At 65.9% G+C, this 115,343-nt stretch carries 93 protein-coding genes and 1 tRNA gene (1 of these 94 running past the window's edge); 49 read left to right on the top strand and 45 right to left on the bottom strand.

Translation table 11 applies throughout. From position 1 onward, the window contains the following. On the top strand, positions 1 to 201 hold the final stretch of the coding sequence (locus VH567_RS15250; protein WP_423327097.1) for a class I SAM-dependent methyltransferase. Its footprint begins 636 nt before the window's first position; the window shows 201 of its 837 coding nt (coding positions 637-837); its start codon lies off the left edge, out of view; the stop codon is at positions 199 to 201. Between the two features lie 51 nt (positions 202 to 252). Here the strand turns inward: VH567_RS15250 and VH567_RS15245 are convergent, their stop codons facing one another. From VH567_RS15245 to VH567_RS15200, 10 genes are all read right to left on the bottom strand, one after another. Continuing rightward, complete coding sequence (locus VH567_RS15245) at positions 253 to 645, bottom strand: response regulator (RefSeq protein ID WP_423327096.1); 393 nt, start codon at positions 643 to 645, stop codon at positions 253 to 255. 64 nt (positions 646 to 709) lie between these two features. Then, positions 710 to 3,052: an ATP-binding protein gene (locus VH567_RS15240; RefSeq protein ID WP_423327095.1), complete on the bottom strand. Its 2,343-nt coding sequence runs from the start codon at positions 3,050 to 3,052 to the stop codon at positions 710 to 712. A gap of 154 nt (positions 3,053 to 3,206) precedes the next feature. After that, positions 3,207 to 4,346: an EAL domain-containing protein gene (locus VH567_RS15235; protein ID WP_423327094.1), complete on the bottom strand. Its 1,140-nt coding sequence runs from the start codon at positions 4,344 to 4,346 to the stop codon at positions 3,207 to 3,209. A gap of 679 nt (positions 4,347 to 5,025) precedes the next feature. After that, positions 5,026 to 6,522 carry a flavin-containing monooxygenase gene (locus tag VH567_RS15230; RefSeq protein ID WP_423327093.1) on the bottom strand — a complete coding sequence of 499 codons (1,497 nt, stop codon included), beginning with the start codon at positions 6,520 to 6,522 and terminating at the stop codon, positions 5,026 to 5,028. Between the two features lie 70 nt (positions 6,523 to 6,592). After that, positions 6,593 to 10,840, bottom strand: a complete 4,248-nt coding sequence (locus VH567_RS15225) for a translocation/assembly module TamB domain-containing protein (protein WP_423327092.1) — start codon at positions 10,838 to 10,840, stop codon at positions 6,593 to 6,595. Further along, the gene (locus VH567_RS15220; protein ID WP_423327091.1) at positions 10,840 to 13,026 is read right to left on the bottom strand and encodes a BamA/TamA family outer membrane protein; all 2,187 of its coding nucleotides are present in this window, start codon (positions 13,024 to 13,026) and stop codon (positions 10,840 to 10,842) included. Before VH567_RS15220 ends, VH567_RS15225 begins: the two co-directional genes overlap by 1 nt. Positions 13,027 to 13,120: 94 nt before the next feature. Next, positions 13,121 to 13,573: a hypothetical protein gene (locus tag VH567_RS15215; protein ID WP_423327090.1), complete on the bottom strand. Its 453-nt coding sequence runs from the start codon at positions 13,571 to 13,573 to the stop codon at positions 13,121 to 13,123. Beyond that, positions 13,570 to 14,325, bottom strand: coding sequence for a prepilin peptidase (locus VH567_RS15210; RefSeq protein ID WP_423327089.1), 756 nt, complete (start codon positions 14,323 to 14,325; stop codon positions 13,570 to 13,572). The genes VH567_RS15215 and VH567_RS15210 overlap by 4 nt, the downstream gene beginning before the upstream one ends. Beyond that, entirely contained in the window at positions 14,318 to 14,569 is a 252-nt protein-coding gene (locus VH567_RS15205) for a hypothetical protein (RefSeq protein WP_423327088.1), read from the bottom strand. The genes VH567_RS15210 and VH567_RS15205 overlap by 8 nt, the downstream gene beginning before the upstream one ends. A gap of 409 nt (positions 14,570 to 14,978) precedes the next feature. After that, positions 14,979 to 15,500, bottom strand: a complete 522-nt coding sequence (locus VH567_RS15200) for an SH3 domain-containing protein (RefSeq protein ID WP_423327087.1) — start codon at positions 15,498 to 15,500, stop codon at positions 14,979 to 14,981. Between the two features lie 94 nt (positions 15,501 to 15,594). Between VH567_RS15200 and VH567_RS15195 the strand changes: the two genes are divergently transcribed. Both VH567_RS15195 and VH567_RS15190 read left to right on the top strand, forming a co-directional pair. Beyond that, positions 15,595 to 16,593: a 2-hydroxyacid dehydrogenase gene (locus VH567_RS15195; RefSeq protein ID WP_423327086.1), complete on the top strand. Its 999-nt coding sequence runs from the start codon at positions 15,595 to 15,597 to the stop codon at positions 16,591 to 16,593. A gap of 102 nt (positions 16,594 to 16,695) precedes the next feature. Beyond that, a complete protein-coding gene (locus tag VH567_RS15190; protein WP_055879018.1) occupies positions 16,696 to 16,887 on the top strand; it encodes a hypothetical protein in 192 nt (63 codons plus the stop codon). 55 nt (positions 16,888 to 16,942) lie between these two features. Here VH567_RS15190 and VH567_RS15185 read toward each other — a convergent pair whose 3' ends face one another. The 4 genes from VH567_RS15185 to VH567_RS15170 all read right to left on the bottom strand — a co-directional run bounded on the left by VH567_RS15185 (position 16,943) and on the right by VH567_RS15170 (position 20,790). Further along, complete coding sequence (locus tag VH567_RS15185; RefSeq protein ID WP_423327085.1) at positions 16,943 to 17,188, bottom strand: hypothetical protein; 246 nt, start codon at positions 17,186 to 17,188, stop codon at positions 16,943 to 16,945. A gap of 165 nt (positions 17,189 to 17,353) precedes the next feature. Then, positions 17,354 to 17,992 carry a LysE family translocator gene (locus VH567_RS15180; protein WP_423327084.1) on the bottom strand — a complete coding sequence of 213 codons (639 nt, stop codon included), beginning with the start codon at positions 17,990 to 17,992 and terminating at the stop codon, positions 17,354 to 17,356. 188 nt (positions 17,993 to 18,180) lie between these two features. Further along, positions 18,181 to 19,584, bottom strand: coding sequence for an NAD(P)H-dependent flavin oxidoreductase (locus VH567_RS15175; protein ID WP_423327083.1), 1,404 nt, complete (start codon positions 19,582 to 19,584; stop codon positions 18,181 to 18,183). A gap of 69 nt (positions 19,585 to 19,653) precedes the next feature. Beyond that, positions 19,654 to 20,790 (bottom strand): glycosyltransferase, encoded by a 1,137-nt coding sequence (locus VH567_RS15170; protein WP_423327082.1) that lies wholly within the window; start codon positions 20,788 to 20,790, stop codon positions 19,654 to 19,656. Between the two features lie 319 nt (positions 20,791 to 21,109). On the opposite strand from VH567_RS15170, the gene mqo reads away from it, so the two are divergent. Further along, positions 21,110 to 22,819 (top strand): malate dehydrogenase (quinone), encoded by a 1,710-nt coding sequence (gene mqo, locus VH567_RS15165; protein ID WP_423327081.1) that lies wholly within the window; start codon positions 21,110 to 21,112, stop codon positions 22,817 to 22,819. 128 nt (positions 22,820 to 22,947) lie between these two features. Here the strand turns inward: mqo and VH567_RS15160 are convergent, their stop codons facing one another. The 3 genes from VH567_RS15160 to VH567_RS15150 form a co-directional block, all read right to left on the bottom strand. After that, positions 22,948 to 24,060, bottom strand: a complete 1,113-nt coding sequence (locus VH567_RS15160) for a glycosidase (RefSeq protein ID WP_423327080.1) — start codon at positions 24,058 to 24,060, stop codon at positions 22,948 to 22,950. Positions 24,061 to 24,210: 150 nt separating this feature from the next. Further along, on the bottom strand, positions 24,211 to 24,969 hold the full coding sequence (locus tag VH567_RS15155; protein WP_423327079.1) for an SDR family oxidoreductase: 759 nt from the start codon (positions 24,967 to 24,969) through the stop codon (positions 24,211 to 24,213). Between the two features lie 57 nt (positions 24,970 to 25,026). Further along, positions 25,027 to 25,908 (bottom strand): alpha/beta fold hydrolase, encoded by an 882-nt coding sequence (locus tag VH567_RS15150; protein ID WP_423327078.1) that lies wholly within the window; start codon positions 25,906 to 25,908, stop codon positions 25,027 to 25,029. Between the two features lie 37 nt (positions 25,909 to 25,945). Here VH567_RS15150 and VH567_RS15145 point away from each other — a divergent pair, with 37 nt between their 5' ends. From VH567_RS15145 to VH567_RS15115, 7 genes are all read left to right on the top strand, one after another. After that, positions 25,946 to 27,307, top strand: a complete 1,362-nt coding sequence (locus VH567_RS15145) for a protein adenylyltransferase SelO (RefSeq protein WP_423327077.1) — start codon at positions 25,946 to 25,948, stop codon at positions 27,305 to 27,307. Between the two features lie 36 nt (positions 27,308 to 27,343). Then, entirely contained in the window at positions 27,344 to 28,756 is a 1,413-nt protein-coding gene (gene astD, locus VH567_RS15140; RefSeq protein WP_423327076.1) for a succinylglutamate-semialdehyde dehydrogenase, read from the top strand. Positions 28,757 to 28,837: 81 nt separating this feature from the next. Next, entirely contained in the window at positions 28,838 to 29,629 is a 792-nt protein-coding gene (gene cobA, locus VH567_RS15135) for a uroporphyrinogen-III C-methyltransferase (protein WP_423327075.1), read from the top strand. Then, positions 29,626 to 29,922: a DUF2849 domain-containing protein gene (locus VH567_RS15130; protein WP_353435548.1), complete on the top strand. Its 297-nt coding sequence runs from the start codon at positions 29,626 to 29,628 to the stop codon at positions 29,920 to 29,922. Before cobA ends, VH567_RS15130 begins: the two co-directional genes overlap by 4 nt. A gap of 258 nt (positions 29,923 to 30,180) precedes the next feature. Next, positions 30,181 to 31,812, top strand: a complete 1,632-nt coding sequence (locus tag VH567_RS15125) for a nitrite/sulfite reductase (RefSeq protein WP_423327074.1) — start codon at positions 30,181 to 30,183, stop codon at positions 31,810 to 31,812. Further along, positions 31,805 to 32,245, top strand: coding sequence for a DUF934 domain-containing protein (locus VH567_RS15120; protein ID WP_056050673.1), 441 nt, complete (start codon positions 31,805 to 31,807; stop codon positions 32,243 to 32,245). Before VH567_RS15125 ends, VH567_RS15120 begins: the two co-directional genes overlap by 8 nt. Beyond that, complete coding sequence (locus tag VH567_RS15115) at positions 32,238 to 32,990, top strand: phosphoadenylyl-sulfate reductase (RefSeq protein WP_423327073.1); 753 nt, start codon at positions 32,238 to 32,240, stop codon at positions 32,988 to 32,990. Before VH567_RS15120 ends, VH567_RS15115 begins: the two co-directional genes overlap by 8 nt. A gap of 164 nt (positions 32,991 to 33,154) precedes the next feature. Here VH567_RS15115 and VH567_RS15110 read toward each other — a convergent pair whose 3' ends face one another. Then, positions 33,155 to 34,645: a replicative DNA helicase gene (locus tag VH567_RS15110; protein ID WP_056050676.1), complete on the bottom strand. Its 1,491-nt coding sequence runs from the start codon at positions 34,643 to 34,645 to the stop codon at positions 33,155 to 33,157. A gap of 99 nt (positions 34,646 to 34,744) precedes the next feature. Between VH567_RS15110 and VH567_RS15105 the strand changes: the two genes are divergently transcribed. Genes VH567_RS15105 through VH567_RS15095 form a run of 3 tightly spaced genes read left to right on the top strand, consistent with a single transcriptional unit; the run spans position 34,745 to position 36,358 of the window. Further along, positions 34,745 to 35,227, top strand: a complete 483-nt coding sequence (locus VH567_RS15105) for a UPF0262 family protein (protein WP_423327072.1) — start codon at positions 34,745 to 34,747, stop codon at positions 35,225 to 35,227. 7 nt (positions 35,228 to 35,234) lie between these two features. Next, positions 35,235 to 35,909, top strand: coding sequence for a glycoside hydrolase family 25 protein (locus VH567_RS15100; RefSeq protein WP_423327071.1), 675 nt, complete (start codon positions 35,235 to 35,237; stop codon positions 35,907 to 35,909). Continuing rightward, a complete protein-coding gene (locus VH567_RS15095; protein ID WP_423327070.1) occupies positions 35,909 to 36,358 on the top strand; it encodes a cytidine deaminase in 450 nt (149 codons plus the stop codon). Before VH567_RS15100 ends, VH567_RS15095 begins: the two co-directional genes overlap by 1 nt. A 199-nt stretch (positions 36,359 to 36,557) precedes the next feature. Here VH567_RS15095 and VH567_RS15090 read toward each other — a convergent pair whose 3' ends face one another. Further along, positions 36,558 to 37,970, bottom strand: a complete 1,413-nt coding sequence (locus tag VH567_RS15090) for a porin (protein WP_423327128.1) — start codon at positions 37,968 to 37,970, stop codon at positions 36,558 to 36,560. Positions 37,971 to 38,217: 247 nt separating this feature from the next. Here VH567_RS15090 and dcd point away from each other — a divergent pair, with 247 nt between their 5' ends. Beyond that, positions 38,218 to 38,772, top strand: coding sequence for a dCTP deaminase (dcd, locus tag VH567_RS15085; RefSeq protein WP_055878967.1), 555 nt, complete (start codon positions 38,218 to 38,220; stop codon positions 38,770 to 38,772). Between the two features lie 434 nt (positions 38,773 to 39,206). On the opposite strand, the gene VH567_RS15080 is transcribed toward dcd, so the two are convergent. The 5 genes from VH567_RS15080 to VH567_RS15060 form a co-directional block, all read right to left on the bottom strand. Further along, complete coding sequence (locus tag VH567_RS15080) at positions 39,207 to 39,566, bottom strand: tetratricopeptide repeat protein (RefSeq protein ID WP_423327069.1); 360 nt, start codon at positions 39,564 to 39,566, stop codon at positions 39,207 to 39,209. Positions 39,567 to 39,743: 177 nt separating this feature from the next. After that, the gene (locus tag VH567_RS15075) at positions 39,744 to 40,172 is read right to left on the bottom strand and encodes an ExbD/TolR family protein (protein WP_423327068.1); all 429 of its coding nucleotides are present in this window, start codon (positions 40,170 to 40,172) and stop codon (positions 39,744 to 39,746) included. 46 nt (positions 40,173 to 40,218) lie between these two features. Then, positions 40,219 to 40,698 (bottom strand): ExbD/TolR family protein, encoded by a 480-nt coding sequence (locus VH567_RS15070; protein WP_423327067.1) that lies wholly within the window; start codon positions 40,696 to 40,698, stop codon positions 40,219 to 40,221. Positions 40,699 to 40,790: 92 nt separating this feature from the next. Then, positions 40,791 to 41,585, bottom strand: a complete 795-nt coding sequence (locus tag VH567_RS15065; protein ID WP_423327066.1) for a MotA/TolQ/ExbB proton channel family protein — start codon at positions 41,583 to 41,585, stop codon at positions 40,791 to 40,793. 66 nt (positions 41,586 to 41,651) lie between these two features. Then, a complete protein-coding gene (locus VH567_RS15060; protein ID WP_423327065.1) occupies positions 41,652 to 42,332 on the bottom strand; it encodes an energy transducer TonB in 681 nt (226 codons plus the stop codon). A gap of 224 nt (positions 42,333 to 42,556) precedes the next feature. On the opposite strand from VH567_RS15060, the gene VH567_RS15055 reads away from it, so the two are divergent. After that, on the top strand, positions 42,557 to 43,453 hold the full coding sequence (locus tag VH567_RS15055; protein WP_423327064.1) for a hypothetical protein: 897 nt from the start codon (positions 42,557 to 42,559) through the stop codon (positions 43,451 to 43,453). 173 nt (positions 43,454 to 43,626) lie between these two features. Here the strand turns inward: VH567_RS15055 and VH567_RS15050 are convergent, their stop codons facing one another. Both VH567_RS15050 and VH567_RS15045 read right to left on the bottom strand, forming a co-directional pair. After that, positions 43,627 to 43,902: a Rossmann fold domain-containing protein gene (locus VH567_RS15050; protein WP_423327063.1), complete on the bottom strand. Its 276-nt coding sequence runs from the start codon at positions 43,900 to 43,902 to the stop codon at positions 43,627 to 43,629. Between the two features lie 4 nt (positions 43,903 to 43,906). Then, positions 43,907 to 44,278, bottom strand: a complete 372-nt coding sequence (locus VH567_RS15045) for a dihydroneopterin aldolase (RefSeq protein WP_423327062.1) — start codon at positions 44,276 to 44,278, stop codon at positions 43,907 to 43,909. A 355-nt stretch (positions 44,279 to 44,633) separates the two neighbouring features. Between VH567_RS15045 and VH567_RS15040 the strand changes: the two genes are divergently transcribed. Genes VH567_RS15040 through VH567_RS15025 form a run of 4 tightly spaced genes read left to right on the top strand, consistent with a single transcriptional unit; the run spans position 44,634 to position 47,545 of the window. Beyond that, a complete protein-coding gene (locus VH567_RS15040; RefSeq protein ID WP_423327061.1) occupies positions 44,634 to 45,161 on the top strand; it encodes a GNAT family N-acetyltransferase in 528 nt (175 codons plus the stop codon). 43 nt (positions 45,162 to 45,204) lie between these two features. Further along, positions 45,205 to 45,783 (top strand): DUF1285 domain-containing protein, encoded by a 579-nt coding sequence (locus VH567_RS15035; RefSeq protein WP_423327060.1) that lies wholly within the window; start codon positions 45,205 to 45,207, stop codon positions 45,781 to 45,783. Further along, a complete protein-coding gene (locus VH567_RS15030; RefSeq protein ID WP_423327059.1) occupies positions 45,780 to 46,376 on the top strand; it encodes a CoA pyrophosphatase in 597 nt (198 codons plus the stop codon). The genes VH567_RS15035 and VH567_RS15030 overlap by 4 nt, the downstream gene beginning before the upstream one ends. Continuing rightward, positions 46,367 to 47,545 (top strand): CCA tRNA nucleotidyltransferase, encoded by a 1,179-nt coding sequence (locus VH567_RS15025; RefSeq protein WP_423327058.1) that lies wholly within the window; start codon positions 46,367 to 46,369, stop codon positions 47,543 to 47,545. The genes VH567_RS15030 and VH567_RS15025 overlap by 10 nt, the downstream gene beginning before the upstream one ends. A 124-nt stretch (positions 47,546 to 47,669) precedes the next feature. Here the strand turns inward: VH567_RS15025 and VH567_RS15020 are convergent, their stop codons facing one another. After that, entirely contained in the window at positions 47,670 to 49,343 is a 1,674-nt protein-coding gene (locus tag VH567_RS15020) for a putative bifunctional diguanylate cyclase/phosphodiesterase (RefSeq protein WP_423327057.1), read from the bottom strand. A 94-nt stretch (positions 49,344 to 49,437) separates the two neighbouring features. Next, positions 49,438 to 51,690 carry a DNA topoisomerase IV subunit A gene (gene parC, locus VH567_RS15015; RefSeq protein ID WP_423327056.1) on the bottom strand — a complete coding sequence of 751 codons (2,253 nt, stop codon included), beginning with the start codon at positions 51,688 to 51,690 and terminating at the stop codon, positions 49,438 to 49,440. 123 nt (positions 51,691 to 51,813) lie between these two features. Between parC and VH567_RS15010 the strand changes: the two genes are divergently transcribed. From VH567_RS15010 to purQ, 6 genes are all read left to right on the top strand, one after another. Next, on the top strand, positions 51,814 to 52,746 hold the full coding sequence (locus tag VH567_RS15010) for an alpha/beta hydrolase (RefSeq protein ID WP_423327055.1): 933 nt from the start codon (positions 51,814 to 51,816) through the stop codon (positions 52,744 to 52,746). Beyond that, positions 52,743 to 53,957, top strand: coding sequence for a kynureninase (kynU, locus tag VH567_RS15005; RefSeq protein WP_423327054.1), 1,215 nt, complete (start codon positions 52,743 to 52,745; stop codon positions 53,955 to 53,957). The genes VH567_RS15010 and kynU overlap by 4 nt, the downstream gene beginning before the upstream one ends. Positions 53,958 to 54,019: 62 nt before the next feature. Continuing rightward, on the top strand, positions 54,020 to 54,871 hold the full coding sequence (locus VH567_RS15000; protein ID WP_423327053.1) for a hypothetical protein: 852 nt from the start codon (positions 54,020 to 54,022) through the stop codon (positions 54,869 to 54,871). 178 nt (positions 54,872 to 55,049) lie between these two features. Then, positions 55,050 to 55,829 (top strand): phosphoribosylaminoimidazolesuccinocarboxamide synthase, encoded by a 780-nt coding sequence (gene purC / locus VH567_RS14995; protein WP_055876188.1) that lies wholly within the window; start codon positions 55,050 to 55,052, stop codon positions 55,827 to 55,829. Further along, a complete protein-coding gene (gene purS, locus VH567_RS14990) occupies positions 55,830 to 56,060 on the top strand; it encodes a phosphoribosylformylglycinamidine synthase subunit PurS (RefSeq protein ID WP_031439802.1) in 231 nt (76 codons plus the stop codon). Beyond that, entirely contained in the window at positions 56,057 to 56,725 is a 669-nt protein-coding gene (gene purQ, locus VH567_RS14985; protein ID WP_423327052.1) for a phosphoribosylformylglycinamidine synthase subunit PurQ, read from the top strand. Before purS ends, purQ begins: the two co-directional genes overlap by 4 nt. A 140-nt stretch (positions 56,726 to 56,865) precedes the next feature. On the opposite strand, the gene VH567_RS14980 is transcribed toward purQ, so the two are convergent. After that, positions 56,866 to 57,633 carry a queuosine precursor transporter gene (locus tag VH567_RS14980; RefSeq protein WP_423327051.1) on the bottom strand — a complete coding sequence of 256 codons (768 nt, stop codon included), beginning with the start codon at positions 57,631 to 57,633 and terminating at the stop codon, positions 56,866 to 56,868. Positions 57,634 to 57,693: 60 nt separating this feature from the next. Here VH567_RS14980 and VH567_RS14975 point away from each other — a divergent pair. Continuing rightward, positions 57,694 to 57,770: transfer RNA gene (locus VH567_RS14975), tRNA-Arg, on the top strand. A gap of 86 nt (positions 57,771 to 57,856) precedes the next feature. Here VH567_RS14975 and VH567_RS14970 read toward each other — a convergent pair. Continuing rightward, positions 57,857 to 60,682, bottom strand: a complete 2,826-nt coding sequence (locus VH567_RS14970; protein ID WP_423327050.1) for a TonB-dependent receptor — start codon at positions 60,680 to 60,682, stop codon at positions 57,857 to 57,859. 363 nt (positions 60,683 to 61,045) lie between these two features. Between VH567_RS14970 and VH567_RS14965 the strand changes: the two genes are divergently transcribed. Both VH567_RS14965 and VH567_RS14960 read left to right on the top strand, forming a co-directional pair. Further along, entirely contained in the window at positions 61,046 to 61,852 is an 807-nt protein-coding gene (locus tag VH567_RS14965; RefSeq protein ID WP_423327049.1) for an SGNH/GDSL hydrolase family protein, read from the top strand. Positions 61,853 to 61,861: 9 nt separating this feature from the next. Beyond that, positions 61,862 to 63,487: an alpha-L-fucosidase gene (locus VH567_RS14960; RefSeq protein ID WP_423327048.1), complete on the top strand. Its 1,626-nt coding sequence runs from the start codon at positions 61,862 to 61,864 to the stop codon at positions 63,485 to 63,487. A gap of 362 nt (positions 63,488 to 63,849) precedes the next feature. Here VH567_RS14960 and VH567_RS14955 read toward each other — a convergent pair whose 3' ends face one another. Together VH567_RS14955 and VH567_RS14950 are read right to left on the bottom strand one after the other, a co-directional pair. Then, positions 63,850 to 66,732 (bottom strand): TIM-barrel domain-containing protein, encoded by a 2,883-nt coding sequence (locus tag VH567_RS14955; protein WP_423327047.1) that lies wholly within the window; start codon positions 66,730 to 66,732, stop codon positions 63,850 to 63,852. 35 nt (positions 66,733 to 66,767) lie between these two features. After that, complete coding sequence (locus tag VH567_RS14950; protein WP_423327046.1) at positions 66,768 to 68,399, bottom strand: DUF5597 domain-containing protein; 1,632 nt, start codon at positions 68,397 to 68,399, stop codon at positions 66,768 to 66,770. A gap of 395 nt (positions 68,400 to 68,794) precedes the next feature. Here VH567_RS14950 and VH567_RS14945 point away from each other — a divergent pair, with 395 nt between their 5' ends. From VH567_RS14945 to VH567_RS14925, 5 genes are read left to right on the top strand one after another with little or no spacing between them, the layout of a single operon-like run. Further along, positions 68,795 to 69,961, top strand: coding sequence for a fumarylacetoacetate hydrolase family protein (locus tag VH567_RS14945; protein WP_423327045.1), 1,167 nt, complete (start codon positions 68,795 to 68,797; stop codon positions 69,959 to 69,961). A gap of 4 nt (positions 69,962 to 69,965) precedes the next feature. Then, the gene (locus VH567_RS14940) at positions 69,966 to 70,751 is read left to right on the top strand and encodes an SDR family NAD(P)-dependent oxidoreductase (RefSeq protein ID WP_423327044.1); all 786 of its coding nucleotides are present in this window, start codon (positions 69,966 to 69,968) and stop codon (positions 70,749 to 70,751) included. After that, entirely contained in the window at positions 70,735 to 71,631 is an 897-nt protein-coding gene (locus VH567_RS14935; protein ID WP_423327043.1) for an SMP-30/gluconolactonase/LRE family protein, read from the top strand. The genes VH567_RS14940 and VH567_RS14935 overlap by 17 nt, the downstream gene beginning before the upstream one ends. 48 nt (positions 71,632 to 71,679) lie before the next feature. Further along, complete coding sequence (locus VH567_RS14930) at positions 71,680 to 73,095, top strand: sugar porter family MFS transporter (protein ID WP_423327042.1); 1,416 nt, start codon at positions 71,680 to 71,682, stop codon at positions 73,093 to 73,095. Beyond that, the gene (locus VH567_RS14925; protein WP_423327041.1) at positions 73,095 to 73,937 is read left to right on the top strand and encodes an aldose 1-epimerase; all 843 of its coding nucleotides are present in this window, start codon (positions 73,095 to 73,097) and stop codon (positions 73,935 to 73,937) included. The genes VH567_RS14930 and VH567_RS14925 overlap by 1 nt, the downstream gene beginning before the upstream one ends. Before the next feature lie 341 nt (positions 73,938 to 74,278). Here VH567_RS14925 and VH567_RS14920 read toward each other — a convergent pair whose 3' ends face one another. Next, entirely contained in the window at positions 74,279 to 76,057 is a 1,779-nt protein-coding gene (locus VH567_RS14920) for an IlvD/Edd family dehydratase (protein WP_423327040.1), read from the bottom strand. Positions 76,058 to 76,121: 64 nt separating this feature from the next. Continuing rightward, entirely contained in the window at positions 76,122 to 77,213 is a 1,092-nt protein-coding gene (locus VH567_RS14915; protein WP_423327039.1) for a LacI family DNA-binding transcriptional regulator, read from the bottom strand. Positions 77,214 to 77,412: 199 nt separating this feature from the next. On the opposite strand from VH567_RS14915, the gene VH567_RS14910 reads away from it, so the two are divergent. The 4 genes from VH567_RS14910 (at position 77,413) to VH567_RS14895 (ending at position 86,158) form a co-directional block, all read left to right on the top strand. Beyond that, on the top strand, positions 77,413 to 78,966 hold the full coding sequence (locus tag VH567_RS14910; RefSeq protein WP_423327038.1) for an aldehyde dehydrogenase (NADP(+)): 1,554 nt from the start codon (positions 77,413 to 77,415) through the stop codon (positions 78,964 to 78,966). Between the two features lie 181 nt (positions 78,967 to 79,147). After that, complete coding sequence (locus VH567_RS14905; protein ID WP_423327037.1) at positions 79,148 to 82,291, top strand: PAS domain-containing protein; 3,144 nt, start codon at positions 79,148 to 79,150, stop codon at positions 82,289 to 82,291. A 314-nt stretch (positions 82,292 to 82,605) separates the two neighbouring features. Further along, positions 82,606 to 84,201, top strand: a complete 1,596-nt coding sequence (locus VH567_RS14900) for an isocitrate lyase (protein ID WP_423327036.1) — start codon at positions 82,606 to 82,608, stop codon at positions 84,199 to 84,201. Between the two features lie 286 nt (positions 84,202 to 84,487). Beyond that, positions 84,488 to 86,158: a formate--tetrahydrofolate ligase gene (locus VH567_RS14895; RefSeq protein WP_423327035.1), complete on the top strand. Its 1,671-nt coding sequence runs from the start codon at positions 84,488 to 84,490 to the stop codon at positions 86,156 to 86,158. Between the two features lie 197 nt (positions 86,159 to 86,355). Here the strand turns inward: VH567_RS14895 and VH567_RS14890 are convergent, their stop codons facing one another. The 3 genes from VH567_RS14890 to thiS all read right to left on the bottom strand — a co-directional run bounded on the left by VH567_RS14890 (position 86,356) and on the right by thiS (position 88,548). Beyond that, positions 86,356 to 87,012, bottom strand: coding sequence for an HAD-IA family hydrolase (locus tag VH567_RS14890; protein WP_423327034.1), 657 nt, complete (start codon positions 87,010 to 87,012; stop codon positions 86,356 to 86,358). Between the two features lie 249 nt (positions 87,013 to 87,261). Further along, positions 87,262 to 87,444, bottom strand: a complete 183-nt coding sequence (locus tag VH567_RS14885) for a CsbD family protein (RefSeq protein ID WP_056050734.1) — start codon at positions 87,442 to 87,444, stop codon at positions 87,262 to 87,264. Between the two features lie 111 nt (positions 87,445 to 87,555). After that, the gene (gene thiS / locus VH567_RS14880; RefSeq protein WP_423327033.1) at positions 87,556 to 88,548 is read right to left on the bottom strand and encodes a sulfur carrier protein ThiS; all 993 of its coding nucleotides are present in this window, start codon (positions 88,546 to 88,548) and stop codon (positions 87,556 to 87,558) included. A gap of 184 nt (positions 88,549 to 88,732) precedes the next feature. On the opposite strand from thiS, the gene aroQ reads away from it, so the two are divergent. The 9 genes from aroQ to VH567_RS14835 all read left to right on the top strand — a co-directional run bounded on the left by aroQ (position 88,733) and on the right by VH567_RS14835 (position 99,042). Next, complete coding sequence (gene aroQ / locus VH567_RS14875) at positions 88,733 to 89,191, top strand: type II 3-dehydroquinate dehydratase (protein WP_423327032.1); 459 nt, start codon at positions 88,733 to 88,735, stop codon at positions 89,189 to 89,191. Between the two features lie 14 nt (positions 89,192 to 89,205). Beyond that, positions 89,206 to 89,694 carry an acetyl-CoA carboxylase biotin carboxyl carrier protein gene (accB, locus tag VH567_RS14870; protein ID WP_423327031.1) on the top strand — a complete coding sequence of 163 codons (489 nt, stop codon included), beginning with the start codon at positions 89,206 to 89,208 and terminating at the stop codon, positions 89,692 to 89,694. Continuing rightward, entirely contained in the window at positions 89,694 to 91,046 is a 1,353-nt protein-coding gene (gene accC / locus VH567_RS14865; protein WP_423327030.1) for an acetyl-CoA carboxylase biotin carboxylase subunit, read from the top strand. Before accB ends, accC begins: the two co-directional genes overlap by 1 nt. Before the next feature lie 322 nt (positions 91,047 to 91,368). Next, a complete protein-coding gene (locus tag VH567_RS14860; protein ID WP_056052772.1) occupies positions 91,369 to 91,704 on the top strand; it encodes an arsenate reductase family protein in 336 nt (111 codons plus the stop codon). Positions 91,705 to 91,885: 181 nt separating this feature from the next. Next, positions 91,886 to 92,224, top strand: coding sequence for a P-II family nitrogen regulator (locus VH567_RS14855; RefSeq protein WP_055875939.1), 339 nt, complete (start codon positions 91,886 to 91,888; stop codon positions 92,222 to 92,224). A 143-nt stretch (positions 92,225 to 92,367) separates the two neighbouring features. Further along, positions 92,368 to 93,780 (top strand): type I glutamate--ammonia ligase, encoded by a 1,413-nt coding sequence (glnA, locus tag VH567_RS14850; protein ID WP_056062965.1) that lies wholly within the window; start codon positions 92,368 to 92,370, stop codon positions 93,778 to 93,780. Between the two features lie 447 nt (positions 93,781 to 94,227). Then, positions 94,228 to 95,565, top strand: a complete 1,338-nt coding sequence (locus VH567_RS14845; RefSeq protein ID WP_423327029.1) for an ABC1 kinase family protein — start codon at positions 94,228 to 94,230, stop codon at positions 95,563 to 95,565. Between the two features lie 31 nt (positions 95,566 to 95,596). Continuing rightward, a complete protein-coding gene (locus VH567_RS14840; RefSeq protein ID WP_423327028.1) occupies positions 95,597 to 97,090 on the top strand; it encodes a tryptophan halogenase family protein in 1,494 nt (497 codons plus the stop codon). Between the two features lie 92 nt (positions 97,091 to 97,182). Beyond that, positions 97,183 to 99,042, top strand: coding sequence for a diguanylate cyclase (locus tag VH567_RS14835; protein WP_423327027.1), 1,860 nt, complete (start codon positions 97,183 to 97,185; stop codon positions 99,040 to 99,042). Between the two features lie 15 nt (positions 99,043 to 99,057). Here the strand turns inward: VH567_RS14835 and VH567_RS14830 are convergent, their stop codons facing one another. Further along, positions 99,058 to 100,089 carry a phytase gene (locus tag VH567_RS14830; protein WP_423327026.1) on the bottom strand — a complete coding sequence of 344 codons (1,032 nt, stop codon included), beginning with the start codon at positions 100,087 to 100,089 and terminating at the stop codon, positions 99,058 to 99,060. Further along, on the bottom strand, positions 100,089 to 103,148 hold the full coding sequence (locus VH567_RS14825; RefSeq protein WP_423327025.1) for a TonB-dependent receptor: 3,060 nt from the start codon (positions 103,146 to 103,148) through the stop codon (positions 100,089 to 100,091). The genes VH567_RS14830 and VH567_RS14825 overlap by 1 nt, the downstream gene beginning before the upstream one ends. Before the next feature lie 248 nt (positions 103,149 to 103,396). Between VH567_RS14825 and VH567_RS14820 the strand changes: the two genes are divergently transcribed. Then, the gene (locus VH567_RS14820; protein ID WP_423327024.1) at positions 103,397 to 105,928 is read left to right on the top strand and encodes a TonB-dependent receptor; all 2,532 of its coding nucleotides are present in this window, start codon (positions 103,397 to 103,399) and stop codon (positions 105,926 to 105,928) included. Positions 105,929 to 106,069: 141 nt separating this feature from the next. On the opposite strand, the gene VH567_RS14815 is transcribed toward VH567_RS14820, so the two are convergent. The 3 genes from VH567_RS14815 to VH567_RS14805 all read right to left on the bottom strand — a co-directional run bounded on the left by VH567_RS14815 (position 106,070) and on the right by VH567_RS14805 (position 109,364). After that, positions 106,070 to 107,407, bottom strand: coding sequence for a sensor histidine kinase (locus VH567_RS14815; RefSeq protein WP_423327023.1), 1,338 nt, complete (start codon positions 107,405 to 107,407; stop codon positions 106,070 to 106,072). After that, complete coding sequence (locus tag VH567_RS14810) at positions 107,407 to 108,087, bottom strand: response regulator transcription factor (protein WP_423327022.1); 681 nt, start codon at positions 108,085 to 108,087, stop codon at positions 107,407 to 107,409. Before VH567_RS14810 ends, VH567_RS14815 begins: the two co-directional genes overlap by 1 nt. Before the next feature lie 302 nt (positions 108,088 to 108,389). Beyond that, on the bottom strand, positions 108,390 to 109,364 hold the full coding sequence (locus VH567_RS14805; protein ID WP_423327021.1) for a quinone oxidoreductase family protein: 975 nt from the start codon (positions 109,362 to 109,364) through the stop codon (positions 108,390 to 108,392). A 106-nt stretch (positions 109,365 to 109,470) separates the two neighbouring features. On the opposite strand from VH567_RS14805, the gene VH567_RS14800 reads away from it, so the two are divergent. Beyond that, positions 109,471 to 110,895: an aldehyde dehydrogenase family protein gene (locus tag VH567_RS14800; RefSeq protein WP_423327020.1), complete on the top strand. Its 1,425-nt coding sequence runs from the start codon at positions 109,471 to 109,473 to the stop codon at positions 110,893 to 110,895. Between the two features lie 63 nt (positions 110,896 to 110,958). On the opposite strand, the gene VH567_RS14795 is transcribed toward VH567_RS14800, so the two are convergent. From VH567_RS14795 to VH567_RS14785, 3 genes are all read right to left on the bottom strand, one after another. Next, the gene (locus VH567_RS14795) at positions 110,959 to 111,243 is read right to left on the bottom strand and encodes a CsbD family protein (RefSeq protein WP_423327019.1); all 285 of its coding nucleotides are present in this window, start codon (positions 111,241 to 111,243) and stop codon (positions 110,959 to 110,961) included. A gap of 85 nt (positions 111,244 to 111,328) precedes the next feature. Beyond that, entirely contained in the window at positions 111,329 to 114,046 is a 2,718-nt protein-coding gene (gene metH / locus VH567_RS14790; protein WP_423327018.1) for a methionine synthase, read from the bottom strand. Between the two features lie 117 nt (positions 114,047 to 114,163). Further along, a complete protein-coding gene (locus tag VH567_RS14785; RefSeq protein ID WP_423327017.1) occupies positions 114,164 to 115,222 on the bottom strand; it encodes a homocysteine S-methyltransferase family protein in 1,059 nt (352 codons plus the stop codon). Between the last annotated feature and the right edge of the window lie 121 nt (positions 115,223 to 115,343).

Genomic DNA, 115,343 nt, shown 5'->3' with positions numbered 1-115,343 from the left:
CTGACGCACCGCCAGCCGCTCACCGCCGGCATCCTCGCGCGCACGTTCGCAGCGTTCGGCGACGCCGCGAGTGAAGGCGACCGCACGCGCGAGACGTTCCAGATCGTGTTCCTGACCGGCTGGTCGCCCGATCCCTCGCAACCCAAGCCGGCGCGACGCGGCAGCGCGACCGCCTCGCTCGGGGCCGCGCTCGGTCGCTAAAGCGGATCGATTACGCGATTGAATGCCGACGCGGCGTGACGCCGTCCGACGTCAGCCGATCATCCCGTCGCCGGCCGCGCCCTTTGCCAGGATACGACCCATCGCGTCGAACAACGCGTCCATCGCGACCGGCTTGAAGATCACCTCGTCCGCCCCCGCCGCCAGGCATCGCTCGCGCAGGTCCGGGGCGATATCGGCGGTCACGACGATGATCGGCACGCCCGCCTTGGCATCCGGGCGGGCGCGGATATGTTCGATCGCGGTTATGCCGTCCATGCCCGGCATACGCAGGTCGACGAGCACCATCGCAAACTCGCGCTCGTCGAGGATCCGGAGCCCGATTTCCGCGCTTTCGGCCTCGATCATCGTCGCGCCCGCGACGTCGAGCATATCCCGCACGACACGACGGTTCATCCGGTCGTCCTCGATGAACAGGACGTTCACGATCGCCGCTCCGGGGGGTCGACGAAGAGGAGAAGCGATGCTGGCATATCAGGACGTCTACGCGTCATGCGGCATACGGCACAAGGTCGGGAATTGCGTTGTTTTTTGAAATTGGTTTTGCCAGCATCGCCGCGACCAACGCCCCGCCGCTGACCGGCTTCGCCACGACCCGCGTGATGCCCGTCGCGAGCAGTTCGTCGCGCTCCTGGTCCGCCGCGATCGGCCACAGCAGCGTCGTCTCGACCCGCTCCGGGCCCGCCGCGGCGACGAGTTGCGCCAGCGCCGCCCGGTGATCTCCGCCCGCCCTGATCGTCGCGTCGTCGATCAGCATCCGGGAGACGTTACCGGCCGCCAGTCGCGCGACGGCGTCGTCGACCGACACCACGCACGCCACCGGCCCGCAGCGCGGCGCCAGCAGCGTCTTGAACATGCTCCGGGTGATCGGATTGCGATCCAGCACCAGCGTGACCGGGCTGCGCGCGGCGGAATCGTCGTCGCTTTGCGCCACGTCGACCGACGCGACGCGGACCAGCGGCAGCGAGAGCGTGAACACCGTCCCCTGCCCGACCACGCTGGTTACCGATACGTCGCCGCCCATCGCGCGCGCGAGATTGCGGCAGATCGACAGCCCCAACCCCGTCCCGCCGAACTGACGCGTCGTCCCGGCGTCCGCCTGGCGGAAGGATTCGAAGATATCCTCCAGCTTTTCGGCGGGGATGCCGATCCCGGAATCGGTCACGGCGACACGCAACCGATCGTCGTCGCCGACGTCGATCGCCAGCGTCACCCGTCCGGCCCTGGTGAATTTCAACGCGTTGGACAGCAGGTTGAAGACGATCTGCCGGATGCGCGCGGCATCGCCCATGATCATCCCCGGACAGCCGCCGAGATCGACCGCAAACGACAACCCCTTCGCCCGCGCCTGCTCGTCCCACATGCGCGTGGCCTCGGCGACCGTGGCACGCAGGTCGAACGGCGCGGATTCGATGGTCAGGTTCCCGGTCTCCATCTTGGCGACGTCGAGGATATCGTCGACCAGCGCGCGCATCGTCACGCCGGCGCCGTGGACGACATCGAGCCGGTCGCGCAGCGTGGGCGAAAGCTTCGGATCGGCGAGCATCACCTCGGTCATCCCGAGGATGCCGTTGAGTGGCGTGCGGATCTCGTGGCTGGTGGTCGCCAGGAATTCGGTCTTGGCGGCCAGCGCCTTGCCCAGCGCGCTGTTGGTGACCGCGAGATCGGCGTTGGCGGCGCGAACCTGGTCGCGGCTGCGGCGGAGCGTGACGATGCCGAAGGCGAGCATCGCGATCACGACCGCCACCGCCGCCGCAGCGCCTAGGAACACGTAGCGCTGCGTTTCGGCCCGCGCGCGTTCGAACGCGATGCTGCGTTGCAGTTCGCTCGCCTTGAGCTGGCTGATCTTGAGCTCCTGGTTCGCGAAGTCGAACCGTGCGGACATCAGCGCATTCTTGGTGCTGGTCGCCAGCTTGGTCGCATTGTCGTCGAGCCGCTTCAGCGCTTGCAGATGGACGAGCGCCGCCTTGTCGTCGCCCGAGGCGAGGAAGACATTGTACGCGGTCTTGTGGAAGTCTCTAATGACATGGCTTATTTGCGCCGGATCAATGCCGGAAAATGCCCGTTTTATAAGATCCACGGCTTGGCTAACATTGCCCCGCTGTAATGCAGCCTGCGCCGCAGTAGCTGTCAGTTCAGCACGAGGGCCCGATACATCAAGACCGGTCGCAAAACCTAGTCCGCGATCAATTGCTTCGTCTGCAGCCGTTAAATTGCCATCCAAGAGGTACGTTCGGGCCATGTTGCTGAGTATCTGCGCCTGAAGATTGGCGCTCCTCAGTCCTTTCGCCAGCGATAGAGCCTGCTCGTACTGGTATATTGCCTGTTTGTGTTGACGAAGATCGTCGAATGCAACGCCACGGTTGTTATAAATGGAAACCGAGAGATTAGGATCCAATTTGTAGATATCCAGCGCCTGCTTCGAGTATTTCAGCGCCGAGGCCTGATCGAGCGCTTCAGTATAGATTCCAGATATAAACAAGAGGGCCATCGCTTGACCACGAGCATCACCTAGCTTCGCATAGATCTTGAAAGCTGCCTGATAATCTTTCAGGGCCTCGCCGGCATTGCCCTGATCACTGACAAGCCCCCCTCGGGTAAGGAAGATATCGGCGTGTAATTTGGAGCTTGGCGCCAGACTAGCAGCCAGTGAAAGCGCGTTCGATATAGGCACGACAGCCTTTGCCGAATCACTTGATCGCAGTAGCGCCTCGCCCTCCAGCCACTCGGCAGTCGCAACCGCCAGTCCGCGGCCACGCGGGTCAGTTATCGCCTGCGCCTGCACCTTTGCTGCACGAGCCTTAGCTTGAGCGGCATCAGGATCTATCAGCATGGATCCTTTCGACTCTGCCACCAATTTTTCATACCGCGCCAAAGCCGTCTTAGCATTTAACGATTGCGCTGCGGTCGGTTGTAAAGCCCCCCATACGAACAGGCTGGCACATATACAGAGGCGGGTTACCAAGCCCCCTAGCATCGGCATGGGATCAGCCCCGCTTCCAGACTGCAGCCAACCGATTGAAAGGCGCCCGCAGATCGGCGGCGATCGCCAGCGACTTGCCGTCTTCCAGGAAGTGGATCAGCGCATCGAGGTTGATCGGACGACTGATCAGGAAGCCTTGGATCATGTCGCAACCCATTACCGACAGCAACGCCATTGCCGCCTGCGTTTCGACGCCTTCCGCCACGACCTCCATCTCCAGCGCATGCGCCAAGTCGATGGTAGAGCGCACGATCAACGGATCGCGGTTCGAACTGGTCAGTTGCGTCACGAACAGCTTGTCGATCTTCAACTCGCGCGCAGGCAACTGCTTCAGATATGCGAGCGACGACAGGCCTGCACCATAGTCGTCGATCGCGATCGTGATGCCGATCTCGGCAAACACCTTCAGATTGGCGATCGCGCTCTCGGGATCACGGATGACCGAAGTCTCGGTGATCTCGAACCCGAGTTCCGCGCCGCTCGCCTCGACCAATGCGCACGCCTGGCGTACGAAGCGCTTGTCGGCCAGCAACACGCCGGCGATGTTGATGAAGATACGCAGGTGGTGCCCGTGTTCCGCAAGCGTCTTCTGATCCCTGATCGAACGCCGGATCGTCCAGAGCGTGAGCGCGATGATATCGCGCGATTCTTCGGCGAGCGGAATGAAGTCGCCTGGAAGCACTAGACCACGGGTCGGGTGATTCCAGCGCACGAGCGCCTCGACGCTAGTGATCTGTTGCCGTCGGAGATGCACCTTGGGCTGATATTGCAGGAACAGTTCTTCATTGACGATCGCGCCCGTCAGATCCCGCGCCAGTTCGGCGCGATCGATCGCCGCGGTATTGCCCGTCACGTCCCGCGCGATCGCAACGCGTTCGGTCCGCGATTCGAGCAAGGCGTGCTCGGCTTCCTCGATCAGATGGACCTCGTCACGATGCGAATCGGCGGCGGCGGCGCCAAGCTGGACATGGATCACGTGCGATTCGCCGTCGATATCGAACGGTTTCTCGAACGCGGTTTCCAAAGCCGCGATCGCCACGTCGAGGGCGAGCCTTGCGTCGCTCTCGAAGGCAACTTCGGCCACGTCACGCCCTGCGATCATGATCCGCGCATCGGGAAGCGCCTCGCCAATACGAGCCGCCACGTCGACGATCAGCAGGTCTGCCCTGGATCGCCCGAGATGCCGCCGCAGCACTGCGAAATTGGCAATTTCCGCAAGGATGAGGAAGCGCCAAGCCCTCTGAGATGCTTGCGTAAAGGCATCATGTGCCCATCCCGAAAGGGGTACGGAATCGACCAGCGGTGCGTCGGTTCGCGGCAGGCTGCGCTTGAACTGCGAATGCGGAAATTCCCTCATACCTCTCAAGATATCGGCCACGCATAAACATACCATTAAGCACTTAGCGTCGGATCACCCCGAATAGATGGTTAACAAATTACAAACACAATTGTTTAACGATGCGTTAGGGATTAAGAAGGGGCTGCATCCTAACCGATGCCAATCAAGGGAGCATAAAAATGCTGAATTTCATTATCTCGCTCGTTGGTAGCCTCATTCGCCCCTGGTGAATGACACCGGTCGGCTCGGGATACGCGGCTTGCCAAGTCGGTTGGTCAGTCTTTCGAGCCGACACTTACCTAGTTGCAGCAAGCTGCTGGACGCGCCGCTCCACACTTGATGGATCAGACGCCCAGACACTGATAGGGCGCTTCCAAGGCTAGGCGATTAGTCGCGAGGCTGAACAACCGCGCGGATATAGCGATCGTCACGCATCCAAACGAATCCCGCTAGGCAGCCTGCCACAAAATATTGGTGATTCAGGTCACGCCGTCTGCAACGTCCCGGCATCCGTCGATCGACCGTCCTTCGATCGTCCCGGATTCGAAAACCGCATCGCATCGTCGATCGAGCCGAACTTAAGCGCCAGCACGTCCAGCGCGTAATTCTGGTTGAGTTTCCACGGCTTGCGTTCGCCCTGCGTCGGCAGCGAGGCGGCGGCGCGCTGGACGTACCCGGACGTGAAATCGAGGAACGATTCGCTCTTCATCGTCGGATCGTCGTTGTACGGCGTCGCCTGGCGCAGGCCGCGCTTGGTCATCGTGTTGAGCAGGCGGCACATGTAGATCGCGGTCAGGTCGGCCTTCAGCGTCCACGACGCGTTGGTGTAGCCGAACGTCGACGACAGGTTCGGCACGCCGTCGAACATCATACCCTTGTATTGGAGCCGGCCAGCAAGCTCGATCGGCTGACCATCGAGGCTGAACGCGACGCCGCTCATCAATTGCAGTTCGAGCCCGGTCGCGGTGACGATCACGTCGGCGGGCAGGTCCTTGCCCGAATCGAGGCGAATTCCGTCGGGCGTGATCCGCGCGATCGTGTCGGTGACGATCGAAGCGTTCCCGGCATTGATCGCCGCGAACAGGTCGCCGTCCGGCACCAGGCACACGCGCTGGTCCCACGGATTGTAGCGCGGCGTAAAATGAGTCGCGACGTCGTAGTCGGGGCCGAGATGATCGCGGACCATGCCGATCATGCGCTCCTTCACCTTGGCCGGTTTCTTCCGCGCGAGCCGGTAGAAGAACATGCCCATCAGCACATTCTTCCACCGCGTGATGCCGTACGCAGCCTTTGACGGCAGTTTTCCGCGCAGCCAGTTGGCCACCCGGTCCTCGCCCGGTCGCGCGACGATATAGGTCGGCGAACGCTGCAGCATCGTTACGTGCGCAGCGGTCTGCGCCATCGTCGGCACCAGCGTGACGGCGGTCGCGCCGCTGCCGATCACGACGACGCGCTTGCCGCTATAGTCGAGATCTTCGGGCCAGAATTGCGGATGGACGATCCGCCCGGCGAAGCTGTCCGCGCCGTCGAACTCGGGCGAATAGGCCTTGGCGTAATTGTAATAGCCCGCACACATGGACAGGAAATTGCACGTCAGCGTCACCGGCCCGTCGGGTCCAGTAGCCTCGACCGTCCAGCGCGCATCCTCGGTCGACCACGCCGCCGACTTCACGTGATGGCCGTAGCGAATCTTCCGATCGATCCCGTATTCGCGCGCCGTCTCCTCGACATAGGCACGGATCGAGGGACCGTCGGCGATCGACTTGGCGGCGGTCCAGGGGTGGAAGGCGAAACCGAGCGTGTGCATGTCCGAATCGGAGCGGATGCCGGGATAGCGGAAGAGGTCCCACGTGCCGCCCATCGCCGCGCGCCCTTCGAGGATCATGTAGGTCCGGTCGGGGCACCGTGCCTGGAGGTGGTAGCCGGTGCCGATCCCGGAAATGCCGGCACCCACCACGATCACGTCGACATGCTCGGTCATGCTGCATCCTCATGCCCCCGGCGTTACGCCGTAGGTTTCATAACCGAACCTATCGCACCCCGCCCCGAACTCAATAGTCCTTGGAATATTTGACACTTGCGGACTGACCACCGCTCGATCCCGCCGCCGACAACAGGCTCAGGGCCCGGGTCAGCGCGATCTCGAGCTGCGTCGAGGTGAAGCCCTTCGCGTCGGTGACGATCTCCACATAGATGTTCTTGGTGATGTACTTGCCGGCGGCGAGGCTGGTGCCGCGCCCGGTCGCCTCGTCGCCGCCGAGCACACGCAACCGGTCGAACCCGGTCGCCGACCGCAGCTTGCCGAGCGGGTTGAGACCGCCGCCGCCGGACCCGCGCAGCGAGTTCAGCGCGGAGGCCAGCTGGATCGCCTCGGTCGCCGACAGGTTTTCGGGGCTCGACCCGAACAGCAGGCGGCTCAGCACTTCGTCCTGCGGCAGCGTCGGGGTCGAGGTGAACGCGATCTGCGGGCGCTGACCGGTGCCCGTCACTAGGATCGTGACGGTGATGTCGCTGGTCGTCGTGCTCGCCTCGATGTTGATGTCGGGATCGGTCAGCGCGCCGCCGCGGAAGCGGATCTGCCCCTTGGTCACGTCGAACCGCTTGCCCGAGAACGAATAGGTGCCGCGGACGATGTCGAGCCCACCGGTGACGATCGGCGCGGCCGACGTACCGGTGATCCGCATGTCCATCTCCCATTCGGATTCGAGCCCCATGCCCGAGACGAACAGCTGGTTCGGCGCGCGGACCCGCAGGTCGAGCTTGAAGTTGCCGACCGCCGGCACCTGCGACCGATCGGTCGACAGCGGCGTCCGGATGTCGCTCTTGCGGCGGACACCCGTCAGTTCGGGGATCTCCGCCTGGCCCTGGCGGATGATCTGATAGCGGGCCTCGGGGATCTGGAGATCGCCCTGGATGAGGCCGCCGTCGCGACCGTTGGTCAGGTGGACCGTGCCCGTGGTGGTGGCGCTGATCGCATCGCTCTTGGCGAGTTGCGCATTGTTCAGCGTCGCGCGGATGTCGATCGGGAAGCCGCTGTCTGCCGCGAACCCGATCGTGCCCTGCGCCTGGACCGTACCGTCGCCGGCCTTCGCGTTGAGCTGGGTCAGTTCCAGGTCGGTGTTCGAGAACCGTCCGGCGATCCGCATCTGCGACAGGCGCGTGCCGTAGGTCTCGTTGTCATAGGTAAGGTTGTCAGCCCGGACGACGCCGTTGAGCTGCGGCGCCTGCAAACGCCCGGAGAAGTCGGCGGCGACTGCGATCGGGCCCGAAAGCTGCTGGTTCGGGATCGCGGCGAAGCTGAACAGCACCGCGGACGGACCGTTGTAGCGGATCCCGCCCGACAGCGGCGCAGCCATCAGGCGCGTGCTCCACGAACCGTTGCCGGCCGGCAGAGGCCGCAGGTTGGCGACCATCCGGCCGATGACCGACGTGCCGCGACGGACCAGCGCCCGGCCGGTCGCGCCGTCGCCGCCGAGCGTCCCGGCGAACACGATGTCGACGGGGTCGGAGACGGCGGCAAGGCCCGAGCGGGTGAAGTTGGCGACGGTCACGCGTGCGTCCGCAGTTGGCAGGGCCGACGAGTCCGCCTGCGAGAAGTCGAGGCTGCCGGTTGCCTTGCCGCCGATGCCGAGGTTCGGGACCAATGCGGAGAGCGTCGACAGGTCGAGGCGATCGAGCCGGACCTGCGCGTTCGTGCCGCGGCCGTAGCTGCCGGCCAAGCGCGCCGAGCCGCCGCCTGCGCCACCGAAGTCGATCCGGGTCGGCGACAGGCGATATTCGCCCTTCACTGCCTGGATGCGCGCCGGGTTGACGGTGCGGAAGTCGATGCCGTTTGCCTGACCCTGTGCGGCGACGAGGTAATTGTCCGGGCTAAGCTTGGCGTTGACGGCGAGGCGGAAGGGGACACCGTTCGAGCCTGTCAGCAAAGCCTGAGCGGTGCCGTTGCCGCCGACGTAATTCACCTTCGCGCGGGCCGCCGAGAGGACGATCGCGCCGTAGCGCATGTCCGCGACCTGTGCGTCGGCGACGATCTGCGGGGTCGGCGTCATCACTGCGGTGGCGTTGATGATCGCGCGGCCGATGGTGAAGTCGACCATGCCGGGGATCTTCGCGCCGTTGGCACGCGCCGCGACGTCGGCGCGCTGATAGCCGCCCTGGTTGGCGAGGCGGACGTTGCCCGACAGGCCCTGCCCGGCGAACTGGAGCGCGCCTGCGAACGGACCGGCCGCGGTCTGGACGACGCGGCCGCTACCGACGATCCCGGCGAACACCACGCGGCGCACGTCGACCGCGAGCTGCGTGCCCGGCGTGACTAGCACGTCGGCAGTGAACGGGCCGTAATTGGTGCCGCCGCTCGCGGTGACGGCATAGGCGCCGCCGCGGCCGACGATCCGGGCGTTGAGGTTGACGAGCCCGACGCCGACGCCGGGACGTGGTGCACGCAGGACGACGACCGGGGCGGTCGCGCTTCCCGTCACGCGGGCGGACAATGGGCCGTAGACGGTGGAATACGCGTCGGCGTTGACCAGCACCGCGCCGGTGGACGGATCGAACCGGCCTTCGCCGCGCGTCACGCGGAACTGTGGCGCGTTCATCCGGAGATTGCGGAAGGTGACGATGCCTTCGGGGCTGTAGCCGATGTCCGAACGAACGATCGCGTTACCGCCGAGGAAGCTGCGCGCGCCTTCGTTGAAGATCTGCGAGGTCTGCGCGACGACGCGGCCGGTGATGCCGAAACCGCCATTGGGCCCCGGTACCAGCTTCGCGTCGGTCGTCAGGTTGACGATGCCGATGCCGTCGACGCGGTAATTGTTGACCCGCCCCTTGAGCGCGCCGGTGTAGCGACCGGTGGACATGTTCGCGACGACCACGGCGGTCGCATCGATCTTGTCCGAGCGGATCTTGAGGTTGTCAGACAGGACGTTGACGCCGGAGATCGCGAAATCGCCGTCGATCGCGACGTTGGTCGCGAGCCCGCCGACGGCCGCATTCAGGCCGGTCACGCGACGTGCGCGCGCCTTCACCGGCACCAGGATGCGGTCGGAGTTCACGCGCGCGAGACCCTCGGCGTAGAGGTTCTCGACGCCCATGTCGCCGAACGCGATCGTTGCCGCGCGGACCTTGTAGTCGACCGTAGGGGTCGCGAACGCACCGTCGAGCACGACCCGCGCCGTCACGTCGCGACCGCGCAGGTTCGGCAGGATCGCGCCGGGCGTCCGCAGCTTTGCATTCACCGCGAAATTGCCGAACCGGCTGTTGGCGAGATCGATCAGGCCGCCGGCGTCGACCGCGAGCGCGTCCGACCTCAGCGTCATCCGTGTGTCGGCCTTGCGGTCGTTGAGCGTGGTATCGATCGCGACGTCGAGCTGTGGCGAGGTAAGACGCTCGACCGGGCCTTCGAGGTAGAGGCCGGGACGGGTGGAGCCGCGCACTTCGATATGGCCGTTCTTCGCGGTCAGCGCGAGGTTCGCCAGCTGTCCGCCGCCGAGCGTCGCGATAGCGCGACCCTGCCATGCGGCCCAGCTACCGCGACCATCGACGGTTGCCGTCAGGGGCGCCTTGAACGACCCCATCGTCGAGACGACGCCGCCGACCGGTGCGGTCAGCTTTACGTTGACGTCGAGCTTGTTCTGCTCGGGCACTGCGTCGAGCTTGAGCAAGAGGCGATCGCCGCCGGCGATGCCGGGGCCGGTCAGCGCGGTCGCGTTGGTGGTCAGCTGCGCGCGCTTGTCGGCGATGTGCACCGCGCCGTCGATCTTGACGATATGCGTCTGGCCGGTCACCGGCTTGGCGATCAGGAAACGGTCGATCACGAGGCGGTTCACGTCGATGTCGAGATCGGGGAGCAGCGGCGCGTTGGGATCGGTCGGCGTCGCGTTCAGCACCGGGCGGCGCTGCAGCGTGACCAGCGGCGTGGTCAGTGAGCGCACGTCGACATGGTTCTTGGCGAACGCAAACGGGCGCCAGTCGACGGCGAGCTTCGGGCTGGTCAGGAACACGCCCTTGGGGTCCGACACACGCACGTCGCTGAGCGTCATCGCGCCGTAGATCGAGCCGTCGATCCGGCCGACCTTGATGTTCAGCCCGGACGCGGTGGTGTAGCCGCCGATCTGGTCCGCGACGAGCCGCCGGCCTGGATCGGTGTTGATCCCGAACAGCACGATCAGCACGAGCGCGATCAGGCTCACGATCAGGATCGCGAGCCACTTCAGGATGCGCTGCCACAGCGGGCGCCGCTCGACGATGGCGGTCTGCTCGACCGGAACCTGCTCAGCAGGAAGAGTGCCGTTGTCGGCCATCAGAATGCCTGCCCGATCGAGATATAGAGCGCGACCTTGCCGTCGCCCTCGCGTGGGTTGAGCGGCGTCGCGATATCGAAACGCATCGGCCCGAAATTGGTATAGAAGCGCCCGCCGATACCTGCGCCGTAGCGCATGGACGAAAGGTTCGGCGTGCTGCTCTCATAGCTGTTGCCGGCGTCGATGAACGGCACGATGCCGAAATCGCCGAACCGGTACCGCGCTTCGAGCGCGAACTCGTTGAGCGAGCGCCCGCCGACCGGATCGCCGTTGGGATCGAACGGCCCGAGCCGCTGATAGCCGTAGCCGCGCACCGATCCGCCGCCGCCGCCATAATAGCGCCGCGACGGCGCGAGGTCGTCACGCGATACGCCCTGGATCGAACCCGCCTTGGCGCGGCCGGCGATCACGATGCTGCTGGAGACGGGATAGTAGAACGTCCCCTCGATCATCGTCCGGATATAGGGTTTTACCGACCCTTGCATCGACGTCTCGGGGCTGAGGTTCAGGGTCAGGCGATAGCCCTTGGTCGGGTTCAGCAGGCTGTCCGAGCGATCGAACTTCACCTGCCCCGGCAACGCCACGATCCCGTAGGTTCGCCGCACGCTCTCGCCGCGTGTAAAATCATAGACGCTTTCGTTCGTCCCGACGAGTTCGCCGCCGTAATAATAGGTCAGCGGCTTCTGCCAGATCGGCGTCGAATCATAGCTCCAGCGCACGCCGACGCTCGTCGTGAACGCCTCGTAGGCGTCGTAGTTCGAGTGGTTCGCGCCAGCGGTCAGGCTGAACGTCCGGTCGCGGCGACCTGCGTTCGCGCGACGGAACGTGCCCGACAGGCCCTGCTCCTGCGTACCCGCGATCACCGATCCGATCAGCGCGCCCTCATAAGGGAACAGGTTGCGATGCTGCCACGTACCCTCGGCGCGGAAGCCCTGCCCGGTCGAATAGCCGACATTGCCGCCGAGCGTGCGCGGCTTGCCCGCGCTCTGGCGGACCAGCAGGTCGACCTGCTCGGTGCCGTCGGCATTGAGCGTACCGGTGCGGACGGGTTCGACGGACACCGTCGAGAACATCGACGTCGCGACCAGCGCATCGCGCAGATCATCGGTCATCCGGTTGTCGTAGAGTTCGCCCGCCTTGAAGCGCGGGAAGACGTTCAGATGCTCCAGGTTGAACACCGGATCGCCTTCGGTACGCAGCTGCCCGAACGAGGAACGCGGGCCCACGTCGACCGGCAGCGTATACGCCCCGGTCGGGGTCTGGTCGTCGAGCAGGATATCGCGCTCGCCGACCTTGACGAACGGATAGCCTTGCTGCGGCAGCGTCAGGCTGACGTTCGCCTCGGCACCCTGGATCCGTGCCGCCTCGATCGGGTCGCCGACCTTGAGCGGCAATTGCGTGCGGACCAGATCGGGCGGTGTCGTCGCCCCCGCCGTGACGATGACCGACGACAGCGAATAGAGCCGGCCGGGCTGCGCGCTGACGGTCGCCTTCAGCCGCGCGGCCTTGGTGGTATCGGCGTTCGGGATCGTCTCGATCGTCGAGATCGCGGTCGCATCGTAATAGCCGACCGACTTCAGCAGCCGCACCGCCAGCGCCTCGTCTTCGCGCGCGCGCGCCGATACCTGCGTCGCATTGGCCGCCTTGCCCTTGCCCTCGGCCAGCGCGGACAGCGCCTTGAACTCGCCCTCGAGCCCGTCGCCAGCCTTGTCGAGACCCTTGGTCGCCGTTTCGTAGCGAATCTCGGGCGCGTCCTTGTCCTGGATGTCCGCGGCCGTCTGGAGCGGGGTCGTGTCGAAGCTGCTGAGCGGCGTCAGCGGCTGCGCGAGCTGGGGATCGCCGGGTCCGGTCGGGGGCAGCACGTCGCCGGCGACGGTGGTCCCGGAACTGGTAGCAGTCGGGGGTGTCACAGCCTCGGGGATCGCCGTCGTCATCGGCTCGAGCGGCGCGTTCAGATCGCCACTCAACGGCGGCAACGCGCTGTCGAATTCGGCGTCGGGAACGATTGGCGCATCGGCACGCGGGTCGGCCGATTGCGATTGGGCACCGGGCTTGGGTGCGCTCGGCCCCTTGGCGGGCGCGGTGCCCGGCTCGGCGAGCTGGGCGGAAACCGAAGCCGCGAACCCTGTAGATGACGCTACCAACGCCAGAGCGAGCCAATGATGCCGGCTAGTCGAAGCTGTCACACAATCCCCTTCATGGAAGGCGATCGCATTCGATTCACCCCCATCTTCGCCCCCGGTAACGCACCGACGGCGGCTTGGTTTCCACATTTCTGCATTACACGCAGCCGATCAGTCCCCCGACTGGCACGACGACGGTGTCACGGCCGGGGCGATCGATGCGGACTGTCGCGCTTACCGTCGCCCCGGCGGAGATATCCGCGCGCGTGGCGACCGTCATGTCGAGCGTCGCGGTCACGTCGCCGCCGCGATAGACCGACACGCCGCCAAAGCCGAAGCCGACCGCGGGCGACTGGGTCGCGAGCGCATAGTCGGTCGACTTGCCATCGATCGTGAGGCGGATCTGCGCCGGGTCCGCGCTGGCCATCGCCACCAGCTGGCGATTGCCGTCGACGTTCCAGAGATAGGCGGCACAGCCGCGTGCGGGCAGCGCCTGCTTGCCGATCGCGCCAAGCGGACCCGGTCCGGGATTGGCACCCGCATTGGTGGCGGGGGGCGGCGCAACGGGTGTCGTCGCCTGGGCCACGAACGCGAGAAGCATCGGTATCATGTCGTCGCGCCTATCATGAACAGCCACGCGGGATAAGCCGCGATCGCCAGCAGTGCGCCGAACGGCAGCGCGGTATCCGCCGCCATGCTGCGCCCCTTCAGATGCGCTGCGAGCACGACGCCGAGCCCGATCATGCTCGCGATCAGCAGCACCGCGGGCAGCATCTGCCAGCCGAGCCACAGCCCGATCGCCCCGAACAGCTTCGGATCGCCGCCGCCCATCCCGTCGCGTCCGCGCAACCGTCGATAGCCGAACGCGACCAGCCACAAGGTCCCGAACCCGGCCAGGCCGCCGATCAGTCGTGCGAGGACTGGTGGATCGATGCCGACCGCCGCGCTCGCCAGCCCGGTCAGCGCCAGCAACGCGGTCAGGCGATCGGGCAGCCAGAACGCGACGAGATCCAGGCTGGCGAGCGCGAGCAGCAGCCAGCCGAAGACCGCGCCGGCGATCCCGATCGGTCCGGGTGCGACCAGCCCGGCGGCGACGCCGATCGCGCATCCGGCCAGTTCGATCCGCCAGTGCACCGGACTGATCGGCGCGCCGCATCCGCTGCATTGGCCGCGCAAGAGCAATGCACTCGCCAACGGCACCAGCTCGACGGCGCTGAGCGTTCGCCCGCAGTCGTCGCAGGCCGACCGCCCCTGCATCACCGATCGGTCGGCGGGCCAGCGCATCACCAGCGCAGCGACGAAACTGCCGATGATCGCGCCCAATATGCCCAGTGCAACGGCCCAGAAGAGGGTTTCAGACACCGGTCTTGCGGACCAGATAGCGGTAGACGCCGAGCAGGTTGATGCCGAACAACACGATGTTCTGCGTGCCGAGCGCCCAGTCCCCGGTCAAGGCCGCACCGCTGAGCCACGCGATCGACGAGCCGACGAACAGCACGAACCCCCATCCCGTGACGCGCCGCCCGAAATCGAGCGACACCATGAACGCGGCGATCACGCCGGACGCCGCGGCGGTCCATTTGAGCGTCGTGACGAGCGTTTCCATGCGGCGGGTGTAGGCGCCATTGGCGGCGTGTCTACTGACGCAGGTCAAGGGACGACGCTTGCGGGTGGCGTTGGGCTGGCGTCGTTGAGCGCTCGTATCCTTCCCCGCCAGGGGGAGGTGGCTGGCGCTTGCCAGACGGAGGGGGAGGAAAGGGTAACCTCTGCTCCGTGTTCCTCGCCCTCCGTCGCTTCGCGCCACCTCCCCCTGGCGGGGGAGGATTGCGCAAAGGTGCCGAGCGTCGATCAGGGACTATAGTTTGCGCGTATAGTAGCGCGAGAAGGCGGTATCCACAGGGCGAAGACCGCGCCGGGTGGCGAGTTCGCATGCGCCCCCCGCAGATGCAGCGTGATCGACGCGATCACGTCCGGTTGAGTCAGGTCATCGCGAACGATGTTGACCGGCAGAACCGTCAGGGAAGCGTCTCGTCGGCTTCGACTCCCCACAACCCGCCGATCTCGACGAAGCCCGCCTGCCCCTTCACGTCCATGCGACACCAGCCATTGCCGCACTGGCTCAGCCGCCCGACCACGCCGGGTGCGGCGCGCCAGAGCAGCCGGCTGCCGGCATTGGGCTTCTCGCGCAGGTCGACCGGTACCGAACCGCGGACGACGGCGGTGCGCGTGCCGCTCAGCAGATTGGCCTGCATCCACCCCTCGGTGCCGTCGGGGTCCGCGACCTTGCGCCATTCCTTGAAGATCGCGACGACCTTGATCGGCAGGTCCTGGCGCTGGTACAGCCAGCTCGCCGGATAGGTTCGCGCCGGGCCGGTCCGCATCCGCGCCCGCGTCGCCGAGATCGAAGCATAATAGGGCACCGTCCGCTTCACCGCATCGGCAGCGGACGCCGGATCGGGGAGCATCGCGCTGCCGACAAGGGCGACGGCGCTGACGGAAAGCGCGGTGGCGGAAAGCGCGGTGGCGAAAATGCGCATGATCATGTCCTAACAGGCGAATCCCGTCCTATCGCGACCGGCTGCGTTCCTCAACCAAGTTGACGCGTGGGGATGCGTTCGCCAAGCCGTTGCGATGATCGACACACGCCGCTGTCCGAACCCCAGGGTCGTCGTAACGCGCGAATTGGCCGACACGCTGATGGATCGCATGGAGGCGCTGTTCGACACGCGCAACAACCGCGCCGACGCGCCGCTCACGCGCGACCAGCTCGCCACCGCGATGGCCGAGTGCGACGTGCTCGTGCCGACCGTCACCGATGACATCGATGCCGACCTGATCGCCGGCGCGGGCGACCGGCTGAAGCTGATCGCCAACTACGGCGCGGGTGTGAACCATATCGACCTGAAGGCGGCGCGCGCGCGCGGGATCATCGTCACCAACACGCCGGGGGTGCTCACCGAGGATACCGCGGACATGACGATGGCGCTGATCCTGTCCGTCCCGCGCCGCCTCGCCGAGGGCGAGAAGCTCGTCCGTTCCGGCCAGTGGAAGGGGTGGAGCCCGGGCGGGATGCTCGGCCACCGGATCGGCGGCAAGGCGCTCGGCATCGTCGGCATGGGGCGGATCGGCCAGGCGGTCGCGCTGAGAGCGCGCGCGTTCGGGCTGACGATCCATTATCATAACCGCACCCGCCTGCCCGCGGTCCGCGAGGCGCAACTGGCGGCGACCTTCCATGCCTCGCTCGACGACATGCTCGGCAGCGTCGACATCGTCACGATCCACACGCCGCTCAACGCCGAAAGCCGCGACCTGCTCGATGCACGCCGGATCGGGCTGATGCGCCCGCACGTCTACCTGATCAACGCGGCACGCGGCGGCATCGTCGACGAGGGCGCACTGGTCGACGCGCTGGAGAACGGCCGGCTGGCGGGTGCCGGGCTAGACGTCTGGGCGCACGAACCGGTCATCGATCCGCGACTGCTCGCGCTGCCCAACGTCGTCATGCTGCCGCATATGGGCTCGGCCACGCTCGAGGGCCGGGTGGCGTCAGGCGAACGCGTCATCCAGAACATCCGGATGTGGGCCGATGGCCACCGCCCGCCCGACCAGGTGCTCGACGGCTGGGCGTGAAGACTAGCGGAGACCGCAAAATATAATCTGCATCAATTTCCGGGAACAGATCCCGCAGTGCAGCATTTGATGGGAACCCCCGGAGAAGATGGAGTTTCCACAATGAAGAAGTTTGCCGTTTCCGCCCTGCTGCTCGCGTCCGCCGTCTCGATGAGCGCATGCTCGACGCTCAAGGGCGCAGGCATCGGTGCCGCCGGCGGCGCAGGCGTTGCGGCTGCGACCGGTGGCAGCGTCGAGAAGGGTGCCGCGGTTGGCGGCGCGGGCGGCGCTGTCGTCGGCACCGTCGCGGACTGATCGGAACGCGCCGACCCGAACGACAATCCCCCTCCCGTTGCGGGAGGGGGATTTATCAGATGGCGCGCATCCAGTGGGTCCGCGCGACCGTTCCGGTCAGCACTTTCGACCCGAACGCCTTGATGATCTTGGCAGCGTCGGCGCTGTTCATCAGCACCACCCGCGTTCCGCCCGACGGCAGCGTCTCGATCGCGCTGATCGTGGCATCATGCTTCTTGCACATCGTGATGACCTGAGCCTGTTCGACGCTGACGTTGACCGCGCGCGAGATCGGCACGACCGTATCGGTGCTCGTCGTCACGACGCGATCGCCGCGGGTGCAGGGTAAGAATAGATCGTCATGCAGCATTCCCGGCTCGGAGCGGGAGCGCAAAGCATCTCTCAGTCGCGACCTGCCCGTACGAAGCGTCGCGATAGCACGACTATGCGCGCGCTCGCCCGAAACGGCAATGGCGATCCCGGTGCGCTACATTCGCACCTGCAGCAGCGCGAGGCCGAAACCGACGAAAATCCCGCCCGTCACCCGGTCGAACACGCGCCGTAACGCCGGTCGCGTCAGATGCCTGGCCAGAGCCTGTCCGCCGACCGCGTAGACGCCGTACCAGATGCTCTCGACCACCGCGAAGGTGGCGACCAGGATCGCGAACTGCGGTGGCTGCGGCGCGGCGCGATCGACGAACTGCGGCAGGAAGGCGGCGGCGAACAGCAGCAGCTTGGGATTGCTGATCCCGATCACGAAGCCGCCGCGAAACAGGCGCCTGGCCGATGGCGTCGAAGGGATCGTGTCTTTGCCGACGTCGATCGGCGCGCCATCGCCCTGCCCCGCCCCGCGCCATGCCTTGATGCCGAGGAAGATCAGATACGCGACGCCGGCATAGCGCAACGCGTCGAACACCCGCGGCCACGCCGCCAGCAGCGCCGACACGCCCGCCGCCGACGCCGCCAGCACGAGCACCAGCGCGGTCAGGCATCCGGCCATCGCCGCCATGCTACGCCGCGCGCCGAATGCCACGCTGCGCGTCATGACGTGCAGCATGTTGGGCCCCGGCGTCCCGCAGAGCAGCACGATCGCGACCACGAACAGCCACCATGCATGAAGTGTCATTTGCGGTTCCTGTTGCTCACGAAAGCCCCCGTCGGGACTGTTGCCCCAGCCCCTACCCCGTCACCCCAGCGAAAGCTGGGGTATCTCTCGTGGCACGCGACCGGAGTCACACGGTGATACCCCAGCTTTCGCTGGGGTGACGGTCTTTTTTACGGGCGCCGACAGCCTCCCGTCTCAAGCCTCCGACCTCAATCCCCGGTTAGGATCCGATCCACCAGCTGACCGACGCTCGGCACGAAGCCGTTCGAGTAGAACGGATCCTTCTTGAAATTATACGCTGCATGACCCGCGAACATCAGGTTCTGGTCGATGTCCCCACCATGCGCGATGTCCTGCAGCGTTTTCTGGATGCAGAAGCTGCGCGGATCGGCGAGGCGCCCGGTCGAGTTCGTCTCGGTATCCGCCCAGCTCGAGAACGAGCATTGCGACAGGCAGCCCATGCAATCGGCCTGATCCTTGCGGATCATGCCCTTCTCGTTCGGGCTGACGAACACGAGCGTGTTGTCCGGCGTCTTCAGCGCATCGGTATGCCCTTCGCCGAACCACTGGCGCGCGCGCAGCAGGTCGTTGCGCGTCACCCAGAAGTTCTTGCCCTTCACGCCGACGTCGAGCTGGAAGACGTGGTCGCCAGCCTCCTGCGTCGAGAACGCGATCTGGCGTTCCGAGCGTGCTTCGAGCGAGCGCAGGAACGGATTGCGCACGGCCGACGAGTAGAACCCGGTCGGCGAAAATTTGTGCAGCAGCACGTCGCCTTCCTCGATCTGAGTGAGCGCATTCTTCCAGCCCTCGGGGATCGGGCTTTCACGCGTGAGCAGCGGCCGGGTGCCGAACTGGAACGCGATCGTGCCGAGCTCGGGATTGTCGATCCAGTCGTTCCAGTCGCGCAGATACCAGACGCCGCCGGCCATCACGATCGGCACGTCGTCGGAGATGCCGCCCTCACGCATCACGTCGCGCAGTTCCTTCACGCGCGGATACGGGTTCTGCGGCTTCAGCGGGTCCTCGGCGTTCGACAGGCCATTGTGCCCGCCGGCAAGCCACGGATCCTCGTACACCACCGCGGCCAGCCACTCGGCCGCCTTCGAATAGGCACGCTTCCACAGCGCGCGGAAGGCGCGACCAGAGCTGACGATCGGCAGGTAGCTGACGCCGTAGGACGCGGTGATCTCGGACAGCTTGTACGGCATGCCCGCACCGCAGGTGACACCGGCGACCTTGCCGCGGGTGCGCTCGAGCACGCCGTGCAGGATTCGCTGCGCGCCGCCCATTTCCCACAGCACGTTGATGTTGATCGCGCCCTTGCCGCCCGAAATCTCGTACGCGCGCTCGACCTGCTGGACCGCGCCCTCGATCGCGTATTCGACAAGCTCCTCATGCCGCGCGCGCCGGGTCAGCGCGCTGTAGACCTGCGGGATGATCTTGCCTTCGGGATCGTAGCTGTCGGCGTTGACCGCGGACACCGTACCGATGCCGCCGGCCGCAGCCCAGGCGCCGGCCGAGGCGTGGTTGGTCGCCGCGACGCCCTTGCCGCCTTCCACCAGCGGCCACACTTCGCGACCGTTATAGACGATAGGCTTCAGGCCCTTGAACACGACGTCACCTCTCCCGGAAAATACGGCCCCCTATATCGCAAGGACGCAGCGCGCGAGCAATATTAAGACCTAGGTCAGCGCGCCGGGTCGCCCGAGCGCATCCTCATAGAGCGCACGATAGCGCGCGATCATAACCGCTTCGTCGAATTCCGCCCGCGCTTTGGCCTGATTGGCAGCGCCGACCGACGCCCGCAACGCCGGATCGGACACCAGCGCCTGCAACGCGTCGCGCAACCGAACCTCGTTGGCGATGTCGGTCACGAACGGCAGGTTTTCCGGCGAAACCATGCGCTTGATATCGCCGACCGGATAGCTCGCGATCGGCAGCCCCGCCGCCATCGCCTCGACCACCGAGATCGGGAACTGCTCGCTCCGCGACGACACCGCCAGCATGTCGAAATGGCCGATATAGCGGTATGGCCGATCAAGGAATCCGGGCAGCACCAGCTTGTCCGCCATGCCCATCGCCGCGGCGGCCTGGAGGATGTTCGCGCGCTCCGGCCCCTCGCCGACGATCACGAGCCGCACCCGCCCCGACACGCCGCCGACTGCACGCACCAGTGCGGTCAGGTCTTTCACCTCGCGCAGGCCCGCCAGCGCGCCGATCACGACCTCCTTGGCGTTGGGGGTGAAACCCGGAATTGCCTTGGGCTCAGGCTTCTGCGCGTAATACGCCGTGCCGATCCCGTTGACGATCCGGTGGACCCGCTCGCGCGGCTGTTTCCAGGTGTTCAGCGCGATGCCCTCCAGCACCTCGGACGGCACCGCCAGCGCATGCGCCGCGCCCAACGCGAGCCGACGGTAGATGTTGCGCTCGATCTTCAGCCCGCCCGCCTCGTCGGCGTTGAAGCCGTCCTCGTGATGCACGATCGGCGGCGCGCCCTTCCCGAACGCCCGCCGCGCCATCACCCCGTCGATCGCGCCCCAATTGTACGTCAGCACAAGGTCGAACCGCCGCATATACTGCGCGATCGCCTCGTAGCGCTTGACCGAGGGCTTGCCGGTGAGCGGCGGCGGGTTCTGTGCGATCTCGTAGCGGATGCCCTCGGCGATCGAGTCCCGCGCGCTCAGGGCGTCGGGCACGCCCGAGACGATGGTGTGCTTCGCGCGATCCCCGAACGCATTCATCAATCGCACCGCCCGCGCCTCCTTGCCGCCAAGGTCGAACGAGGAGTGGAGGTGGAGGATGTTCACGGGAGCGGCCATCGCCGACCGATGCCGATTTTCCCGCCTGCTTTCAAGGGAGCCGCCCGGTTGACGTTACGGCAGACCGACTTGCGAAAGTGACGGCGCGATGCCATGTGCGCCGGGCAGACAGCTTCGCGCACCAAGCAGCGGAGCGATACCCCAAGACTTCCAGAGAGTTGGACGAGGATTTCGAGCAGCGGTCGCGCTCGGTCGATGGTTCCTCTGTCGATCCGTATCATTACGCGGCCGGAACGACAATCCGGTGTTGGACGCCTGTCCCCTCTGCTTTCACAGCGTCGGGACAAGTCGCGCCAAGCCGCAACGATGAGGCACGACAATGCAAGATTCCTCCAAAGACGATGCGGTCAACACCGGCGTCGGCGTAACCCGGCGTAACCTTCTCGGCTCGGCGATCGCGGCAGGGGCCACCGCCGGCGGCGCGGCGATTTTGCCGCTCGCCGCCGCCGACGCCGCCACCACCGAGCGCAACGTCGACGTGCTGCTGGTCGGCGGCGGCATCATGAGCGCGACGCTCGCCGTGCTGCTCCACCAGCTCGAACCGACTTGGACGATCGAACTGGTCGAGCGCCTCGACAAGGTCGCCGAGGAGAGCTCGAACGGCTGGAACAACGCCGGCACCGGTCACTCGGCGCTGTGCGAACTGAACTACACGCCGGTCAACAAGGCCGACGGGCTGGTCGAGATCGAAAAGGCGATCGAGATCAACGAGCAGTTCCAGGTCACCCGCCAGTTCCTGAGCCACCAGGTGAAGGCCGGCATGCTCGCCAACCCGCGGTCGTTCATCAACTCGACCCCGCACATGAATCTCGTATGGGGCGATGCCAACGTCGCGTTCCTGCGCAAGCGCCACGCCGCTCTCCAGGCGAGCCCGCTATTCTCGGGCATGGAATTCTCGACCGATCCCAAGCAGATCGCGCAGTGGGTGCCCGTGATGATGCAGGGCCGCGACCCGACGATGAAGCTCGCCGCGACGCGCTCGCCGCTCGGCACCGACTGCAACTGGGGCGAGGTGACGCGCCAGTATATCAAGACGATGACCGCGCAGCCGGGCTTCAGACTGACCACCGGGCACGAGGTGCGCGCGCTCGAACGCAGCCCCGACAAGCGCTGGCGCGTGACCGCGCGCAACATGAAGAGCGACGAGAAGCAGATCATCAACGCGCGCTTCGTGTTCGCCGGCGCGGGCGGTGGCGCGCTGCCGATCCTGCAGAAGTCGGGGATTCCCGAGGCCGACGATTATGCCGGCTTCCCGGTCGGCGGCTCGTTCCTGGTCACCGACAAGCCCGACGTCGCGCAGCGTCATCTGGCGAAGGTCTACGGCAAGGCCGCGGTCGGCTCGCCGCCGATGTCGGTGCCGCATCTCGACACGCGCTATCTCGACGGCAAGCAGGCCTTGCTGTTCGGGCCGTTTGCGACCTTCTCGACCAAGTTCCTCAAGGAAGGCTCGTATTTCGATCTGCCGGCGTCGGTGACGCTCGACAATTTCCGGCCGATGATCGCGGTCGGCTGGGACGATTTCGACCTGGTGGAGTATCTCGCGGGCCAGCTCATCATGTCCGACGCGGACCGGATGACGGCACTCCGCGAATATTTCCCGGGCGCGAAGGACGGCGACTGGCGCTTGTGGCAGGCGGGGCAGCGCGTCCAGATCATCAAGCGCGATCCGAAGAAGGGCGGCGTGCTGAAGCTCGGCACCGAGATCGTCGCGTCGAAGGACGGCTCGATCGCCGCATTGCTCGGCGCGTCGCCGGGGGCGTCGACCGCACCATCGATCATGCTCGATCTGCTGAAGAAGGTGTTCGCGAACCACCTCGCGACGCCCGCATGGCAGGCGAAGATCCGCGAGATCGTGCCGAGCTATGGCACTGCGCTGAACGACAATCCGGAGGCGATCGCCAAGACCTGGGCGTCGACTGCGGAAACGCTGCAACTGACGGTACCGTCGCCCGCGGTGCAGATCGCGACGCAGCCCAAGCCCGCCGCAACCCGCGTAAAGGTAGACCGCAGCCCCGACCTCGCACTCTGACGCAATCCTCCCCCGCCAGGGGGAGGTGTCGCCGAAGGTGACGGAGGGGGAGGACGGCGAAACATCTGTTCCGTGTCCTCCCCCTCCGTCAGGCAAGGGCCTGCCACCTCCCCCTGGCGGGGGAGGATTTATGCCGCCGCGAACACGTCCTTCGGGATATGCGTGATCCGGCACACGAGGTCCGCCTCGCCGCTCGCCACGACATAGAAGTCCCCGGCATCCGCGATCCCCGTCGTGAAGACGACGTTGTCGAGATACATCGCGTCCTTCAGCGGCTCGGTCAGCGCGGGGTTCGGTTCCAGCAATGCGGCGTGCTCGGTCGCCACCGTGATCGACGGATCGTCCTTGTCGAGGATCGACCAATACGTCCGATAGATCCCGACCACGCCCGACGGCTCCACCCCGTGCCACAGCGTCAGCCAGCCCCGATCGGTCAGGATCGGCGGCGCCCCGCCCCCCATCCGCGCAGTCGAGACCGTCGCCGAATGCGGCCGTATCCCCGGCTTGTCATGCGGCTTCCAGTGCAACGCGTCGGGCGAGCGCGACAGGTTGATCGACGGCCCCGCGCGCCATTCGCTCCCCGGTGGATACGCGAAATATAGGTCGCCGAGCGGGCGGGTCTGTGCCCAATATTGCCCGTCGATCAGGCCCTCGAAGATCAGCATGTCCTTGTTCTGGTGATCGAGCACGATCCCCTCGAGCTGCCAGTCGAGCGCGTCGGCGGACGTATACAGCGTCGTCGAATGCCGCTCGGGGCTGACCGAACAGGTGGTCATCAGATAGCGGTCGCCGACCTTGGAGATCCGCGCATCCTCGACGCCGTAGCATTGGTAGGACGTGCGCGGCGCGATCGCCCTGTCGTAATGCACCGCAACGACCGAGCGCCCCTCGGCATCGAGCTCGACCGGCAGCAGCCACGACAACGACGTCAGCGCCATCACCTTCCACCCGCCGCCGGGGATCAGGAATTTCCGCGGGTCCTTCGTATCGACCATCGCCAGCGGCCAAGCGTCGAGCACATACGCGCCGTCTTCCCAGCGGATCGCGTGGACGTTGCCGTCCTTGATCGGCTTTTTCAGCGCCTCCGCCACGCGCACCATCAGCAGCAGATTGCCGTTCGCCAGCCGCGTCATCCCCGGATTGAACGCGCCGAGCACATAGGTCTCGGCGCCGACCTTGCCCGCGAGCGGCGAGCGCGACAGGTCGATGTCGGCGGGGGTGAAGACGAGCTGATCGAACATGCTATTCTCCTTGGGTATCTGGTCTTTCATGCGCTCCCCGTTCGCCCGCCCCCTTTTCCGTTCGCCCTGAGCGAAGTCGAAGGGTGTGCCCCACGCGAAGGTGCTTCGACTTCGCTCAGCACGAACGGAGGTTGGAATGGGTGAGAGAGATTACTCCCCCTCAAGCGCCCGGGGCACGATCACGATCTGCTGGATCACCGTTCGCGTCGGCTGCGTCAGCAAAAACTCCACCCCGACCGCGATGTCCTCCGCGCGCAGCATCTGCTCCGCCTCGATCATCTGGCGCTGCTTGTCGTCGGGTACGTCCGGATACTGCATGTTGGACCCGACCTTGCCCGGCTCGACCAGCGAGACCTTGATCCCCTTCGGTCCGACTTCGCGCCGCAGCGCCTCGGCGAACCCCGCGATGCCCGATTTGATGCCGGCATACACGGTCGAGCTGGGCCCGAGGATATGCGCGCTCAGCGAGCCGATGATGACGATGTCGCTGATCGGCGTCATCCGGTGTGCGGCATGATGCGCGCTCAGCAAATACGCGGTGAAGTCGACCGCGATCGCGTAACGAAGCTCGTCCTCGCTCATCTGCATCAGGCCGCCCGCCGCAACCGCCGCGTTGACGACGGTGATGTCAAAGCCGCCGAGATACGCATCGCCCGCGTCGAAAAACGCACGGACCTTGTCGGGATCGGCGAGTTCGGTGATCATGCCGTCGCCTTCGCCGACCTCGCGGATTCGCGCGAGCGCGTCCTGAAGATAGCGCTCGTCGCGGCCGCAGATAAAGACCTTCGCCCCTTCCGCCGCGAGCAGCACTGCGATCGCCCGGCCGATCCCCGTGGTGCCCCCGGTAATGATCGCGCGGCGGCCCTTGAGCGGGCGGACGGTCGTGTGGGCGTCGGAGAGTTCGGTCATCAAGTATCCCGGATTATCAGCAGATTATCGGCCAGCGGTGCGCGGCCCCGCCCTCCCCTAAGCGCGGATCGCGGCCCCCTCAAGCGCGCGCGCCAGCAACCCGTCGATCGAATCGTGCAGCATCGGCTCGCTCAGCGTCGGCGCATGGCCGACGCCCGGCACCGTCACCAGTTCCGCGTGGTCGAGCGACGCCGCCATCCGCTCCGCCGTCGCCGCCGACAAGAGGTCCGATCGCCCACCGCGGACGATCAGCGTCGGCACGTCGCGAAGGGAGCCCAGCGCCTGCCACATGTCCGGCCCCGCCTCGTTGCCCGGCACGCGGAACGGCTCGGCGATCTTCAGGTCGTAGTCGAGCACGATCCGCCCCGAACTGTTCAGCCGGTACAACCGCTTGGCCATCGCCAGCCAATCCTCGATCGCGAAGTCGGGATAGACGTCGGCGTTGTTCTCGGAAACGCACCGCGCGGCATGCATCCAGGTCGGGAACACGCTCGCCTTGCCGACATAGCCGCGAATCCGCGACAGGCCCTGCGCGTCGATCTCCGGGCCGACGTCGTTGAGCAGCGCCGCCATCATCCGGCCTCTGGAAGGCCCCGCCATCAGCATCGTGACGATCCCGCCGAGCGACGTCCCGAACGCGATATACCGGTCGATCGCGAGTTCGGTCAGCAACGCCTCGACGTCCTGCACATACGTCAAGGGCACGTACGACATCGGATCCTTCGCATACGCGCTCTCGCCGCGGCCGCGGAAATCCACCGCGATCAGCCGCCACCGCCCCGCGAGCCGCGCCGCCAGCGCATCGAAATCGCGCGCATTCCGCGTAAGTCCCGGCATACAGAGGATCGGCGGCTGGCCTTCCGCCCCACCCGGATAGTCCCTCGCGTGCAGTCTCAGCCCGTCGTTGGACCACCAATAGAGGTTTTCGTAAGCGGCCATGGTTGCGTCCTTCGGGTAGCGGCCACCATATCGCCGCATGCCTACCCGCCCGCAAGTGTATCGCCCCGAAGCAAAGCTCCTTGACCTTGGTGACGGCTTCTTCGATCCCGTCGCCCCCGCCGACTTCCCCGAGACTCGGCTCCGCTTCCGCAATGACCGCGCCGCTGCACAGATCGGTCTCGACACGCTGACCGACGACGAGTGGACCCGCCATTTCGGTCGGTTCGAACCCCTCCCCGGCACGCTCGCCCAGCCCTTCGCGCTGCGCTATCACGGCCATCAGTTCCGCAACTACAATCCCGACCTCGGCGACGGCCGCGGCTTCACCTTCGCCCAGATGCGCGACGACCGCGGTCGCCTGATGGACCTCGGCACCAAGGGCTCGGGCCAGACCCCGTGGAGCCGCGCCGGCGATGGTCGTCTGACGCTGAAGGGCGGTGTGCGGGAAATCCTCGCGACCGAAATGCTGGAGGCGCTCAACGTCCCAACCTCGCGCACGCTGTCGCTGATCGAAACCGGCGAGCAGTTGCAGCGCGGCGACGAACCCAGCCCGACCCGCTCCGCCGTCCTTGTCCGCCTCAACCACAGCCACGTCCGCATCGGCAGCTTCCAGCGCCTCGCCTACGAACGCGACGAAGCCGGCCTTCGCAAACTCGTCGGATACACCTTGCGCAACCTGTACGACAAGGACAGCGAGGACCCGGTCCGCCTGCTCGACCTCGTCGTCGGTCGCACCGCGCGTCTCGCGGCGCGCTACATGGCGGCGGGGTTCGTCCACGGCGTGCTCAATTCGGACAACATCAACGTCACCGGCGAGAGCTTCGACTACGGCCCGTGGCGCTTCGCCCCGACCTGGGACCCCGCCTTCACCGCCGCCTATTTCGACCACCAGGGCCTATACGCATTCGGCCGCCAGCCCGAGGCGATCCACTGGGACGTGATGCAGCTCGCCGTCGCACTCCGCCAGATCGCCGACAGCGATCCCTTGGTGGCGGCGCTCGACCAGTTCGGCCCGCGCTACCAACCCGAAGTCACGCAGGCGATCCTCTGGCGCCTCGGCGTTCGCCCGCGCGATCCGGACACCGACCGCGACCTCGTCCAGGCCACCGAACGCGCACTCCGCACTTCCGGTGTCGGCATCGACCGCTTCTTCTTCGACGCATTCGGGGGAAACCTTCCCGGCACCTACGCCGAACCCTGGACCGACGTCCGCGCCGCACTAGCGTCGTACGAACCGCGCAAGGGTCGCTCGCACGCCTATTGGTCGGGCGAACCGTGCAGCATGCTGATCGACGAAGTGGAGGCGATCTGGGCGCCGATTGCCGAACACGACGACTGGACGCTGCTCAACGCCAAAGTCGCCGCGATCCGCATCATGGGAGACGCGCTCGCCGAATAATTGGAATCATTCCAGATTTGAGGCAAGAACGGCGCCATGTCCGACGAGATCATCTCCCACGAACCCGCCACCGGCGCGGTCCTCTGGCGTCATCCGGTCGGCGACGTCGATGCCGAAGTCGCCTGCGCGCGTGCCGGCTGGTCGAGCTGGGCGTCGAAGCCGCTCGCCTTCCGGATCGAGACGATGCGGCGTTTCGCCAACATCGTCCGGCAGCGCAACGACGCGTTCACCGACCTGATCGCGCGCGAAACGGGCAAGCCGATCTGGGAAGCGCGCGGCGAAGTCGAGACGGTCATCGCCAAGGTCGACATCTCGGTCAGCGCCTATGCCGATCGCACCGCGCAGCGCCGGCTGGAGGCGACGATGGGGACACGCATCGCCGTCCGGCACAAGCCGCACGGCGTGCTCGCGGTGCTCGGGCCGTATAACTTCCCGGCGCACCTGCCCAACGGGCATATCGTACCCGCGCTGATCGCCGGCAATGCGGTGGTCTTCAAGCCGTCGGAAAAGACCCCCGCAGTCGGTGCGTTCCTGGTCGAATGCTTCCGCGCAGCCGGGGTCCCCGCGGAGTGCATCCGCCTCGTCATCGGTGGCCCCGCGGAAGGCAAGGCGCTGGCCGCGCATCCCGATATCGACGGGCTGTTGTTCACCGGCTCGGCGCGCACCGGTCTCGCGCTCAACCGCGCCTTCGCCGACAAGCCCGAAAAGGTCCTCGCGCTCGAGATGGGCGGCAACAACCCGATCGTCGTATGGGACACGCCCGACCTTCACACCGCGGCGGTGCTGATCATCCAGTCCGCCTTCACCACCGCAGGCCAGCGCTGTACCGCCGCGCGACGGCTGATCGTCGACACGAAGCTCTACGACCCGCTGATCGCCACGCTCGACAAGATGGTCGGCCGGATCATCGTCGGCGAACCGCACGCGACCCCCTCCCCGTTCATGGGCCCGGTGATCGACAACGAAGCCGCCGACCAGCTCAGCGAGAGCTTCCTCGAACTGCTCACTCGGGGCGGCCGCGCGATCCGCCATCTCGAACGTCCGGTCGCGGACCTGCCGTTCCTGAAACCTGCGCTGATCGACGTCACCGACATCGCCGACCGCCCAGACATCGAGCTGTTCGGTCCGATCCTGCAAATCGTCCGCGTCGACGATTTCGACGCCGCGATCGCCGAGGCGAACAACACGCGCTACGGCCTGTCCGCGTCGCTGATCAGCCAGACGCCGGCGCTCTACGACCGCTTCTGGGCGAACATCCGCGCCGGCATCGTCAACTGGAACAAGCCGACCAACGGCGCATCCAGTGGCGCCCCGTTCGGCGGGATCGGCTGGTCGGGCAACCACCGTCCGAGCGCCTATTACGCGGCCGATTACTGCGCCTACCCGGTCGTCAGCAGCGAATCCGAAAGCGCCCGCGCGAGCATCGGTATCGGCCTCGCCGACGACTGATCGAGCACGGAAAGCAATCCTACCTCCCGCCAAAGCATCATTCGGTTGCGGTGCAGCGCGTTGCCGCCCATCTCCGGTCGCATGGCAAGTCTCCTAGACCCAACCGCGCGCGGGCGCGTCATCCTCGTCGGGGCGGGGCCGGGCGATCCCGGTCTCCTCACCGTCCGCGCGGTCGAGGCGCTGAAGACCGCCGACGTCGTCGTCCATGACGGCCTGATCGATCCGCGCGTGCTCGACATCGCGCCGCCGTCGGCGCAGCGCATCTCGGTCGCCAAGCAGCGCGCGCGCCACACGCTGCCGCAGGAAGCGATCAACGCGCTGATCATCGCGCACGTGAAGACCGGCGCGATCGTTATCCGCCTGAAGGGTGGCGACCCGTTCGTGTTCGGCCGCGGCGGCGAGGAAGTCGAAGCAGTCCGCGCCGCTGGCTTGCCCGTCGAGGTGATCCCCGGCGTCTCGGCTGCGCTGGGTTGCGCCGCCGAAGCGATGCTGCCGCTCACCCACCGCGATCATTCGAGCGCGGTCAGCTTCGTCGCAGGCCAGTGCAAGGGCCTCAGCGAGCAGAACTGGGCAGGACTCGCAGGCCAGGGGCGCACGCTCGTCATCTACATGGGCATCGCCACCGCGACCGACATCGCAGACAAGCTGATGGCCGACGGCGTCGCGCCGGACATGCCCGTCGCCGTTCTCGAACGCGGCACGCTCAAGGGTTCACGCGCGATCCGCACGCTTCTCGCCGATCTCGGCGCGATGGTGGCGCGTGAAGCGGTGCAGAGCCCCGCGATCATCGTCGTCGGCGAAGTCGTCGAACTGTCCGATGCAGAAGACAAACTCGCCCGCTGGGCCCGCGTAGCAGAGGACGCCGCCGCATGAAGCTGTTGACCGGAAACGACCTTCCCACTGGCGACGTCGTCTGGTGGACCGGCAACGGCTGGTCGCGCCACATCGAGGACGCGGTCGACGTCGGCGTATCTGGCGAATCGATCCTCCAGGCCGAGGAAGGCGCCCGCCGCGTCAACGTCCCCTACCTGATCGAGGCGACCCAGACCGACGAAGGCCCCCGCCCCGCCCACATCAAGGACCGCATCCGCGCTTTGGGCCCGACGATGCGGCCCGACCTGACCCTCAAACCCGCCGATCCTAATGCGGGGAGCTGGGTCATATGATTCACGCGAAGGCGCTAAGGCGCGAAGAGGTTAGTGAGAAGGTGTTTCGCGCAGAGGCGCAGAGGCGCGGAGATGTTGCGCTTGCCGCGCAGCGGCTTTCAAACTCACCAAGCCTGAGAAAGCGTCTTGCCGCTTACGCGGAAGCTATCCCCGAGCACTTCTCCTCCGCGCCTCTGCGCCTCTGCGCGCAAACCCTTCTTTTAAGTCTCTTCGCGCCATCGCGCCTTCGCGTGAACCAAAACTTCTCCGGAACCCCGCATGTATAAATACGACGAATACGACCAGGCGATCGTCGACCAGCGCGTCGACGAATTCCGCGATCAGGTCCGCCGCCGCCTCTCGGGCGAGCTGACCGAGGACCAGTTCAAGCCGCTGCGGCTGATGAACGGCCTGTACCTCCAGTTGCACGCGTATATGCTGCGCGTCGCGGTGCCGTACGGGACGCTCGACGGCCGCCAGATGCGCATGCTCGGGCACATCGCGCGGAAGTACGATCGCGGCTACGGCCACTTCACCACGCGCCAGAACATCCAGTTCAACTGGATCCAGCTCGACCAGACCCCGGACATCCTCCAGGAACTGGCGACGGTCGAGATGCACGCCATCCAGACCAGCGGCAATTGCATCCGCAACATCAGCTCCGACCAGTTCGCCGGCGCCGCCGCGGACGAAGTCGCCGATCCGCGCCCCTGGGCCGAGCTGATCCGCCAATGGTCGACGTTCCACCCCGAGTTCACGTTCCTGCCGCGGAAATTCAAGATCTGCGTGATCGCGGCGGACGAGGATCGCGCGGCGATGCGGCTACACGACATCGGCATCGGGCTGCATGTCCGCGACGGCGAACTCGGCGCGAAGATCTATGTCGGTGGAGGCATGGGCCGCACGCCGATGATCAGCCACGAGATCCGCGACTTCGTCCCCGCCGACGACCTGATGAGCTATCTCGAGGCGTGCCTCCGCGTCTACAATCGCTATGGCCGGCGCGACAACATCTACAAGGCGCGGATCAAGATCCTGCTCCACGAGATCGGCCCCGACGAATATCGCCGTCAGGTCGAGGAGGAATTCGCCGCGGTGAAGGGCCTCGGTCTCGACCCGCCGCGGGCCGAACTGGAGCGTATCACCAGCCACTTCGGCGCGCCCGATTTCGACCTAAGCGCCTCGACCGACCTCGACCGCAGCGATCCCGACTTCGCGGTCTGGCTCGATCAGAACGTCAAGGCGCACAAGCAGCCGGGCTATGCGATCGTCAACATCAGCCTGAAGCCGATCGGCGGTATTCCCGGCGATGCGTCGGCGGACCAGATCGACGTGATGGCCGACCTCGGCACGCGCTACAGCTTCGACGAACTGCGCGTCACGCATGCGCAGAACATCGTCCTGCCGCACGTCCGGATCGCCGACCTGCATGCGGTGTGGTCGGCGCTGAACGACGCCGGGCTCGCCGAAGCCAATCTCGACCTGATCAGCGACATCATCGCCTGCCCCGGTCTCGATTATTGCAGCCTCGCCAATGCACGCTCGATCCCGCTCGCACAGAAGATCGCAACGCGGTTCGGCAGCCTCGATCGCCAGCGCGACCTGGGCGAATTGAAGCTCAAGATCAGCGGCTGCATCAACGCGTGCGGGCACCACCATGCCGGTCACATCGGCATCCTCGGCGTCGACAAGAAGGGCACCGAGAATTACCAGCTCTCGCTCGGCGGCTCGGGCGCTGAGGACGTGAGCCTCGCGAAGATCACCGGCCCCGGTTTCTCGGAGGACGGCGTGGTCGACGCGATCGAGCGCGTCACCGACCGCTATCTGCAGGTCCGCGACCCTGGCGAGCGCTTCCTCGACACCTACCGCCGCGTCGGCTTTGAGACGTTCAAGGAGGCGATCTATGGTTGAGTATCCGGACCAGACATTGCTCCGCTTCCGCGACGACGAGCCGCATGACGAGCCCGCGGTGACGCTCGATTCGTTCATCGGCCAGAGCAATGCGGCGGCGGTTCGCCTTGAGGCGGGCGACGACGCGCGCGCGCTGTTGCCGCAGATCGACCAACTTGCGCTGATCGAGGTCAGCTTTCCCGGCTACCGCGACGGGCGTGGCTATTCGTCCGCGCGGATTTTGCGCGAGGCGGGCTATACCGGCGAACTCCGCGCGCAGGGCGACGTGCTGGTCGACCAGATCCCCCTCATGCGACGGTGCGGGTTCGACAGCTTCGCACCGCAGGCGCCGATCGATATCGACGTGCTGCGCGCGAGCCTTGAGCGCTACGATACGCCGTACCAGAAGGCTGCGGACGGTGCGGTGCCGGTGTGGAAGCTGCGCCATGGGTGAGCCCGCGCGCCAACTCGACATGATCGACGTCACGCCGGCGTTCACGCGCACCGACGCGATGGCAATGCAGGAGCGGTTCGAGGGCGTCTCCGCACAGGACATGCTGCGCGAACTGCTGGTCGGCGAGTTGCGCGGCCGGATCGCGGCGGTGTCGTCGTTCGGCGCGGAGTCTGCGGTGCTGCTGCACATGGTCGCGCAGGTCGATGTCGATGTGCCGGTCGTGTTTACGAATACGCAGAAGATGTTCGGCGAAACTCTGGCGTACCGCGACGAGCTGGCGGAGAAGCTGGGCTTTACCGATCTCCGCGTTTTCCGTCCCGATCCGCGTTTGCTCGCGATCAAGGACAAGACGGGTCTGCGCTGGTCCTACGATCCCGATGGCTGCTGCGACCTGCGGAAAGTCGAGCCTTTACGGCGGGCTCTTGCCCCGTTCGATGCGTGGATTTCGGGGCGGAAGGGCTTCCAGTCGGGCACCCGTACCGCGCTCCCCCGGTTCGAGGAGGACGAGGGCCGCCTGAAGATCAACCCGCTGGCGGATTGGGACAAGGCCAAGCTCGACGCCTATTTCGCCGAGCACGAACTGCCGCGGCATCCGCTGGAGGCGCAGGGGTATCTGTCGATCGGCTGTGCGCCGTGCACGACCAAGGTCGCGCCCGGCGAAGATCCGCGCGCAGGCCGCTGGCGCAGTTTCGACAAGGTCGAATGCGGCATCCACGCCCCCACCGACTACGACCCGATGATCTGACTGCTTTCCCTCGCCCCTCCGGGGAGAGGGAGGGAGGAGCCGTAGGCGACGGAAGGGAGAGGGGAGTTGGGATCCAGGTCCCGAGCCTCACTCCCCTCTCCCTTCCCACGGCAAAGGCCGCGGGCCCCTTCCCTCTCCCCGAAGGGGCGAGGGATTAGACAATCTCAATACTCGGCGAGATCCGAGAACTTCGTAATCGTCGGATCGAACTTCATCCGCACCTTGCCCGTCGCGCCGTGTCGCTGTTTCGCGATGATCAGTTCCGCCAGGCCGTAGACGCGCTCCATCTCAGCCGCCCACGACGCATGGTCCTCGAAGATCTTCGAGCTATCCCCTTCCGCCGGCCGCTTGGGCTCCTTCGACGCGACGTAATAATCCTCGCGGTACACGAACCAGACCATGTCGGCGTCCTGCTCGATCGAGCCGGACTCGCGAAGATCCGACAGCATCGGCGTCTTGTCCTCGCGTGACTCCACCGCACGCGACAGCTGCGACAGCGCGAGCACCGGGACGTTGAGGTCCTTCGCCAAGGTCTTCAGCCCGCGCGAAATCTCGGAGATTTCCTGGACGCGGTTGCCGTCCTTGCTCTTACCCGACCCCGAGAGCAGCTGGAGATAGTCGACCACCACCAACCCGATCTCGTTGTTGTGCCGACGCTGCAACCGGCGGACGCGCGTATGCAGCGCGCCGATCGAGAGACCGCCGGTGTCGTCGATGAACAGCGGCAGATTCTCCAGCTCGGCCGCGGCGGCGGCAAGCTGCGCGAACTCGGTCCGGCTGATCTTACCCATGCGAAGCGATTCGGAACTGATCTGCGACTGCTCGGCAAGGATACGCGTCGCGAGCTGATCCGCGGACATCTCCAGCGAGAAGAACGCGACCTTGGCGCCGACCGAATCCTTCGGCGCGATCCCGTCGGCCATGTCGCGCATCCAGCGCCGCGCCGCATTGAACGCGATGTTGGTCGCGAGCGACGTCTTGCCCATGCCCGGACGGCCGGCGAGGATCATGAGATCGCTGTGATGCATGCCGCCGATCTTGGCGTTGATCGAATCGATACCGGTCGTGACGCCCGACAGATTGCCGCCCGAGTTCAGCGCGCGCTCGGCCATCTTGACCGCTGCGGTCGTCGCCTGCGCGAACGACTTCACGGTGTTTTCGGAGCCGCCATCCGCCGCGACCTTGAACAGTTCTTCTTCGGCTAGCTCAATCTGCGCGCGTGGGTTGACCTCTTCGGAGGTGTCCATCGCGCGATCGACGAGCGTCCGGCCGACCGACACGAGCGCGCGGAGCATGGCAAGGTCATAGATCTGCTGGGCGAACTGGCGCGCACCGATCAGCCCCGCGCCGCTGCCGGTCAGGCCTGCGAGATACGCCGGCCCACCGAGCTCGCGCATGCCCTCGTCCGCGTCGAACATCGGCCGTAGCGTCACCGGCGTCACCAGCATGTCGTTGCCGCGCAGCGTCTTGATCGCCGCGAAGATGCGCCCGTGGACGGGCTCGAAGAAATGCCCGGGCTCGAGCTTGTCGACCAGATCGTCCGCGAGCCGGTTGTCGATCATCATCGCGCCGAGCATCGCGGCCTCGGCCTCGACGTTGCGGGGAAGCTGCTGGGGTTCGGGGACAGCAGGAACGGGGAATGCGAGAGTTGCCATCCTCTTCACCTACGCGATGCATCGGTCCTCGTCCAAGCTGCTCGCGCCGGAATGCTGGGGATAAGTGACAGGGCGAATGCGCGCCGCTATCGAACCGGTATGGCCGACCCGCGGATCATCGACGTGCAACTCGACGAGACCAGTCTCGGCTGGCGCTCGCCCGACGTCGAGCAGGAACGCCGGATCGCGATCTTCGACCTGATCGAAGACAATCATTTTGCCCCGCAGCGTGCCTATGCCGATGGTTACGCAGGGCCGTACAAGATCAAGCTCCAGTCGGAGGAAGGACGCCTGGGCATCCATATCCACCGCGAGGACGAAACGCATCTGGAGACTCTGGTGCTCGCGCTCGGGCGCTTCCGCCGGCCGATCCGCGATTATTTTGCGATCTGCGACAGCTATTACCAGGCGATCCGGCAATCCTCCCCGGCGCAGATCGAGACGGTCGACATGGCCCGCCGCGGCGTCCACAACGAGGCCGCCGAGCTGCTCAAGGAGCGCCTCGACGGCAAGATCGAGGTCGATTTCGACACCGCGCGACGGCTGTTCACGCTGATCTGCGTTCTCCACATCCGCAACTAGAAGACCCATGGCCCACGCACTTCTGAAATTCGCGGCTGCGCTCGCCGCAACCGGCTTCGTCGGCATCTGCGGCTGGACCGCCGCGACCGGCTGGCACCCCGACGTCAAGCAATACCCGCTCCAGGGCATTGATCTTGCCGAGAACCCCGGTCCGGTCGAATGGGGCACGGTTCGCGCGCGTGGTGCCGATTTCGCCTATATCGTCGCTACCTCGGGTACCGACCGCCGCGATCCGGGCTTCGAGGCGAATTGGGCAGCGTTGCCCGACGCCGGCCTGCGTCGCGGCGCGGTCCATATCTATTCGCTGTGCCAACGCGCCGACGAACAGGCGAACGCGTTCAACACCTTCGTGCCGCGGACCTCGGACGCGTTGCCGACCGCGGTCGACATCGCCTTCCACGACGACTGCACCGCGCGACCGGACCGCGCGACGCTGATCGCCGACATCGCACAGTTCGTGACGATGGTCGAAACGCATACCCGGCAGCCGGTGATGCTACGGATCAGCAAGGCCGTGGATTCGCGATACACGCTGTCGGACGCCGTGCCGCGGCCGCTATGGGCGGTGGAGAATATCCTCAAGCCGGATTACACCGCGCGACCGTGGCGGATGTGGCGGGCGAGTGATTTCCGTCGCATCGACGGGATCGAGGGACCGGTAAACTGGGACGTAGTGGCATAATGACTGAACACGCAATCCAACTCGTCGCCGCAGCGCGCGACGCCTCGCGCAACGCCCACGCGCCGTATTCGCGGTTTGCGGTCGGTGCTGCGGTGCTGCTCGACGACGGCACGGTGATCACCGGCGCGAACTTCGAGAACGCCAGCTACGGCCTGTCGCTGTGTGCCGAGACGGTCGCCATCGCCACCGCCAGCGCGGCAGGGCGGCTCCGCGATATCGTCGCGATCGGCGTGATCGGCGGCGCGATGGACGCCGAGGGCCGCGCGACCGGCACATCGCCGGTCAGCCCGTGCGGTCGCTGTCGCCAGGTCATCAACGAAGCCGCACAGATGGGCGGACGCGACCTCCCGGTGCATTGCGGCGCTGCGGAGGGCGACGCGATCCGGACCTACACCGTGTCGGAACTGCTGCCGGAAGCATTCGGGCCGGCGGATCTGGGGATCAGCTGACGCCTCGGCACCCCGGACTGGTTCGGTGCCTATCCCCTTGAAACATACATAAATCGGCGGTCGTGCGGCGCCTTTGTTCTCCCGCGAAGGCGGGAGCCCAGTCTGGATCCCCGCCTTCGCGGGGAAACAAAGCTTCCTTGTTCGAAAGGGATAGCCCCCGACTGGTTCCGAGCTCAGCCGCGCCAGATCGAACCTGTCCTCAGTAATTCCACTGCAACTGCGTACGGATCAGGTTGCCGTCCGCACGACCGTCGCGTCGTTCGTCCGCCTCGCGTCGTTCCATCCGTGCATAGGCGATCGTCAGCTCGATCGGCGGGGTCGGCTGGAATTCGATGCCTAGTTCGAACTCGTCGGTCTCGAGTCGCGGGGCGTTGGGCAGTGCCTTCCACCCGCCGCGATAATATTGCCAGCGCGCATACGGCATGAATGGCCCCAGCGGCGACGTCTTCACGCGGCCCATCGTCTGGATGTAGCCGCCGTTGAGTCGCTTGGTCTCGATCGACTGGGACGTCGCATCATATTCAGGGCCCCGCCCCCAATTCCATTCCGCCTGGAACCCGATCGGCTGCGGATACAGGATCGCGTGCACGCCGAACCGCTCGTCGGCGAACGCCGTATCGCTGACCCCGCCGGTCCGCAGTTCGGGCTGCACGCGATTGCGGATCGCCGCCGCGCCGACCTCCAGCACCTGGCCCTCGAACGCGCCGCCAAGGCCGTCGAGCGCGAACGGCCACGTCACCATCGCCACGGTCATCACGCCGTCGTTTGTCTCGGGCCGATTGGTCCCCTGGCCATTGTAGACGCCGAGCCCGAACGCGCCGTAATTGCCGAACAGCTTCTGGCCGTCATGCTCGAGCCGATCCCAGACGCGCTGCACCTCCGGCGGAGTATAATAGGCGTTGATGCCCAGATCGCGCTCGCTGGGAATGGCGCTGTTGATGCCGTCGCTGCGATCCAGCGTCAGGCGGTTCGACGAGGATTGCAGGTTTTCCCACCCGAACGGCACCTTCGACTGGCCAAAGCGCAGGCGAAACCGGTGATCGTCGCCGATGAACGTGTCGACATAGGCGTCGCGAAGCTGGCCAAAGCCCTCGCGCCGTTCGCCGCCCGACTGGTTGCTGACGTTGGTCGCAAAATCGGGTTGCAGGTAGAACGAGACATGATCGCTCAGATCGCCCTGCAGGACGAGGCGGACACGGCGGAGCGAGAAGTTGCTGTTGTCGCCGACGCTGCCGTCATGCACCGACCGTAGCCGCGACTGGCCATCGGGCGCGGTGCGATCGCCCGACACGATCTCGTTGAAGCGCATCTGCGTGTAGCCGCGCACCTTGATACGGTCGTACCACGCCCGCTTGGGTGCGACCGGCGACGCGGCCAACTGGGTCGTCGGTACCGGTATGACGGGCTGTGCGGTCGGCTGCGCCGTCGCAATCCTAGTCGGAGAGACGGCTGGAGCAGCGGCCAGCGGCATCGGTCCGCTCTGCCCCGCGCCACCCTGGGCGGCCTTGAGTTCGGCGATCGTCGCCTTCAATTCGTCGATCTGGCGCTGGAGATCCTGCATGGTCTGCGCTTCCGCGGGGCCGCACAGGACAACCGATCCGGCGAGTGCCATCATCACGTACAGCCGACGGTGTCTCGTCCCGCGTGTGAGGACCACGCCGTCGCCGATCGTGCAGGAAGGCCCGTGGTGATTCGCCACCGTGCTCGACAGGATTCGCCGCATACTCTTCATGTCACTTCCATGACGCGCCCATGACGATCCCGTGGCGTCCCTGCAACGGCAAATTCTGCGGATGCACGAGCGCGCTCTTGCCGCCGCACGCCATCCGGGCGAAAGCGGCGGCGAAAAGGGAGCTGCCATGTCCGTGATGTCCGACCGCTGGATCCGCGAGCGCGCGCTGGGCGACGCGATGATCGAGCCATTCCATGAGGCGCAGCGCCGCGATGGCTGCATCTCGTACGGGCTGTCGTCCTATGGCTACGACGCGCGCGTTGCCGACGAGTTCAAGATCTTCACCAACGTCGACAGCGCGATCGTCGACCCGAAGGACTTCGCGGCGAACAGCTTCGTCGACCGCAAGACCGACGTGTGCATCATCCCGCCGAACAGCTTCGCGCTGGCCCGCACCGTCGAGTATTTCCGCGTGCCGCGCGACGTACTGGTGATTTGCCTCGGCAAGTCGACCTATGCGCGCTGCGGGATCATCGTCAACGTGACGCCGCTGGAGCCCGAATGGGAGGGCCATGTGACGCTGGAATTCTCCAACACCACGCCGCTGCCCGCCAAGATCTACGCGAACGAGGGCGCGTGCCAGTTCCTGTTCCTCAAGGGGAACGAGCCGTGCGAGGTGAGCTATGCGGACCGTGCGGGGAAATATATGGGGCAACGCGGGGTGACGCTGCCGCGGCTTTAGGGTTGGCGGGAGACGGGTGGGGTTGCGGAGGGTTGAACGCCGCCGTCGCTCGCGGGACCGGTTCTTTGCTTCCACGTGACCCGGTGCGCCTTACCTGGAGCCCTGTCTCGAACATTTAAAGTCCCTGTCGCGGGCTGCATCCGCCCTATCCTAGACCACCCCGGCGAAGGCCGGGGCCCAAGTGGAAAGGCCGCGGTAACGGCATTCACCGCTCAGTTGGCAACGTCCCCCAATTGGGCCCCGGCCTCCGCCGGGGTGGTGCTGTTATGATCGTGCCCGGCACGGCCAGATCAGGTCTTCCCGCCGCACAGCCAGGACCGAACGCCGACCTCCCTTGTGTCCCTGCAAAGGCGGGGACCCAGCCTGGGCTCCCGCCTTCGCGGGAGAACAAGGAGGCGCGCGCACCCCACCCGATACCTTCCGCGATCAAGCGTTCAGCGAGTCGCGATCTGTCGTGATTGTTGACCAAGCGCACGGCTTGCCAGATCGTGCGACGACACGATCGCACCTGATGGCAGGTCCATCGCCACGGCGGGCCGCTCCAGCACCGCGGCATACAGCGCCCGTGCCTCCGATTCGCGGCCCGTACGATGATAGACCGACGCCAGGTTCAGCATGAGTTCGGGGCGTTGCGGGAAGATTTTCCGCTCGGCGACGATGCGCTGTTCAGCCGTGGAGAGATCACCCGCCGCGATCGCGGTGTAGCCGGTTCGGTCCACGGTTACGGAGGGTGCCGCCAAAGCAGGCATTGCCGTGCCGAGGGTTGCGAGAACGAACAGGACGGTCTTGCGCATCGCTCATCTCCACTGACTTCGCGTGGCGGAAGGTTTCATTTTTATGACATCAGTGTGTCACTTCGATGACGATCGTGCAAGCCGCGCGCTCCGCCTGTGCTCCAAGCCCCCCGCCAACGAAAAAGGGCGGCCCCGAAGGACCGCCCATTAGACGCTCGATACCGTATGCAGGGCGACTTAGAAGTCGTTGCGATACTGCTCGTTGCCGATGAAGCCGAGCTTGGTGATCGCGGACCGCTTGATGACGGCCAGCGTGCGATCGACCACTTCGTAGCGCGCCTGCGGATCAGGCTGGAAGTGGAGTTCGGGCTCCGGCGTCATGCCAGCGGACTGATCCAGATACTGGCGCAGCGTGACTTCGTCGACCGGCGAACCATTCCACGCGATAACACCGGCGGGATCGATCGAGATCTTGTTCTTCTCGGGATTGACCGGGTTCTGCGGCTGGTTCGGGCTGTTGACCGGAAGGTCGACCTTCACCGCGTGCGTCTGGATGGGGATCGTGATGATGAACATGATGAGGAGAACGAGCAGGACGTCGATCAACGGCGTCATGTTCATTTCCATCATCGGCGAGCCATCTTCTTTGCCGCCGCTCATTGCCATTCTATACTACTCCTAATTTCGTCCGAGCGACCATCAGCGTCCGGCATCAGCGTTCGGTGGTGCCGCCGGGGGGCGGCTCGGAGATGAAGCCGACGCGGGCGAAGCCGGCGCGCTGCATCGTATAGATCGTGCCGCCGATGCACTTGTACGGCGTATTCACGTCGCCGCGGATATGCGCCTCGGGCAATTCCAGATCGGCGGCGTTCGCGCCACCCTGGCGATCGATCTCAGCCTTCAGCTTGGCGACCGCGCGATCGAGCAGCTCGGTCGAGGTGACCGGGCTCATGCCCCAATACACCGCACAGCTGCCGTCGCCATTGGTCGTGACCGACAGCGAGACGTTCTCTGGCTTGGTCATCGTCGGATCGAAACGAACCTCCGGGAGCTTCAGCTGCACTGCCTGGACCGCGACGGTCGTCGTCACCAGGAAGATGATCAGGAGCACGAGCATGACGTCGACCAGCGGCGTCGTATTGATGTCCGATATCGAACTCTCGGTGGAATCGCCACCAACACTCATCGCCATGTGCGAACTATCCTATCCATTTAATCGCCACCGGAACCGCCGGCAGCAATGAAGCGGGGCCGCTGCAGACAGCAGCCCCGCCTTTTCGCGTCTTAGTTGGCGCGCGGTACGCCACCGGTCTGGCCGGCAGTCGTGGTCGTCGTGGCAGGCTTGGCCGCAACCGGCTTTGCAGCCGTTGCGATCGACGGACGCACAGCGCCGTTCGAAGCCAGGAAGCCGAGCACGTCGTTCGAGAAGGCCGACAGGTCCTCTGCGATCGACTTGTTGCGACGCTGCAGCCAGTTGTACGACAGCACGGCCGGAACGGCGACGACAAGACCGAGGGCGGTCATGATCAGTGCTTCACCGACCGGCCCTGCGACCTTGTCGATCGATGCCTGGCCCGATGCGCCGATCTTCACGAGCGCGCGGTAGATGCCGATAACCGTACCGAACAGACCGATGAACGGCGAAACCGAACCGACCGTCGCGAGGAAGGCGAGACCGCCACCCAGCTTCGAGTTGATCGCGGCTTCCGAACGCGCCAGCGAACCGTGCAGCCAGTCATGCGCCTCGACCGGATCGGTCAGCTTCGAATGCTGCTCCTGAGCGGCCAGGCCGTCGTCGACGATCTGCTTGTAGGCCGAGTTCTTGTCGAGCTTGGCCGAACCTTCGCGAAGGCTGTTCGACGACCAGAAGGCCTGACGGACGCGCTTGCCCTGGCCGATGATCTTCTGCTGCTCGAACAGCTTCGAGAACAGGATGTAGAACGACACGACCGACATCAGCACGAGGATGCCGAACACGGTCTGCGAGATCAGGCCGCCTTCGCGGAGTGCGGCTTGCAGGCCGTACGGGTTGGCGTCAGCTGCGGCGGGCGCGGCCGCTGCCAGAATGGTGGTGATCATGATCGGTTAGTCCTCTGACTATTAGGTCTATGTCTGAAACGAAAACTGCAGCGGTGATGGCACCGATTACTGGGGCGGGATCTTCCACGTCACGCGACGCGAAGAGCTCGACCGGATCGGGTTGCCCGCCGTGTCCATTGCCGGCGAATACCGACCACGCCGTGTGATCGCGGCGCAAGCGGCTCGATCCAGCGCGGACGATCCGCTCGACGATGTCACGCGGCAATTCTCGACGCGACCCTGGGTATTGATGTCCCAGGCGATCCCGACGGTGCCTTCTTCCTCGGCGCGCAGCGAACTCGGCGGATAATCGTCCGTCGACACCCACTGTGCAGGATCACCCTTTGCACCGGCCGCCTTGCTGACGACTGGAGGTGCCGGCGGGGCTGGCGGAGCCGGCGGCGCGGGAGGCGCTGGCGGAGCCGTCGGCTGGAACCGAGGGATGATCGTCGAGGTGGTGATCGCAGGCGCAGGCTGCGGCGTCACGATCACCGGCGGCGGCGTCACGACCGTAGTCGGTGGCGGCGGCAGGTTTGGCTGGTCAGGCGGCGGCGGCGGGGGCTCGTCGGGTGGAGGCGGCGGCGGTGGCGGCTCCACGTCGAACGTATTAAGCTTTTCTTGGGCCTTTTTCACGTACTGGTACGCGAGGCCGGTGACGAAAGCATAGCCCAAGGCCGCATGAATCAGCGCGACGATAACGATCGCGACGATTTTGCCTCCGGACATCTTCTGGTCAACATAGGCCATTCAGCAACGACACTCCCTTAATCTGCCTGCTCCGTACGAACGTGTCCGCACTGGGTACGCGACACATACGTCTGCCGTTGGCCGGAATAACCACGGGGCAGTGCCTAAGTCCTATCGCCACGTCATGCGACACGCAAACGCTTTGTCAGACGCAACAAACGTACAACCGCACGATGGCAGAATTATTTCTGTATCGTTCAGCTTGGGTCGCGTAGCCTGGCGACATGAATCCACTGTTTCACGTTACGGCTTCGGCCCTGTCGATCGCGCTCGTCGCGCTCCCCGCCTGCGCCGGGCAAGCGCCCGAACCACCGCAGGTTTCTCTCGCTAAGACGCCGGTTTCGAATGGTGCGCCGCAACAGGATGCGGCGGGTGGGAACTGCTATGCCGACATTGCCGACCTCGTGCTGTCGGCCCCGGTCATCGCTGATGCGACGGTGCGTTCGACCGAAAAAATCAAGCCTGCCGAGGCGCCGAATCTCGCGCCCGGGTTTGTCAGACTATATGTCGAGGTCGACGTTACCGCGTTGATCCGGGGCGCCGATGGGCTGCCACCGCGAATCGGCTACCTGCTCGATGTCGCCCCCGATTCGGCGGGGCGCGTGCCGAAGTTCAAGAAGGCGCGCGTGCTGATCTTCGCGCGGCCGGTGCCGGGTGCGGTCAACCAGGTCCAGCTCGTTGCGCCCGATGCGCAGATCGACTGGAGTCCGACTGCGGATGAACGTGCGCGGAAGATTGCCAAGGATGCGCTGGCGAGCGATGCGCCGCCGGTCATCACCGGGATTGGCAATGCCTTCCACGTTGCGGGTGCGCTGCCCGGCGAAGGCGAGACGCAGATCTTCCTGACCACCGCGGACCAGCGGCCGGTATCGCTGTCGGTGCTGCGACGACCGGGCGAGCAGCCGCGCTGGGCGGTCGCGCTAAGCGAGATCGTCGACGAATCGGCGGCTCCCCCCGCCCCTGAGACGTTGCTGTGGTACCGGATGGCGTGCGCGCTGCCGCCGGCGCTGCCCGATCGGAGCACCGGCTCGCTGGAGGCCGCCGACGCGACGATTGCGCGTGAGGATTATGCCTATGTGCTAGCCGCGCTGGGGCCATGCGGCCGGACGCGGAAGGTGTAGGGAGGTTGCCGGGCGTCGAAGCTCCGGCGCCTTTCGATCATGCAGCTATTCGTCATCCCCGCGGAGGCGGGGACCCAGATGCTCAAGGGTCGGCAATCCAATCGCGAGCTTCGCCCATATGGGTTCCCGCCTCCGCGGGAATGACGGTCTGGTTCTCTGGTGACGACAGCGGGTCAGCGTATCTCGATCAATTGCCCGGTGGTCGACCGCGCCTGTTCGAGGAACGCAACCGCCGCATCCACGTCAGCGGGATCGGCATGCTCCGCCAAGACCACCGCATTCACCCGAGTCGCGGGCGCTAATTCCACCGCGAGTGGCTCCATCGCCGCCTTCGCCTGCGCCATCGCCAGCGCATCCAGCGTCGCCGGGATCACCACCACCCGCGACTCGCCGATCGCGCCGCGCACCAGCGCGGCGATGTCCTCGCCCGGCTCGAGCATCAGTCGCATGCCGTCAGCGACGATGGCGAACGAGCGTCACGCCGATCGCCTCGTCCGCCTCGGCGATCGCCAGCTTCACGATCTTGACCTGCACGCGCATCACCCGCGCATCCTGCAGGAACAGCGTCTCGCAGATATGATCCGCCACGCCCTCGATCAGCGTGAAGTGCACGCCCGGCGGCAGCGCGGTCGTCGCCGCGTTCTTCAGGTCGAGATAATTCTTCGACGCCGAGAGCGGCGTGTCGGGCGCGAAATGCCGGGGGCAGACCATGTCCACGGTCAGCGAGATCCGCAACGGTTGCGGCAGGTGCGTCTCCTCCGAATAGATGCCGGTCAGGACCTGCACTTCGAGATCGTGGACTTCGAGTTGAAGACTGTCTTCCATCGTCGCGCCTCTAGCAGACGCACGCCGAGATGAAAGTCGGGTCTTCGACGTGAGGCGCGCTGGCCAGCAACTTACGCAATCCTCCCCCGCCAGGGGGAGGTCTCGCCGAAGGTGACGGAGGGGGAGGACACGGAACGGCGGTAATCGCTTTCCTCCCCCTCCGTCTGGCAAACGCCAGCCACCTCCCCCTTGCGGGGGAGGATCGTGACGGCCAGCCTCGATCACCCGGAGTAGCTTCGCCTTAAAGCAACCTCCTCTCTCGCCGGTTATCCTTGCGTTCAGCCGCACCGAAGTTAAAGCGCGCTGCCCCCATCGCCATGCGCCGCCGCTTGGCGCATCCGGGGCAGGAGATGCCGTGATCACTCTCGTCCCCCTCGACAGCATCGAACCGGCAATCGTCGAGTCGCTGCTCGATCGTGCGTTCGGGCCGGAGCGGTTTCAGCGCACTGCCTACACGATCCGCGGCGATGGCACGCCGATCGCCGCGCTCAGCTTCGCGGCGATCGAGGATGGTGCCCTGGTCGGTTCGATCCAATGCTGGCCGATCGCGCTGATCCAGGACGAGGGTGAAACCCCGCTGGTCATGCTCGGCCCGGTCGCGGTCGAGCCGACGCACCAGCGTGACGGGATCGGCCGCCGGTTGATGACGCAGGCGCTCGATGCGGCGACCGCACATGGCCTCGATGGCGCGCTGATGCTGATCGGCGATCCCGAATATTACGGCCGCTTCTTCGGCTTCACCGCCGATCGCACCGCGCACTGGAATGCTCCCGGTCCGGTCGAGCGCCATCGGCTGCTTGCCCGCGGCGACGCAGTGCCGGACACCACCGGAATACTCGGCGCGCGCGTGCCCGATACGATACCGGTCACCGCATCCGCATAAGCCGCCGCTTTACCTAGCCCCCCCGCCCGCCTAGTCCGCCGCCATGCCCATGGATCCCATCCCCGATATAGCCTCCTTAAGCCTCGCCGAGATCGCCAAGCTCGTCGAGGAGGCCAAGCTTCCCCCAGTCGAGAAATGGAACCCGACGCACTGCGGCGACAGCGAGATGCGGATCGCGCGCGACGGCACCTGGTATCATCAAGGTTCGCCGATCGGCCGCCCGGCGATGGTCCGGCTGTTCTCGACGATCCTCCGCCGCGAGCCTGACGGCAGCCACGTGCTCGTCACGCCGGTCGAAAAGCTCGATATCGTCGTCGATGATGCGCCGTTCGTCGCGGTCGAGATGAAGGCCGAAGGCACCGGCCGCGAGTCGAAGCTCGCGTTCAGGCTGAACACCGGCGATCTGGTCACCGCAGGGCCCGAGCATGCCCTGCGCTTCGTCGAGGATGCAGCAGAGGGCGACGGCGGCCCCCGCCCCTATCTCGAGGTGCGCGGCGGCATGGAGGCGCTGGTGTCTCGCGCGGTCTATTACGAACTCGCCGAACGCGCGATCGCGGGTGGCGACACGCCGCCCGGAATCTGGAGCGACGGCGCGTTCTTCGCACTGGAGCCTGCCGCATGACGCTGGCCGAACGGCTGGCCGCGGCGCTGGCAAAGGGTACCGGCGCGCAGATGATCCTGCTCACCGGCGACCAGCATGACAGCGAGCTCTCGCCGACCGACACGCTGCTTCCCGCCGCGGTCCTGATCGCGGTGACCGATCGTGCCGATCCCGGCGTGATCCTGACGCAACGTACCGACACGATGAGCCGTCATCCCGGCCAGATCGCGTTTCCCGGTGGCCGGATCGATCCCGGCGAGGACGTGCTCACCGCCGCGCTGCGCGAAGCCGAGGAAGAGATCGCACTCCCGCGCGGCCAGGTCACGGTGATCGGCGAGGCGGACAGCTATCGCACCGTCACCGGTTTCCAGGTGACGCCGGTGATCGGCATCATCCCCCCCGACCTGGTCTTCACGCCCAGCGAGGCAGAGGTTGCCAGCGTTTTCGAAGTCCCGCTCGCGTTCCTGCTCGACGAGGCGAACCATGTCGAGGCGACGCTCGAATGGCAGGGCCATGACCGGCATTATTACGAGATCATGTGGAACGACCGCCGTATCTGGGGTGCGACCGCCGCGATGATCGTCAACCTCGCGCGCCGATTGCGGTGGTCTTGATACTCCCGGGCGCCGCGTGGCGTAATCGTGAGGGTCTCGAAGCGCTGGCGACGGTCCTTGGTGCCGCCGAGGGCGAATCGCGGTTCGTCGGCGGCGCGGTCCGCGACACGCTGCTCGGGATCGAGGTCGCCGATGTCGATATCGCCACGCGCCTGCCTCCGCAGGAGGTGATCGAGCGCCTGCAGGATGCGCGGATCAAGGCCGTGCCGACCGGCCTCGCGCATGGCACGATCACTGCGGTCACCGCCGGCGGTCCTGTCGAGGTGACGACGCTGCGTCGCGACGTCACGACCGACGGCCGCCACGCGATCATCGCGTACACCGACGACTGGCGCGAGGACGCGGCGCGGCGCGACTTCACGATGAACGCGCTCTACGCCGATCCGGCGACGGGCGAGATCTTCGATTATTTCGGCGGCCTCGACGATCTTTCGGCGCGGCGCGTGCGCTTCATCGGCGACCCGTTGCAGCGGATCGCCGAGGATCACTTACGCATCCTCCGCTTCTTCCGGTTCCACGCGCGCTTCGGCAGCACGATTGACGACGCGGGCCTCGACGCCTGCGTCGTGCGGGCCAACGACCTGATGGCGCTCTCCCGCGAACGCGTCGCCAGCGAAGCGCTGAAGCTGCTGGTCGCCGCCAACGCAGTGCCGGTCGTGACGTTGATGGTGAACCGCGGCATCTTCCGCGCCGTCCTCCCCGAGATCGATGCCGCGGGTGCAGCGCGCCTGGCGCGCCTCGCGGAGCGGGAAAGCGCGGCGGGCATCGCGCCGGACCCGATCCGCCGCCTCGCCATGACGATCGCGCCTGTAGCCGCGGAAGCCGTCGGCGCGCGGCTGAAGCTCTCCAATACCGATCGCAAGCGCCTGATCGCGGCCACCGCTGGGCCCGGCACCGAGGGCCCGCAGGCGCTCGCCTATCGCGCCGGCGTGGCGGGTGCCGTCGATCGCCTTCTTGTTGCGGGCGAAGACGTCTCCGCGATCAAGGACTGGACGCCCCCCGCCTTCCCGTTCTCCGGTGGCGCGCTGGTTGAACGTGGCCTGCGCAAAGGCCCCGACGTCGCGGCGATGCTCCGGCAGGTCGAGACGCGGTGGATCGCGGAAGGCTTTCCCGATGCGGCGCGGGTCGGGCGAATCGCCGACGAGATGGTCGCACACGCGCTGAGCTGAGCCGATTTCCGTCACGCCAGCGAAAGCCGGGGAATTGCGGTGGTTGGGCGGGACCGGCACCACGAGATCCCAGCTTTCGCTGGGATGACGATAGTGGTTTGGGTCCCCCGCCAGAAACGTCGCGTCAGGCCGGCACCACCGCCGGCGCGATCATCGCATAGGCCGCATCCGCCTCGAGCGGCTTGGCGTAGAAATATCCCTGGCCGTAGGTGCACCCCAGCGCCGCCAGCGTCTGCGCCAGTTCGTTGGTCTCGACCCCCTCGGCCGTGGTCTTCATCCCCAGCGCCTGCGCGAGACTCAGGATCGCGCGAACGATCGACACCTTGTCGCGGTCCGCCAGCATGCCCGTCACGAAGCTGCGATCGATCTTCAGCACGTCGATCGGCAGCTTCTGCAGATAGGCCAGGTTCGAATAGCCGGTCCCGAAATCATCCATCGCCAGCGTCGTGCCGAGCGCCTTCAGCGCATGCATCGTCTCGGCGATCCGGTCCGGATCGGTGACGATCGCGCTTTCGGTCAACTCCAGCGTGAAGCGGTCGCCGGTCAGCCCGGACGACGCGAGCGCCGCCTCCACGACCGGCGCGATCGCATCGCGCTGCAACTGGATCGCCGACAAATTGACCGCCAGCTTGACCCCGCACGGCCCCCCGTGGCGCGCATCCCACGCGGCGAGCGTCCGCGCCGCCTCGTCGATCGCCCACCGTCCGAGCGGTACGATCAGCCCCGATTCCTCGGCCACCGGAATGAACGCGGTCGGACAATGGATCTGGCCGTCCTCGTCGGTCCACCGCGCAAGGGCTTCGAACGAGACGATTCGTCCGGTCGCCAGGTCGCAGATCGGCTGATACGCCAGCCGCAATTCGCGTTTCTCGATCGCCCGCCGAAGTGCGGTCTCCATGCTGAACTGCGCGCGCGCGATCGCGAAATCCTGCGGCATGTAGCTCTCGGCCAGTCCGCTCGCCTTGGCGCGCTTCACCGCGAACTGCGCGTGGCGGATCAGTTCCGCGACGTCGCCCGACTCGTCCGCCCCGTACGCGATCCCGACCGAGCATTCGACGCTGATCTCATAGTCGGTCAGCCGGAACGGTGCGGTCAGCGTGCGCTGGATCCGATCCGCCAGCGCGTGCGCGTCCTCCCGGTCGTCGTCGATCGTCATCAGGATGCCGAACTGGTCGCCACCGATTCGCGCCAGCGTATCGCGCGCACGCAACGCGCCCTTGATTCGCCGCGCGACGGTGATCAGCAGCTCGTCCCCCGCAAGCGATCCGAGGCAGGAGTTCAGCCTGCCGAACCGATCGAGGTCGATGGCCAGCACCGCGTTGACGGTGCGATCCTCGACCGCCTCGAACAGCTCCTCGAAGCCCTCGCGATTCGGCAGCCCGGTCAGGCTGTCGGTCGTCATCTCCCGCCGCAGGCTCCGCTCGGTCTGGACCTGCGAAGTCTGGTCGATGAAACTGACCGTGCAGCGATCGCGCAGCGACGTGAAGGTGCGCGCCATCGTTACCCGGTAATAGCGGCAGTCGACCGAATCCCCGAGTACCCAGTCGAAGTCCGACCGCAGATGCTGGCTTTCGAGAAATGCGAGGATTCGCGGGCCCAGTTCGGCGATCATCGGCGATCGCTCGGCGACGACGCCAAGCCCTGCCAGACGATAGGCGCGGTTCATCGCGAACAGCTCGAACTGCCCCCCGGACACCAGCAGATGCACCGCGGGGATCGGCACAAGCTCCAGCGCACGCGAAACCAGATCGGTCGCGAGGATTGATTGCGCTATCGCATCTGAGGCGGTCGATGCCATGCCCCTGCGTACCGGAGCTTCGTTAAGACGGCCTAAAGGAACCGAAACGGCGTATTATTGTCACTTTTCGCCAATTTTCGGGTTTTACAGTCCGCTAGCCGAATTTATTGTCACGCGGGAAACCCGTCGGCGGCATTCTTCCTGCCGCACCGCGCGCCGCGCGCCATGGGCCAAGGTCCGATTCGGTGCGCGTGCGACCGGTACCGCCACCCATCGCCCAGCTCAGCCCCTCGGCAAAGACGAAGGTGATCGCATCCGCCAGCCCACCATCGCGGTAGCGCTGCAACTGGAGCCCCTGCCCGCGCGTCATCTCGACCAGTTCGGCGAGCGGGAACACCAGCATCTTCCTGTTGTCGCCGATTGCCGCGACGTAATCGTCGGTCGGCCCGATCGGCCGGACGATCTTCAACTGCGCGCCTGGTCGCGGCGTCACCACCGTCTTGCCCTTGCGCGTCTCCGCGATAACTTCGGCGCTACTGACTGAGAAACCACGCCCATCGGTCGCGACGACCAGCAGTTTCGGATGCTTGCTCGCGGGCAGCAGCGCGACGATCCCGACGCTGCCGTCCAGATCGATCATCGCGCGCACCGGCTCGCCGAACCCGCGCCCGCCCGGCAACTTGTCCGCCGCCAGCGTGTAGAACCGACCGTTCTCAGCGGCCAGCAACAGCTTGTCGGTGGTCTGCGCATGGAACGCGAACGCCGGGCCGTCGCCCTCCTTGAACTTCAGCGCCTCCGGGCTCGCCAAATCGTTGTGGCCGCGCATCGCCCGGATCCAGCCGCGCTGCGACAGGATGACGGTAATTGGCTCGCGTTCGATCATCGCCTCGAGCGGGATGTCACGCGTCGGCGCATGTTCCTCGATTGTCGTGCGACGTTTGCCGAGCGGAGTTTCCAGGCCGTAGCGATCGCGGATCTTCGCCATATCGCGCTTCATCCGCGCGCGCTGCTTCTTCGGATCGGCGAGCAACGCGGCGAGCGTCGCCTGCTCCTTGTCGAGCTTGTCGCGCTCGGTCTTGATCTCGAACTCTTCGAGCCGTCGCAAGCTGCGCAGCCGCATGTTGAGGATCGCCTCTGCCTGGCGATCGGTCAACGCGAACTCGGCGATCATTACCTTCTTCGGCTCGTCCTCGGTACGGATGATCTCGATCACGCGGTCGAGATTGAGATACGCGATCAGATACCCGTCGAGCAGCTCGACGCGGTCGGCGATCTTCGCCAGCCGGTGCTCGGTCCGCCGGCGCAACACGACGAACTGGTGGTCGACCCACGCCGCCAGCGCCTCGCGCAGAGACATCACGCGCGGTGTGCGATCCTTGTCGAGCACGTTGAGGTTGAGGCTGATCCGCGTTTCGAGGTCGGTCAGCCGGAACAGGCCGTCCATCAGAATCTGCGGATCGACCGTGCGGCTGCGCGGTTCGAGCACGATGCGGATCTCGGTGTCGGACTCGTCGCGCACGTCGGCGAGAATCGGCAGGCGCTTGGCGTTGATCAGATCGGCGATCTGCTCGATCAGCTTGCCCTTCTGCACGCCGTACGGGATCTCCGTGACGATCAGCTGCCAGCCGCCGCCCTTCTCGCGCTCGGTCTCCCAGCGCGCGCGGACGCGGAACCCGCCCCGCCCGGTCGCATAGGATTCGCGGATCACCGCGGGCGGATCGACCACCAGCCCGCCGGTTGGGAAGTCCGGACCCTTCACATGCTCCAGGATCGCCGCGTCGTCTGCGTCCGGCGTGTCGATCAGCACGATCGCCGCCTCCAGCAACTCGGCGGCGTTGTGCGGCGGGATGCTCGTCGCCATGCCGACAGCGATCCCGCTGGCGCCGTTCGCCAGCAGGTTCGGGAACAGCCCCGGGAACAGCTCGGGCTCGTGATCCTCGCCATTGTACGTCGGGCGATACGCGACCGCGTCCTCGTCGAGCCCGTCCATCAGGTCGATCGCGACCTGTGTCAGCCGCGCCTCGGTGTAGCGGTAGGCGGCGGCGTTATCACCGTCGATGTTGCCGAAATTGCCCTGCCCGTCGACCAGGGGATAGCGCATCGCAAACGACTGCGCCAAGCGCACCATCGCGTCGTAGACCGACTGGTCGCCATGCGGATGGTATTTACCGATGACGTCGCCGACGACGCGCGCGCACTTCTTGTAGCCCTGCGCCGGGTCCAGCTTCAGCAGCCGCATCGCCCAGAGGAGACGCCGATGCACCGGCTTCATCCCGTCGCGCACATCGGGCAACGATCGCGCGGTGATCGTCGACAGAGCGTAGACGAGATACCGCTCGCTGAGCGCGCTATCGAAGGGGGCGTCGACGATGGAGTCGAAGGGGTCTTTGAAGTCGCTGGTGGCCATTACCGACAGCGGTAGCAGGTGAAAACGCAACGATCAAAGCATGAACGTACCGCGCGCTTGGTCCACGCGCGGAACGCCAGATGCCCGCATGACGCGGAGGTTCGAGCCCGCTACACCAACCCCATGATCCGCCTTGCCTTTCTCGCGCTCGCCGCCACCTCCGCTCCGGTGATCGCGCAAACCCCCGCCCCCGCTCCCGTCAAGTCGCCCCTGCTGACATGGCCCGATCTGACCCGGCGCCCGAAACCGACGCCCGACGCGACGATCGACTACGGCACCGACCAGATGCAGAAGGTCGACGTCTGGCTGCCCACGGGCACGGCGCATGGCAAAGGGCCGTTCCCGGTCGTGGTCATGGTGCATGGCGGTTGCTGGACGACCAGCATCGCCGATCGCAGCCTGATGAACTGGATCGCCGACGATCTTCGCAACAGCAGCGTCGCAGTCTGGAACATCGACTATCGCGGGGTTGACCGCGCCGGGGGCGGCTATCCCGGCACGTTCGCGGATGCTGCGAACGCCGCCGACCAACTCACGGTAAATGCAAAGAAGTTCAACCTCGACACGCGCCACGTCGTTGCCTTGGGCCATTCCGCCGGCGGTCACCTCGCGCTCTGGCTCGCCGGCCGTTCGAAGCTGCCCGCGACCAGTCCGCTCCGCACCGCAAACCCGCTCCGTATCCGCCATGTCATCAGCCTCGGCGGTCTCCCCGATCTCGAAGCCACGGCGGCCAGTCCCGAGAATGGCTGCGGGGTTGAGGTCGTCGCACAACTGGTCGGCTCACCCACGCCGCAGCACCCGGACGTCTACGCCGACACCTCGGTCCCGCGCCTCCTCCCGCTCCGCGTTCGGCAAGACCTGATCAACGGCCGCGAAGACCGCATCATCCCGTTCGTCATGGCCACCGACTATGTCGCAAAGGCCAGGGCAGCCGGCGACACCGCCACGCTCCACACCATCCCCGCCACCGGCCATGTCGAGCTGATCGCGCCTGAAACCGCCGCCTGGGCGGAAGCGAAGCGCCTGATCCTCGCCGACCTCAGGAAGACCAAGTGACCCTCGAAGACGCCCGCGCGCTCGACGCGACCGACCCGCTCACCGCCTACCGCGACACGTTCGCGCTCCCCGAAGGCGTGATCTACCTTGACGGCAACTCGCTCGGCGCGCTGCCCAAGGCCACGCCGGCCGCACTGGCCGACGTCGCCACGCGCCAATGGGGCGAGCGCCTGATCCGTAGCTGGAACGAAGGCTGGATCGACGCGCCCCAGCGGATCGGCGCGAAGATCGCCCCGATGATCGGCGCGGCGTCTGACGAGGTCATCATCGGCGACACCACCTCGACTCATCTTTTCAAGGCCTTGGTCGCGGCTCTTCGCAGCAACCCGAAGCGTCATACGGTTGTCAGCGAAGCGGGCAACTTTCCCACCGACCTGCACATTGCGGAAGGCGCAATCGCCTGCGTCCCCGGCGCACGCCTTAAAGTGGTCGCCCGCGAAGACCTAGCCGCCGCGCTCGACGAAGACACCGCAGTCCTCCTCCTGACACATGTCCACTACAAGACCAGCGACCGCTTCGACATGCGCGACTGGACTGATCGCGCGCACGAGGCCGGCGCGCTCATGCTCTGGGACCTCAGCCACAGCGTCGGCGCCGTCCCGATCGACCTCAACGGCGCGAACGCAGACCTCGCCGTCGGTTGTACCTATAAATATCTCAACGGCGGCCCCGGCGCGCCCGCGTTCCTCTACGTCGCGAAACGCTGGCAGGACGCCCTCGCCAGCCCGCTGTCCGGCTGGATGGGCCACGCCGCGCCGTTCGCGTTCGAGGACGCCTACCGCCCGGCCCCCGGCATGAAGCGCTGGCTCGCCGGCACGCCCGCGATGCTCTCGACGGCGGCACTGGAAACCGCACTCGACCTCTGGGCCGACATCGACCAGCACGCGGTCGCCACCAAGAGCGCGCGCCTGTTCGATATCCTAGCCGCGGCGGGCGACGCCCTGGGCCTCGATTGCGTCAGCCCCCGAGACCCCGCCAAGCGTGGCAGCCACATCAGCTTCCGCCACCCAAACGCCTATGTCCTCACCCAAGCCCTCATAGCCCGCGGCGTCATCGGCGACTTCCGCGACCCCGACATCCTCCGCCTCGGCCTGACGCCGTTATATCTGAGCCATGAAGACGTGTGGCGTGCGGGGGACATATTGTGTGAGACGATGGAAACCGAACGCTGGCGTAACCCCGTATATTCTCAACGGCTCGCCGTGACCTGAGCACGCTTGACGGCATATCCCATCCAATCGATAGTGTTTAGATCGATTGCGGGAGAGTGACCATGAAGTGGCTTGTGAGTAGCGTAATCGCGTTATCATTGGTTGGCTGCAGCAAGGCACCGGAAAGTAGTGCTGGTGAACCTGATATTGCAGGCAATTCGGTTGCTGGTATCGCATTCGACTATAGCTATGACCTGGCACTCCCATCGTCCCGGATCTCGGATCTTCAGGAGGAGCATGCTCGTGCCTGCGAACGCCTTGGCGCAACACGCTGCCGCATAACGGGGCTGCGCTACACAGTCGGCCAGCAAGGCAACGTCAGCGCGAGCCTGTCGGTAAAGATCGCCGCCTCCTTGGCGCGTGCCTTTGGTAGGGCCGGGGTGAAGCAGGCGGAGAGTGTCGGCGCGACGTTGACGGGGGCTGATATCAGCGGAACCGATGTCGCCACTGCCGCCGCGGTGACCGCAGCCGAGCGGACTGACGTCGCGACCGAACGCGCTCGGATCGACCGCGAACTGGCACGCGTCGATCTGCCCCCTCGCGAACGGGCCGAACTCCGCCAGCAACAGGCGGTGGCGCATGACCAGGCAACGACGGCAGCAGCGGCGGCAACCGAACAGCGCGAAAGTCTCGCCAATACGCCGATGTCTTTCGACTATACGACTGGCCGGGGGACCGGCCTGGTCGACCGCCTGCAAGACGCTGGCGATACCGCGCTCGGCTCGATCGGATTGACCGTCACGGCGCTGCTCTGGGTATTGGCAGCGCTTGGTCCGCCGCTGGTCGTGATTTTGCTGGCCGTCCTGATTTGGCGACACTGGATCCAGCGCTGGTGGACGGATCTGTTGACGCGCATCGATCGCCGAACCAGCCGACCGCTCGCGTCTGCCCACGATACGTCGTCGCCGTCGTAGCGATGACGTCCCAGCAATAAAGGGAGGGGGCAGTTTTCCAGGGGCAGTCATGCGCCGCGATTGCACCCCCCGCACCCTTCGCCTATAGGCGCGGCCTATTCCGGCCTCGGCTTCGCGGTGCATAGCGCGTAGGCTGGGGCCGCTCGATTTTCACCGCTCGATTTCCAGGGGACCGCGCATGGCTCGCCGCCGCCAGATCTACGAAGGCAAGGCCAAGATCCTCTACGAGGGTCCCGAGCCGGGCACGCTGATCCAGTATTTCAAGGACGACGCGACCGCGTTCAATGCCCAGAAAAAGGGCACGATCAACGGCAAGGGCGTGCTCAACAACCGGATTTCCGAGCACATCTTCACGCTGCTCGATCATATCGGCGTGCCGACGCACTTCATCCGCCGGCTCAACATGCGCGAGCAGTTGATCCGGCAGGTAGAGATCGTCCCGATCGAAGTCGTCGTGCGCAACGTCGCCGCCGGCTCGATCTCGACGCGCCTCGGGATCGAGGAGGGCACCAAGCTGCCCCGCACGATCATCGAATATTACTACAAGGACGATGCGCTCGGCGATCCGATGATCTCCGACGAACACATCGCCGCGTTCGGCTGGGCGAGCCAGGAGGAGATGCACGACATCGCCGACCTCGCGATCCGCGTGAACGATTTCCTGTGCGGGCTGTTCGCCGGCGTCGGCATCCGCCTCGTCGACTTCAAGCTCGAATTCGGCCGCATCTTCGACAACGACTTCGGTCGCATCATCCTCGCCGACGAGATCAGCCCCGATGGCTGCCGCCTGTGGGACATGGAAACCAACGAGAAGATGGACAAGGATCGCTTCCGTCGCGATCTCGGCGGCGAAGTTGAGGCCTATCAGGAGGTTGCACGCCGTCTTGGCCTGTTGCCAGAAGGTGGCGACAATTCGGTCCTCGACCTCGAAAAGCATCGCAAGAACCGGGGCAAGTAAATGAAACTCAAGGTTTTCGTGACATTGAAGCCCGGCGTGCTCGATCCGCAGGGCCGGGCGATCCACCATGCGCTCGGCAGCCTCGGCTTCGACGGCGTGCAGGATGTCCGCCAGGGCAAGCTAATCGAGTTGGAAGTCGCCGACGACACCGACGACGCGACGATCGACGGCATGTGCCGCAAGCTGCTCGCCAACACGGTGATTGAAAACTACCGCGTGGAAAAAGCATGAAGACCGCGGTCATCGTCTTTCCGGGCTCCAACTGCGACCGCGACATCGCTGTCGCGCTGGAGGCGGTGACCGGCGTCAAGCCGCTCATGGTCTGGCATGGTGACGCGGACTTGCCGGCCGACGTCGGCTTGGTCGCGGTACCGGGCGGGTTTTCGTATGGCGATTACCTTCGCTCGGGCGCGATTGCGGCGCGATCACCGATCATGCGCGCGGTCGTCGAGCAGGCTGGCAAGGGCCTGCCCGTGCTCGGCATCTGCAACGGCTTCCAGGTGCTCACCGAAGCAGGTCTCCTCCCCGGTGCGCTGATGCGCAACGAGGGGTTGAACTTCGTCTGCCGCGACGTCGCGCTGACCGTCGAGACCGCAAGTTCGAGCTTCACCTCGGGCTACACGGCTGGCGAGCGCGTCTCGTTCCCGGTCGCGCACCATGATGGCAATTACTTTGCCGACACCGAGACGCTCGACCGCCTCGAAGGCGAAGGCCGGGTCGCGTTCCGCTATGCGGAGAGCGTCAACGGTTCCGCGCGCAACATCGCCGGTCTGCTGAACGACAAGGGCAACGTGCTCGGCATGATGCCACATCCGGAGCGCCGTATCGAAGCCGCGCACGGCGGCACGGATGGCCGGCGTCTGTTCGAAGGTTTGCTCGAAGCCGTCAGCGCCTAGACCTCCTGCCAACCATATCCATCACCCCGGACTTGTTCCGGGGTCCACGGTCCCCCGTACTCAAGGGCCAGAGAGTACGCTGATCGGTGGATGCCGGAACAAGCCCGGCATGACGGAGCGTGCTGCGTAACGGACGCCCCTCAAACCCGAGTCCGGAACGGCGAAAAGTCCGTCCCCCGGTCGTACACGTCGACCCCCTCGCGCCGCTTCAGCCACCCGACCGCCACATAGGTCAGCGGCGTCAGCAACACCTCCCACGACACCTTAAGCAGGAACTGGCTGACCATCACCATCAGCATCGCCTCCACCGGCCAGTCGGGTGCTCCATAAAAGGCGAGCGGGTAGAAGATCAGGCTGTCGAACGCCTGCCCCACCACCGTGCTGCCGATCGTCCGCGTCCACAGCATCCGCCCTTGCGTCCAGATCTTCATCCGCGCGAGCACGAAGCTGTTGGCGAACTCGCCCACCCAGAACGCGCAGATCGAGGCGAACACGATCCGTGGCACTTGTCCGAAGACGGACTCGTACGCGGCCTGCCCGGTCCACCCCTGGTCGGGTGGCAGCGCGACGACGACTGCCGACATGAACACCATGAACAGCATCGCGCCGAACCCCGCCCAGATGCAGCGCCGCGCGTATGCATAGCCGTACACCTCGGTCAGGACGTCGCCGATCACGTAACTCACCGGGAAAAAGAGAATGCCCGCGCCGAACGGCCACGCGCCGATGAACGGCAGGTCGATCACCGCCCGCTTGCCCGCGCCGATCACGTTCGACAGCAGCAGGATCGTGACGAACGCCGCCATCACGAAATCGAAATAGCGAAACTGCCCGCCGCTGACCGCACTCGCGGTCACCGGTTCGAGCTCCCGCTCGCGCTCATTCTCGCTAGCCGTACCAATATCCATCCACGCGTTATGATCGCGGTTCCAAGCCCGCACAATCCGCGCTAGTCGTCGCCGCAGCGCGCGCCCGTAGCTCAGCTGGATAGAGCAAGGAGCTTCTACCTCCTCGGTCGGGGGTTCGAACCCCTCCGGGCGCGCCAACCGCTTTTTCCAAAATCCCGACACGCAAAAAAATGGCCGGATCGTGAGATCCGGCCAGTCGTGGGAGAGACGGTGAAAGAGGAGATCAGAAGGTGATGCGCGCCGTCCCGCTGATCCGGCGATCGTTCAGCTGCACGTCGCGCGGCCGCGTCTCGACGCCGAAATAGGTCGCGCGGCGGGTGTCGAGCAGGTTGGTCCCGTCGACGCCCAGCGAGAAGTGATCGGTGACGTTGTAGTTCACCGACGCGTCGAGCTGGCCAAACCCCTTGTTGATGATCGGCAGCGCACCGGTGCCGTTACCCGCGGTCGTCACGACATACTTGCTGCGCCAGTTATACGCGGCGCGCGCCGACAGCTTGTTCTTCTCGTAGATGCCGACGAGATTGTAGCTGTACTTCGAGAGCAGCTCGAGCGGCACCGACAGCGCGTTGCCCGCGGTATCGGTCGACGACGGGCTCGGGGCCTTGCTGTCGACATAGGTGAAGTTCGCTTGCACGCCGAACCCGTCGAGCGGCGCCGGCAAGAAGTCGAAGAACTGGTTGTACGCCACCTCGAAGCCCTTGATCGTGCCCTTGTCGCCGTTGAGGTACGACGTCACCTGGTAGGTCGCGCTGGTGCCATCGTCGAACGTCACGACCCGGTCGGAGACCGCGGTCTGGATGAAGTTCTTCGCGCGCTTGTAGAACACCGCACCCGTAAGCGATCCTGCCTTGGCGAAATACCATTCGAGCGAGCCGTCGAGCTGGTTGGCGGTCAGCGGCTTGAGGAAAGGGTTGCCGCCGCTTGCGGTATATGGCGCCTGCGTGATCGGCGACGGCGCATTGATCTGAAGGCTCGGGTTCAGCTGCGTGAAGGTCGGACGCGACACTGCGCGCGACGCCGCGACGCGCGCCTGCAGGTTGTCGGTGATGTGCAGGCGGATGTTCACGCTGGGCAGGAACGAGGTGTATTTCCGCGTGAAGTCGATCGCGGAAAAGGTCGGATCGTTGTTCGTGCCCGTCGCCGCGTTGTAGCTGCTGATCGCATAGAAGCCCGACGTGTTCAGTTCGGTCCGCACCACGCGCAGGCCGACCGTGCCGTCGATCGGCATCGACAGGTCGTTGGCAGCGAACTTGGCGGTCGCATAACCGGTATAAGTCTTCTGGCTCTGCTCGTTCAGGCTCGTCGGCGTATAGCCAACCTTCGAGGTGATCCCGAGCTGTGCGAGCGTCGCATCGTAATCGAGCGTCGTCGACGCCGGGAAGGCGAGCACATTGCCGAACAGATTGGCCTGGCCACGGAAGAAATCGCTCAGATCGGCCACTTCCTGGTCGCCCGCGCCGATCCCTCGTCCCAGATACACGAAGCGATAGCCCGCATCCTGCGTGGTGTTCTTGCGGTTGGCATAGCGCGCGCCGACCTTGACTGACTGCAGGAAGCCGTCGCCGACCTTGTATTCGGCATCGAGCCGCGCCGCCTTGTTGGTCGCGGTCGATTCGTCGATATGGTCGAGATAATAGCCGACGCCGTACTGGGTGGGATCGGTCAGGCTGGTTGCATTGGTGATGTTGAACACCGGCACCGCGCCCGAAATATCCTGATACAGCGTCACCGGCGTCGACGAGAGCGAGACGATCGAGCGCAGGTTCTTGGTCGTGCCGCGGACATACTGGCCATCCGCGGTGATCGTCAGCTTCGACGATGGCGTCCACTTGCCGTTGAGCGAATAGTCGGTGGTAACGGAGTGGCGCCGCGTCAGGCTGGTGTTCGATGCCGTCGGCACGTCGGCGAACGTGCCGCTCTGGAAATCGCCGTTCGGTGCAAAAGTGAACGGCGCGCCGGCCAGCGGCGTGATCGTACTGCCGCTGGTGTAGGCGAAGTAGCTGTAATCCTGCCACTGGAACTTGTAATCCGAGCGCAGCACCTCGCCGGTGAACTCCAGCGTGCTGCTGGGGCGCCACTGGATCGAGATATCGGTGCCGAGGCGCCGACGATCGCCGAGCGTCTGGCCGATGCCGGTGCCGTGCGGCAGGGTCGTGACCTGTCCGGTGCGGCCCAGCGCGGCAAGCGTGGCGGCATCGGTCGCGTTGGTCGGATCGAGCGTGTAGAACGGCTCGGTCGAGATCACGTCCTGGCGGAACGCCGTCTTCTGATAGGCGACGTCGACCAGGATGCCGATCTCGCCGATCCCGGTATCCCACCGATCGCTGATCAGCCCGGAAACCGACGGCTTGCTCTTGCCGAGCAGGTCGAAATAGCTGTTGGTGACGCTCGCCGAGGCGCGGAAGCCGTCGAAATCGAAGGGTTTACGCGTCCGCAGGTTGATCGTGCCGCTGATCTGATCCTCGATCATGTCGGCCGCCGGGTTCTTGTAGACGTCGACGCCGGCGAGCAGTTCGGAGGGAACGTCCTCGAAGCTCAGGCCGTTGCTGCCGCTCGCGGTGAAGCTGTCGCGGCCGTTGATCTCGGTGCGGACCTGCGTCAGGCCGCGGATCGCGACGCTGCTGCCTTCGCCGTAGTTGCGCTGGATCTGGATGCCCGAGATACGCTGCAGTGCCTCGGCGACGTTGCGGTCGGGCAGCTTGCCGATGTCCTCGGCGACGATCGAGTCGACGATCTGGTCGGAGTTGCGCTTGATCGCCTGCGCGCTGCGGAGACTGGCGCGGACGCCGGTCACGACGATGTCCTCGCCGCCGGGGGCGGTGGCCGCCTCGACGCCCTGGCCCTGGTCGCCGCTCGGCGCGGTGATCGCGCCGGTCGACTGCTGCGCCTCGGGCGCAGCCTGTGCCGCTGGCGTGGCCTGGGCATCGGCGGCGACCGGAGGTGCGGCGTCCTGCGCATACGCTGCTGGCGCCAGGCTCAACGCTAGCACCGCGGCCGACGAACCGGCGAGCATGCGAAGCGCGGTGGCGCGCTGCGAACGGACGAACATTGATATTCCCCTTCAAACACATCGAATGGCCGCGCGGCGTTGCCGCGCATGCCGGTTGGTCCCGGTCGCAGGAATCCCTGCAAGACTTGGCGCGGGTTCACCCGCTGAGGTTCGATGGTCCGGCTCGGATCGATTACGACCCTGCCCGTCCCCTCCTTCGACCCTTTTGTTGGCGTTAGCGCTAACAGGCCTTGATTTGTCATACCACGATCGGCACGCTTGTGAAGTCGAATTTCACAGGTAAAAGATTATGACTACGTGTCGCAGATCGGCTGTTATCGGTAACCATATGATACAGTTGGCAATATCTCCCGGAAGCCAAAGGGTTACCGCCGGTCGGCATTCCATCGATGCGACATTCGTATGATCAGGGCGCTTGTCATCGTCGTCGCATCCCTCGCTACATTTAGTGGCGGCGCCCTGGCGCAGTCTGTCGTGGCAGGCGATCCCCATGCCGGTGATCCCGTCGGCATCGTCGCCGATCCGTGTCCAACGCATCCGAATCCGACAGACGGCCCAGGCTGGGACCGCTGGAAACTGCACATGCTCACGCGCGATTTCGGCCAGCTTTGCCGGTACGCCAAACAGAACGCAGCGCTGATCGCGTCGGGAGCGAAGACCCGCGTGGTGTTCATGGGCGATTCGATCACCGATAACTGGATTGGCGCGGACGACACGCTCTTTACCAACGGCGTCGTCGATCGCGGGATCAGCGGGCAGACCACGCCGCAGATGCTGGTCCGATTCCGCGCCGACGTGCTCGCGCTGAAGCCGCGCGCGGTGCACATCATGGCGGGCACCAACGACATTGCGGGGAACACCGGTGCTGCGACGATGGAGACGGTGCAGGGCAATATCGAAACGATGGCCGAGTTGGCGCGCGCACATGGCATCAAGGTGATCCTCGCCTCGACGCCCCCCGCCGCCGCCTTCCGCTGGAGCCCGGCGATGAAGCCCGCAGGCCAGATCATCGCATTCAACGCATGGCTGCGCGCCTATGCGGTCAAGAACGGCTTTACCTATGTCGACTATCACGCCGCGCTTGCCGGTCCCGATGGAGGCATGAAGCCGGGCTATGCCAGCGACGGTGTCCACCCGACGCCGCAGGGCTATGCAGTGATGAAGCCGCTCGCGCTCGCCGCGATCACCAAGACGCTCGGCCGGCAATAAGGACAGACCATGGATTTCAACAGAAGGTCGGTTCTTGCCGGCATGGCGGCGCTCGGTGCGGCGCGTGGTGCGGTGGCGCAAAGCCCGATGGGGCTCGCTTCCGGGCCGGTGCAGCCCAACTGGCCGTCGCTGGTCAACGCGTATCGCTACCCCGACTGGTTTCGCGATGCGAAGCTCGGGCTGTGGTCGCACTGGGGACCGCAATCGGTACCCGAGCAAGGCGATTGGTATGGCCGCTTCCTGTATATGCAGGGCCATCCGATGTACGAGCATCACTTGGCGACCTACGGCCATCCGTCGAAGACCGGCATGATGGATATCCAGAACCGCTGGACCGCGGACCGCTGGGATCCCGATGCGCTGATCGAACGCTACAAGAAGGCCGGTGCGAAATACTTCATGTCGCTGGCGTGCCATCACGACAATCTCGACTGCTACGACAGCCGCTATCACGCGTGGAACTCGCTGCGTGTCGGCCCGAAGCGCGACATCGTCGGGACGTGGGAAAAGGCGGCGAGAAAGGCCGGGCTGAAGTTCGGCGTGTCGAACCATGCCGCACACGCCTGGCACTGGTACCAGACCGGCTATGCCTATGATCCGACCGGGCCGCTGAAGGGCGTGCGTTATGACGCGTCGACGCTGCGCAAGGCGGATGGCGCGGGCAAATGGTGGGACGGACTCGACCCGCAGCAGCTTTATACCGGCGCGCACATGGCGGCACCTGACGGGATCGACAGCATTGCCGCGATGAACGACTGGCACGAGAAGAACGACGGCCAGTGGATGGAGCATGGGCCTAAGGACGCGCCCGGCTATGCAGCGAAATGGCTGCTCCGCCAGACCGACCTGATCGACAAGTACAAGCCGGACATGGTCTATTTCGACGATTACGAGCTGCCGTTCGGGCCGATCGGACTGGAATCGCTCGCCGATTATTACAATCGCTCGATCCAGTGGCACGGCAAGATCGACGTCGTCCTCACCGCCAAGCAGCTGAAGCCGCACCAGCGCTTCGGGCTGGTGCAGGACGTCGAGCGCGGCTTTACCGACCATATCTGGGACGAGCCGTGGCAGACCGACACCTGCCTCGGCGACTGGTTCTACAACGTCGCCCGCCTCCGCGACAAAAGTTACAAAAGCGCGCCCGAAGTGATCCAGCGGCTGGCGGACGTGGTGTCGAAGAACGGCAATCTGCTGTTGTCCGTGCCGCAGCCGGGCGATGGCTCGATCGATAGCGAGGTCGAGCATATCCTCGACGGCATGACGGACTGGGTGGCGATCAACAGTGAGGCGATCTTCGGCTCGCGGCCGTGGCGGCGCTATGGCGAGGGTCCGACGATCTTGCCGACGGGGATGCAGAACGAGACGGTGAAGCCGTTCACGGCGAGGGACATCCGGTTCACGACCAACGGCGGCGCGCTTTACGCGGTGTTCCTTGGGTGGCCGGAGGGGGCGGCGACGGTTGGCTCGCTGGCGCGGACGGTGAATGGCGGCGTGGTCGAGCGGGTTACCTTGCTTGGCGGCGGCGTGGTTGCGCATCGGCAGGATGCGAAGGGCCTGCATGTGACGATGCCGGCGAATACGCGCGGCGGGTTCGTGCCGGTGCTGAAGCTAGAGGGGCGTGGGCTGGTCTAAGGCCGCTGCCCGCTCTCGAATCTACCACCTCAAGGGTGCACCCCCGGCAAGAAGGTACCCCGGCAAGAAGACACCACCCCGGCGAAGGCCGGGGCCCATTTGGAGAGGTTGCAGTAACGACGCGCTGCGCGCCGTTATAACCGTCCCCCAATTGGGCCCCGGCCTTCGCCGGGGTGGCGAGCTTGCTGTATAGGCTCCAACGCCCGAAGATCGTCATCCCAGCGAAAGCTGGGATCTTCCTATGGCATCCGCCGCGTCCGCCAAGCGGGATACCCCAGCTTTCGCTGGGGTGACGGGAGAAGGGAGAAGGGAGGTGCGCGCTATCGTTCCTCGACATCGAAACTCGGCGACACCCGATCGTATCACCGAACCGGCCGCTTAACCTCCACCACAGCCCCGCGATACGTCACCGTCGCATCGGCCGCGCTTTCCGGATCAAGCGGACGCCCGGCCGTCATCCACTTCACCCGCACCGTCCGGCTCGCAGGCATGGCCTTATACCCCTGCCCTTCGCGCGCGCCGAGCGTCACCACCCCGGTCGTGTCGTCATACGTCACCGGGATCCGGCTGTACGCGCCGCCGCGATACTGCTCGCTGGTGCCGTCATCCTCGTACAGGCCGAAGGTGCCGTTTGCGCCGGGATACACCGTCAACGTCAAGGGCGCGTCGGGCTTCTGGTCGACATATTGCGTGACCGGACCCATCGGCACGATCGCGCCGGCCTTCACGAACAGCGGCATGCGTTCGTACGGCGCGGCAAGCGTCACGCTCTGGCCGCCACGATACGCCTGGCCGGTGTTGAAGTCGTACCAGACCGTCGCGCCGGGCAGATACACGCCCCGCGACCGAGCCTTGTATTCGGTGATCGGCGCGACGAGGAAGCTGTCGCCGAACAGATATTCGTCGTTCACCTTCCGCGCCTGTACGTCGTTCGGATAGTCCATCACCAGACCGCGCATGATGCTGCCGTCCTTGAACCACGTGTTCGCCGCGACCGTGTAGATATACGGCATCAGGCGGTAGCGAAGTTGGTCGTACCACACCATCGAGTTGCGCATCGGCGAACCCTCGGGCGAAATCTCGTAGATTTCGCGGTACGGGCTCTCGCCGTGGCTGCGGAACAGCGGGCTGAACGCGCCGAACTGGAACCAGCGCAGGTTGAGCTCGCGCCACTCGTCGAGGTTGGCTGAGGTCGGCGTCTTGGTCGAATAGCGATCCTCCAGCGCGAACCCGCCGATGTCGTGCGTCCAGTTCGGGATGCCCGACATCGAGATGTTCACGCCCGCCGAGATCTGCGCGCGCAGATCGTACCAGCGGCTTGCCACATCGCCGGACCAGACCGCTGCGCCCTCGCGCTGCAGGCCGCCGAAGCCGGACCGCGTGAGGATGAAGGGCCGCACGTCGGGCTTGTACTGGCGCCAGCCGTCATAGACCGCGCCGACATGCACCAGTGGATAGCTGTTGAAATACTGCGCGCCCGGCCCCGCCGCGGTCGGGCCCATCGTCGCGATCCGCTCGGGGATCGACAGGTTCGAGTGAATGTCGGGCTCGCTCGCATCGAGCCACCACGCGTCGGTGCCGATCTTCGCCAGGCTGTCCTTGATCTGCCGCCAGTAGATCGTCCGCGCCTCGGGCGCATACGGATCGTAATCGGTATTCAGATAGCCCGGCCCGACCCAGTCCTTGTTGCCGTAATCGAGGTTGCCGCGATAGGTATAGCCCTTCGCCGCGAGCTCCTTGTAGTTCTCCGTCGTCGGATAGAATTTCGGCCAGACCGAGATCATGAAGCGCGCGTTCATGTCGTGGATCTTGTCGACCATCTTCTGCGGCTCGGGAAAGCGGGCCTTGTCGAACTCGTGGCTGCCCCACGCATTCTCGGGCCAGTAGAACCAGTCCTGGACGATATTATCGAGCGGGATCTTCAGGTCGCGGTACTTCTTGACGACGTCGACGACTTCATCCTGCGTATTATAACGCTGGCGCGACTGCCAGAAGCCGTACGCCCATTTCGGCATCATCACGGCCTTGCCGGTGAGCGCGCGATAGCCCGCCACGACCTCGTCCATGTCCTTGCCGGGGACGTACCAATAGTTCACCGATTTCGCGATATCGCTGGTGAACCAGACCGAATGGCGATCGGACGCCGCCAGTGGGTTATTGTGGAGCAGCGCGATATAGCCCGCGTTGGGCTCCCACTCGATCCGCACCTTGACCAGCTTGCCCTTGGTCATCGGCAGGTCGAAATTCGCGTACCAGGGGTTCCAGTTCTGGCGCCAGCGGTTGAGCACTTCCTTGCCGTCCGCGAACACCTTGAAATAGCTCGAGCCGTAGAGCTGGAACTTGTGCACGCCGCTGACGTCGGGCGTCACGTCGCCGGTCCACACGACCTTCTGCGTCTCGACAGCATTGCCCGCGGTGTTCTGGCCACCGGTCGCGGCGACCGTCTGCGCCTTGGCGGCGGCGGGCCACTTGGCCTGATCCTTGATATACTGGTAGTTGACCGACGCTTCCTGCTGCGTCACCGCGAGCCGATCGCCGAGATAATATTGCGCGGTGAAGCCGGGCTTGCCGCCGCTCGTGACCTTCAGGCCATCGGTGCCGACCAATGAGTATGGCCGCGGGTTGCCGAAGCGGGTGATGCCGTCATTATCCCACAACAGTCCGTAGTTCCGCGTCGAGACGACGAACGGGACCGCGATGTCCATGTTGTGCTGCGCGAGTTCGACGTCCTCGCCGTTATAGTCCATCTGCGCGTTCTGGTGCTGGCCGAGGCCGTACAGAGCCTCGTCGGTGCCGCGGTTGAACTGCTGCGAGGCGACCACGAACGGCTTGCCGTCCGCGGTGGTGGGAAAGAATGCAGGCGCCGCCGCCTGATCGAGCACGACCTTGCCGGCCTTGTCGAGGAAGCGGACGCGGCCGGTCTTCAGATCGACTTCGGCGGTGTCGCGCGCGGTCGCGACCAGCACGCGCTTGCCCTCCTGTGTGACACTATACTGACCCGCGATCGGTGGGGTCGGCACCATCAGGCTCGGCGCCGTCGTGACGCGCGTCGGGCTCGCGACGACGTGGATGATCCCGTCACCATGCACCGTCACCTCGACCCAGCCCGCCGGGCCGCTCGACGGCACGACGCCGATGCCGTTCGTGATTTTCTCGAAACCGCCCTTGGCCGTCTGCGCGTGCGCCACCGCGGGGGTAAGTGCGCTGCCAGTCAGCAGCAGCACGAAACCGAAAGCCTTCGTCATCGTCGTACCTTTGAAATCGTCGAGCTTCGCGCTCGTTACTTGTAGCTGCCCATGGTCACCTTCAGGATGACCGGCGTGACGAGGTTGATCCCGTAATCGGTCTGGTCGCCGTTCCACACACGGCTCATGACCCAACGCCCGTCGACCACGCGCCCTTCCTCGACGCGGAACACCGAACCGTTCTTGGGACCATCCTTGGCGGTACCGAAGTTCAGCCGGACATGATCGCCGACCACCAGGAACTCGTTAGGCGACAGGTGCGCGACTGCGACGCCGCCGACCGCTTCCTTCGCCCAGACGGGCGGCTCGGACTTGATCCACGTCCAGTCCTTCTGCCCGAACTGCCACTCGCCATAGCTCGTGGCGATCGTCCAGTTGCCCATCGTCGTGGTCTGCCCGGCACCATCGTCGGGCTTGGCCGCACCCCAGGTCGGATGCTCGAACGCGATCTTCGCCCAGTCGCGCCCCATCGTCGCCAGCGCGCCGTATTTGGCCCCGATCGCATCGAGCGTTTCACCGTCGAGCGCCTTTGCGCCGAGCGGGTAGTTGAAATACCCGGTGTCATCCATGCCGAACGGCGCGTAGCCGATCGCCCCGCGCCCCAGCGCCGCCCAGAAGAACCGTGCGAACTCCTTCGCGTTGCCGATTTCCGGCACCATCAGGGCGTTGTCGGGGCGCGCATAGGCGTCGAGGTACAGCGCGACGTGCGCGGCATCGCGGTCATAGATATCGGGTGCCTGGAAATCGATCGCCGGCGCCGCCGCCTTCCAGATATCCAGCACGTCCTGCTGAGGCCCGCCGCTCGCGACGCCGGTTGGATCGGGGACGTTGGACGGCCCGGCGAGCGATGCGTTGACGTACATCGGCAACGGCTTGATCGCCTTCCCCGCCGCCGCGATCTCGTCGACGAAGCGCGCGGTGTGCCAGGTGTTGAACGCGCGATCCGCCTGCGCGCCGAACATCTGAGTCCAGCTTCCGCCTGGCTTCTTCAACGCCTTGGCGAGTTCCGCGGGGACGGGCTTGGCGAACACCGCATTGGCCTGTGCGCCGTAATCGCGTGGCGAACGATAGCTGCCGACCTCGTTCTCCGGCTGCACCATGATCACCGTGTTCTGCGGGTCATGCACCTTGAGGTATTTCATCACCTCGACGAACGCGCGCTTGTCCGCCTCCAGCGTCGCGCGGAACATCGGCGAGTGGACATAATGGTCGGTACCGTCCTTCAGCTTCATCCGCGGGAAACGGCGGTTGTCGGCCTTGAACCAGTCGGGCGTGTAGCCGGGCGACGTGTTCTTCCACGTCCCGAACCAGAGCAGCACGACTCGCTTGTCATGCGCCCGCGCCTGATCGAGCAGCGTCTGTAGGAAGCTGAGGTCGAATTTGCCCTCGACCGCTTCGACCTGTTGCCACGCGATCGGGATTTCGACGGTGTTCGCGTGGATCCGGTCGAGCATCGGCCATACCTGCGGCAGTGCCGCAGCGTAATTGCTGCTGTTGTTGACCTGCCCCGCCAGCATCAGGAACGGTGCGCCATCGACCATCAGCGCATGCCGGCCGTTCTTCGTCACCATCCGCGGGATCTCGGTCGCGGTCTGCGCCATCGCACCACCTGTGGCCATCGACGCAGACAGCGCCAGCCCGGCGAGCGCGCTCTTCAAACGAACCATCGTCAATCCTTCTTCGCAAAAGCGGAATCGGCATGGCCGATCACCCGGTCGGCCCCGGTCGGCAATGCCGGAATATACTCGATACAGGGTCCGAGAGCGCGCAAGGGTGACATCGGATGATACCGTTACCACTTGCAGGCATAGCAATGCCGGCGTCTTGCCACACGGTGCCATCACATCTCCTCTCCTGCTCGACGCGGTCGCGTCGCTCGTGCTGAACGCACCTTCGATTTGTAAGATTAATGTCTATGATTTACCGTTTGCGCAAGCCCGATCGACGCCCGATCGACGCCAAGTCGACGATAGCCGAACATGATGGCACCGCACATTTGGGGGCTTGACGCGTTCGCCGTTCGGCATACGGTACCGCTAACAAACCTGGAGGGGATTACATCGTGGAGATCGCATTCGCATCGGCGTGGGCTTTGCCCGCCGATTGGGAACAGGCGGCGTTGCTCGGCCGAATCGACCTGGGCGACGGGCCGACCCCGGTCATCGTCCGCGGCGGCCGCGTGTATGACATGTCCTATGTCGCGCCAACCGTGGCCGGCCTGATCGAGGGCGGCGATTTCGACACTGCGGCCGGCACCGATCTCGGCCATCTCGACGATCTGTCGCTTTCGCCCGACGCCACCGCCGACGTCCGCCTGCTGAGCCCGATCGATCTCCAGTGCGTCAAGGCATCCGGCGTCACCTTTGCGGTCTCGGCACTCGAACGCGTGATCGAAGAGCGTGCCCGCGGCGATGCGTCGGCTGCCGTCGCGGTCCGCGCCCGTCTCGAAGAGCGTGTGGGTGGCAGCATCCGCTCGGTCGTTCCGGGCTCGCCCGAAGCCGCTGCGCTGAAGGCTGCGCTGATCGAAGACGGCATGTGGTCGCAATATCTCGAAGTCGCGATCGGCCCCGACGCGGAGATCTTCACGAAGAGCCCGACGCTGTCGACGATCGGCTGGGGGGGCGAAGTCGGCATCCGCTCCGACTCAACCTGGAACAACCCCGAGCCGGAAGTCGTGCTGGTCGTCGATCGCACCGGCAAGACGGTCGGCGCGGCGCTTGGCAACGACGTCAACCTGCGCGATTTCGAGGGGCGCTCGGCGCTGCTGCTGGGCAAGGCGAAGGACAATAACGCGTCCTGCTCGATCGGGCCTTTCATCCGCCTGTTCGACGAGCATTTCGGCATGGACGACGTTCGCGCGGCGCAGATCGCGCTGACGATCGAGGGCGCGGAAGGCTACCGGCTCGACGGCAGCAGCTCGATGGACCAGATCAGCCGCGATCCCGAAGAGCTCGTCCGCCAGGCGATGAGCGAGCATCAATATCCCGATGGCTTCGTGCTGTTCCTCGGCACGCTGTTCGCGCCGACGCAGGACCGCGACGAACCCGGCCGCGGTTTCACGCACGCGGTCGGCGACGTCGTCACGATCTCGAACCCGAAGCTCGGCGCGCTGGTCAATCCGGTGACGACGTCGAAGGACGCCGCGCCGTGGGAGTACGGCATCGGCGATCTCATGCGCAATCTGGCGGGCCGAGGCCTGCTCGCGCCCACCAAGAAACAGGGAGCGTAAGCCTGTGTTGCAGAAGACCCAAGCCGCCGACCAGACGGCGATCTATCCCAGCCTGAACGGCAAGCGCGTCCTGATTACCGGCGGCGCGTCGGGGATCGGCGCCGGGCTGGTCGAGGCATTCGCACGACAGGGTTCGCACGTCGCGTTCGTCGACATGGCGGAGGACGCCGCGAACGCGCTGATTGAGACGCTGGCGCCCGACGTCGTGACCGCGCCGATCTTCCTCCCCCTCGACCTCCGCGATATCGATGCGTTGAAGACGACGGTCGCGACGATCGAAGACCGCCTCGGCGGGATCGACATCCTGATCAACAACGCCGCCAACGACGACCGCCACACGATCGAAGAGATCACGCCCGAATATTGGGACGAGCGGATGGCGACCAATCTGCGCCACCTGTTCTTCGCAGGCCAGGCCGTGGTGCCGTCGATGAAGCGCGCCGGCGGCGGCGTGATCCTCAATTTCGGCTCGATATCGTGGCACCTCGCGCTGCCCGAACTGCTGCTGTACCAAACCGCAAAGGCCGGCATCGAGGGCATGACGCGCGCGATGGCCCGAGACCTTGGAGGGGATGGCATCCGCGTGAACACTATCGTGCCCGGCAACGTCGAGACGCCGCGACAGCTCAAATGGTACACGCCCGAGGGCGAGGCGGAGATCATCGCCGCGCAGTGCCTCAAGACGCGTGTCCAGCCTGCTGATGTCGCGGCGCTGGTACTGTTCCTTGCTTCGGACGATGCGCGGATGTGCACCGGGCATGATTATTTCGTCGATGCGGGCTGGCGCTGAGATGGTGACGGAAACGACCGCCGAGAGCATCTGCGAGGTCGGCACAACGCTCGGGGAAGGCCCGATCTGGGTCGAGCGCGACGCCGCGTTGTGGTTCGTCGATATCAAGGCGCCGGCCGTGTATCGCTTCGAGCCGATCAGCGGCACGCTCGATCGCTGGGACGCGCCCGACCAGACCGGCTGGGTGATCCCGACGGATGACGGAAGTTTCCTCGCAGGCGTGCGCGGTGGCCTGCACCGGTTCGATCCGGCGACCGGCACGTTCGAGCATCTCGCTGCCGTGCACCCTGAAACGCCTGGCAACCGCCTCAACGACGCCGCGCGCGATCCCTCGGGCCGCGTCTGGTTCGGGACGATGGACAACGCGGAATCCGACACGACCGGCCATGTCTATCACTGGCATGAGGGCGCGCTGACCAAGACCGACATCCCGCCGGTCGCGATCACCAACGGTCCGGCGATCGCGCCCGATGGTCGCACGCTCTATGCGGTCGACACGCTCGGCAAGACGATCAGCGCGTATCCGGTCGACGCCGACGGCAGTCTTGGCGCGCCGCGCGTGTTCCTGACGGTCGGCCCCGACGACGGGCATCCCGACGGCGCGATCTGCGACTCAGAAGGCGGTGTGTGGGTCGGGTTCTTCGGGGGTTGGGCGGCGCGCCGTTATGCCGCCGACGGCAGCTTGACCGATATCGTGCGCTTCCCCGTGGCCAACATCACCAAGATCGCACTCGGCGGTCCCGATGGTCGCACCGCTTATGCGACGACCGCCGCCAAGGGCCTCGACGACGAAGCTCGTGCCGCGCAGCCGCTCGCCGGCAACCTGTTCACCTTCCGCGTCGCCGTCCCCGGCGTGCCTGTCGAGCCCGTCACTCTGTAAATACACACGAACGATGCCGTCAGAGCACCGCTTCGGAGAGGAAAACCAATGACCATTGCGGCAGATTCCGGCCAACACGTGAACCGAGCGCTCATCGCGATGATCGTCATCGTCGCGACGATCGGCGGATTCATGTTCGGCTATGATTCGGGTGTCATCAACGGCACGCAGGCGGGGCTTGAGAGCACCTTCGCGCTGTCGTCGCTCGGCACCGGCTTCACCGTCGGCGCGATCCTGATCGGCTCGTCGGTCGGCGCATTCATGGCCGGGCGGCTTGCCGACAATCTCGGCCGCCGCAACGTTATGATGATCGCCGCCGTGCTGTTCATCGTCAGCGCGCTCGGCGCCGGCGCGGCCACTTCGGCCACCATGTTCGTGCTCGCGCGGATCATCGGCGGGCTCGGCATCGGTGCCGCCAGCGTGCTGGCGCCGGTCTACATCTCCGAAGTCGTGCCCGCGAACGTCCGCGGCCGGCTTTCGAGTGTGCAGCAGATCATGATCATCACCGGCCTCACCGGTGCGTTCGTCGCCAACTGGTATCTCGCGCGGATCGCCGGCTCGTCGACCGCCTTGTTCTGGCTCGACTATCCGGCATGGCGCTGGATGTTCTGGATGCAGGTCATCCCCGCCGCGATCTATCTCGTGACGCTGTTCCTGATCCCCGAAAGCCCGCGCTTCCTGGTCCTCAAGGGGCGGTACGACGAAGCCGAGACCGTCCTCACGCGGCTGTTCGGAGCCACCGAAGCCAAGCGTAAGGTCGCCGAGATCCGCGGTTCGCTGTCGGCCGACGCGCATCGTCCGAAGCTCTCGGACCTGATCGACAAGGCGAGTGGCAAAATCCGCCCGATCGTCTGGACCGGCATCGGCCTCGCGATCTTCCAGCAGTTCGTCGGCATCAACATCGTGTTCTATTATGGTTCGGTGCTGTGGCAGTCGGTCGGCTTCAGCGAGAGCGATGCGCTGCTGATCAACATCCTGTCGGGCTCGCTGTCGATCGTCGCCTGCCTGCTCACAGTCGCGCTGGTCGACAAGGTCGGGCGCAAGCCGCTTCTGCTGATCGGCTCGGCGGGCATGACCGTGACGCTCGCGATCGTCGGCATCTGCTTTGCGAGCGGTGCGATCGTCGAGGGTTCGCTGCGGCTGTCCGACCAGAACGGCCTGATTGCGCTGATCGCGGCCAATGCGTATGTCGTGTTCTTCAACCTGAGCTGGGGCCCGATCATGTGGGTGATGCTCGGCGAGATGTTCCCGACGCAGATCCGCGGTTCGGGTCTGGCGGTCGCCGGCTTCGCACAGTGGTTCGCCAATTTCGCGATCTCGGTCAGCTTCCCGACGATGGCGATCTCGCTCGGCCTGTCGCTCACCTACGGCTTCTACGCGCTGTCGGCGTTCGTCTCGTTCTTCTTTGTCTGGAAGATGGTCTCCGAGACGCGCGGTCGCGAACTCGAGGACATGGAGGGCTGATGCTGCACCTCGAAGCCGGCGACTGGAAGGTCGCGCTCCAGCCGGACCTGGGCGGCACGATCGCCGCCCTTACCTACCGGGGTCGCGATGTGTTGCGCCCGTCTCCAGCGGGCGCGAACAACCCGCTGGAGGCCGGCTGTTTCCCGCTGGTGCCGTATGCGAACCGCATCGCCGATGGCCGGTTCGTGTTTGCGGGGGAGTCGTATGCGCTCCCGCGCAACATGGAGGGGCAGGATCACCCGCTCCACGGTGTCGGCTGGCTGCGTGGCTGGGACGTGCAGGCGTCGGATGCGAGCTCGGCGGTGCTGGTCCATACGCACGAGGCGGATGCGAACTGGCCTTGGTCCTATCATGCCGAGCAGCTTGTCACGCTGGACGAAAGCGGGCTGCGCGTGTCGCTGTCGGTTCGGAACGACAGCGACCGGGCAATGCCGGCGGGGCTTGGGTTCCATCCGTATTTTCCGGCCGGCGAGGATACGCGGCTGAGCTTCGATGCGGGGTCCGTGTGGCTGGCCGACGACGCGATGCTGCCGACCGAGCGGACCGGGGCGACGCACTTCGCGGACTGGTCGCGGGGGGACGGCGTCGTACGGGCGTCGCTGATCGACAACGCGTATGAGGGTTGGGACAAGGCGGCGACGATCGCGACGCCCGACGACACGATCACGCTGACCGGCGAGGGCACGCCGTATCTCCACGTCTTCACGCCGCCGGGTTTGGGATTTTTCTGCGCCGAACCGGTGAGTGACATGCCGAATGCGCTGAACCTGGCGGATCCGACGATTTTGGCGCCGGGGGAGGCGCGGACTATCGCGATGGGGCTGACGGTGGCTCGGGGCTGATAGTGAGCACCACCCCGGCGAAGGCCGGGGCCCAATTGGGGGACGTTGCTAATGGCGGGCAGCGCTTCGTTACTGCGACCTTTCCAATTGGGCCCCGGCCTTCGCCGGGGTGGTGCGTTGTGGACGAGCCGAGCGAGCCGTGCTAGCGCCACTGCGATTGCCCCCCCAAAGTTCGTCACTCCAGCGAAAGCTGGGGTATCCCGCGGGGCAGATGGCGCTCGCCATTCGGGGAGATCCCAGCTTTCGCTGGAATGACGAAGAGAGGGCGCGCGCTGGGACATGGCGTCTAGAGGGCGGTGGCCGGGGCTAGCACCGCCCGCCCTCCCCCTGCACCCTAGACCTCAGTGGTTATGCCGAGGCGTCTTCGCCGAGATCCCGCGATACTTCACCGCGAAGTCGAGTACGCCGCCCTCGGCGAGTTGCCCGGTCTTCTCGCGGTACAGTTCCTCCCACGGCGTGTTGCTCTCCGGTACCGGTGGGAGCCCCTCGCCCCGCCGCCGTGCGATCTCTTCGTCGGAGACCAGCGCGTCGCAGGTGCCGGCGACCAGATCGATCCGCACCATGTCGTCCGTCCGGATCCACGACAGCCCGCCGCCGACCGCGCTCTCGGGCGACACGTTCAGGATCGATGGGCTGTCCGAGGTGCCCGACTGCCGCCCGTCGCCGAGCGTCGGCAGCGCCAGCACGCCGCGCTGGATCAGTGCGTCGGGCGGCTGCATGTTGACGACTTCCGCCGAGCCCGGCCAGCCGATCGGCCCCGCCCCGCGGATGACGAGGATACAGCCCTCGTCGATGTCGAGCGCGGGATCGTTGATCCGGTGGTGATAATCGTCCGAGCCCTCGAACACGATCGCGCGTGCCTCGAACCGATCTTCCGCGCCCGGCGTCGACAGATACCGCTTGCGGAATGCAGGCGAGATTACCGACGTCTTCATGATCCCGAAGTCGAACAGATTGCCCTTCAGCACCAGGAAGCCGGCGCGCTCCATCATCGGCGCATCGAATGGCTTGATCATCTCGCGGTCACGCGTCTCGCGGCCGGCGATGTTCTCGCCGATCGAGCGGCCCGTCACGGTCAGGCAAGATGTGTCGAGCTTCCCGCCCGCGATCAGTTCGTGCAGCACCGCCGGCACGCCGCCTGCCCGGTGGAAGCGCTCGCCAAGATATTTGCCCGCCGGCTGCATGTTCACCAGCAGCGGCAGGTCGTAGCCGTGATCCGACCAGTCTTCCGGGTACAGCGTCACGCCGGCATGCTGCGCCATCGCCATGATGTGGGGCTGCGCGTTGCTCGACCCGCCGATCGCGCTGACCACACGGATCGCGTTCAGGAAGCTCTCGCGCGTGAGAATCTTGGACGGCCGCAGATCCTCATACGCCATCTCGACGATCCGCCGGCCGGTCTCGTACGCCATCTGCCCGCGCTCGCGGTAGGGCGCAGGAATCGCCGCGCACCCGGTCAGCGACAGCCCGAGCGCCTCGGCGACCGCGTTCATCGTCGACGCCGTGCCCATCGTGTTGCAATGCCCGGCGGACGGCGCGCTGTCGGTGGCGCGGTTGAGAAACTCCTCCTCGTCGATCTCGCCCGCCGCCAGCTTGCGCCGGCTGCGCCAGATCACGGTGCCGGACCCGACCAGTTCGCCGTCGTGCCAGCCGTCGAGCATCGGCCCGCCCGACAGCACGATCGCCGGGATATCGACGGTCGATGCCGCCATGATGCCGCTCGGCGTGGTCTTGTCGCAGCCGGTGGTCAGCACGACCGCGTCGATCGGATAGCCGTACAACGTCTCGACCAGCCCCAGATACGCCAGGTTGCGATCGAGCGCCGCGGTCGGCCGCCGGCAATTCTCGAAGATCGGATGGACCGGAAACTCCATCGCGATGCCGCCCGCATCACGGATCCCGTCGCGCGTGCGCTTGGCCAGTTCGAGATGGATGCGGTTGCACGGCGAAAGGTCGCTGCCCGACTGCGCGATGCCGATGATCGGTCGCCCCGAGCGCAGCTCCGCCGGGGTCAGCCCGTAGTTCATGAAGCGTTCGAGATAGAGCGCGGTCATGTCGGACCGCGCGGGATCGGCGAACCAGTCGCGCGATCGGAACGGCTTCACCGGTACACGGTCCACTGCAAACTCTCCTGAACGCCTCTATTTATCGAATGGGAGCGCTACCGTGCCGACCGGGATCAGGTCAAGCACGCACCCGCGTCGACGGCCGCCTCCGCGGTGCCGCATCCGACTGGCGCCGCACCAAAGTATAATCGAGCACGACATGCCGGTTGGCATCCTTGCCGCCGCCGCGCCGGTGGACGATCGTCGATACCAGGAGGTCGACCGCCGCGCGCGACATGTCGGCGATCGGCTGGTGGATCGTCGTCAGTTCCGGCCAGATCGTCGTCGCCAGCGCACTGTCGTCGAACCCGCACACCGTCAGGTCGCCCGGCACGTCGAGCCCGCGGCGATGCGCGACCGCGACGCTCGCCGCGGCCATGTCGTCGTTGCTCGCGAAGATCGCCGACGGCGGGTCCTTCGCATCGAGCAACTGCTCGGCAGCATCCAGCCCCGATCGATAGGTGAACAGCCCGCCGACGATCAGCGCGGGATCCTCCGCCAATCCCGCATCCGCAAGCGCCGCCAGATATCCCTCATGCCGTTGTTGGCTGGCGGTCTGGTTCGGGTTGCCGATGATGAAGCCGACGCGCGCATGGCCAAGCCCGATCAGGTGCCGGGTCATCGCCCGCGCCGCCTCGAAATCGTCGATCGTCACCGCCGCGGTATCGGCAGGCGGCGATCCGGTTGCGACCACGACGCTGGGCACGCCCGCCGCGATCAACACGTCGAGCACGCCGCGCGAGTCGCACAGCGGCGGCGGCAGGATGACGCCGTCGACGCCGCTGCGGATCATGTGCTCCGCCACCTCGATCTCGTGGTCGCCGATGTCGCATTTCTCGACCACGAGCTGCACGTCGCTGCGGCTCGCCTGTTCGAGACTACCGACCAGGAACTCGCTGAGATAGGCCGAGCTCGGATTGCTGTAGAGCAGCCCGATCCGCATCTGTCCGCCGCCTGCCAGGCTGCGCGCGGCGCGGTTGGGCGCGTAATGCAGCGTCGCGATTGCGGCGTTCACGGCCTCGCGCGTCGTCTCGCGCACCTTCGCCTCGCCGTTGATGACCCGCGACACGGTCATCGGCGATACGCCGGCGAGCGTCGCCACATCGGATATCGTCGGTGCGCCGCTCCGGCGTCCGGTTGCGGTGCGCGGCTTGCGCGGATCTGTCCCCATTTCCGACGTCTAGCAGGGGAACGCCGTAGAATCAGCCTGCAATCGATATCAGGCATAACAGGCGATATCGGGCGCGACATCGCGTCCCGCACAACCCGCGCTTGCGTGTTATCGCTCCCAACCTTATTTCGCGTGCAACATCACGGGCCATGATTGCGCACCCGGCGCGGCCTGCCCCGAATGGTCTTGGAGAGTAAACATGGACGGCACCTTCCCGATCGGCGCGCGCGCCGTAAGCAGCGACGTCACCTTCCTGGCGATCGATCCGTCGACCGACGCGAAGATCGAGCCGGCCTTCGCGGTATCGAGCGAAGCCGACGTCGCAGAGGCGTGCAAGCTTGCCGAGGCCGCGTTCGACATTTTCCGCGAGATCGATCCGGAGGCGCGCGCCGTGTTCCTCGAGACGATCGCCGACGAGATCGAGGCGATCCACGAGCCGCTGGTCGCGCGTGCGATCCAGGAGAGCGGCCTGCCCCGCCCCCGTCTCGAGGGTGAGCGCGGTCGTACCACCGGCCAGCTCCGCCTGTTCGCCAAGCATCTCCGCGCGGGCACTTGGGCGTCGGTGATCATCGACGAGGCTCAGCCCGATCGTAAGCCTGCTCCCCGTTCGGACCTTCGCCAGCGCCGCATCGCGGTCGGCCCTGTCGCGGTGTTCGGTGCGTCGAACTTCCCGCTCGCCTTCTCGGTCGCGGGCGGCGACACCGCCTCCGCGCTCGCCGCCGGTTGCCCGGTCGTGGTCAAGGGCCACCCCGCGCATCCCGGCACGTCGGTGATGGTCGGCAAGGCGATCCAGGCGGCCGTCGCCAAGTGCGGCCTGCCCGAGGGCGTGTTCTCGCTGGTCCAGGGTCCGGCGAACGAACTCGGCGCGGCGCTCGTCACCGATCCGCGGATCAAGGCGGTCGGGTTTACCGGGTCGCGTGGCGGTGGCCTTGCGCTGGTGGCGCTCGCCGCAGCGCGTCCCGAGCCGATCCCGGTCTATGCCGAGATGAGCAGCATCAACCCGGTGATCCTTTTCCCGGCGGCGCTCGCGGCGCGTGGCGAGGCGCTCGGCAAGGCGTATGTCGGGTCGCTGACGATGGGCTCGGGGCAGTTCTGCACGAACCCCGGCATCGTCGTAGCCGTAGACAGCGCGGATCTGGACGTGTTCGTCGCGGCCGCTGCCGCCGCGCTCGGCGAGGCCGCGCCGCAGGTAATGCTCACGCCCGGTATCCACGCCAGCTACGACAAGGGCGTCGCGGCGCTTGCCGGTCATGACGCGGTCGAGACGCTCGCGCGTGGTACGGAGGCAGAGGGTGCGAACCGCGGTCGTGCCGCGCTGTTCTCGACCACCGGCAAGGCGTTCGTCGCCGATCCCGCGCTGTCGCACGAAGTGTTCGGGGCGGCATCGATCATCGTCCGTTGCACCGATCTCGCCGAGGTCCGCGAGGTTCTTGAGCGGGTCGAGGGTCAGCTGACGATCACGTTGCAGATCGACGAGGGCGATCATGCCGACGCCGCGGCGCTGCTGCCGGTGCTGGAGCGCAAGGCGGGTCGCATTCTCGCGAACGGCTGGCCGACGGGTGTCGAGGTCGCGCCAGCGATGGTGCATGGCGGGCCTTTCCCGGCGACGTCGGACCCGCGCACGACTTCGGTCGGCACCGCGGCGATCGAGCGCTTCCTGCGCCCGGTCTGCTACCAAGACCTGCCCGACGCGCTGCTGCCCAAGGCAGTCAAGCACGGCAACCCGCTGGGCCTGCCGCGTACCGAGGGTTGATTGAGTTGGGCGCTATACGACGGTAGCGCCCGCCACCTTGTTCTCTCGCGAAGGCGGGAGCCCAGTCTGGGTCCCCGCCTTCGCGGGGAAACACGGTGGGACCTGGCAACCTCCACCAAACACCACCCTCTAACTACGCGTATTCATTGACACGCGTGCGCCGCAAACCCACTAGTCCGGCATGACAACCCCAGACTCGTCGCACGTCGCGTCGCGCACCATTTCCCTGCCCTCCGACCTCGGCAGCTATATCGACGATCTCGCCGCCGCAGGGCATGGCGACGCCACCGCGATCGTCCGCATGGCGCTCGAACAGATGCGTGAGCGCGGCACCCGGGCCAAGCCCGCCGAAGCCCTGATCGGCGGCGGCGAATGCGGCATGCTGGTCCGCCAGCGCGACTGGAGCGCGACGTCGCTCGGGCCGATCGACTCGTGGCCCGCCGAACTGCGCGTCACGCTCGCCAACATCCTCAACTCGCCGGTTGCCAAGGTCGTGATGTGGGGCCCCGAGCACATCATGCTCTACAACGACAGCTATCGCGCGGTCGCCGGCGATCGCCACCCCGCCGCACTCGGCAGCCCGGTCGCGACCGCGTTCCCCGAAGTGTGGGACTGGAACCGCGCCGTCCTGGAGGCCGGCTCCCGCGGCGAGACTATCGCCTATCGCGACCAGCCGATCCTGTTCCAGCGCCCCGACGGTCCCGAGCTGCTGACGCTCGACCTGTTCTACACGCCGGTCTACTGCGCCGGCGGCCGCGTCGGGGGCGTCCTGTGCACGATGGTCGACAATAGCGGCCGCGTCGAAGCCGAGCATCGCCTGGCCGCGAGCGAAGCCGAGCTGCGCCGCGTCACCGACGCGGTGCCGATGCTGATTTCGTACGTCGACCGCGACCACGTCTATCGCCTCGCCAATGCGCAGTACGAGGAGTGGCTCGGCGTCGCGCCCGAGACGATGATCGGCAAGCCGGTCCGTGAGATACTGGGCGATGCGGTCTATCAGGATCGCCGCGCCTCGTTCGATCGGGCGCTGGCGGGCGAGAGCTTCATCGCGCAGACCGTCTTCCCGCACCGCGACGGGCGCCCCCGCCGCGCCGAATTCCGCTATGTGCCGCACACCGCGGCGGATGGCTCGATCCCCGGCATCTATGTGCTCGGCATCGACGTCGAGGAGCGTGCCGAACGCGAGGCGGCGCTCGGCATCAGCAACGGCCGTTTCCGCACCGCGATGGATGCGGTCCACGGCGTGCTGTGGACCAACAGCCCGGACGGCCGGATGATCGGCGAACAACCCGGCTGGGCGACGCTGACCGGCCAGTCGATCGACGAATACCAGAATTTCGGCTGGGCCGACGCGATCCATCCCGACGACGTCGCATCGACGATCAAGGCCTGGACCGCGGCCGTTCTCAGCAAGTCGATGTTCGTGTTCGAACACCGCGTCCGCCGGCATTGCGGCACGTGGCGCACGTTTGCGGTGCGCGGCCTGCCGATCCTCGACGGTGCCGGCGAAGTGCTCGAATGGGTCGGCGTCCATACCGACATCACGCACCAGCGCGCCGCCGAAGCCGCCTTGCGCGAACAGGCCGAGGCACTCGCGCGGCAAGTCCGCCACCGCGAGCGCGCCGAGGACCAGCTTCGCCAGCTCAACGAAACGCTCGAAGCGCGCGTCATCCGCGAGATCGACGAACGCCGCCAGGCCGAAGCCAAGCTCGCCCAGTCGCAGAAGATGGAGACCGTCGGCAAGCTCACCGGCGGCGTCGCGCATGATTTTAACAACCTTCTCCAGGTCGTCTCGGGCAATCTCCAACTGCTCGGCAAGAACCTCGCCGGCAACGCGCGCGCCGAACGCTGGGTCGAGAATGCGATGGCCGGCGTCTCGCGCGGCTCGAAGCTCGCCGCCCAGCTGCTCGCGTTCGGCCGTCGCCAGGCGCTCGAGCCCAAGGTCGTCAACGTTACGCGGTTCGTGCGCGGCATGGACGACATGCTCCGTCGCGCGATCGGCGAGGGTATCGAGATCGAGACGGTGGTCGGCGGTGGCCTGTGGAACACCTTTATCGACCCTGCGCAGATCGAGAACGCGCTCCTGAACCTCGCGATCAACGCGCGTGACGCGATGGAGGGCCAGGGCAAGCTGACGATCGAGCTCGGCAACGCGCACTTGGACGACAGTTACGCGCAGGGTCATGACGAGGTCGAAGCGGGGCAATATGTGATGCTCGCCGTGTCCGACACCGGCACCGGCATGAGCCCGGAGATCATCGAAAAGGTTTTCGAACCGTTCTTCTCGACCAAGAGCGAAGGCAAGGGTTCGGGCCTCGGCCTGTCGATGGTCTACGGCTTCGTCAAACAGTCGGGCGGCCATGTGAAGATCTATTCCGAGGTCGGCGAGGGCACGACGATCAAGCTCTATTTACCGCGCGCGATGGAGAGCGAGGATTTCGAGGTCGTCGCCGATGCCAGCCCGATCTCCGGCGGTACCGAGACCGTGCTGGTGGTCGAGGATGACGACGAGGTTCGCAGCACCGTCGTCGAGCTGCTCACCGATCTCGGCTACAGCGTACTGAAGGCGGTCGATGCGGCCAGCGCGCTGAACGTGGTCGAGAGCGGCGTGCCGATCGACTTGCTGTTCACCGACGTGGTGATGCCGGGCACACTGAAGAGCCCCGAGCTTGCGCGGAAAGCCAAGGAACGCCTGCCCGATCTCGCGGTGCTGTTCACGTCTGGCTATACCGAGAACTCGATCGTCCATGGCGGCAAGCTCGATGCCGGGCTCGACCTGCTGTCGAAGCCCTACACGCGCGAGGCGCTGGCGCGGAAATTCCGCCAGGTGCTCGCCAATCGCCAGCGTTCGGGCAGTCCGGCCGCCAAGGCTGCACGCGACGCCCGGGTCGACGCCGATCGCCGGCTCGACACCCCTGCCCGTCGTACCGTGCTGCTGGTCGAGGACGATGCGCTGATCCGCGCCAACACGGCCGAGATGCTGGGACGCAGCGGCTTCGTCGTGGTCGATGCGGCGAGCGCGGAGGATGCGATGACCGCGCTCCAGACGGTGCCGATCGACGCGCTGGTGACGGATGTGAACTTGCCGGGCGTGTCCGGGCCGGACTTCGCGCGGACGGCGCGCGCGGTGCGGCCGGGGGTGGGGATCGTCTTTGCGACCGGCGATACCGCGTCGGTCGCGGATCAGACCGATGCGATCATGCTGGAGAAGCCGTACGGGCTGGACGCGCTCGCGGCGGCAGTGCTGGCGTCGCTTGGGGAGACGGCGTTGGCGGATCCGCTTGCGGCGCCGGTTTCCGCCGATCGGGTGACGGAGGCGGACTGACGCCCTCCGTCACCGCAAACCTCGCAGAGGACCGGACGTTTACAACGCGTCGTCATTCCCGCGCAGGCGGGAACCCATACTGGCAGGCCTTGCGATCTGACCACGAAAGTTTGAGCATATGGGTCCCCGCCTCCGCGGGGATGACGAAAATGGGCAGATCGGCAGCTCACTCGCGTTGCCTGTAACATTCTTCACAACCCGACACCCGCGATACTCACGCGACTGACACCTACACCCCGTCAGCCGCCGTATTCCCCGCTAAAACCCTGTCAACAACCCTACACGACGATCAACGCAGCAGCGAAGGATCGCCCGTGACCTACCAGACGCACATCGCCCAATTGACCTCCCTCATCGCCGACCAGAACGGCACATGGGACGCGATCTCGCCCGAATCGGTCGCGCGGATGCGGCTCCAGAACCGCTTTGCCACCGGGCTCGACATCGCCCGCTATACGGCCGCGATCATGCGCAAGGACATGGCCGGCTACGACGCCGATCCGGCGAACTACACGCAGTCGCTCGGCTGCTGGCACGGATTCATCGCGCAGCAGAAGATGATCAGCATCAAGAAGCATTTCGGCACCACCGACCGCCGCTATCTGTACCTGTCGGGCTGGATGGTCGCGGCGATGCGTAGCGAGTTCGGCCCGCTGCCCGACCAGTCGATGCACGAGAAGACCAGCGTCCCCGCGCTGATCGAGGAGCTCTACACCTTCCTCCGCCAGGCCGATGCGCGTGAGCTCGGCATGATGTTCCGCGAGGTCGACGCCGCGCGCGCCGCGGGCAATGCGATCGAGGAACAGCGCCTGCTCAACGCGATCGAGAACCACCAGACGCACGTCGTGCCGATCATCGCCGACATCGACGCGGGCTTCGGCAATGCGGAGGCGACGTACCTGCTCGCGCGGAAGATGATCGAGGCGGGGGCGTGTGCGCTCCAGATCGAGAACCAGGTCAGCGACGAGAAGCAGTGCGGCCACCAGGACGGCAAGGTCACCGTGCCGCACGAGGACTTCCTGGCTAAGGTCCGCGCCTGCCGCTACGCGTTCCTCGAACTCGGCGTCGAGGACGGCATCATCGTTACGCGCACCGACTCGCTCGGCGCCGGCCTCACCAAGCAGATCGCGGTCAGCAAGGAGCCGGGTGATCTGGGCGACCAGTATAACTCGTACCTCGATTGCGAGGAGATCGACCCGACGACCGCACGCAACGGCGACGTCATCCTCAACCGCGACGGCAAGCTGCTTCGTCCGAAGCGCCTGCCCTCCAACCTGTTCCAGTTCCGCGCCGGCACCGGCGAGGATCGCTGCGTGATGGACTGCATCGCGTCGCTTCAGAACGGCGCCGACCTGCTCTGGATCGAGACCGAGAAGCCGCACATCGAACAGATCGCCGGCATGGTCGACCGCATTCGCGAGGTCGTCCCGAACGCGAAGCTCGTCTACAACAATTCGCCGAGCTTCAACTGGACGCTGAACTTCCGCCAGCAGGTGTTCGACGCGTGGTCGGCCGAGGGCAAGGACGTATCGACCTATGATCGCGCGCGGCTGATGAGCGTCGATTACGACGGCACGACGCTCGCCGACGAAGCCGACGAACGCATCCGCACCTTCCAGGCGGATTCGGCCAAGCGCGCGGGGATTTTCCACCACCTGATCACGCTGCCGACCTACCACACGGCCGCACTCTCGACGGACAATCTCGCCAAGGAGTATTTCGGCGATGCGGGGATGCTCGGCTATGTGAAAGGCGTCCAGCGCAAGGAAATCCGCGAGGGTATCGCGTGTGTGAAGCACCAGAACATGTCCGGCTCGGACCTCGGCGACGACCACAAGGAGTATTTTGCGGGCGAGGCGGCGCTGAAGGCGGGCGGCGCGCACAACACGATGAACCAGTTCGCGGCGTGATGCCCAAGCCGGAGCGAAAGCTCCGGCGCGGACCCGGCATCACGCCCGGCCGGCGGGGCCAGCAGCCCCGTCCGACGACGCGGCTTCGCCGCGGCGCGCTCCAGAACACCGCCCCCTCCGCCTAACCCCGGACTTGTTCCGGGGGCCACCGTTCCTCGCACTCAAGGGCCGGAGAGTTCGCGGAACAGTGGATGCCGGAACGAGCCCGGCATGACGGGGCGGTTGGTGGCCCGGTTTTTCAAGCCAAGTCTAGAAACCTACCCCCGCCCCCGCTACGCACGCCGCCATGGACACCGATATCGCTATCGCCCGCAGCGTCGCGCTGCGCCCCATCGCCACCATCGCGGACGGGCTCGGCATCCCCGACGCGGCGATCGAGCCCTATGGCCGCTACAAGGCCAAGATCGCGCTCGACTGGCTCGAAACGCGTAAATCGGGCGCGAAAGGCCGCCTGATCCTGGTCACCGCGATCAACCCGACCCCGGCGGGCGAAGGCAAGACCACCACCTCGATCGGCCTCGCCGACGCGCTGCGCCACACCGGCCGCAAGGCGGTGCTGGCGTTACGCGAACCGTCGCTCGGGCCCTGCTTTGGCACCAAGGGCGGCGCGACCGGTGGCGGGCGCGCGCAGGTCGCACCGATGGAGGACATCAACCTCCACTTCACCGGCGATTTTCACGCAATTACCGCGGCGCACAATCTGCTCGCGGCGATGATCGACAACCATATCCACTGGGGCAACGCGCTCCAGATCGACGTCCGCCGCGTGGTCTGGCGCCGCGTGCTCGACATGAACGACCGGGCGCTGCGCGACATCGTCCAGTCGATCGGCGGCGTCGCCAATGGCTATCCGCGCGAATCGGGTTTCGACATCACGGTGGCCTCCGAAGTGATGGCCATTCTATGCCTCGCCGACGACCTCGCGGACATGGAGCGGAGGCTTGGTGATATCGTCGTCGCTTACACCCGTGACCGCACGCCCGTCACCGCGCGCGACCTGAAGGCCGATGGCGCGATGGCGGTGCTGTTGGCTGAGGCGATCAAGCCGAACCTCGTCCAGTCGCTGGAAGGCACGCCTGCGTTCCTCCACGGCGGGCCGTTCGCCAACATCGCGCATGGCTGCAACTCGGTGATCGCGACGCGGGCGGCGTTGTCGCTCGGCGATTACGTCGTGACCGAGGCCGGCTTCGGCGCGGACCTGGGCGCGGAGAAGTTCTTCGACATCAAGTGCCGGCAGGCGGGCCTTGCTCCCGACGCGGTCGTGATCGTCGCCACCGCGCGGGCGCTAAAGATGAATGGCGGCGTGGCGAAGGCCGACCTCGCGCAAGAGAATGTGGAGGCGGTTCGCAAGGGTGCAGTGAACCTTGTCCGTCACATCGAGAACATCCGCCAGTTCGGCGTGCCTGCGATCGTCGCGATCAACCATTTCTACACGGACAGCGACGCGGAGATCGCCGCGATAGTGGAGGCAGCCGCGCAGCACGGCTCGCGCGCGATCCTGTGCCGGCATTGGGCCGAGGGTGGTGCTGGCGCGGTCGAACTGGCCGACGCGGTCGCCGAGATCTGCGAGACGCATGGTGGCGGGTTCGCGCCGATCTATGGCGACGAACTCTCGCTGTTCGACAAGATCGATACGGTCGCGCGGCGCATCTATCGCGCTGAGCACGCGGTGGCCGAGCCGAGCGTGCTGGCGCAACTCAAGCGCTGGGAGGATGCCGGGTATGGGCATCTGCCCGTGTGCCTTGCCAAGACGCAGTACAGTTTCTCGACCGACCCCGCCTTGCTGGGCGCGCCGACTGGGCACATCGTGCCGGTTCGCGAAGTTCGCCTCGCCGCCGGTGCGGGATTCGTCGTCGCGATCTGCGGGGAGATCATGACGATGCCGGGGCTGCCCCGCGTGCCGGCGGCGGAGGCGATACATTTGAATGACGTGGGGCTGATCGAGGGGCTGTTCTGATCGCCGCTTTAGCGCATCAGCCCCAATCAAGCCGGACATGGTGGAACTGATACCCAGCGCAGTCCGCACGTCCATGTTCTCCCGCGAAGGCGGGAGCCCAGTCTGGGTCCCCGCCTTCGCGGGGAAACACGGTTGCTTCGGTCCAAAAGGAAATGGATCGACATTAGCGTAGGCGCAGGCCTGACACGACGAACCGCTCAGGCCTCGCGCAACCGCAACGACCCACTTTCATCGACCACGACCGAAACGCCGCGATAGTCGACGATCGTCGGATGCAACGTCGTCACGCCGTGCGAATGCGTCGCCGTAATGACCAACACGTCCGCGCCCGCCGCCTCGCCTGCCGTGATCCCGGCGGCGGCATCCTCGAATACCAGGCAATCGCCCGCCGCGACGCCGAGCCGTTCGGCTGCGACTAGGAAGCAGTCGGGCGCGGGTTTGCCGTTGGGGATGTCGTCGGCGGCGATCATCGTTGCGGGGATTGGCAGGCCAGCGGCCTTGAGGCGGACTTCGGCTAGCGCGCGGGGGGCCGAGGTGACGATCGTCCAGCGTTCGGGGGGCAGGCTGGCGAGGAACGCGGCGGCGCCGGCAATCGGCTTGATATCCCCAACATCCTCCATCTCCGCGGCAGTGATCGCCGCGGCTTCGGCGACCGGGTCGACGCCGGGGAGGTTTAGGCGGCGGACCGTCTCTACGGATTGCACGCCGTGGATGGTCGGGACGAAGGCCGCCGCGTCGAGGCCGTGGGCGATCGCCCATTTAGTCCAGGTGCGCTCGGCCGACGCGATCGAGGTTAGGATCGTGCCGTCCATGTCGAAGAGGAAGGCGGCGTAGCTTCGGGTCGGGAGAGTCATGCGGGTGCTCGTGATCGAGGTTGGCGGGTTGGGCAAGATCGCTCTATCCACTTACTCGTCATTCCCGCGGAGGCGGGAACCCAGATGGGCTGACGGCGAGGGTCTATCGGAACGGTATAGGTTATGGGTCCCCGCCTTCGCGGGGATGACGATGGTTTCAATCGGTTTACCATGCCCTCAGGCCGCCACGCAAAGAAAAGGCCGCTCCGGTTTCCCGAAGCGGCCTGTATTCTCACATCAAGCCAAAGCTTAGATGTCGTCGCCGAGTGCGCCCTTGACGCTGCCCTTGACGTTCTGCGCAGTGCCCTTGGCCTGCTGCGCTTCGCCTTCGGCTACCAGCTTCTCGTTGTCGGTCGCCTTGCCGACGGCTTCCTTGACGTTGCCTGCAACCTTGTTGCCTGCTGCTGCGACCTTGTCGGTGAACTCGCCCATCAGAGCCTCCACTTGCTTTTGCGGGCCCGCCAACCGGGCCGCTTGAACTTGCTAAGGTATAACGGCCGTCTTTACCGAGGGTTCCGTGACGTTTGCGTCATGACCTATGTTTCAGATCAAGCCCGCCAATGGACTCGACGGATCGGCATAGCGACGCTGCCCCATCCGCCCCGCGCGATAGGCAAGCCGCCCCGATTCGACCGCCGCCTTCATCGCGGCAGCCATCATCAGCGGGTCCTTCGCCTCGGCGATCGCGGTGTTCATTAGCACGCCGTCACAACCGAGCTCCATCGCCACCGCGGCATCCGACGCGGTGCCGACGCCGGCGTCGACCAGCACGGGCACCCCTGCCCCCTCGACGATCAGCCGGATCGTCACGCGGTTCTGGATGCCTAGGCCCGAGCCGATCGGCGCGCCCAGCGGCATGATCGCGACCGCGCCCGCGTTCTCAAGGCGCTTGGTGGCGATCGGATCATCGACGCAATAGACCATCGGCTTGAAACCCTCGTTGGCGAGGATCTCGGTCGCGCGCAGCGTCTCGACCATGTCGGGATACAGCGTCTTCGCCTCGCCGAGCACTTCGAGCTTCACCAGTTCCCAGCCGCCCGCCTCGCGCGCCAGCCGCAGCGTGCGAATCGCCGATTCGGCATCGAAGCAGCCGGCCGTGTTGGGAAGATAGGTGATCTTCTTCGGGTCGATGAAGTCGGTTAGCATCGGCGCGTTGCGATCCGACACGTTGACGCGGCGGACGGCGACGGTGACGATCTCCGCGCCCGAGGCCTCAACGGCCGCTGCGTTCTGGGCGAAGTCCTTGTACTTGCCGGTGCCGACGATCAGCCGGGACTTGAACGTCTGGCCTGCGACGGTCCACGTGTCGTCATGGTCGCCACCGCCGACGAAGTGCACGATCTCGAGGTCGTCGCCGTCTTCGACCATAACCTCGCCCAGCGTCGAGCGCGGCACGACCTCCATGTTGCGCTCGACCGCGATCTTCTCGGGCACGAGGCCAAGTTCGGTCGCGAGTCCGGCCAGCGAGAGCCCGGCGGAGACGCGCTTGTGTTCGCCGTTCACGGTGATGGAGACTGTGCCGTCAGTGTGGGGCATGCAAAAAACTTTCCGTTCGTTTCGAGCCCTCGACATGGCTCCGGCAGGCTGTTCGAGAAACCACCCGTCCGCTGCTGGTCTCATGTCTCGACTTCGCTCGACACGAACGGGTAAGGGTGGGACGACACATATAGTCGCGCGGCATCGACGCCCGCAACCGCCGAGACCCAAACCGGAGATCCTCTTGCCCGATACCGTCCGAGATACCGTCACCGCGACAGTGTTCGTCCTGAACGGCCCCAACCTCAATCTGCTGGGAACGCGCGAGCCGGAAATCTATGGCGACGAGACGCTCGACGATATCGCCGGGATGCTGGAAGACCGCGCCCGCCAGCTCGACCTTGAGATCGACATGCGCCAGTCGAATCACGAGGGCCACCTCGTCGACTGGATCCAGGAGGCGCAGGCGCGCGGTGCGAAGGCGGTGATCCTCAACGCGGGCGCATTCACTCATACCTCGGTCGCAGTGCACGACGCGATCAAGGGCGTGAAGACACCGGTGATCGAAGTGCATCTTTCCAATCCCCATACGCGTGAATCGTTCAGGCATGTGAGCCTGGTCGGTCAGGCGGCGAAGGGTACGATCGCGGGTTTCGGCGCGCTTTCGTATCTGCTCGCGCTTGAAGCCGTCGCACGGTTCTGACAGGAGGCCCCGCCATGAACGATACACCAGAAACAACAGGCGCCATGCAGGTCGACGTGACCCTGGTGCGCCAGCTCGCCGAACTGCTCGACACCACGCAGCTGACCGAGATCGAGGTCGAGGACGGCTCGCGCCGGATTCGCGTCGCGCGCAAGGCCGCGCAGGCTGCCCCCGTCGCGCACTATGCTCCGGCGCCCGCCCCGGCCCCTGTCTCGCCACCGTTGGCGATCCCGCAGGCCGAGGTCGGCGCGTCCGCTCCCGCGATCAGCGCGAGCGCGGTCAAGTCGCCGATGGTCGGCACCGTCTATCTCGCCGCCAACCCCGAGGCGAAGCCGTTCTCGACCGTCGGCCAGAAGGTCAATGCGGGCGACACGCTGCTGATCATCGAGGCGATGAAGGTGATGAACACGATCGTCGCGCCATCGGCCGGCACCGTGACCGCGATCCTGGTCGAGAACGGCCAGCCGGTCGAGTTCGACCAGCCGCTGGTCGTGGTCGAATAATGCCGCAAATCAAGAAGCTGCTCATTGCGAATCGCGGCGAGATCGCGCTTCGGATCCACCGTGCCTGCCACGAGATGGGCATCAAGACGGTCGCGGTGCACTCGACCGCTGACGCCGACGCGATGCACGTCCGGCTCGCGGACGAGGCGATCTGCATCGGTCCGCCGTCCGCCGCGGACAGCTATCTGAACATCCCGAACATCATCTCGGCGGCCGAAATCTCGGGCGCGGACGCGATCCATCCCGGCTACGGCTTCCTCAGCGAGAACGCGCAGTTCGCCGAGATCGTCGAGCTGCACAACATCCTGTTCGTCGGGCCGAAGCCCGAGCACATCCGCACGATGGGCGACAAGGTCCAGGCCAAGCGCACCGCAGGCGCTCTCGGGCTGCCGCTCGTCCCCGGGTCTGACGGTGCGATCAGCGACATCGCCGAGGCCAAGGCGATCGCCGAATCGATCGGTTATCCGGTGATCATCAAGGCGGCGTCCGGCGGCGGTGGTCGGGGGATGAAGGTCGTCAACGACGCCGACGATCTCGAAACGCAGATGCAGCAGGCGGGCAGCGAGGCGAAGGCCGCGTTCGGCGACGCCACCGTCTACATGGAAAAATACCTCGGCAATCCGCGGCATATCGAATTCCAGATCTTCGGCGACGGCAACGGCAACGCAATCCACTTGGGCGAGCGCGACTGCTCGCTCCAGCGCCGTCACCAGAAGGTGCTCGAGGAAGCGCCCTCGCCGATCATCACCGCCGAAGAGCGCGAACGGATGGGTGGGATCGTCGCCAAGGCGATGGCCGACATGGGCTATCGCGGCGCGGGGACGATCGAGTTCCTGTGGGAAGCGGGCGAATTCTACTTCATCGAGATGAACACCCGGCTTCAGGTCGAGCATCCGGTGACCGAGATGATCACCGGGCTGGACCTGGTGCGCGAGCAGATCCGCGTCGCCGAGGGTCATCCGCTGACGCTGCGGCAGGAAGACGTCCAGTTCCGCGGCCATGCGATCGAATGCCGCATCAACGCCGAGGACCCGCGCACGTTCGCGCCGTCGCCGGGGCTGGTGAAGGTGTATCACGCGCCGGGCGGGATGCACGTCCGCGTCGATAGCGGGCTGTATGCGGGCTATCGCGTGCCGCCTTACTATGATTCGATGATCGCCAAGCTGATCGTCTATGGGACGACTCGGCAGGGCGCGCTGCGGCGGTTGCGGCGGGCGTTGGAGGAGATGGTGATCGAGGGGGTCACGACGACGATCCCGCTGCACCGTGCGCTGCTGGACGATCCTGAGTTCCAGGAGGGCGCGTACACGATCAAGTGGCTGGAAGAGTGGCTGGCCAAGCAGGGGGCGTAAACTTGCCGCTGCACTAAGCTTGTTCTCCCGCGAAGGCGGGAGCCCAGTCTGGGCTCCCGCCTTCGCGGGAGAACAAGAAGCGGGGTGCGCCCTGGCGGGTTACGTACGGCCTCCGACTAGAACAGCCCCCCACCCGTCATCCCAGCGAAAGCTGGGATCTCCCCGTTCGGGTCGCATCGCAAGCCAAGCGGAATATCCCAGCTTTCGCTGGAATGACGGATTGGGCAGCGGGAGATCCCAGCTTTCGTTGGAATGACGGGTGGGCAGCGGGCGAGCCCAGCTTTCGCTGGATGACGGTGTGTCAGATGATAACGGAGCATTCGTGAAGGCGACGATCTACCACAACCCGCGTTGCTCGAAGTCCCGCGAGGCGCTTGCACTGCTGCAGGAGGCCGGGGCGGACGTCACGATCGTCGAATATCTGAAGACCCCGCCCTCCCGCGCGGAACTCGTCCGCCTCTACGACCGCGCAGGCATGACGCCGCGGCAGGGGCTCCGCATGGCCGAGGATGGCGCCAAGGCGGTGAAGCATGGCGACGCCGAGGCGATCCTCGACGCGATGATGATCGATCCGCTGCTGATCGAGCGCCCACTCGTCGAGACCGACAAGGGCGTCCGGCTCGGCCGCCCGATCGCGCGGCTGCACGAGATCCTGTGATGGCTTCCCCTGCCCTCGCATTGCGCACCGAGCAAGCAGGTGCCGCAATTTCGGGCAGTGAAATCAACCACATTCCGCGGTTGCCCGAGGGCGCCGCGGCTGGCACGCTTGGTGCAAGGCGCCCTTCAGGGCGGACGGCTCGCTCGCGAGGGCGAGGGTTTCAACAATCGGGGGCGTACCTGTGAAAAAGATCGAAGCCATCATCAAGCCGTTCAAGCTGGATGAGGTGAAGGAAGCGCTGCACGAGATCGGCGTGAGCGGCATCACCGTGACCGAGGCCAAGGGTTTCGGCCGGCAAAAGGGACACACCGAACTGTATCGCGGCGCGGAATATGTCGTCGACTTCCTGCCGAAGGTGAAGCTCGAGGTCGTCGTAGAGGACGGGCTCGCGCAGCGCGTCGTCGAGGCGATCGCCGCGGCCGCGCAGACCGGCCGGATCGGCGACGGCAAGATCTTCGTCATCCCGGTCGAGAGCGCACTCCGCATCCGCACCGGCGAGCGCGACGACGACGCAATCTAGTTCTCAGCCACACATACGGCGTTGACGGCAGGTAACGACATCGTCATTTGACGCAGCGCAACATTGTGTGGAAATCTTAATCCATACCGCAATTAGATTCCCCGCATGGCGCGGCGGATATCTCAAAACGAAGGGCAAGCATCATGGCGAATTCGGCCTCCGACGTTCTCAATATGATCAAGGACCAGGAGATCGAGTGGGTCGATCTGCGGTTCACCGATCCCAAGGGCAAGTGGCAGCATCTGACGATGGTCGCCAGCCTGATCGGCGAAGACGAGCTGACCGACGGCCTGATGTTCGACGGCTCGTCGATCGAGGGCTGGAAGGCGATCAACGAGAGCGACATGACGCTCAAGCCCGATCTCGACGCGGTCTATGTCGATCCGTTCTCGGCGACGCCGATGATGATCCTGATCTGCGACATCAGCGATCCGTCGACCGGCGAGCTGTACGCGCGCGATCCGCGCTCGACCGCCAAGCGCGCCGAGGCGTATCTGCTGACCACCGGTGTCGGCGACACCGTGTATGTCGGCCCCGAAGCCGAATTCTTCATGTTCGACGACGTCCGCTTCGAGAACAGCTATTCGACCAGCTACTACAAGATCGACGACATCGAGCTGCCGGGCAATTCCGGTCGCGAATATGAGGGCGGCAACCTCGGCCACCGTCCACGCGCAAAGGGCGGGTATTTCCCGGTCGCTCCGGTCGATTCGGCTGTCGACATCCGCGGCGAGATGGTCTCGACGATGATCGAGATGGGCCTGCCCTGCGACAAGCATCACCACGAAGTCGCGGCCGCACAGCATGAGCTGGGCCTGACCTTCGGCACGCTGACGCAGACCGCGGATCGCATGCAGATCTACAAGTATGTCGTCCACCAGGTCGCGCACGCGTACGGCAAGACGGCGACGTTCATGCCGAAGCCGATCAAGGAGGACAACGGCTCGGGGATGCACACGCATTTCTCGATCTGGGAAGGCAAGACCCCGCTGTTCGCCGGCAACGGCTATGCGGGCCTCAGCGACATGTGCCTGTATTTCATCGGCGGCATCATCAAGCATGCCAAGGCGGTCAACGCGTTCACCAACCCGTCGACCAACAGCTACAAGCGTCTCGTCCCCGGTTACGAAGCGCCGGTGCTGCTCGCCTATTCGGCACGCAACCGCTCGGCATCGTGCCGCATTCCGTACGGCACCGGCCCGAAGGCGAAACGCGTCGAAGTGCGCTTCCCGGACGCACTGGCCAACCCGTATCTTGCGTATGCGGCGCTGATGATGGCGGGCATGGACGGCATCCTCAACAAGATCCATCCGGGTGAAGCGATGGACAAAAACCTGTACGACCTGCCGCCGGCAGAGCTCGCGCAGGTCCCGACCGTCGCGGGCTCGCTTCGCGAGGCGCTCGAATGCCTGCTCGCCGATCACGACTTCCTGCTGAAGGGCGACGTGTTCTCGAAGGACCAGATCGAGAGCTATGTCGAGATCAAGTACGCCGAGGTCGCGCGTTGGGAGATGACGCCTAGCCCAGTTGAATATGACATGTACTACAGCGGATAAGGCGCGACCACGCTCGCGCCGATCCGCGCAGCGGATATCCGCTGTCGGCCGGCGTCGTGTAGCGACGACCGACGGCGTGGCTTTGCCACGTCGCTGACTTGAGAAAGGGCGCCCGGAGCAATCCGGACGCCCTTTTTCGTAGATCCTCCCCTTCAAGGGGAGGTGGCTGGCGCAGCCAGACGGAGCGGTATCCCTGCTCTCGATAGGGCAAATACCCCTCCGTCAGCCGAGGGGCTGACACCTCCCCTTGTAGGGGAGGATCAAATTATGCGCCCGTCCCAAAGTTTGTTTCCCCGCGAAGGCGGGGATCCAGTCTGGGCTCCCGCCTTCGCGGGAGAACAAGGAGGGGTAGCATCGGTTAACTTCGCTCGTCGGGTTCGATTGATCGACTGCGGTTGCCACCCATATCCCTCCCGAGACTTCCCCCGAAAAACCCGAGGAACATCCGTGACCGAAGACAGCGGCAACAGCGCCGGACGCGCGATCCCGAGCGGTCGCCTCGCCCGCCTAGGCGTCTTCGGCAAACTCGCGGGCGGCGTGGCAGGCGGAGTCGTCGCAGAAGGCGCGCGCCGTCTCGCAAACGGCGAGCGCCCCAAGATCGGCGACCTGCTCCTCACCCCCGCCAACGCCACGCGCGTCGCCGACCAGCTCTCCCACCTCCGCGGCGCCGCGATGAAACTCGGCCAGATGATCTCGATGGACGCGGGCGACATGCTCCCGCCCGAACTCGCGACCATCCTCGCGCGCCTGCGCAACAATGCGCACCACATGCCACCGCAGCAGCTCGACCGCGTGCTCGCTGCCGAATGGGGCAAGGACTGGCGCCGGCGTTTCGCGCATTTCCAGGCGCACCCGGTCGCCGCCGCCTCGATCGGCCAGGTCCACCGCGCCCGCCTGCCCGACGGCACCGAGCTGGCGATCAAGGTCCAGTATCCCGGCGTGAAGGAGAGCATCGACGCCGATGTCGACAACGTCGCGACGCTGCTGCGCGTGTCCGGCATGCTTCCGAAGTCGCTCGATATCGCGCCGCTGCTCGACGAGGCGAAGAAGCAGCTTCACGAGGAGGCCGATTATCTCCGCGAGGCGCAGATGCTCGCGCGCTACGGCGAGTTGCTCGGCGACCAGCCGCAGTTCGTCGTCCCCAAGCTCTATCCCGATCTCACCACGCCGCGTGTCTTGGCCATGAGCTTCGTCACCGGCGTCCCCGTCGAAACGCTCGAAACCGCGCCGCAGGACGTTCGCAACCGCGTCATGCACGACCTGATCTCGCTCGTGCTGCGCGAGTTGTTCGACTGGCGGCTGATGCAGACCGACCCGAATTTCGCCAATTATCGCTGGCAGCCGGAGACCGAGAAGCTGGTCCTGCTCGATTTCGGCGCCGCCCGCCCCCTGCCCGCCGAAACCGGCGAAGGGTATCGCCGCCTGCTCACCGCAGCGCTCGCCGGCGACCGCGATGCCGTACGCGAGTCCGCCATCGCCGCCGGGTTCCTCGGCGAAGCGGCGGTGTTGCAACACCGTGCACTGGTCGACCAGATGATCGAGGTGATCCTGGCCGAACTCGCCAAGCCCGGTCCGTTCGACTTCGGCGACCGCGCGTTCGTCGGCGTGCTCCGCGAACAGGGCACCGAGATCGCGCGCGACCGCGACACCTGGCACCTCCCCCCGATCGATACGCTGTTCGTCCAGCGCAAGATCAGCGGCACAGCGCTGCTCGCCGCGCGACTGAAGGCACGCGTCGACGTGCGCGCGTTGATCCAGCATTCCTTTGGCGAAGCAACGGTCTAGGCCGCCGCCCAACCTTCCGTATAAGGTCGGCATGACCAGCACGACCGCCCCCATCCCGCTCAAGACCATCGTCATCGTCGGCGGCGGTACCGCGGGCTGGATCGCCGCAGCGATGCTCGCGCGGTTCGTGCCGCGCGCGACGAAGATCCGGCTGGTCGAGTCGGATGCGATCGGCACGGTCGGCGTCGGCGAGGCGACGATCCCGCAGATCCGCCTGCTGACAGCCGCGCTCGGTATCGACGAGAATGCGATGCTCGCCGCCACGCAAGGCACGTTCAAGCTCGGGATAGAGTTCGTCGACTGGAACGGCCCCGGCAGCCGCTACATGCACGCGTTCGGCGCGGTCGGTCGCGGCCTGGGCGTGGTGCCGTTCCATCACCACTGGCTCCGCGCCCGCGCCGCTGGATTGGCCGCACCGCTCGGCGACTATATCGCCAGCGCGCGGGCGGCGGCGGATGCGCGGTTCGATCGCCATCCCGACCTCGCCTATGCCTATCATTTCGATGCGACGCTGCTCGCACGCTGGCTGCGCGGGCTTGCCGAGGGCAGCGGCGTCGACCGGATCGAGGGCCGCATCGTTACGGCGCACCGTGATGGCGAGAGCGGCGACCTGACGAGTGTCACGCTGGACGACGGGCGCACGGTCGAGGGCGATTTCTTCCTCGATTGCTCGGGGTTCCGTTCGCTCCTGCTCGGCGAGACGCTTGGCGTGGCGTTCGAGGACTGGGCGCACTGGCTGCCGTGCGATCGCGCGATGGCGGTGGCCTGCGAAACGACGACCCCGCTCCTTCCCTACACGCGCGCGACCGCACGACCGGTCGGCTGGCAATGGCGGATCCCGCTGCAACACCGCACCGGCAACGGGCTGGTCTATGCCGCCCCGCATCTCTCGGACGACGAGGCGGCGGCGCGGCTGCTTGCCAATCTCGACGGTGCGGCGATCGGCGATCCCCGCCCCCTGCGGTTCGCGACCGGCAAGCGTGCGCGGTTCTGGGATCACAATGTCATCGCGCTGGGGCTCGCATCCGGTTTCATGGAGCCGCTGGAATCGACGAGCATCCACATGGTCCAGTCGGCGGTCGCGCGGTTGCTCGCGCTGTTTCCCTCGGCCGACGACACCGGCGCGGCGCGCGATGCGTACAACCGCCAGACGCACGGCGAGTACGACCGGATCCGCGACTTTCTGATCCTGCATTATCACGCGAACGGTCGCGACGAACCCTTCTGGCAAGGCTGCTGCGACACGCCGCTGCCGGAGGCGCTGGCGGACAAGATCGCGCAGTTCCGCGCCGGCGCGATCCTGACGCAGGATGCCACCGACCTGTTTACCGACCCGGCGTGGCTGCAGGTGATGATCGGCCAGGGAATTACGCCCGCGACCTGGTCGCCGCTCGCCGAGGGTCTGTCGGAGGCGCAGCTCGACCGTTTCCTTGGCGAAATCCGGGCTCGGCATGCAGCGCTGGCGGCATCGCTGCCGGACCATGCGCAGATGATCGCGCGGCAGTGCGCTGCCCCATCGCGCTAGGATTTCGCGCAGGAATTATCCTGGATTAACCGCGGCACATCTCTCCTGTTTTTGAAGCGAATTATTTACCGTTTCGCGGGCATCGCACTGTCATGTCAGCCTTTTCCCTGTCTTCGTTGTCCGCACGCATCGGCTGGCTGGGTGCGTTCGTGTCCGTCGCAATGCTGACGCTCGCCCTGCTGCTCGTCGATGCCAGCGTACAGATGCGGCGGTCGCTCGACTGGGTCAGTCGTACCGAACAGGTCATCAACACGATCGACGAGACGATGGCCGACCTGCGCGAGGCGGAGTCCGGCCAGCGCGGCTTTCTGCTGACGCGCGACGCGACCTATGCGCGTACCTTCGACTATCGGATCGCGGAGGCGACCAGCGACGTCGCCGCGCTGATCCAGCTGACCCGCGACAATCCCGAACAGAACGCCCGCGTGATCGGACTGCAGCGGGTGTTCATGCAGAAACTCGCCTCGCTGCGGCAGCCGCTGGTGCTCGGGCAGAACGGCCGCTTCGCCGAGGCGATCGCGATCGTCGCCGATGGTCACGGGCGCAATTTGATGGCGAACGTCGCGCGCCGCGCGGAACGGATCAGGGACAACGAGCGCAACCGGCTTGCGGTCCGGCTGTACGCTGCGCAACGGCAATCGGACTGGAATCGCCAGCTGCCGCTGATCGGTGGTCCGGCAATCATCGCCCTGCTCGCTCTGTTCGTGATCCTGATGATCGGCAGCGTGCGCAGGCCGATCCGCTCGATGCTGCAATCGATGCGCGCCTTCGGCAACGGCGATCGCAGCGCGCGTGTCACCGAGGTCATGGGAACCAGCGAATTCCGCGCGCTGGCCTCCGCCTATAACGAGATGGCCGATCGACTCGCCGAGGCCGGCATGCAGCAATCGACCAGCGATGCGGACCTGCAACGCGCCAATACCGAACTGCGTGCCAACGCCGCGACGCTGCAGGCCCGCAGCGAGATGATCGAGCTGCTCGGGGGCATGTCGCACCGGATGCAGACCGCGCGCACCGACAGCGAACTGGCCGCGGTGATCCAATGCTTCGTACCGCGCGTCCTGCCGTCGGTGCCGGGTGCGCTCTACGCGCACAACCATTCACGCAATCTGCTGATGCGGCTCGCGAGCTGGGGCGATCTCGGGTTCGCGCAGGAGGCGTTCTCGCCCGAGCAATGCTGGGGGCTGCGGCGGGGCCAGGGGCATTTCATCGTCGAACCCGGTACCGACGTCGTCTGCGCGCATGTCGGCAAGCCCGATGCGATCTATCACTGCGAACCGCTGCTGGCAGGCGGCGAGGTGATCGGCCTGCTGTACCTGGAGGGCGTGGTCGAAGCCGAGAGCCGCTTCCGCCTTGCGGTGCTGACCGAGAACATCGCCTCCGCGCTGCTCAACCACCAGTTGCAGCGGGGCCTGCGCGAACAGACGATCCGCGATCCGCTGACCGCGTTGTTCAACCGGCGCTATATGGAGGAGGCGCTCGCACTCGAGATCGCACGCGCCTCGCGCAATGCCGCGCCGCTTGGCCTGGTGATGTGCGACGTCGATCACTTCAAGCGTTTCAACGACGAGTTCGGCCATGATGCCGGCGATCTCGTGCTGCGCGCGGTCGCTGCCGAAATGGCACGGCATTTCCGCGATGGCGACGTGGTGTGTCGTTATGGCGGGGAGGAGTTCACGATCATCGCGCCGGGGGCGGACATGGCGGCTTTGCTCGCGCGTGTCGAACGGCTGCGGCTGGCGATCGCCGAAACATCGGTGCGGCACGGCGATCGTGCGCTCGGTGCGATCCGGATGTCGTTCGGGATCGCTGGCTGGCACCCCGACATGGAGCGTGACGGATCGACGCTGATCCAGCTCGCCGACAATGCGCTGTACCGCGCCAAGCGCGGTGGCCGCGACCAGGTGATGGTCGCGGACCAGTCGCCGACGCTGCCGATCGCGGCGGAATGACCGCCGCGATCGGGATCAGCGGATTTTCAACGCGCGGCGGATCGCATCCCAGCTGACATATTTGAAGTTCTGCGTGGCGGGCGCGTTGTCGCCGTCCTGCGCTACCATCAGCCCATGCGGGTAGGCTGGCCCGAAATTGCCGAGCATCAGGTCGATGCCATCGGTGTCGCTGGTTCCGTCGATCGCGCCCCCGCCGATCCGGAAACGGCCGGCATAGGTGACGCCCGGCAGGCGGTAGAGCGTGTAGGCGTTATCGCCCTGGCTCGACACGACGAGATAGCCGCCGCTCTTGCCCAAAGGTGCGAGCGCGAGGCCCTCGGCATCGGCAACGAGCGTCCTGCCGTCGATCTTTGCGATCGGCGTTGCCGTTACCGGCGCGGCAGGGTCGGCGTCGAAGCGCCAGAGGCCGACATCTTCTTCCGCGACGTAGAGCTGCCCGGTGCGATCGTCGACGACGCAGCCTTCCGCCTGGGTGCCGAGCTTCATCGAGCGAACCGTCGTGACCTTGGGCGATGGCCCCGATACGTCGATCGCGACCTGGTCGATGCGACCGTCCTTGAGCACGACGAAGCCGAACAGGGCCTTGTCGCTGGCGCGGGTCCACAGGCACATGCCGTACGCCTCGCCCGGCCCGACCGGGAAACGGCCGAGCGGAACGAGCCTGGCCGCCGCGGTGTCGAGCGCGAACAGCGAGACATGCGCGGTATTCACGTCGGCGCGGTCGCTGGCGGCGGCGATCACGCGCCCGCCCGCCTTGCCGCCGAGATCGCGCAGGTCGACGTTGTTCAGACGCGCGGCGGGCGTGAAGCTGAGGCGCTTGCCGGTCAGGCTGTAGACGTGGATGCCGGCCTTCTTGTCGGTGCCGATGACCAGGCTCTTCGCCGGATCGGCGGCGTTGCGCCAGATCGCGGGATCGTCGGCGGCATCGGCGGCGGTGTCGACCGGATCGGTCTCCGCGGTCGCGGCGACCATCGGCGCGTCGACCGATGGCGGCGCGACGGTGGTGCAGCCGACGAGCAGCAAGGCGACGAAGGAGAGCGCGCGCATCAGAAGGTCACCCGGAAGCCGCCGGTATAGCGCCGACCGAACGTCTCATGCTCGATCGTATAGGCAGACGATCCGACATAGCGACGACCCGGACCGTTCAACAGGTTCGCGAAATCGCCGTAGATCTCGACATTGTCGGTGATCGCATAGCGGACCGAGGCATCGAGTTCGTCGTCCTGCGCCCAGTAGAAATCGCCGCCGTCGATCCCGCGATTGACACCGTTGACCGCGCCGAACGCGCCGATCGCATCGATCCAGGGCGACCGGTTCTGGTACGAGACGCGCGCGGAAAAGCCGTATTTTTCGTAATAGCCAATCAGGTTGTAGACCGCGTCGGACGAACCCGGCAGCCGGATCTTCCGCCCGTCCGGGGTTTCCGAGCGGCTCTTGTTGAGCGTCGCGTTGAGCTGCACGCCGAAGCCGCCGACCCAGTCGGGCAGGCCGAGATTCGCGGTGAACGGCTCGAGCTGCTGCTGGATCGCCGCCTCGATGCCCATCACGTAACCGTCGCCGCCATTGGCGATCGTCGAATAGAGATATTGCGAGCGATCGGTACCGGCGGTGTTGAGCGTCGTCCGGCCGAACGTGCCGACGGTGTCGAACAGCACGTCGCTGACGTCCTTGTAGAAAGCGCCGATCGACAGGAAGCCGCGGGGCATCGTGTAATATTCAACGTACAGGTCGACGCCCCGCGCCTTTTCGGGTTTCGCCTCGGGATTGCCGCCCGATACGGTCAGATTCGCGTCGTTATAGGTCAGGTTCGGCCGCAACTGATCGTAATCGGGACGCGCCGCGCCGGTGTTGAACGAGAGCCGCGCCTTCATCCGGTCGTTGACGTCCCAGTTCAGGTGCAGGCTCGGATAGACGAGCGTCTGGCTGGATTTCACCTCGACCGGGGTGGTCACGGTGCTGGTCACGCCGCCGGTGACGACGGTGCCGATCGAGAAGGCCCGCGCGTCGTTGCGGATATGCTCGACCCGCGCGCCGCCGATGATGCTGCCCCAGTCGGTGGTCGCGGTCGCCATCGCGTACGCGGAATAGACCTTCTCGCCGACCGCATAATAGTTGGCGTCGACCGACTGGTAGCGGGCCACCGATTTCGCCTTGTCGATCAGCCCCAGGACCTTGTCGCGATCGAAATACTGGAAGGTGTAGCCGAGCGGGATCTCGCCCTGGAACGCGCCCGACTTGGCGATCGCCGAATAATTGGTGGAGATGCCGGCCGCCGCGAACTGTGCGGCGGTGTTGAGTTCGAGCAGGCTCTCGTTGGCGGTCTTGGTGCGATCGTCGTAGCGCACGCCGGCGGCGAACACGGTCTGCGCGCCGAACAAAGACGCCTCGCGGCTGACGTCGAGCTTGGCGGTGTATGCCTCGGTGACGTCCTGCGCCTTCAGCGAGCGGAGGCGGTTGAGCGAGGTCGGGAAATCCTCGATCGCGGTGACCTGCGCACCGCGCGAGAACGTCCCGTCGGCGTTGCGGATCGTGCGGAACAGCTGGACCTTGGCGAGCTGCGGATCGGTCAGGTCGTAGCCGACGGTCAGGCGGTTGGTCGCGTTGGCGAAATTGGGGCTTTCGTAATTCAGCTGTGCAGGCTGCGTGCGGTCGTCGATCGAGCGGGTGAAATTGCCGCGCCACGCGACCTTCCACTCGCCCAGTTCATGGTCGCCGCCGATCGTGTTGGTGAACACCGACTGCTTGTATTTGCGCACCGTGAAGTTGGAATTGAGATCGACACCGTACACGGTGCCGAGCAGCGGCGTGTTGCCGGTGCAGACGTCGGCATAGCCGGTGGTGTTCGACGCGGGCCGCGCGTTGACGGTGCACGCGGCGGTGCCGCTCGGCGTGCGCGACTGCTGGTCGTCGAGATCGAAGATGTAGTTGCTGCGCTGCTCGTCGTCCTGGAACGCCGAGTAGATCGTCTCCGCGAACAGCTTGTGCCCCGGCGCCGGGCGCCAGTCGAGCCGGGTCGAGAGCGAGTAGTTCTTGCGCGTCAGGCGATACAGCTTGTTCTCGGTCTCGCGCGCCCAGATCCGGTCCTGGAAGCCGGGGCGGCGATCCTGGTCGACCGCCTCGAAATCGGTCTCGAAATTGTCGGTGACCATGCCGCGGCGATACAGGCTGGCGGAGGAGACGATGCCAAATTCGCCGATACCGGTGTCGATCCGGTCGGAGACGGTGAGCGAGCCTTCGTATTCGGTCTTCTTGCCGAGTTCGACATGGCCGAGGCCGCCCTTGGCCTGCACCTTCATGCCTGGATAATCGAACGCCGAGCGCGTGATGATGTCGACGTTGCCCGCGATTGTCTCGCCGGTCATGTCGGGGGTGACGGCCTTGCGCACGACGATCTGCGAGGCGATCGCCGAGGGGATCGAGTCGAAGCGCGCGTCGCGACCTTCGGGGCTGACGACGTTGATGCCGTCGATCGACAGGGTGGTCCAGTTGATCGGCGACCCGCGCAACGTGATGTAGCGCGCCTGACCCTGGTCGCGCTGGACGCCGACGCCGGGCAAGCGGCTGACCGCCTGCGCGACGTTCTGATCGGGCAGGCGACCGATCGAATCCGAGGCGATGACCGAGACGAGCGACGGGCTGGTGCGCTGGATCTGAAGCGCGGCGGCTTCGGACTCCGCGATCGGACGCGAGCCCGAGACGACGATCTCCGCTCCCTCGCCTGCGCCAGCGGTCATCGCGACGTCGAGCGTGACGGCGTCGTCGGCGACCGTCACCGTGCGACGCGCATCGGGGTAACCGACATAGCGGATGACGACGTCGTGCGTGCCGGCGGGAACGCCGACCAGCGCGAAGCGGCCGGTGCGATCGACCACGGTCGACAGGTCGAGCGCCGGGATCGAGACCGATGCGCCATCGAGATAGTCGCCGCTGCCCGCCTGCGACACGGTGCCGGTGATCGCGCCGGGTGCACGCGGCGCACCGGCAGGGGTTGCGGCATCGGGACGCGCATGGGCGCTGGCAATGGTCAGCGGGCTCAGCGCACAACCGGCGAGCAGCACATGCGCAAGGACGCGACCGCGAACGCGGTTCGACAGGTTCGATTTCATGATATTCCCCCGGATGGTCCCGGCTTCTTCAGCCGGCTTGGGAGGCGCGGTAGCGGTCGCACGTGGCAGCGCCGTTACGCGCGCATGACAGCATCGTGACAACTGCGTCATCCGAAGCACGGCCGCCGTTACATTAAACCAACGTTAAAAACGTCGGACACGCGATTCTTATAATCGTAACGGACGTGCCACGACCGCCGCCTATCGCGCCCTTCAAGGCAAACACTGCCGAAAAAGGGAACTCCTCGATGTTGAATTCAGCAAGCCTGCGCTTGCGGCTGCTGGCCGGCGCCGCCCTGACGGTCGCGATCGCCTCGCCCGCCTTCGCCGCCACCGCCGCTACGCCGACTGCCGCCACCGATCCGGCGCCCGCCGTTGCTGCCGATCCCGCCGCGCCCGTCGATTCTGCCGCCCCCGTGACCGCAGACCCTGCCGACCAGACCGGTCTCGGCGAGATCGTCGTCACCGCGACCAAGCGCGAGACCAACCTGCAGAAGACGCCGATCGCGATCAACGTGCTCAGCAGCCAGGCGCTGACCGATCGCCATGTGCAGAGCCTGTACGATCTCGCCGACGGCGCCGTGCCGTCGCTGCGCGTCGCGACCTTCGAGGCGCGCCAGTCCGCGCTGACGATCGGCATCCGCGGCATCGTGCCGCTCGACGCCAACCAGCCCGCGCGCGAGCAGGGCGTCGGCGTCTATATCGATGGCGTCTATCTCGGCCGCCAGCACGGCCTGAACGCGGCGCTGTTCGACGTCGACCGGATCGAAGTCCTCAAGGGCCCGCAGGGCACGCTGTTCGGCCGCAACACCGAAGGCGGCGCACTGAGCATCGTCACCAAGGGCCCAAGCGGCAAATGGGGCGGCAGCGCGACCGGCGGTATCGGGAACTACGGCAGCTATAATGGCTCGCTGCATGTCGACCTGCCCGAAACCTACGGCGTTTCGCTGAAGCTCGACGGCGTCATCCAGCATCAGGACGCGACCACCAAGAACCCGCTCGAGGGCCAGACCGGCTTCAACTATTATCATCGTCGCGGCTTCAAGGCGACCGCGCGGGTCCATCCGATCTCGGGCATGACCGCCGATTTCAGCTACGATAACGGCTATGACTCGAACAGCCCGTTCTACAGCCAGCTGCTCAACGTGAACCCGAACGGGTGCAAGGCGGGTGCTCAGTCGGCATCGTCCGCCTGTGCCCTCCCCGGCACCAACTACACGACGCTCACCGGCAGCGTGAAGCCGTTGCCGAGCCAGGTCGTGGTCAACGGGAGCAGCCGCGCGAAGGTCGCCGACATCGGCGTTCCGCAGCAGCCAAGCGTCGACAAGACGCACGGCTTCACCTCGAACATCCGCTGGGACGTCGCACCCGGGATCGAACTCCGCTCGATCACCGCTTGGCGCGGCGTGAACGCGACCCAGTATGACAATAGCGGTGGCTATCACCGCGTGCCCGTCGTCGCCGCAGGCTGCACCGGCACCGCGTGCAACTTCAGCCGCTACAGCCTCGCCGACCTCCACCAGAACCAGTTCAGCCAGGAATTCCAGGCAGTCGGCACGGTCGGTCAGTTCGACTATGTCGCCGGCCTGTATTACTTCAACGAGCACATCAGCGACGACGCCGCGACGCCGAACTCGCTCGCCTTCAACTCGACGCTGTCGACGATCACGGTGCTCGATTCCTGCACCGGCTCGGGCGGGTTCGGGTGGCAGGAAGGGTGCCGTTCGATCGATCGCGCCTCCGAGGTCCATTCGAAGAGCTATGCCGGCTACGGCCAGGTCACCTGGAACGCGACCGATCGCGTCCACCTGACCGCGGGCGGGCGTTACACGCGCGACGAAAAGCAGGGCGTGCTGCATTATTCGCGCAACCTGAACTACGACACGGCGACCGCGGCGCAGCTGACCGCGGCGGGCTACAAGCCGCTCGATGCCACCTGGAACCGGTTCAATCCGATGGCGACGCTCGCCTATGACGCGAGCGATTCGGTCCATGTCTATGCCAAGTACGCGACCGGCTATCGCGCCGGCGGTGCCAGCTCGCGCACCTCGAACTACCAGACGTTCAACCCCGAGGACGTGAAGTCGTACGAGATCGGCGCGAAAACCGATTTCTGGAACCACCGCGCGCGCCTGAACCTCGCCGGCTACATCATGGACCGCAAGAACAGCCAGGTCGACATCAGTTCGATCCAGACCACGTCGACCGGCAGCTTCAACAACCTCGTGACGATCAATGCGCCCGGCATCACCAAGATCCGCGGGATCGAGGCCGATCTGACGGTGCAGCCGGTCACCGGCCTGACGCTGACCGCGGGCTATGCGTACACCTACACCAAGATCCCGCCCGTCCTGATCGCGTCGACCGGCGTGTACCAGAACTTCTACATCGTCTTCACGCCGCGCAACGCCGCCAACGGGTCGATCGACTATACGATGCCGGTCGGTGACATGGATCTGAAGTTCCACCTCGACGGCAATTACTCGCAGGCGACTCAGACCTTCGATCAATATGCAACCAAGAACGACCCGGCGTTCATCGCCAACGCGCGTCTGGCACTGGCGAACATCCATGTCGGCGGCAGCAATGCGGTGACGATCTCGGCCTGGGTCCGCAACCTGTTCGACAAGCAGTATGTGTTCCGCCGCGATCCGTCGAACAGCCTGCCGGGTTCGCCGACGACCAGCACCACCTCGGGCAGCATCAGCAACGTGCTGGGCGACTATGGCAACTTCAACGCACCGCGCACCTACGGCATGGAAGCCTCGGTCAAGTTCTGACCTCACGATCCTCCCCCGCGAGGGGGAGGTGGCGCCGAAGGCGACGGAGGGGGAGGATACCAAACATAGGGTGTCGCCACCTCCCCCTCCGTCAGGTTCCGCCTGCCACCTCCCCCTGGCGGGGGAGGATTACTTGTTGGCTCAGTCCCGCGACAGCGTGATCGCGACGCGTAACCCGGGTCCCGCGTCCTCGAGCGACAGCGTCCCCCGGTGCAGGCGAACGATCGCATCGATCAGCGCTAGGCCCAGGCCGTGCCCGACATCGTGACGGCTGGTGTCGAGACGCCCGAACCGTCGAAGCGCTAGTTTGCGCTGGTCGGCCGGGATGCCTGGGCCATCGTCGGTCACCGTCAGCATCGTCGCGGCAACGGTCGAGACGACGCCGATCTCGATCCGCGTGCCGGTGGGCGTATGGCGGATCGCGTTCTCGATCAGATTGACCATCGCCTGACCCAGCAACTGGCGATCACCGACGATCCGGGCCGGTTGCTTCACGACTATGTCGAGCTGCCGACCGCTATCCACCACGACCGGCTGCATCATGTCGCCGACCTCCCGAACCAAGTCGGCGAGATCGAACGACGCGAACGCGGCGCGGCGATCGCCCCCCTCGACTTCGGCGATTCGGAGCATCGCCGCGAACATCGCGAGCAGCTCGTCGCTCATCGCGATCGCGGCTTCGAGATCCTCGCGCTGCGCCTCCGTCTCGGCCCGGCGTAACGTCAAAGCTAGCTGGCTGCGCAACCGGGCGAGCGGCGTGCGCAGGTCGTGCGCGATGTCGTTCGAGACGTTGCTGATGCTCGCCATCAGGTCCGAGATGCGGTCGAGCATCCGGTTGAACGCCATCGCCTGATGCGCGAACTCGCCGCCCGACGGGTGGATCGGCACGCGTCGCGTCATGTCGCCATCGATGATCGCCTCGACCGTGCGCCGCGTCTCGCCGATCCGCCGGCCGATCGTGACGACGAAGAAGACCATGCCGCCAATCACGATCAGCACGATCGAGCCGAACCCGATCAGGTAGATCCGCGTGCGCGCAGCGTTGTAGTCGTCGAACGGCTCGGTCTCGGCGACCGTGGTCAGCGTCATCCCGCCGCCGACGGTGCGGACCAGCGCGCGGCCCGCGGACAGGCCTGCGATCCGGTCGTCGCGGGCGATCGTCGAGAAGCCCAGCGGCAGGCGGCGCGACAGGGCGATGTTGCCGCCGAGCCGACGGCCGTTCGCATCGACCAGCAACAAACCGATATCGCCGGTGTCGCGTTCGCGCATCGCCGCGTCGATGCGGCGAAAGACGTCGGCTGGTCGGCGGTCGTCCGGCGCGCCTGCGATCGCGTCGCTGACGACCAGGATACGGCGATCGACCAACCGCTCGATCGTTTGCAGCGTGATACCGTGGATCGCGACCCCGGTCCCGATCGTCGCAACCAGGAACGCCAGCAGGAAGGCCCCGGTCAGCGTGCGAAGCGACCGGAACCGCATCAGCCGCGCAACATGTAACCGACGCCGCGCACCGTCACGATCGGGTCCTCGCCGCCCGCCGCGGTCAGCTTGACGCGGAGGTGGCGGACATAGACGTCGACGATGTTGGTGGTCGGCGCGAAGTCGTAGCCCCAGACGCGCTCGACCAGCATCGCCCGCGTCAGCACCGCATCGGCATTGGCGACGAACTCGGCGAGCAGCTTGAACTCGAGCTTGCCGAGATCGAGCGCGGTGCCGTCGCGCCATGCGCGGAACTTGGTCGGGCTGACGACGATGTCGCCCGCGCGGATCGTGTCGGCGCTGCCGCCGGTCCAGCCGCGTCCGCGTACCACCGCGGCCAGCCGCGCGCTGAGTTCGGCGGCGGCGACCGGCTTGACCACGTAATCGTCCGCCCCCGCCTCGAGCCCTTCGACCTTCTCGACCGACCGGCCGAGCGCGGTGAGCATGATCACCGGCACCGTCATGTTGCCGCCGCGCAGCCGCGCGAGCACCGACATCCCGTCGACCTTGGGCAGCATCCGGTCGAGCACAACCGCATCGAACGGCGCGCTGTCGACCGCGGCCAGCGCCTCACGGCCATCGACCGCGATCGTGACACGGTGATCGAGCCCGCGCAGTTCCTCCGCCATCGCCTGCGCGAACACCGCATCGTCCTCGACCAGCAACAGGTTCAGGCTCATCTTCGTCTCACTTGGGCAGGTCCGTACCCTGTTTGGGGCATGCGTTAGGGGTACCGTAACATGGGTTCACGCGAAGGCGCGATGGCGCGAAGAGAATAGAAGAATGGGTTCGCGCGGAGACGCGGAGATGCGGAGGTGTCGACTACGGGACCAACGGTCCCTCGCCATTACATATGGCCTGATAGTCATGCGACAATCGTACCGCTCGCAACATCTCCGCGCCTCCGCGTCTCCGCGCGAACAAATCTTCTTTGCGCCTTCGCGTCTCCGCGTGAACCATTCCTACCTAGCCGACAGAAGGATCACGGCAGCAGCAATGTGCTCCCCCAGGTATCGCCGCTTTCGACCGCGCGGTGCGCGTCGGCGGCGTCTTCGAGCGCGAAGGTCTGGCCGATCTCGGGGGTGATCGCGCCGCTGTCGAGCATCGCGAACAGGCGGGCGATGCCGGTCTGCCTTTCCTCGGGCGTGACATAGTAATCGAACAGCGTCGGGCGGGTCACGAACAGCGAGCCTTTTCGCGCGAGGATGCCGATGTTGACGCCCTCGACCACGCCCCCCGCATTGCCGTAGCTGACGATCAGGCCCCGTTTCGCCGCGCTGTCGAGCGAGGCGTTCCAGGTCGCGCCGCCGACGCCGTCGAGTACCACCGGCACGCCCTTGCCGTCGGTGATCTCGCGGACCCGCGCGGCGATGTCCTCGGACTTGTGGAGGATGATGTGGTCGGCGCCGGCTTTCCGCGTCCGCGCCGCCTTGTCTTCGCTGCCGACGCTGGCGATGACGGTCGCGCCGATCGCCTTGAGCCAGCCGACCAGGATGTGGCCGACGCCGCCTGCCGCTGCGTGGACGAGCACGGCCTGGCCCGGCTGTACCTTTGCGCAGCGCTCGACGAGGAACTCGGCGGTGGTGCCCTTGAGCAGGATCGCCGCGGCGGTGCGGTCGTCGAGCTCGTCCGGTAGCTTGAAGAGTTGGCTCGCGGGCACGTTGCGTTCGGTCGCATAGGCCCCGCGTGACGGGCCGAAGGTGCCGACGCGGTCGCCGGGTGCAAAGTCGGTGACGCCTTCGCCGACCGCCATCACTACGCCCGCGGCCTCGCTGCCGAGCCCCGAGGGCAGGTCGACCGGGTACACGCCGCTGCGGTGGTAGGTGTCGATATAGTTGAGCCCGACCGCGGTGTTGCGCATCCAGACCTCGCCCTTGCCCGGTGGCGGCAGCGTCACGTCGCGCCACTGGATGACCTCGGGGCCGCCGGTCTGCTCGATGAATGCCACTCTCGCCATGCCGGCCTCCTGATGAATTTCCGGATCACCCTACGGCATGCGTTTCGGGTTGCAACCGATCTCCGCCGAGCCCATTCCTTGGCGAGACAAGATGCGGAGAGGCACGATGAAGAGCTATTTGAAGCAGTATATCGATGGCGCGTGGGTCGAGAGCGAGGGCGGCACCATGTATCAGGTGATCGATCCGTCGACGGAACAGCCGTGTACGGAGATCACGCTGGGCACCGCCGCCGACGTCGACAAGGCAGTCGCCGCCGCTCGCTCAGCGTTCGAGAGCTGGAGCCAGACGAGCGTGCAGGAGCGGCTCGACGTGCTCGGCCGGATCATGACCGAGTACAAGGCGCGGATGCCCGATCTGGCGAAGGCGATGTCGCAGGAGATGGGCGCCCCGATGGCGCTCGCGTCGATGGCGCAGGCGCCGACCGGGCTCGCGCATTTCTCGGCGACCGCGAAGGCGCTGGCGGCGTTCGAGTTCTCCGAGGTCATCGGCAAGGCGACCGTCGTGCACGAGCCGCTCGGCGTCGTCGCGATGATCACGCCATGGAACTGGCCGCTGAACCAGATCTGCGCGAAGGTCGCGCCTGCGTTGGCGGCGGGCGACACGATGATCCTGAAACCGTCCGAGGAGGCGCCGTCGTGCGCGGTGATCCTGGCGGAGATCATGGACGCGGCGGGCGTGCCGGCGGGGGTGTTCAATCTCGTCAACGGCGACGGTCCGGGCGTTGGCGCGGCGCTGTGCTCGCATCGCGACGTCGACATGGTGAGCTTTACCGGCTCGACACGCGCCGGCATCGCGGTCGCCTTGGCAGCGGCGCCGACGGTCAAGCGCGTGCATCAGGAGCTTGGCGGCAAGGCGGCGAACCTCGTGCTGGAAGGGTCCGATCTCGCGACCGTGCTGCCTCCGACGGTGGCGGGCGTACTCGCCAATTCGGGTCAGAGCTGCATCGCGCCGACGCGCCTACTGGTCCATGCGAGCCAGGTTGCGGAGGCGACCGCGATCGTGAAGTCGATGATGGAGCAGACCAAGGTCGGAGATCCCGCGGAGATGGGCCAGCATATCGGCCCGGTCGTGAACAAGGCGCAGTTCGACAAGATCCAGGGGCTGATCCAGTCGGCGATCGACGAAGGCGCGACGCTGGTGACCGGCGGCGTGGGTCGGCCGGACGGGCGCAATGCCGGCTTCTACATCCAGCCGACGCTGTTCACAGACGTGCGCCCCGACATGCGGATCGCGCAGGAAGAGACGTTCGGGCCGGTGGCGACGATCACGTCGTATGCCGATCAGGACGAGGGCATCCGCATCGCCAACGCGACCGAATATGGTTTGTCCGCGACGATTTCGGGTGATCCGGCGGCGGCGGCGAAGGTCGCGCCGCGGTTGCGCGCGGGGCTGGTCACGATCAATTCGTGGAGCCCGGATATCGGTGCGCCGTTCGGCGGCTACAAACAGTCGGGCAATGGCCGCGAGAACGGGCGTTATGGCCTGACCGATTTCATGGAAGTGAAGACGGTGCTGGGGTTGCCAGCCTGATCTGGCAGGCTGGATACGAAACGACGTTCCGCTGGCATGCAGCGGAACGTCGTCGATCGCGAATTACTTGCCGCGGAGCGTGTTGATCAGCGCGATACCGAGAACGCCGGCAACGGCTGCGGCGGTGAACGGCCGCTCGCGCGAGAACTGCTGGACGTAGTCGATCAGCGGACGAACATTGCTTTCGACGGCATCCTTGGCCTGGCCGATCGTCTTCTGGACGGTGCCACCGAGCTGATCCGCAGCGCCTTCGCTCTGCAGCGACTTGTCGCCGATGGCGCCGCCGACGGTTTCCTTGAGCTTGCCGCCGAGGTCGTTTGCCGTGCCGGTGAGGGTGTCGCTGTTCACAGATCGTCTCCTTGAAGTTTTGACCGGCGTCACTGCCGATGAGCTTGCAGAAACAGGCGACCCCCGATCTTGTTCCGCGACCGCATCAATCGAGGTTGGGGCGCAGCCAGCGTTCGGCGGTCTTGATGTCCGCACCACGCCGCGCCGCGTAGTCTTCAAGCTGGTCGCGACCGACGCGGGCGACGCCGAAATACTCGGCCTGCGGGTGGCCGAAATAGAAGCCAGACACGGCTGCGGTCGGGAACATCGCGAAGCTCTCGGTGAGTTCGAGCCCGGTTGCGGTCTCGGCGTCGAGCAGGTCGAACAGGATCGGCTTGAGACTGTGGTCCGGGCAGGCGGGATAGCCTGGTGCCGGGCGGATGCCACGATACTGCTCCCTGATCATCGCTTCGTTGGTGAGTTGCTCGTCGGGCGCGTAGCCCCAGAGATCGGTGCGGACGTGCTTGTGAAGGCGCTCGGCAAAGGCTTCGGCGAAGCGGTCGGCGAGCGCCTTGAGCAGGATGTCGTTATAGTCGTCATTGTCCGCCTTGAAGCGGGCGATGTGGTCGTCGATCCCGTGGATGCCGACCGCGAAGCCGCCGAACCAGTCGTCCTGCGTATCGATGAAGTCGGCGAGACACATGTTGGCGCGGCCTTCGCGCTTGGCGATCTGCTGGCGCAGCATGGGAAGGCGGACCTCTTCCCCCCCGCCCGCTTGCGGGAGGGGGTTGGGGGGTGGGCTCGCGCCGTCCTGAAGCGTGCCGGTGGAGGAGAGCGCGTGCCCACCCCCGGCCCCTCCCGCTTGCGGGAGGGGGGAAGCGATGACGACGACATCATCGCCCTCGCGCCGCGCTGGCCAGAGCCCCGCAACACCGCGCGGCGTCAGCCACTTCTCCGCGATGATCGTATCGAGCATCGCCTGCGCGTCCGCATACAGCGAACTCGCACTCTCACCGACGATCTCGTCGGTCAGGATCGCCGGGAAATTCCCTGCCAGTTCCCATGCGCGGAAGAACGGCGTCCAGTCGATATAGTCGCGCAGATCCGACAGGTCCCAATCCGCGAAGACGTGTACGCCGGGCTTGAGGGGCGCGGCGGGCTTCATCGCGAAGTCCGCAACGAACTTGCGCTCGCGCGCCGTCGCCAGGGGCAGCAATTCGCTCTGCCCCTTGTTCGCGCGCGAAATCCGTACCGCCTCATATTCGTCCGCGGTCTTAGTCACGAACTCGTCGCGGATCGTGTCGCTGACGAGCGTCGACGCGACACCCACCGCACGGCTCGCATCGAGCACATGCACCACCGGGCCGTCGTACGCGGGCGCAATCCGCAACGCGGTGTGGACCTTCGAGGTCGTCGCACCGCCGATCAGCAGCGGCATCGTCATGCCCGCGCGCTTCATCTCCTCGGCGACCGTCACCATCTCGTCCAGCGACGGCGTGATCAGCCCGCTGAGCCCAATCATGTCCGCATCGTTCTCGTTCGCGGCCTCGAGGATCTTCGACCACGGCACCATCACGCCGAGATCGACCACGTCGAAGCCGTTGCACTGCAACACCACGCCGACGATGTTCTTGCCGATATCGTGCACGTCGCCCTTGACGGTCGCCATGATGATCTTGCCCTTGCCGCGCGCACCGGGCTCCTTGGCCGCCTCGATATACGGCAGCAGATGGGCGACCGCCTTCTTCATCACGCGCGCCGACTTCACCACCTGCGGCAGGAACATCTTGCCCGATCCGAAAAGGTCGCCGACCACGTTCATACCGTCCATCAGCGGGCCTTCGATCACCTCGATGGGGCGGCCGCCGGCATCGGCGATGATCTGGCGCGCTTCCTCGGTATCCTCGACGACGTGAAGGTCGATGCCCTTCACCAGCGCATATTCGAGCCGCTTGTTGACACCCAGCGAGCGCCATTCCGCCGCCGCCTTCTCGGCGACCACGTCGGTGCCGCGATAGCGTTCGGCGAGTGCGACGAGGCGATCGCCAGCCTCGGGATCCTTGTTGAGAACCACGTCCTCCACCGCCTGGCGCAGCTCGGGATCGATGTCGTCATAGATGTCGAGCTGGCCGGCGTTGACGATCGCCATGTCCATGCCCGCGGGGATCGCGTAGTACAGGAACACGCTGTGCATCGCGCGGCGGACCGGTTCGTTGCCGCGGAACGAGAAGCTGAAGTTCGACAGCCCGCCCGAGATATGGACGTGCGGGCAGCGCGCCTTGATCTCGCGGCACGCCTCGATGAAGTCGACGCCGTAGTTGTTATGCTCCTCGATCCCGGTCGCGACCGCGAACACGTTGGGATCGAAGATGATGTCCTCGGGCGGGAAGCCGATCCCGACGAGCAGCTTGTACGCGCGCTCGCAGATCTCGACCTTGCGGTCCTTGGTGTCCGCCTGGCCGACCTCGTCGAACGCCATCACGACCACGGCAGCGCCATACGCCATGCACTTCCTGGCCTGCGCGAGGAACTGCTCCTCGCCTTCCTTCATGCTGATCGAATTGACGATCGGCTTGCCGCTGACGCACTTCAGGCCCGCCTCGATCACGCTCCATTTCGAGCTGTCGACCATGAACGGGATCCGCGCGATGTCGGGTTCGGCGGCGATCAGCTTCAGGAACGTCGTCATCGCGTGATGCGCGTCGAGCAGCCCCTCGTCCATGTTGACGTCGAGCACCTGCGCACCGCTCTCGACCTGCTGCCGCGCGACCTCGACCGCGGCGGGGTAGTCGCCCGCCATGATCAGCTTCTTGAAGCGCGCCGAGCCGGTGACGTTGGTGCGCTCGCCGATGTTGACGAAGGAGGTGGAGGAAGTGGTGGTCATGATCTGCTTTCCTCCCCTCCCGCTTGCGGGAGGGGTCGGGGGAGGGACGTGCCGCCAAGCGAGGGGGTCGGGTTGGGCCAGCCCCTCCCCTAACCCCTCCCGCAAGCGGGAGGGGAACTAGGCCGCCATCGTGAACGGTTCGAGGCCGGCGAGCTTGGTCCGCACTTCCGGTCGCGAAACCGCGCGCGGTTCGAGCCCACGCACGCCGTCCGCCATCGCCTTGATATGCGCCGGGGTCGATCCGCAGCAGCCGCCTAGCACGTTGACCTGCTTGGCCACCGCCCACTCGCCGACCAATCCGGCCGTCGTCTCGGGCTGCTCGTCATACTCGCCGAGTTCGTTGGGGAGGCCAGCGTTCGGATAGATCATGATCAGCGTGTCCGCGATCGCGCTCAGCGTCTTCACATGCGGCCGAAGCTGCTCGGCACCGAACGAGCAGTTCAGTCCGATCGTGATCGGCTTGGCGTGCCGCACCGCATGCCAGAACGCCTCGACCGTATGCCCCGACAGGTTACGCCCGCTGAGATCGGTCAGCGTCATCGACATCATGATCGGCACGTCGCGGCCAAGCGCGTCGCCCGCCTCGATCGCCGCCATGATGCCGGCTTTTGCGTTGAGCGTATCGAACACCGTCTCGATCAGGATGAAGTCGACGCCGACCCCCTCGCCGCCTTCGAGTAGCGCATCGATCTGCTCGCGGTACACGCCCTTCAGGTAATCGAAGTCGATCTCGCGGTAGCCGGGATCGTTGACGTCGGGCGACAGCGACAGCGTCTTGTTGGTCGGGCCGATCGCGCCGGCGACGAACCGCGGACGGCCGTCCTTCGCTTCGTATTCGGTCGCGAGCGCGCGTGCGATGCGGGCGGATTCGACGTTGATCTCGCGTACCAGATGTTCCGCGCCATAGTCCGCCTGCGAAATGACGTTGGCGCTGAACGTGTTGGTCGAGACGATGTCCGAGCCCGCGTCGAGATATTCGCGCGTGATCGTCTCGGGGACTTCCGGCTTGGTGATCGCCAGGATGTCGTTGTTGCCCTTCTGGTCGTGGCTCAGGCCTAGCGAGCCCGCATAGGCTGCTTCGTCGAGCTTCCAGTTCTGGATCTCGGTACCGAACGCGCCGTCGGTGATCAGGATGCGCTTGGCGGCTTCCGCGTTGAAACGTTCACGTGGTGTCATCGTCAATCTCCTCCCCTCCCGCTTGCGGGAGGGGTCGGGGGAGGSRGCGANCNKCGGGAGGGGAGTGACGCCGCGGCGACCTTTGTCGCAGGCTTCGCGCGGACACCGAGCATGTGGCAGA

This window comes from Sphingomonas sp. 4RDLI-65, assembly GCF_049472435.1.
Classification (GTDB): Bacteria; Pseudomonadota; Alphaproteobacteria; order Sphingomonadales; family Sphingomonadaceae; genus Sphingomonas.
This window is presented reverse-complemented; position numbering and strand designations above follow the sequence as displayed.

Bases quoted from the DNA above. Each gene is read 5' to 3' on its own strand.
- VH567_RS15240 (WP_423327095.1), bottom strand. From the start codon at position 3,052: ATGCTGATAGATCCTGATGCCGCTCAAGCTAAGGCTCGTGCAGCAAAG.
- VH567_RS15230 (WP_423327093.1), bottom strand. From the start codon at position 6,522: ATGACCGAGCATGTCGACGTGATCGTGGTGGGTGCCGGCATTTCCGGG.
- VH567_RS15225 (WP_423327092.1), bottom strand. From the start codon at position 10,840: ATGGCCGACAACGGCACTCTTCCTGCTGAGCAGGTTCCGGTCGAGCAG.
- VH567_RS15215 (WP_423327090.1), bottom strand. From the start codon at position 13,573: ATGATACCGATGCTTCTCGCGTTCGTGGCCCAGGCGACGACACCCGTT.
- VH567_RS15205 (WP_423327088.1), bottom strand. From the start codon at position 14,569: ATGGAAACGCTCGTCACGACGCTCAAATGGACCGCCGCGGCGTCCGGC.
- VH567_RS15200 (WP_423327087.1), bottom strand. From the start codon at position 15,500: ATGCGCATTTTCGCCACCGCGCTTTCCGCCACCGCGCTTTCCGTCAGC.
- VH567_RS15195 (WP_423327086.1), top strand. From the start codon at position 15,595: ATGATCGACACACGCCGCTGTCCGAACCCCAGGGTCGTCGTAACGCGC.
- VH567_RS15190 (WP_055879018.1), top strand. From the start codon at position 16,696: ATGAAGAAGTTTGCCGTTTCCGCCCTGCTGCTCGCGTCCGCCGTCTCG.
- VH567_RS15180 (WP_423327084.1), bottom strand. From the start codon at position 17,992: ATGACACTTCATGCATGGTGGCTGTTCGTGGTCGCGATCGTGCTGCTC.
- VH567_RS15170 (WP_423327082.1), bottom strand. From the start codon at position 20,790: ATGGCCGCTCCCGTGAACATCCTCCACCTCCACTCCTCGTTCGACCTT.
- mqo (WP_423327081.1), top strand. From the start codon at position 21,110: ATGCAAGATTCCTCCAAAGACGATGCGGTCAACACCGGCGTCGGCGTA.
- VH567_RS15160 (WP_423327080.1), bottom strand. From the start codon at position 24,060: ATGTTCGATCAGCTCGTCTTCACCCCCGCCGACATCGACCTGTCGCGC.
- VH567_RS15155 (WP_423327079.1), bottom strand. From the start codon at position 24,969: ATGACCGAACTCTCCGACGCCCACACGACCGTCCGCCCGCTCAAGGGC.
- VH567_RS15150 (WP_423327078.1), bottom strand. From the start codon at position 25,908: ATGGCCGCTTACGAAAACCTCTATTGGTGGTCCAACGACGGGCTGAGA.
- VH567_RS15145 (WP_423327077.1), top strand. From the start codon at position 25,946: ATGCCTACCCGCCCGCAAGTGTATCGCCCCGAAGCAAAGCTCCTTGAC.
- astD (WP_423327076.1), top strand. From the start codon at position 27,344: ATGTCCGACGAGATCATCTCCCACGAACCCGCCACCGGCGCGGTCCTC.
- cobA (WP_423327075.1), top strand. From the start codon at position 28,838: ATGGCAAGTCTCCTAGACCCAACCGCGCGCGGGCGCGTCATCCTCGTC.
- VH567_RS15130 (WP_353435548.1), top strand. From the start codon at position 29,626: ATGAAGCTGTTGACCGGAAACGACCTTCCCACTGGCGACGTCGTCTGG.
- VH567_RS15125 (WP_423327074.1), top strand. From the start codon at position 30,181: ATGTATAAATACGACGAATACGACCAGGCGATCGTCGACCAGCGCGTC.
- VH567_RS15120 (WP_056050673.1), top strand. From the start codon at position 31,805: ATGGTTGAGTATCCGGACCAGACATTGCTCCGCTTCCGCGACGACGAG.
- VH567_RS15115 (WP_423327073.1), top strand. From the start codon at position 32,238: ATGGGTGAGCCCGCGCGCCAACTCGACATGATCGACGTCACGCCGGCG.
- VH567_RS15110 (WP_056050676.1), bottom strand. From the start codon at position 34,645: ATGGCAACTCTCGCATTCCCCGTTCCTGCTGTCCCCGAACCCCAGCAG.
- VH567_RS15105 (WP_423327072.1), top strand. From the start codon at position 34,745: ATGGCCGACCCGCGGATCATCGACGTGCAACTCGACGAGACCAGTCTC.
- VH567_RS15100 (WP_423327071.1), top strand. From the start codon at position 35,235: ATGGCCCACGCACTTCTGAAATTCGCGGCTGCGCTCGCCGCAACCGGC.
- VH567_RS15095 (WP_423327070.1), top strand. From the start codon at position 35,909: ATGACTGAACACGCAATCCAACTCGTCGCCGCAGCGCGCGACGCCTCG.
- VH567_RS15090 (WP_423327128.1), bottom strand. From the start codon at position 37,970: ATGGCACTCGCCGGATCGGTTGTCCTGTGCGGCCCCGCGGAAGCGCAG.
- dcd (WP_055878967.1), top strand. From the start codon at position 38,218: ATGTCCGTGATGTCCGACCGCTGGATCCGCGAGCGCGCGCTGGGCGAC.
- VH567_RS15080 (WP_423327069.1), bottom strand. From the start codon at position 39,566: ATGCGCAAGACCGTCCTGTTCGTTCTCGCAACCCTCGGCACGGCAATG.
- VH567_RS15075 (WP_423327068.1), bottom strand. From the start codon at position 40,172: ATGGCAATGAGCGGCGGCAAAGAAGATGGCTCGCCGATGATGGAAATG.
- VH567_RS15070 (WP_423327067.1), bottom strand. From the start codon at position 40,698: ATGGCGATGAGTGTTGGTGGCGATTCCACCGAGAGTTCGATATCGGAC.
- VH567_RS15065 (WP_423327066.1), bottom strand. From the start codon at position 41,585: ATGATCACCACCATTCTGGCAGCGGCCGCGCCCGCCGCAGCTGACGCC.
- VH567_RS15060 (WP_423327065.1), bottom strand. From the start codon at position 42,332: ATGGCCTATGTTGACCAGAAGATGTCCGGAGGCAAAATCGTCGCGATC.
- VH567_RS15055 (WP_423327064.1), top strand. From the start codon at position 42,557: ATGAATCCACTGTTTCACGTTACGGCTTCGGCCCTGTCGATCGCGCTC.
- VH567_RS15050 (WP_423327063.1), bottom strand. From the start codon at position 43,902: ATGCGACTGATGCTCGAGCCGGGCGAGGACATCGCCGCGCTGGTGCGC.
- VH567_RS15045 (WP_423327062.1), bottom strand. From the start codon at position 44,278: ATGGAAGACAGTCTTCAACTCGAAGTCCACGATCTCGAAGTGCAGGTC.
- VH567_RS15035 (WP_423327060.1), top strand. From the start codon at position 45,205: ATGCCCATGGATCCCATCCCCGATATAGCCTCCTTAAGCCTCGCCGAG.
- VH567_RS15030 (WP_423327059.1), top strand. From the start codon at position 45,780: ATGACGCTGGCCGAACGGCTGGCCGCGGCGCTGGCAAAGGGTACCGGC.
- VH567_RS15020 (WP_423327057.1), bottom strand. From the start codon at position 49,343: ATGGCATCGACCGCCTCAGATGCGATAGCGCAATCAATCCTCGCGACC.
- parC (WP_423327056.1), bottom strand. From the start codon at position 51,690: ATGGCCACCAGCGACTTCAAAGACCCCTTCGACTCCATCGTCGACGCC.
- VH567_RS15010 (WP_423327055.1), top strand. From the start codon at position 51,814: ATGATCCGCCTTGCCTTTCTCGCGCTCGCCGCCACCTCCGCTCCGGTG.
- VH567_RS15000 (WP_423327053.1), top strand. From the start codon at position 54,020: ATGAAGTGGCTTGTGAGTAGCGTAATCGCGTTATCATTGGTTGGCTGC.
- purC (WP_055876188.1), top strand. From the start codon at position 55,050: ATGGCTCGCCGCCGCCAGATCTACGAAGGCAAGGCCAAGATCCTCTAC.
- purS (WP_031439802.1), top strand. From the start codon at position 55,830: ATGAAACTCAAGGTTTTCGTGACATTGAAGCCCGGCGTGCTCGATCCG.
- purQ (WP_423327052.1), top strand. From the start codon at position 56,057: ATGAAGACCGCGGTCATCGTCTTTCCGGGCTCCAACTGCGACCGCGAC.
- VH567_RS14980 (WP_423327051.1), bottom strand. From the start codon at position 57,633: ATGGATATTGGTACGGCTAGCGAGAATGAGCGCGAGCGGGAGCTCGAA.
- VH567_RS14970 (WP_423327050.1), bottom strand. From the start codon at position 60,682: ATGTTCGTCCGTTCGCAGCGCGCCACCGCGCTTCGCATGCTCGCCGGT.
- VH567_RS14965 (WP_423327049.1), top strand. From the start codon at position 61,046: ATGATCAGGGCGCTTGTCATCGTCGTCGCATCCCTCGCTACATTTAGT.
- VH567_RS14960 (WP_423327048.1), top strand. From the start codon at position 61,862: ATGGATTTCAACAGAAGGTCGGTTCTTGCCGGCATGGCGGCGCTCGGT.
- VH567_RS14955 (WP_423327047.1), bottom strand. From the start codon at position 66,732: ATGACGAAGGCTTTCGGTTTCGTGCTGCTGCTGACTGGCAGCGCACTT.
- VH567_RS14950 (WP_423327046.1), bottom strand. From the start codon at position 68,399: ATGGTTCGTTTGAAGAGCGCGCTCGCCGGGCTGGCGCTGTCTGCGTCG.
- VH567_RS14935 (WP_423327043.1), top strand. From the start codon at position 70,735: ATGCGGGCTGGCGCTGAGATGGTGACGGAAACGACCGCCGAGAGCATC.
- VH567_RS14930 (WP_423327042.1), top strand. From the start codon at position 71,680: ATGACCATTGCGGCAGATTCCGGCCAACACGTGAACCGAGCGCTCATC.
- VH567_RS14925 (WP_423327041.1), top strand. From the start codon at position 73,095: ATGCTGCACCTCGAAGCCGGCGACTGGAAGGTCGCGCTCCAGCCGGAC.
- VH567_RS14915 (WP_423327039.1), bottom strand. From the start codon at position 77,213: ATGGGGACAGATCCGCGCAAGCCGCGCACCGCAACCGGACGCCGGAGC.
- VH567_RS14910 (WP_423327038.1), top strand. From the start codon at position 77,413: ATGGACGGCACCTTCCCGATCGGCGCGCGCGCCGTAAGCAGCGACGTC.
- VH567_RS14905 (WP_423327037.1), top strand. From the start codon at position 79,148: ATGACAACCCCAGACTCGTCGCACGTCGCGTCGCGCACCATTTCCCTG.
- VH567_RS14895 (WP_423327035.1), top strand. From the start codon at position 84,488: ATGGACACCGATATCGCTATCGCCCGCAGCGTCGCGCTGCGCCCCATC.
- VH567_RS14890 (WP_423327034.1), bottom strand. From the start codon at position 87,012: ATGACTCTCCCGACCCGAAGCTACGCCGCCTTCCTCTTCGACATGGAC.
- VH567_RS14885 (WP_056050734.1), bottom strand. From the start codon at position 87,444: ATGGGCGAGTTCACCGACAAGGTCGCAGCAGCAGGCAACAAGGTTGCA.
- thiS (WP_423327033.1), bottom strand. From the start codon at position 88,548: ATGCCCCACACTGACGGCACAGTCTCCATCACCGTGAACGGCGAACAC.
- accB (WP_423327031.1), top strand. From the start codon at position 89,206: ATGAACGATACACCAGAAACAACAGGCGCCATGCAGGTCGACGTGACC.
- accC (WP_423327030.1), top strand. From the start codon at position 89,694: ATGCCGCAAATCAAGAAGCTGCTCATTGCGAATCGCGGCGAGATCGCG.
- glnA (WP_056062965.1), top strand. From the start codon at position 92,368: ATGGCGAATTCGGCCTCCGACGTTCTCAATATGATCAAGGACCAGGAG.
- VH567_RS14840 (WP_423327028.1), top strand. From the start codon at position 95,597: ATGACCAGCACGACCGCCCCCATCCCGCTCAAGACCATCGTCATCGTC.
- VH567_RS14835 (WP_423327027.1), top strand. From the start codon at position 97,183: ATGTCAGCCTTTTCCCTGTCTTCGTTGTCCGCACGCATCGGCTGGCTG.
- VH567_RS14830 (WP_423327026.1), bottom strand. From the start codon at position 100,089: ATGCGCGCGCTCTCCTTCGTCGCCTTGCTGCTCGTCGGCTGCACCACC.
- VH567_RS14825 (WP_423327025.1), bottom strand. From the start codon at position 103,148: ATGAAATCGAACCTGTCGAACCGCGTTCGCGGTCGCGTCCTTGCGCAT.
- VH567_RS14820 (WP_423327024.1), top strand. From the start codon at position 103,397: ATGTTGAATTCAGCAAGCCTGCGCTTGCGGCTGCTGGCCGGCGCCGCC.
- VH567_RS14815 (WP_423327023.1), bottom strand. From the start codon at position 107,407: ATGCGGTTCCGGTCGCTTCGCACGCTGACCGGGGCCTTCCTGCTGGCG.
- VH567_RS14810 (WP_423327022.1), bottom strand. From the start codon at position 108,087: ATGAGCCTGAACCTGTTGCTGGTCGAGGACGATGCGGTGTTCGCGCAG.
- VH567_RS14805 (WP_423327021.1), bottom strand. From the start codon at position 109,364: ATGGCGAGAGTGGCATTCATCGAGCAGACCGGCGGCCCCGAGGTCATC.
- VH567_RS14800 (WP_423327020.1), top strand. From the start codon at position 109,471: ATGAAGAGCTATTTGAAGCAGTATATCGATGGCGCGTGGGTCGAGAGC.
- metH (WP_423327018.1), bottom strand. From the start codon at position 114,046: ATGACCACCACTTCCTCCACCTCCTTCGTCAACATCGGCGAGCGCACC.
- VH567_RS14785 (WP_423327017.1), bottom strand. From the start codon at position 115,222: ATGACACCACGTGAACGTTTCAACGCGGAAGCCGCCAAGCGCATCCTG.